This window comes from Rhodococcus sp. USK10 (genome assembly GCF_019378875.1).
GTDB lineage: Bacteria > Actinomycetota > Actinomycetes > Mycobacteriales > Mycobacteriaceae > Rhodococcus_F > Rhodococcus_F pseudokoreensis.
The window spans coordinates 5,921,287-6,034,611 of sequence record NZ_CP076048.1 but is presented as its reverse complement, the minus strand read 5'-3'; the positions used below and the strand labels follow the sequence as shown (position 1 = coordinate 6,034,611).

107 protein-coding genes, 4 tRNA genes, 1 pseudogene and 1 riboswitch (2 of these 113 cut by a window edge) are annotated in these 113,325 nt (G+C 68.3%); of the genes and pseudogenes, 59 read left to right on the top strand and 53 right to left on the bottom strand.

Annotated features, from left to right (window positions below):
- The 3 genes from I1A62_RS34990 to I1A62_RS34980 all read right to left on the bottom strand — a co-directional run.
- Positions 1–21, bottom strand: partial view of a PhnD/SsuA/transferrin family substrate-binding protein gene (locus I1A62_RS34990; RefSeq protein WP_219456835.1) — the 5' portion only. 1,047 nt of this gene lie to the left of the window's left edge; 21 of the gene's 1,068 nt are visible here — the first part of the coding sequence; the start codon lies at positions 19–21; its stop codon lies beyond the left edge, outside the window.
- Between the two features lie 285 nt (positions 22–306).
- Positions 307–1,518, bottom strand: coding sequence for an ROK family transcriptional regulator (locus I1A62_RS34985; protein ID WP_124392676.1), 1,212 nt, complete (start codon positions 1,516–1,518; stop codon positions 307–309).
- Between the two features lie 147 nt (positions 1,519–1,665).
- Positions 1,666–2,427 (bottom strand): hypothetical protein, encoded by a 762-nt coding sequence (locus I1A62_RS34980; protein ID WP_124392675.1) that lies wholly within the window; start codon positions 2,425–2,427, stop codon positions 1,666–1,668.
- Positions 2,428–2,599: 172 nt separating this feature from the next.
- On the opposite strand from I1A62_RS34980, the gene I1A62_RS34975 reads away from it, so the two are divergent.
- Both I1A62_RS34975 and I1A62_RS34970 read left to right on the top strand, forming a co-directional pair.
- A complete protein-coding gene (locus tag I1A62_RS34975) occupies positions 2,600–4,279 on the top strand; it encodes a DNA repair helicase XPB (protein WP_124392674.1) in 1,680 nt (559 codons plus the stop codon).
- A 37-nt stretch (positions 4,280–4,316) separates the two neighbouring features.
- Positions 4,317–4,985, top strand: a complete 669-nt coding sequence (locus tag I1A62_RS34970; RefSeq protein ID WP_124392673.1) for a DUF3239 domain-containing protein — start codon at positions 4,317–4,319, stop codon at positions 4,983–4,985.
- A gap of 7 nt (positions 4,986–4,992) precedes the next feature.
- Here I1A62_RS34970 and I1A62_RS34965 read toward each other — a convergent pair whose 3' ends face one another.
- The 8 genes from I1A62_RS34965 to I1A62_RS34930 are packed head-to-tail and all read right to left on the bottom strand — an operon-like array spanning position 4,993 to position 13,076.
- The gene (locus I1A62_RS34965) at positions 4,993–5,556 is read right to left on the bottom strand and encodes a GNAT family N-acetyltransferase (RefSeq protein WP_219456834.1); all 564 of its coding nucleotides are present in this window, start codon (positions 5,554–5,556) and stop codon (positions 4,993–4,995) included.
- 33 nt (positions 5,557–5,589) lie between these two features.
- Positions 5,590–6,579: an LLM class F420-dependent oxidoreductase gene (locus I1A62_RS34960; RefSeq protein ID WP_124392671.1), complete on the bottom strand. Its 990-nt coding sequence runs from the start codon at positions 6,577–6,579 to the stop codon at positions 5,590–5,592.
- Between the two features lie 13 nt (positions 6,580–6,592).
- The gene (locus tag I1A62_RS34955) at positions 6,593–7,813 is read right to left on the bottom strand and encodes an MFS transporter (RefSeq protein ID WP_124392670.1); all 1,221 of its coding nucleotides are present in this window, start codon (positions 7,811–7,813) and stop codon (positions 6,593–6,595) included.
- Positions 7,810–9,153, bottom strand: coding sequence for an LLM class flavin-dependent oxidoreductase (locus tag I1A62_RS34950; protein WP_219456832.1), 1,344 nt, complete (start codon positions 9,151–9,153; stop codon positions 7,810–7,812). Before I1A62_RS34950 ends, I1A62_RS34955 begins: the two co-directional genes overlap by 4 nt.
- A 24-nt stretch (positions 9,154–9,177) precedes the next feature.
- A complete protein-coding gene (locus I1A62_RS34945; protein WP_124392668.1) occupies positions 9,178–10,053 on the bottom strand; it encodes an ABC transporter permease in 876 nt (291 codons plus the stop codon).
- Complete coding sequence (locus I1A62_RS34940) at positions 10,046–10,882, bottom strand: ABC transporter ATP-binding protein (RefSeq protein WP_219456831.1); 837 nt, start codon at positions 10,880–10,882, stop codon at positions 10,046–10,048. The genes I1A62_RS34945 and I1A62_RS34940 overlap by 8 nt, the downstream gene beginning before the upstream one ends.
- A complete protein-coding gene (locus I1A62_RS34935) occupies positions 10,879–11,967 on the bottom strand; it encodes an ABC transporter substrate-binding protein (protein WP_219456829.1) in 1,089 nt (362 codons plus the stop codon). Before I1A62_RS34935 ends, I1A62_RS34940 begins: the two co-directional genes overlap by 4 nt.
- A 38-nt stretch (positions 11,968–12,005) precedes the next feature.
- On the bottom strand, positions 12,006–13,076 hold the full coding sequence (locus I1A62_RS34930; protein WP_124392665.1) for an ABC transporter substrate-binding protein: 1,071 nt from the start codon (positions 13,074–13,076) through the stop codon (positions 12,006–12,008).
- Between the two features lie 279 nt (positions 13,077–13,355).
- On the opposite strand from I1A62_RS34930, the gene I1A62_RS34925 reads away from it, so the two are divergent.
- Positions 13,356–14,276 carry a sigma-70 family RNA polymerase sigma factor gene (locus I1A62_RS34925; RefSeq protein WP_219456828.1) on the top strand — a complete coding sequence of 307 codons (921 nt, stop codon included), beginning with the start codon at positions 13,356–13,358 and terminating at the stop codon, positions 14,274–14,276.
- Here I1A62_RS34925 and I1A62_RS34920 read toward each other — a convergent pair.
- Positions 14,251–14,850 carry a carboxymuconolactone decarboxylase family protein gene (locus I1A62_RS34920; protein WP_219456827.1) on the bottom strand — a complete coding sequence of 200 codons (600 nt, stop codon included), beginning with the start codon at positions 14,848–14,850 and terminating at the stop codon, positions 14,251–14,253. The two genes, I1A62_RS34925 and I1A62_RS34920, sit on opposite strands and share 26 nt — an antisense overlap.
- A gap of 120 nt (positions 14,851–14,970) precedes the next feature.
- Here I1A62_RS34920 and I1A62_RS34915 point away from each other — a divergent pair, with 120 nt between their 5' ends.
- Complete coding sequence (locus I1A62_RS34915) at positions 14,971–16,158, top strand: pyridoxal phosphate-dependent aminotransferase (RefSeq protein ID WP_219456826.1); 1,188 nt, start codon at positions 14,971–14,973, stop codon at positions 16,156–16,158.
- Positions 16,155–17,186 (top strand): AraC family transcriptional regulator, encoded by a 1,032-nt coding sequence (locus I1A62_RS34910; RefSeq protein ID WP_219456825.1) that lies wholly within the window; start codon positions 16,155–16,157, stop codon positions 17,184–17,186. The genes I1A62_RS34915 and I1A62_RS34910 overlap by 4 nt, the downstream gene beginning before the upstream one ends.
- 12 nt (positions 17,187–17,198) lie before the next feature.
- Here the strand turns inward: I1A62_RS34910 and I1A62_RS34905 are convergent, their stop codons facing one another.
- From I1A62_RS34905 to I1A62_RS34895, 3 genes are all read right to left on the bottom strand, one after another.
- Positions 17,199–17,624 (bottom strand): VOC family protein, encoded by a 426-nt coding sequence (locus tag I1A62_RS34905; protein WP_124392660.1) that lies wholly within the window; start codon positions 17,622–17,624, stop codon positions 17,199–17,201.
- Entirely contained in the window at positions 17,614–18,570 is a 957-nt protein-coding gene (locus tag I1A62_RS34900; protein WP_219461595.1) for a zinc-binding dehydrogenase, read from the bottom strand. Before I1A62_RS34900 ends, I1A62_RS34905 begins: the two co-directional genes overlap by 11 nt.
- 88 nt (positions 18,571–18,658) lie before the next feature.
- Positions 18,659–19,306 carry a LysE family translocator gene (locus tag I1A62_RS34895; RefSeq protein WP_219456824.1) on the bottom strand — a complete coding sequence of 216 codons (648 nt, stop codon included), beginning with the start codon at positions 19,304–19,306 and terminating at the stop codon, positions 18,659–18,661.
- A 145-nt stretch (positions 19,307–19,451) separates the two neighbouring features.
- Here I1A62_RS34895 and thpD point away from each other — a divergent pair, with 145 nt between their 5' ends.
- The 3 genes from thpD (at position 19,452) to I1A62_RS34880 (ending at position 23,391) form a co-directional block, all read left to right on the top strand.
- Positions 19,452–20,363 carry an ectoine hydroxylase gene (gene thpD, locus I1A62_RS34890; RefSeq protein WP_219456823.1) on the top strand — a complete coding sequence of 304 codons (912 nt, stop codon included), beginning with the start codon at positions 19,452–19,454 and terminating at the stop codon, positions 20,361–20,363.
- A 172-nt stretch (positions 20,364–20,535) separates the two neighbouring features.
- On the top strand, positions 20,536–22,686 hold the full coding sequence (locus I1A62_RS34885; protein WP_124392657.1) for an MMPL family transporter: 2,151 nt from the start codon (positions 20,536–20,538) through the stop codon (positions 22,684–22,686).
- Positions 22,687–22,743: 57 nt separating this feature from the next.
- Positions 22,744–23,391 carry an alpha-ketoglutarate-dependent dioxygenase AlkB gene (locus I1A62_RS34880; RefSeq protein WP_124392656.1) on the top strand — a complete coding sequence of 216 codons (648 nt, stop codon included), beginning with the start codon at positions 22,744–22,746 and terminating at the stop codon, positions 23,389–23,391.
- Here I1A62_RS34880 and I1A62_RS34875 read toward each other — a convergent pair whose 3' ends face one another.
- Entirely contained in the window at positions 23,392–24,480 is a 1,089-nt protein-coding gene (locus tag I1A62_RS34875) for a 3-deoxy-7-phosphoheptulonate synthase (protein WP_124392655.1), read from the bottom strand. It abuts the gene before it with no gap.
- 282 nt (positions 24,481–24,762) lie between these two features.
- On the opposite strand from I1A62_RS34875, the gene I1A62_RS34870 reads away from it, so the two are divergent.
- The 4 genes from I1A62_RS34870 to I1A62_RS34855 are packed head-to-tail and all read left to right on the top strand — an operon-like array spanning position 24,763 to position 28,226.
- A complete protein-coding gene (locus I1A62_RS34870) occupies positions 24,763–25,713 on the top strand; it encodes an ABC transporter ATP-binding protein (RefSeq protein WP_124392654.1) in 951 nt (316 codons plus the stop codon).
- Positions 25,710–26,486, top strand: a complete 777-nt coding sequence (locus I1A62_RS34865; RefSeq protein WP_219456822.1) for an ABC transporter permease — start codon at positions 25,710–25,712, stop codon at positions 26,484–26,486. Before I1A62_RS34870 ends, I1A62_RS34865 begins: the two co-directional genes overlap by 4 nt.
- A gap of 19 nt (positions 26,487–26,505) precedes the next feature.
- Positions 26,506–27,621 carry a sensor histidine kinase gene (locus tag I1A62_RS34860; protein WP_225858145.1) on the top strand — a complete coding sequence of 372 codons (1,116 nt, stop codon included), beginning with the start codon at positions 26,506–26,508 and terminating at the stop codon, positions 27,619–27,621.
- Complete coding sequence (locus I1A62_RS34855) at positions 27,618–28,226, top strand: response regulator transcription factor (protein ID WP_124392651.1); 609 nt, start codon at positions 27,618–27,620, stop codon at positions 28,224–28,226. The genes I1A62_RS34860 and I1A62_RS34855 overlap by 4 nt, the downstream gene beginning before the upstream one ends.
- A 43-nt stretch (positions 28,227–28,269) precedes the next feature.
- Here I1A62_RS34855 and I1A62_RS34850 read toward each other — a convergent pair whose 3' ends face one another.
- Entirely contained in the window at positions 28,270–29,277 is a 1,008-nt protein-coding gene (locus I1A62_RS34850) for an AraC family transcriptional regulator (RefSeq protein ID WP_124392650.1), read from the bottom strand.
- A 168-nt stretch (positions 29,278–29,445) separates the two neighbouring features.
- Between I1A62_RS34850 and I1A62_RS34845 the strand changes: the two genes are divergently transcribed.
- From I1A62_RS34845 to I1A62_RS34830, 4 genes are read left to right on the top strand one after another with little or no spacing between them, the layout of a single operon-like run.
- Positions 29,446–30,873, top strand: a complete 1,428-nt coding sequence (locus I1A62_RS34845) for a GntP family permease (RefSeq protein ID WP_124392649.1) — start codon at positions 29,446–29,448, stop codon at positions 30,871–30,873.
- Between the two features lie 25 nt (positions 30,874–30,898).
- Complete coding sequence (locus tag I1A62_RS34840) at positions 30,899–32,152, top strand: CaiB/BaiF CoA-transferase family protein (RefSeq protein WP_219456821.1); 1,254 nt, start codon at positions 30,899–30,901, stop codon at positions 32,150–32,152.
- Positions 32,149–33,087 (top strand): hydroxymethylglutaryl-CoA lyase, encoded by a 939-nt coding sequence (locus tag I1A62_RS34835; RefSeq protein WP_219456820.1) that lies wholly within the window; start codon positions 32,149–32,151, stop codon positions 33,085–33,087. Before I1A62_RS34840 ends, I1A62_RS34835 begins: the two co-directional genes overlap by 4 nt.
- On the top strand, positions 33,084–34,079 hold the full coding sequence (locus I1A62_RS34830) for a D-glycerate dehydrogenase (protein ID WP_219456818.1): 996 nt from the start codon (positions 33,084–33,086) through the stop codon (positions 34,077–34,079). Before I1A62_RS34835 ends, I1A62_RS34830 begins: the two co-directional genes overlap by 4 nt.
- Before the next feature lie 37 nt (positions 34,080–34,116).
- On the opposite strand, the gene I1A62_RS34825 is transcribed toward I1A62_RS34830, so the two are convergent.
- The 3 genes from I1A62_RS34825 to I1A62_RS34815 all read right to left on the bottom strand — a co-directional run bounded on the left by I1A62_RS34825 (position 34,117) and on the right by I1A62_RS34815 (position 38,505).
- Positions 34,117–34,902 carry an IclR family transcriptional regulator gene (locus tag I1A62_RS34825; protein WP_072943123.1) on the bottom strand — a complete coding sequence of 262 codons (786 nt, stop codon included), beginning with the start codon at positions 34,900–34,902 and terminating at the stop codon, positions 34,117–34,119.
- 283 nt (positions 34,903–35,185) lie between these two features.
- Positions 35,186–37,609 carry an ATP-dependent Clp protease ATP-binding subunit gene (locus tag I1A62_RS34820; protein ID WP_219456816.1) on the bottom strand — a complete coding sequence of 808 codons (2,424 nt, stop codon included), beginning with the start codon at positions 37,607–37,609 and terminating at the stop codon, positions 35,186–35,188.
- Between the two features lie 215 nt (positions 37,610–37,824).
- Entirely contained in the window at positions 37,825–38,505 is a 681-nt protein-coding gene (locus I1A62_RS34815; RefSeq protein ID WP_219456814.1) for a TetR/AcrR family transcriptional regulator C-terminal domain-containing protein, read from the bottom strand.
- 95 nt (positions 38,506–38,600) lie between these two features.
- Between I1A62_RS34815 and I1A62_RS34810 the strand changes: the two genes are divergently transcribed.
- The 5 genes from I1A62_RS34810 to I1A62_RS34790 are packed head-to-tail and all read left to right on the top strand — an operon-like array spanning position 38,601 to position 43,333.
- Positions 38,601–39,698 (top strand): hypothetical protein, encoded by a 1,098-nt coding sequence (locus tag I1A62_RS34810; RefSeq protein ID WP_219456812.1) that lies wholly within the window; start codon positions 38,601–38,603, stop codon positions 39,696–39,698.
- Between the two features lie 24 nt (positions 39,699–39,722).
- Positions 39,723–40,283 carry an ester cyclase gene (locus tag I1A62_RS34805; RefSeq protein ID WP_124392642.1) on the top strand — a complete coding sequence of 187 codons (561 nt, stop codon included), beginning with the start codon at positions 39,723–39,725 and terminating at the stop codon, positions 40,281–40,283.
- 25 nt (positions 40,284–40,308) lie between these two features.
- Positions 40,309–41,865 (top strand): zinc-binding dehydrogenase, encoded by a 1,557-nt coding sequence (locus I1A62_RS34800; protein ID WP_219456811.1) that lies wholly within the window; start codon positions 40,309–40,311, stop codon positions 41,863–41,865.
- Entirely contained in the window at positions 41,865–42,674 is an 810-nt protein-coding gene (locus I1A62_RS34795) for an MBL fold metallo-hydrolase (protein ID WP_124392641.1), read from the top strand. The genes I1A62_RS34800 and I1A62_RS34795 overlap by 1 nt, the downstream gene beginning before the upstream one ends.
- Entirely contained in the window at positions 42,674–43,333 is a 660-nt protein-coding gene (locus I1A62_RS34790; RefSeq protein ID WP_124392640.1) for an NAD(P)-dependent oxidoreductase, read from the top strand. The genes I1A62_RS34795 and I1A62_RS34790 overlap by 1 nt, the downstream gene beginning before the upstream one ends.
- Positions 43,334–43,353: 20 nt before the next feature.
- On the opposite strand, the gene I1A62_RS34785 is transcribed toward I1A62_RS34790, so the two are convergent.
- Positions 43,354–44,367: an Lrp/AsnC family transcriptional regulator gene (locus tag I1A62_RS34785; RefSeq protein ID WP_219456809.1), complete on the bottom strand. Its 1,014-nt coding sequence runs from the start codon at positions 44,365–44,367 to the stop codon at positions 43,354–43,356.
- A gap of 141 nt (positions 44,368–44,508) precedes the next feature.
- Between I1A62_RS34785 and I1A62_RS34780 the strand changes: the two genes are divergently transcribed.
- The 3 genes from I1A62_RS34780 to I1A62_RS34770 all read left to right on the top strand — a co-directional run bounded on the left by I1A62_RS34780 (position 44,509) and on the right by I1A62_RS34770 (position 49,377).
- Positions 44,509–45,984, top strand: coding sequence for an MFS transporter (locus I1A62_RS34780; protein ID WP_219456807.1), 1,476 nt, complete (start codon positions 44,509–44,511; stop codon positions 45,982–45,984).
- A gap of 28 nt (positions 45,985–46,012) precedes the next feature.
- Complete coding sequence (locus I1A62_RS34775) at positions 46,013–47,278, top strand: amidohydrolase (protein WP_219456805.1); 1,266 nt, start codon at positions 46,013–46,015, stop codon at positions 47,276–47,278.
- Positions 47,279–47,352: 74 nt separating this feature from the next.
- On the top strand, positions 47,353–49,377 hold the full coding sequence (locus tag I1A62_RS34770) for an APC family permease (RefSeq protein WP_219456804.1): 2,025 nt from the start codon (positions 47,353–47,355) through the stop codon (positions 49,375–49,377).
- On the opposite strand, the gene I1A62_RS34765 is transcribed toward I1A62_RS34770, so the two are convergent.
- Together I1A62_RS34765 and I1A62_RS34760 are read right to left on the bottom strand one after the other, a co-directional pair.
- Positions 49,346–50,962: an FAD-dependent monooxygenase gene (locus tag I1A62_RS34765; RefSeq protein ID WP_219456802.1), complete on the bottom strand. Its 1,617-nt coding sequence runs from the start codon at positions 50,960–50,962 to the stop codon at positions 49,346–49,348. The genes I1A62_RS34770 and I1A62_RS34765 overlap by 32 nt on opposite strands.
- 102 nt (positions 50,963–51,064) lie before the next feature.
- Entirely contained in the window at positions 51,065–51,829 is a 765-nt protein-coding gene (locus I1A62_RS34760) for an ABC transporter permease (protein ID WP_124392634.1), read from the bottom strand.
- Positions 51,830–51,959: 130 nt separating this feature from the next.
- Between I1A62_RS34760 and I1A62_RS34755 the strand changes: the two genes are divergently transcribed.
- Entirely contained in the window at positions 51,960–54,284 is a 2,325-nt protein-coding gene (locus I1A62_RS34755; RefSeq protein WP_124392633.1) for an ATP-binding cassette domain-containing protein, read from the top strand.
- Here the strand turns inward: I1A62_RS34755 and I1A62_RS34750 are convergent.
- Positions 54,281–54,502 carry a hypothetical protein gene (locus I1A62_RS34750; protein ID WP_072943100.1) on the bottom strand — a complete coding sequence of 74 codons (222 nt, stop codon included), beginning with the start codon at positions 54,500–54,502 and terminating at the stop codon, positions 54,281–54,283. The two genes, I1A62_RS34755 and I1A62_RS34750, sit on opposite strands and share 4 nt — an antisense overlap.
- Positions 54,503–54,787: 285 nt before the next feature.
- On the opposite strand from I1A62_RS34750, the gene I1A62_RS34745 reads away from it, so the two are divergent.
- Positions 54,788–55,192 (top strand): C40 family peptidase, encoded by a 405-nt coding sequence (locus I1A62_RS34745; protein WP_219456800.1) that lies wholly within the window; start codon positions 54,788–54,790, stop codon positions 55,190–55,192.
- 81 nt (positions 55,193–55,273) lie between these two features.
- Here the strand turns inward: I1A62_RS34745 and I1A62_RS34740 are convergent, their stop codons facing one another.
- Positions 55,274–55,615: an Lsr2 family protein gene (locus tag I1A62_RS34740; RefSeq protein ID WP_219456798.1), complete on the bottom strand. Its 342-nt coding sequence runs from the start codon at positions 55,613–55,615 to the stop codon at positions 55,274–55,276.
- A gap of 141 nt (positions 55,616–55,756) precedes the next feature.
- Here I1A62_RS34740 and I1A62_RS34735 point away from each other — a divergent pair, with 141 nt between their 5' ends.
- On the top strand, positions 55,757–55,933 hold the full coding sequence (locus I1A62_RS34735) for a hypothetical protein (RefSeq protein ID WP_192581884.1): 177 nt from the start codon (positions 55,757–55,759) through the stop codon (positions 55,931–55,933).
- Positions 55,934–55,953: 20 nt separating this feature from the next.
- Here the strand turns inward: I1A62_RS34735 and I1A62_RS34730 are convergent, their stop codons facing one another.
- The 3 genes from I1A62_RS34730 to I1A62_RS34720 form a co-directional block, all read right to left on the bottom strand.
- Complete coding sequence (locus tag I1A62_RS34730) at positions 55,954–57,393, bottom strand: CitMHS family transporter (protein ID WP_374710847.1); 1,440 nt, start codon at positions 57,391–57,393, stop codon at positions 55,954–55,956.
- Positions 57,394–57,477: 84 nt separating this feature from the next.
- Positions 57,478–58,773, bottom strand: a complete 1,296-nt coding sequence (locus I1A62_RS34725; protein WP_219456797.1) for an LLM class flavin-dependent oxidoreductase — start codon at positions 58,771–58,773, stop codon at positions 57,478–57,480.
- A gap of 1 nt (position 58,774) precedes the next feature.
- Positions 58,775–59,539: a 3-oxoacyl-ACP reductase gene (locus tag I1A62_RS34720; protein WP_087557845.1), complete on the bottom strand. Its 765-nt coding sequence runs from the start codon at positions 59,537–59,539 to the stop codon at positions 58,775–58,777.
- A gap of 49 nt (positions 59,540–59,588) precedes the next feature.
- Positions 59,589–59,693: riboswitch (TPP riboswitch) on the bottom strand.
- A 73-nt stretch (positions 59,694–59,766) separates the two neighbouring features.
- On the opposite strand from I1A62_RS34720, the gene I1A62_RS34715 reads away from it, so the two are divergent.
- Positions 59,767–60,219 (top strand): MarR family winged helix-turn-helix transcriptional regulator, encoded by a 453-nt coding sequence (locus I1A62_RS34715; RefSeq protein ID WP_124392628.1) that lies wholly within the window; start codon positions 59,767–59,769, stop codon positions 60,217–60,219.
- A 2-nt stretch (positions 60,220–60,221) separates the two neighbouring features.
- Positions 60,222–60,644, top strand: a complete 423-nt coding sequence (locus tag I1A62_RS34710) for an organic hydroperoxide resistance protein (RefSeq protein ID WP_072943091.1) — start codon at positions 60,222–60,224, stop codon at positions 60,642–60,644.
- 21 nt (positions 60,645–60,665) lie between these two features.
- Here the strand turns inward: I1A62_RS34710 and I1A62_RS34705 are convergent, their stop codons facing one another.
- Positions 60,666–61,544, bottom strand: coding sequence for an oxidoreductase (locus I1A62_RS34705; protein ID WP_124392627.1), 879 nt, complete (start codon positions 61,542–61,544; stop codon positions 60,666–60,668).
- A 40-nt stretch (positions 61,545–61,584) separates the two neighbouring features.
- Positions 61,585–63,672, bottom strand: coding sequence for a CocE/NonD family hydrolase (locus I1A62_RS34700; protein WP_257890985.1), 2,088 nt, complete (start codon positions 63,670–63,672; stop codon positions 61,585–61,587).
- 96 nt (positions 63,673–63,768) lie between these two features.
- Here I1A62_RS34700 and I1A62_RS34695 point away from each other — a divergent pair, with 96 nt between their 5' ends.
- Genes I1A62_RS34695 through I1A62_RS34685 form a run of 3 tightly spaced genes read left to right on the top strand, consistent with a single transcriptional unit; the run spans position 63,769 to position 67,174 of the window.
- Positions 63,769–64,668, top strand: coding sequence for a pseudouridine synthase (locus tag I1A62_RS34695; protein WP_219456795.1), 900 nt, complete (start codon positions 63,769–63,771; stop codon positions 64,666–64,668).
- 45 nt (positions 64,669–64,713) lie between these two features.
- Positions 64,714–66,243 (top strand): CYTH and CHAD domain-containing protein, encoded by a 1,530-nt coding sequence (locus I1A62_RS34690; protein WP_124392625.1) that lies wholly within the window; start codon positions 64,714–64,716, stop codon positions 66,241–66,243.
- Between the two features lie 46 nt (positions 66,244–66,289).
- Positions 66,290–67,174, top strand: a complete 885-nt coding sequence (locus I1A62_RS34685; protein WP_218270483.1) for a universal stress protein — start codon at positions 66,290–66,292, stop codon at positions 67,172–67,174.
- Between the two features lie 12 nt (positions 67,175–67,186).
- Here I1A62_RS34685 and I1A62_RS34680 read toward each other — a convergent pair whose 3' ends face one another.
- On the bottom strand, positions 67,187–67,924 hold the full coding sequence (locus I1A62_RS34680; RefSeq protein ID WP_124392623.1) for a VIT family protein: 738 nt from the start codon (positions 67,922–67,924) through the stop codon (positions 67,187–67,189).
- 139 nt (positions 67,925–68,063) lie between these two features.
- On the opposite strand from I1A62_RS34680, the gene I1A62_RS34675 reads away from it, so the two are divergent.
- From I1A62_RS34675 to I1A62_RS34645, 7 genes are all read left to right on the top strand, one after another.
- Positions 68,064–68,846: an SDR family NAD(P)-dependent oxidoreductase gene (locus I1A62_RS34675; protein WP_219456794.1), complete on the top strand. Its 783-nt coding sequence runs from the start codon at positions 68,064–68,066 to the stop codon at positions 68,844–68,846.
- A 26-nt stretch (positions 68,847–68,872) separates the two neighbouring features.
- On the top strand, positions 68,873–69,931 hold the full coding sequence (locus I1A62_RS34670) for a YbhN family protein (protein ID WP_124392621.1): 1,059 nt from the start codon (positions 68,873–68,875) through the stop codon (positions 69,929–69,931).
- 61 nt (positions 69,932–69,992) lie between these two features.
- Positions 69,993–70,817 (top strand): SDR family NAD(P)-dependent oxidoreductase, encoded by an 825-nt coding sequence (locus I1A62_RS34665; RefSeq protein WP_219456792.1) that lies wholly within the window; start codon positions 69,993–69,995, stop codon positions 70,815–70,817.
- Positions 70,818–70,935: 118 nt separating this feature from the next.
- The gene (locus I1A62_RS34660; protein ID WP_124392619.1) at positions 70,936–72,153 is read left to right on the top strand and encodes an ABC transporter substrate-binding protein; all 1,218 of its coding nucleotides are present in this window, start codon (positions 70,936–70,938) and stop codon (positions 72,151–72,153) included.
- A 22-nt stretch (positions 72,154–72,175) separates the two neighbouring features.
- Entirely contained in the window at positions 72,176–73,033 is an 858-nt protein-coding gene (locus tag I1A62_RS34655) for a branched-chain amino acid ABC transporter permease (protein ID WP_219456790.1), read from the top strand.
- A gap of 3 nt (positions 73,034–73,036) precedes the next feature.
- Positions 73,037–74,860 (top strand): ATP-binding cassette domain-containing protein, encoded by a 1,824-nt coding sequence (locus I1A62_RS34650; protein ID WP_219456788.1) that lies wholly within the window; start codon positions 73,037–73,039, stop codon positions 74,858–74,860.
- Positions 74,857–75,594 carry an ABC transporter ATP-binding protein gene (locus I1A62_RS34645; protein WP_219456787.1) on the top strand — a complete coding sequence of 246 codons (738 nt, stop codon included), beginning with the start codon at positions 74,857–74,859 and terminating at the stop codon, positions 75,592–75,594. The genes I1A62_RS34650 and I1A62_RS34645 overlap by 4 nt, the downstream gene beginning before the upstream one ends.
- A 4-nt stretch (positions 75,595–75,598) precedes the next feature.
- On the opposite strand, the gene I1A62_RS34640 is transcribed toward I1A62_RS34645, so the two are convergent.
- The 5 genes from I1A62_RS34640 to I1A62_RS34620 form a co-directional block, all read right to left on the bottom strand.
- Positions 75,599–76,252: a TetR family transcriptional regulator gene (locus I1A62_RS34640; RefSeq protein ID WP_124392615.1), complete on the bottom strand. Its 654-nt coding sequence runs from the start codon at positions 76,250–76,252 to the stop codon at positions 75,599–75,601.
- A gap of 156 nt (positions 76,253–76,408) precedes the next feature.
- Positions 76,409–76,485: transfer RNA gene (locus I1A62_RS34635), tRNA-Phe, on the bottom strand.
- Between the two features lie 66 nt (positions 76,486–76,551).
- Positions 76,552–76,625 (bottom strand) — tRNA-Asp (locus I1A62_RS34630).
- Positions 76,626–76,720: 95 nt separating this feature from the next.
- Positions 76,721–76,793 (bottom strand) — tRNA-Glu (locus I1A62_RS34625).
- A gap of 98 nt (positions 76,794–76,891) precedes the next feature.
- Positions 76,892–77,548: a TetR/AcrR family transcriptional regulator gene (locus I1A62_RS34620; RefSeq protein WP_219456785.1), complete on the bottom strand. Its 657-nt coding sequence runs from the start codon at positions 77,546–77,548 to the stop codon at positions 76,892–76,894.
- A gap of 328 nt (positions 77,549–77,876) precedes the next feature.
- Between I1A62_RS34620 and I1A62_RS34615 the strand changes: the two genes are divergently transcribed.
- The 3 genes from I1A62_RS34615 to I1A62_RS34605 all read left to right on the top strand — a co-directional run bounded on the left by I1A62_RS34615 (position 77,877) and on the right by I1A62_RS34605 (position 79,699).
- Positions 77,877–77,949: transfer RNA gene (locus tag I1A62_RS34615), tRNA-Lys, on the top strand.
- Between the two features lie 192 nt (positions 77,950–78,141).
- Positions 78,142–78,561, top strand: coding sequence for a YciI family protein (locus I1A62_RS34610; protein ID WP_124392711.1), 420 nt, complete (start codon positions 78,142–78,144; stop codon positions 78,559–78,561).
- The gene (locus I1A62_RS34605; protein WP_219456783.1) at positions 78,554–79,699 is read left to right on the top strand and encodes an RNA polymerase sigma factor; all 1,146 of its coding nucleotides are present in this window, start codon (positions 78,554–78,556) and stop codon (positions 79,697–79,699) included. Before I1A62_RS34610 ends, I1A62_RS34605 begins: the two co-directional genes overlap by 8 nt.
- Before the next feature lie 7 nt (positions 79,700–79,706).
- On the opposite strand, the gene I1A62_RS34600 is transcribed toward I1A62_RS34605, so the two are convergent.
- A complete protein-coding gene (locus tag I1A62_RS34600) occupies positions 79,707–80,297 on the bottom strand; it encodes a TetR family transcriptional regulator (protein WP_219456782.1) in 591 nt (196 codons plus the stop codon).
- Positions 80,298–80,417: 120 nt separating this feature from the next.
- Between I1A62_RS34600 and I1A62_RS34595 the strand changes: the two genes are divergently transcribed.
- A complete protein-coding gene (locus tag I1A62_RS34595; RefSeq protein ID WP_219456780.1) occupies positions 80,418–80,891 on the top strand; it encodes a DUF4334 domain-containing protein in 474 nt (157 codons plus the stop codon).
- 49 nt (positions 80,892–80,940) lie between these two features.
- Entirely contained in the window at positions 80,941–82,029 is a 1,089-nt protein-coding gene (locus I1A62_RS34590) for an NAD(P)-dependent alcohol dehydrogenase (RefSeq protein ID WP_219456779.1), read from the top strand.
- Positions 82,030–82,032: 3 nt separating this feature from the next.
- Here the strand turns inward: I1A62_RS34590 and I1A62_RS34585 are convergent, their stop codons facing one another.
- Positions 82,033–82,626 (bottom strand): hypothetical protein, encoded by a 594-nt coding sequence (locus I1A62_RS34585; RefSeq protein WP_219456777.1) that lies wholly within the window; start codon positions 82,624–82,626, stop codon positions 82,033–82,035.
- Complete coding sequence (locus I1A62_RS34580; RefSeq protein WP_124392608.1) at positions 82,623–83,063, bottom strand: MmcQ/YjbR family DNA-binding protein; 441 nt, start codon at positions 83,061–83,063, stop codon at positions 82,623–82,625. Before I1A62_RS34580 ends, I1A62_RS34585 begins: the two co-directional genes overlap by 4 nt.
- A gap of 405 nt (positions 83,064–83,468) precedes the next feature.
- Between I1A62_RS34580 and I1A62_RS34575 the strand changes: the two genes are divergently transcribed.
- The 4 genes from I1A62_RS34575 to phoU all read left to right on the top strand — a co-directional run bounded on the left by I1A62_RS34575 (position 83,469) and on the right by phoU (position 88,628).
- Positions 83,469–84,425, top strand: coding sequence for an acyl-ACP desaturase (locus tag I1A62_RS34575; RefSeq protein WP_124392607.1), 957 nt, complete (start codon positions 83,469–83,471; stop codon positions 84,423–84,425).
- Positions 84,426–84,503: 78 nt separating this feature from the next.
- Positions 84,504–85,646 (top strand): tRNA dihydrouridine synthase DusB, encoded by a 1,143-nt coding sequence (gene dusB, locus I1A62_RS34570; protein WP_072943055.1) that lies wholly within the window; start codon positions 84,504–84,506, stop codon positions 85,644–85,646.
- A 119-nt stretch (positions 85,647–85,765) separates the two neighbouring features.
- Entirely contained in the window at positions 85,766–87,847 is a 2,082-nt protein-coding gene (locus tag I1A62_RS34565) for an LCP family protein (protein ID WP_219456775.1), read from the top strand.
- An 82-nt stretch (positions 87,848–87,929) separates the two neighbouring features.
- Positions 87,930–88,628, top strand: a complete 699-nt coding sequence (gene phoU / locus I1A62_RS34560) for a phosphate signaling complex protein PhoU (RefSeq protein WP_124392605.1) — start codon at positions 87,930–87,932, stop codon at positions 88,626–88,628.
- Positions 88,629–88,770: 142 nt separating this feature from the next.
- Here the strand turns inward: phoU and pstB are convergent, their stop codons facing one another.
- The 6 genes from pstB to I1A62_RS34530 form a co-directional block, all read right to left on the bottom strand.
- Positions 88,771–89,547, bottom strand: coding sequence for a phosphate ABC transporter ATP-binding protein PstB (pstB, locus tag I1A62_RS34555; protein ID WP_015888703.1), 777 nt, complete (start codon positions 89,545–89,547; stop codon positions 88,771–88,773).
- 43 nt (positions 89,548–89,590) lie between these two features.
- Positions 89,591–90,499 carry a phosphate ABC transporter permease PstA gene (pstA, locus tag I1A62_RS34550; protein ID WP_072943053.1) on the bottom strand — a complete coding sequence of 303 codons (909 nt, stop codon included), beginning with the start codon at positions 90,497–90,499 and terminating at the stop codon, positions 89,591–89,593.
- A 3-nt stretch (positions 90,500–90,502) separates the two neighbouring features.
- Entirely contained in the window at positions 90,503–91,576 is a 1,074-nt protein-coding gene (gene pstC / locus I1A62_RS34545) for a phosphate ABC transporter permease subunit PstC (protein ID WP_124392604.1), read from the bottom strand.
- A 68-nt stretch (positions 91,577–91,644) separates the two neighbouring features.
- A complete protein-coding gene (pstS, locus tag I1A62_RS34540) occupies positions 91,645–92,763 on the bottom strand; it encodes a phosphate ABC transporter substrate-binding protein PstS (protein WP_124392603.1) in 1,119 nt (372 codons plus the stop codon).
- Between the two features lie 216 nt (positions 92,764–92,979).
- Positions 92,980–93,897 (bottom strand): mycothiol synthase, encoded by a 918-nt coding sequence (gene mshD / locus I1A62_RS34535; protein WP_124392602.1) that lies wholly within the window; start codon positions 93,895–93,897, stop codon positions 92,980–92,982.
- Entirely contained in the window at positions 93,894–94,652 is a 759-nt protein-coding gene (locus I1A62_RS34530) for a response regulator transcription factor (protein ID WP_124392601.1), read from the bottom strand. Before I1A62_RS34530 ends, mshD begins: the two co-directional genes overlap by 4 nt.
- Before the next feature lie 195 nt (positions 94,653–94,847).
- On the opposite strand from I1A62_RS34530, the gene I1A62_RS34525 reads away from it, so the two are divergent.
- From I1A62_RS34525 to I1A62_RS34505, 5 genes are all read left to right on the top strand, one after another.
- Positions 94,848–95,627 carry an LmeA family phospholipid-binding protein gene (locus I1A62_RS34525; RefSeq protein ID WP_124392600.1) on the top strand — a complete coding sequence of 260 codons (780 nt, stop codon included), beginning with the start codon at positions 94,848–94,850 and terminating at the stop codon, positions 95,625–95,627.
- Positions 95,624–96,097, top strand: coding sequence for a thioredoxin family protein (locus tag I1A62_RS34520; protein ID WP_219456773.1), 474 nt, complete (start codon positions 95,624–95,626; stop codon positions 96,095–96,097). Before I1A62_RS34525 ends, I1A62_RS34520 begins: the two co-directional genes overlap by 4 nt.
- A 236-nt stretch (positions 96,098–96,333) precedes the next feature.
- Complete coding sequence (locus I1A62_RS34515; protein ID WP_219456771.1) at positions 96,334–96,786, top strand: DUF4395 domain-containing protein; 453 nt, start codon at positions 96,334–96,336, stop codon at positions 96,784–96,786.
- 67 nt (positions 96,787–96,853) lie between these two features.
- Positions 96,854–97,690, top strand: a complete 837-nt coding sequence (locus I1A62_RS34510) for a sulfurtransferase (protein ID WP_124392597.1) — start codon at positions 96,854–96,856, stop codon at positions 97,688–97,690.
- Positions 97,691–97,693: 3 nt separating this feature from the next.
- A complete protein-coding gene (locus I1A62_RS34505; RefSeq protein WP_072943045.1) occupies positions 97,694–97,999 on the top strand; it encodes a DUF1416 domain-containing protein in 306 nt (101 codons plus the stop codon).
- 62 nt (positions 98,000–98,061) lie between these two features.
- On the opposite strand, the gene I1A62_RS34500 is transcribed toward I1A62_RS34505, so the two are convergent.
- Entirely contained in the window at positions 98,062–99,333 is a 1,272-nt protein-coding gene (locus I1A62_RS34500; protein ID WP_219456769.1) for a cutinase family protein, read from the bottom strand.
- Between the two features lie 242 nt (positions 99,334–99,575).
- On the opposite strand from I1A62_RS34500, the gene I1A62_RS34495 reads away from it, so the two are divergent.
- Positions 99,576–100,298, top strand: a complete 723-nt coding sequence (locus I1A62_RS34495; protein ID WP_374710718.1) for an FABP family protein — start codon at positions 99,576–99,578, stop codon at positions 100,296–100,298.
- An 87-nt stretch (positions 100,299–100,385) separates the two neighbouring features.
- Complete coding sequence (locus I1A62_RS34490; RefSeq protein ID WP_219456768.1) at positions 100,386–101,495, top strand: type IV toxin-antitoxin system AbiEi family antitoxin domain-containing protein; 1,110 nt, start codon at positions 100,386–100,388, stop codon at positions 101,493–101,495.
- 243 nt (positions 101,496–101,738) lie between these two features.
- Here the strand turns inward: I1A62_RS34490 and cydC are convergent.
- The 5 genes and pseudogenes from cydC to I1A62_RS34465 form a co-directional block, all read right to left on the bottom strand.
- A pseudogene (gene cydC / locus I1A62_RS34485) lies at positions 101,739–103,417 on the bottom strand (thiol reductant ABC exporter subunit CydC).
- The gene (cydD, locus tag I1A62_RS34480; RefSeq protein WP_219456766.1) at positions 103,407–105,095 is read right to left on the bottom strand and encodes a thiol reductant ABC exporter subunit CydD; all 1,689 of its coding nucleotides are present in this window, start codon (positions 105,093–105,095) and stop codon (positions 103,407–103,409) included. The pseudogene cydC and the gene cydD overlap by 11 nt, the downstream one beginning before the upstream one ends.
- Entirely contained in the window at positions 105,092–106,129 is a 1,038-nt protein-coding gene (gene cydB / locus I1A62_RS34475) for a cytochrome d ubiquinol oxidase subunit II (protein ID WP_219456764.1), read from the bottom strand. The genes cydD and cydB overlap by 4 nt, the downstream gene beginning before the upstream one ends.
- A gap of 11 nt (positions 106,130–106,140) precedes the next feature.
- On the bottom strand, positions 106,141–107,637 hold the full coding sequence (locus I1A62_RS34470) for a cytochrome ubiquinol oxidase subunit I (RefSeq protein ID WP_124392592.1): 1,497 nt from the start codon (positions 107,635–107,637) through the stop codon (positions 106,141–106,143).
- A 133-nt stretch (positions 107,638–107,770) separates the two neighbouring features.
- Positions 107,771–108,643, bottom strand: a complete 873-nt coding sequence (locus I1A62_RS34465) for an aminodeoxychorismate lyase (RefSeq protein ID WP_124392591.1) — start codon at positions 108,641–108,643, stop codon at positions 107,771–107,773.
- 62 nt (positions 108,644–108,705) lie between these two features.
- Here I1A62_RS34465 and I1A62_RS34460 point away from each other — a divergent pair, with 62 nt between their 5' ends.
- The 4 genes from I1A62_RS34460 to I1A62_RS34445 all read left to right on the top strand — a co-directional run bounded on the left by I1A62_RS34460 (position 108,706) and on the right by I1A62_RS34445 (position 111,824).
- On the top strand, positions 108,706–109,827 hold the full coding sequence (locus I1A62_RS34460) for a folate-binding protein YgfZ (protein WP_219456762.1): 1,122 nt from the start codon (positions 108,706–108,708) through the stop codon (positions 109,825–109,827).
- A complete protein-coding gene (locus I1A62_RS34455; RefSeq protein WP_219456761.1) occupies positions 109,824–110,492 on the top strand; it encodes an MOSC domain-containing protein in 669 nt (222 codons plus the stop codon). Before I1A62_RS34460 ends, I1A62_RS34455 begins: the two co-directional genes overlap by 4 nt.
- Complete coding sequence (locus I1A62_RS34450; RefSeq protein WP_124392588.1) at positions 110,489–111,442, top strand: asparaginase; 954 nt, start codon at positions 110,489–110,491, stop codon at positions 111,440–111,442. The genes I1A62_RS34455 and I1A62_RS34450 overlap by 4 nt, the downstream gene beginning before the upstream one ends.
- A 181-nt stretch (positions 111,443–111,623) precedes the next feature.
- On the top strand, positions 111,624–111,824 hold the full coding sequence (locus I1A62_RS34445; RefSeq protein ID WP_005244376.1) for a DUF3073 domain-containing protein: 201 nt from the start codon (positions 111,624–111,626) through the stop codon (positions 111,822–111,824).
- 110 nt (positions 111,825–111,934) lie between these two features.
- On the opposite strand, the gene purM is transcribed toward I1A62_RS34445, so the two are convergent.
- The gene (gene purM / locus I1A62_RS34440) at positions 111,935–113,014 is read right to left on the bottom strand and encodes a phosphoribosylformylglycinamidine cyclo-ligase (RefSeq protein ID WP_124392587.1); all 1,080 of its coding nucleotides are present in this window, start codon (positions 113,012–113,014) and stop codon (positions 111,935–111,937) included.
- A gap of 120 nt (positions 113,015–113,134) precedes the next feature.
- Positions 113,135–113,325: the 3' end of an amidophosphoribosyltransferase gene (gene purF, locus I1A62_RS34435; protein WP_124392586.1), read on the bottom strand. 1,393 nt of this gene lie beyond the right edge of the window; 191 of the gene's 1,584 nt are visible here — the last part of the coding sequence; its start codon lies off the right edge, out of view; the stop codon is at positions 113,135–113,137.

Sequence of the window (113,325 nt, the reverse complement as noted above, 5' to 3'; positions counted from 1 at the left end):
AGACACGAGTGAACTGGACATGAGTGATCCTTCGAAGGATGTGGTCTCCGGTCGGGCACCCCGGACGCAGAAGGTCGGGTGCCACGCAGGAGCGAGAAAGGAAGAACGGAACGATGTTTCGGCAAACGTCAGGCCGGAGACGTCAGATGCGACCCGGTCGCGTGCGGCGACAACAGGACCCGGAGCGACACGAGGTGGTACGCACGCTGTCCGCCGTGGTGATGTTCACACCAATATCCTTGCGATCCAGCGCAATCCCCGTCAACATTGCTTCCCACCGAATTAACTCCGGCCCTGTGATACACGTCACGAAATTCCGGCCATTGGCCGCACGAAGCTGGTGAGCGGCGCCCGGTAGAGCTCCGCGAGGATCACGGAACCGGCGGACACCGGCAGCGCCCGTCCCGGAAAACTGGTGGACAACACGGACCACGACGGATCGTCGCACGTCGCCGACGACTCCGCGACCGCCCGCCGGACGGTGTCGAGGCAACCGGGAATCCCGCTCACACTCTGGTCGCAGACGATGAGGACCTCCGGATTGAACAGATCCAGCAGACGCGCCGCCACCACCCCGACGCCGTGCGCCCGTTCCGTGAACAGGGTCAGCGCCTCCGAGTGCCGGCGACGGCCGGCGTCGAGTAGGTCGCGGAAGATCGGCCGCTCGATGATGCCCAGTTCCATCGCCCTGCGCACCAGCACCCGATCCGACAGGGTGGCCTGCACACACCCGGTGCGCCCGCAGGTGCACTCCTCGACACTGTTCTCGACGGGCACGTGCGCCACCGCGCCCGCCGCCGCGCGAGGACCGTGGTGGACCACGCCGCCGGTCGCGAACGCGGCGTCCACCACGTTCCCGACGAAGAGTTGCACCACACTCTCGCGCGCCCTCGGTTCCCCGAACAGCACCTCCGCGTCGATGAGAGCGCGCGCGTGCGAATCCATCCGGACGTCCAGGCCCGTGCGCTGCTCGAGATCCGCGCGGACCGGGTACCCGTTCCAGCCCGGGATCGGATGCTCGCGCACCACACCCGATTCCGAGTCGATCCAGCCGCCCGCCGCGAAACCGACACCGATCGGAACCGACGGCTCCCCGTGCCGGACGGCCAGCGCCTCCAGGGTCGTCACGGCGTTCCGCAGGATCTCGGCCGGTCCCAGCCCGTAGTGCGGATCCCGGGACCGCGCCAGCACCTGCCCGCGCAGGTCGAGCAACGCGGTGGTCACGTGCGTGATCGCCAGATGGATGCCGTAGACGACGTACCGGCTGTCGTCGACGTCCACCGGCACGTGGGGGCGTCCCAGCCCGGTGGGACCCGCGATCTCCGGCAGTTCCCGCAGCAGTCCGTGGTCGACGAGCTGCGCGCTGGCCGTGGTCACCGTCGCGGGCGAGAGCCCGGTGACGCGGGCGATGGTGCTGCGCGCGATCGGCCCGCTGTCGAGGACCGTACGCAGCACCGTGCCCGCGCTGGCGCCGGAACGTCCGGCGCCGCGCCGGGTGCCGGGCTGGGTTCGCGCCATCGGTCCCCCTTCGCCGCGCGCAGTGATGTGGCCTGACCTCGAACGCTAGCGAAGGGGAACGTGCAGTTCAACGGACTCGATTCCCGTGAATTTAACTCCCCGTGAGTACTTCTCAACCGCCGGCGGTCAACAAGTACTCACGGGGCGTCAGCCACCCAGATTGACCTCGATACAGTACGTGCGCTGGGGTTCGGAGAAGGCGATGGGGAATGCGGTGTCGAACTCGTTGCAGAGGGTCTCGTCGTCCTGGCCGTCGGCGCGTCTGACGACCTTGACGGTCTGCATGTCGGAGCAGTCGGACGGCACGATCCGGCCGTCGTCCTCGAGCAGGTAGCAGGAGTCCTCGATCATGTTCGGGACTAGGCACAGCGTGGTCTGCACGTCCTTGTCCTCGCCGACGAGGGTGTAGGAGAAGTAGTCCTCCCCGCACTGGACGTCGCCGTCGTTCTTCTGCGCCACCTCGTACGTGGCCTCGCTGTCGGAGCAGTCCCGCTTCTCGTGCGAGGTGTCGGCGGCGGTGGTCGACGCGGACTCGAAGAACAGGCAGTCGCCGACGTCGAGGGCGTTCTCGTCGGCGCTCTTCACCGCGTACACGCCGAACGCGGCGACGGCGGCGAGGATCACCACGGCGAGGACGCCGAGAGTGATGAACAACCCTTTCCGCGACTTCTTCGGCTGCGGTGGGTACTGACCGGTCGGGTACTGGCCGGGCTGCTGCCCGTACTGGCCCGGCGGATACTGACCGGGTTGCTGGGCGTACTGCCCCTGCTGGTACGGCTGCTGCGGGTACTGACCCTGCTGGTAGGGCTGCTGCGGCCCACCCTGCGGGTACGGTTGCTGCGGGTTGTTCGGCGGTTCGCCGGGGACGCTCGGATCGGGGCGGTTCGGGTCGTCGGGGGGCTGGGTCATCGCGAGCCTCGTCTCTGGGTCGATCCATCCGGCTGCCCCTCAATTTAGGCTCCGACCGCCCCGGATGTGCACGTATCGGCCCTGCCCGGGCCGCGACGTGGCGCGCCGCCGCCCGGATCAGGACAATGGACAGGCTGGCTACATCCGGCACCGCATTTTCGAGGAGGCTTCCGTGACCGACGGACCGTTGATCGTCCAATCCGACAAGACCCTGCTGTTGGAGGTCGATCACGAACGCGCGAACGACGCCCGCCAGGCGATCGCCCCGTTCGCGGAACTCGAGCGCGCGCCCGAACACGTCCACACGTACCGCATCACCCCCCTGGCGCTGTGGAACGCGCGCGCCGCCGGGCACGACGCCGAGCAGGTGGTCGATGCGCTCGTCAACTTCTCCCGGTACGCGGTGCCGCAGCCGCTGCTGGTCGACATCGTCGACACGATGGCCCGGTACGGGCGCCTGCAGTTGGTGAAGAACCCCGCCCACGGTCTGACGCTGGTCAGCCTCGACCGCGCGGTCCTCACCGAGGTGACCCGGCACAAGAAGATCGCCCCGATGCTCGGTGCCCGCGTCGACGACGACACGGTGGTGGTGCACCCGAGCGAGCGCGGCCGTCTCAAGCAGTTGCTGCTCAAGGTCGGCTGGCCGGCGGAGGACCTCGCCGGGTACGTCGACGGCGAGGCGCACGCCATCGACCTGGACTTCGAGGGCACGTCCCCGGGGTCGGCGGACGGCCAGTGGCACCTGCGCGACTACCAGGAGATGGCCGCCGACTCGTTCTGGGCCGGCGGGTCCGGCGTCGTCGTCCTCCCCTGTGGTGCGGGCAAGACGATGGTCGGTGCGGCGGCGATGGCCAAGGCGAAGGCCACCACGCTGATCCTGGTGACGAACACGGTCGCGGGACGGCAGTGGAAGCGCGAGCTGATCGCGCGCACGTCGCTGACCGAGGAGGAGATCGGCGAGTACTCCGGCGAGCGCAAGGAGATCCGCCCGGTCACGATCGCGACGTATCAGGTAATCACCCGGCGCACGAAGGGCGAGTACAAGCATCTCGAACTGTTCGATTCCCGCGACTGGGGTCTCGTGATCTACGACGAGGTGCACCTGCTGCCCGCCCCGGTGTTCCGCATGACCGCCGACCTGCAGTCCCGCCGTCGCCTCGGACTCACCGCCACCCTGGTGCGCGAGGACGGCCGCGAGGGCGACGTGTTCTCGCTGATCGGGCCGAAGCGGTACGACGCGCCGTGGAAGGACATCGAGGCTCAGGGGTGGATCGCTCCCGCCGACTGCGTCGAGGTGCGGGTGACGCTGACGGACGCCGAACGCATGGCGTACGCCGTCGCCGAACCGGACGAGCGGTACAAGCTGTGTTCCACCGCGCACACCAAGATCGCGGTGGTGAAGTCGATCCTGGAACGGCACACCGACGCACCGACGTTGATCATCGGCGCGTACCTCGACCAGCTCGACGAACTCGGTGAGGCGTTGAACGCCCCGGTCATCAAGGGGTCGACCAAGAACAAGGAGCGGGAGGAACTGTTCGACCGTTTCCGGGCGGGCGAAATCCAGACGCTGGTGGTCAGCAAGGTCGCGAACTTCTCGATCGACCTTCCGGAAGCGTCTGTCGCCGTGCAGGTTTCGGGCACGTTCGGGTCCCGCCAGGAGGAGGCTCAGCGGCTGGGCCGACTGCTGCGACCCAAGCACGACGGCGGCCAGGCCCACTTCTACTCGGTGGTGGCGCGGGACACGCTAGACGCCGAGTACGCCGCCCACCGGCAGCGCTTCCTCGCCGAGCAGGGATACGCGTACCGGATCACCGACGCCGACGACCTGCTGGGCCCGGCCATCGGGTAGCCGCCTGCCGCCGGAGCGGGCGCTCTAAGCTGGGGCCGTGCGACATTTCGAGTTCACCGTCGACCGGCCCTACGCGAAGTCCGTCAACCAGACGTTCGCCGACATGCGACGCCTGCAGGTGTCGGCGATCGTGGTGGCGCTGCTGTTCGCGGCCGCCGCTGTCGGCCTGATCCTGCTCGCCCACCCCTGGTCGATCATCCTGGGTGCCGTCGTGGCGATTGCCGCGCTGACGTCCGTGTGGGTGGCGTTCTGGGTGCCGAAGAAGGTCGGCAGCATCGAGGACCTGTACGCGAAGAGTCCGCTGGTGCCTGCCGTCGTCTCGGAGGTCCATCCCCGCGCGGTGACCCTGCTGTCGCTTATCGACGTCGCGAAGCCGTCCGCGGGCCACCCGTCGTACGCGCTCGTCACCCGCAACGTTCCGATCCGTACCGGCCAGAAGCAGCGGGTGGGTGACCGGGTGCCGTCCGTCGCCCTGCTGAACGACCGCAGCACCCACAGCCTGTCCGACACCTGGGAGATGGTCAGCCCGATGCCGATCGCGTGGGGCACCCGCGACGCGGCCGTGCGGTCCCGCGCGGAGGTCGCCATCGATCAGGTCGAGTGGGATTTCCTGCAGAGCCGGATCGCCGAGTCGGAGCACATCCGCACCAGCCCCGACCAGCGGGTCGCGGTGTCCGAGCACGACCTTCCGGAGGGCTTGCGCTGACCGGTCGCTAGCCGGGCCAGCCCTCGGCCGGTTGCCGCGGGTCGCCGGCCAGCAGGGCGGCCGCCCACGAATCGCGCCGGATGCCGCGCTGCACCAGTCCGGCGCGCTGGATGCCCTCGAACCGGAAGCCCACCCGTCGGGCGACTGCCGCCGAGTCCCGGTTGCCGACGAACGCACGCCATTCGATGCGTTCGAGCGCCATCCCGTCCGGCCGAAACGCGAAATCGCACACCAGGTTCACCGCGGTCGTCATCAGCCCCCGCGAGCGCGCGGACGGCGACAGCCAGTACCCGATCTCCGCTGCGGTCATATCCCGCGCCATCAGGCCGATCATCCCCAGCACCGGGCCGTTCTCACGATCGCGCAGCGCCCAGGTGGGGCTGCGGTCGGCCCAGCCGGTGGGCACCGTCTGCCGCACGAACTGCTCGGCGTCCGAGCGTGCGTACGGGGCGGGCATCGTCGTCCACTCGGCGATCGACGCCTCGCCGCACGCGGCGCAGATCGCGTCGATGTCGGTGACGACCGGCGGGCTCAGCCACACGGTGTCGGCGGCGAGGGTGACGACGAACATGCCCGCCACTCTATGCCCGGGGAACCGACCTACTCACCGCAGCGCGGGCAGGACCTCCTTCTCGAACAGTTCGATGCCCGAGGTGTCGTAGGCGGCTTCGGGGAAGTAGAAGATGCCGTAGGACATGCCGAGTTCCTTGAGCGCCGACAGTTTCTCGACGATCTGTTCCGGTGTTCCCACGCCGGGCATGCCCCGGAAGGCCCCGAGCGCGCCCTCGGCAGCGTCGGCGCCGACGTGGGGGGTGAGCCGGTCCTTCAGGGTGAGCAACCGCTGCTCGACCTCCGCCTCGGTGGTGCCGATCGCGACGTTGTAGTTGGCCGAGCGGGTGATGGCGTCGAAGTCGGTGCCGACGGTGTCGCAGTGCTTCCGTAGGATCTCGGACTTCTGGGCGAATCCGTCGGGTGTGCCGTCGAAGTTGGTGTATTGCGCGTACTTTGCCGCGATCTTCAGCGTCACCTTCTCGCCGCCACCGGCGATCCACAGCGGAATGCCGCCGTCCTGCAGCGGAAGTGGGCGGACGATGGCGCCGTCGACCTGGTAGTGCTTGCCTTCGAGGGTCGCGGTGCCGTTGGTCCAGGCCTGGCGCATGATCTGCACGCCTTCGTCGAGGCGGCCGAGACGCGTACCGGCGGAGGGGAATCCGTACCCGTATGCCTGCCATTCGTGCTCGTACCAGCCGCCGCCGATGCCCATCTCGATGCGTCCGCCGGAGATGAGGTCGGCGGTGGCGGCGACCTTGGCGAGGTAGGCGGGGTTGCGGTAGCTCATCGCCGTACACATCTGACCGAGACGCACCCGCGACGTGACGGCCGCGAACGCGGACATGAGGGTCCACGCCTCGTGCGTGGCCTCCTCGGTCGGGGCCGGGACGGTGTGGAAGTGGTCGTAGACCCACAGTGAATCCCAGGACGAACCCTGGTCGGCGCGCAACGCGAAGTCGCGCATCACCGACCATTGATCCGCGGGATCGATTCCGACGAGATCCAGACGCCAACCTTGAGGAACGAACAATCCGAAGCGCATGAAACGAATGTACCTATGCTTCCTGTTTTTCGAGCGGTGAAGAATCCGGCTCCGCCGCGGGCAGCGGTGGCCAGGGGGAATAGACCGGGATGAACCGGAACAGGAGTCCGGCGCCGAGCAGCGCCGCTCCCCCGATCGCGGCGACGGCGGCGCCGAGCGGGACCACCGCGGCGAGCGCGCCGACCCCGAACGGTCCGGCGAACATGCCGGTGTCGTGGGTGAGCCGCCACGCTGCGAGGAATTCGGCGCGGGTGGCCGGTGGGGCGATGTCGGCGCCGAGGGTCATGATGACGCCGTTGCCGAGGCCGTTGCCGATTCCCATCACGACGGCGACGATCCCGATCGACCACAGGTCGTGCGAGAACGGCAACGCCAGGTAGGACGCGCCGATCACCAGCAGCGACGGCACCGCGATGAACCTGCGGCCGTAGCGGTCCATGAAATGTCCGGCCGGATACGAGCACAGCAGGTCGACGGCGGCGCCGACACCGAACACGAGGCTGACCTGGGCGGCGTCGAGTCCGAGGTGGGCAGCCCACAGTGGGAGCACCGCCTCCCGGGAGGCGCGGGCCGCGCCCATCATGAGCGATCCGGCTCCGAGTGTGGCCAGCAGTTTCCGGTGGCGACGCAGGATCGACGGCAGCGTCGCGTGCCCTCGTACGGTGGCCGGGTCGCGGCGCGGCGGGTCGGGGACCCGCGACATCAGCCACCCGGACAGCACGACGCCGACGAACTGCACCATGAACCCGCCCCGCGCGCCGACCACCAGGATCACGGCGGCACCGAGCAGCGGGCCGACGAAGAAGCCGAGCCGCCACATCGCCGCGAACGACGACATCGCCCGGGCCCGCAGCCCGATCGGCACGGCATCGGCCAGATAGCTCTGGCGGGCCAGCCCCCACACGGCGTTCGCGAGCCCGGTCAGCAGTGCACCGATACCGAGCATCCAGGGTGTCTGCGCGAGGAGGCAGACCAGCACTCCGGTGGCGCCGACGGCACTGCCGCCGATGATCGACCGCCGCTCCCCGAACCTCGCGACGATCCGGCCCGCGGGCAGGTCGCCGAGGACGGCGCCGAGCCCGACGACCGCGACGATCAGCCCGGACACGGCCACCGACGCACCCAGTTCGCGGGCCGTCAGTGCCATGACCGGGGCTGCGGCGCCCTGTCCGATGCCGAAGATCGCGGCGGGGACGAAGACGGTGGTGACGAGAGGCTTCAGACCGCCGCTCATGCGCTCGCTTCGTCGACCGCGCCCGCGAACCGGTTGTCGACGTCCGCGAGTCCGTAGTGACCGCGCAGGGTGGTCGCCGTGTACTCCGTGCGGAACAGTCCGCGCTGCTGCAGGATCGGGACGACCCGGTCGACGAAGTCGTCGAGTCCGCCGGGCAGGTACGGCGGCATGATGTTGAAACCGTCGGCCGCGCCCTGCTCGAACCAGGTCTGCAGTTCATCCGCCACCTGTTCCGGGGTGCCTGCGAACGTGCGGTGTCCGCGTCCGCCGCCGAGCAGCCCGATCAGCTGCCGGACAGTGAGAGATCCGTCCGCCGCGAGATCCTTCACCAGCTGGTACCGGCTCTTGTTGCCCTGGATCTCGTCGAGCGGGGGCAGCGGCGGCAACGGTGCGTCGAGGGAATGCTTGGTGAGATCGACACCGAGCATCGTGGACAGCTGCCGCAGCGAGTACTCGGGCGAGATCAGATCGGTGAACGACTGCTCGAGCGCCTTCGCCTCCTCCTCGGTGTCGGCGATGAACGGCACGATGCCGGGCAGCACCTTCAGGTCGCCGGCATTGCGGCCGTGTTTCACCACGCGCGCCTTCAGGTCGCGGTAGAACTCCTGCCCCTGCTCGAGGGTGCGCTGCGCGGTGAACACGGCCTCGGCGTACCGCGCCGCGAACTCCTTGCCGCTCTCGGACGATCCGGCCTGCACCAGCAGCGGCCGCCCCTGAGCGGATCTCGGCGAGTTGAGCGGGCCCTTGATCCGGAACCGCGGTCCGTCGTGGTCGATGGTGTGGACCTTGCCGGGGTCGGCGAACACGCCGGTCTCCGGGTCCAGCACCACCGCGCCGTCCTCCCAGCTGTCCCACAGGGCGAGGGTGACGTCGACGAATTCCTCTGCGCGCTCGTATCGTCCGCCGTGCGCGGGGATGCCGTCGACGCCGAAGTTGGCGGCCTCGTCAGCGCCGGCCGAGGTCACGATGTTCCACCCGGCCCGGCCGCTGCTGATGTGGTCGAGCGACGTGAACTTGCGGGCCAGGGTGTACGGGTCGGAGTAGCTCGTCGAGGCCGTAGCGATCAGCCCGACGTGTTCGGTGGCGACGGCGATCGCCGAGAGCAGCGTGACGGGTTCGAAGATCGCCTGCGTGTTGTGCTTGATCCGCGGTCCGACGGCGAGACCGTCGGCGAAGAACACCGAATCGAGCTTGCCGCGCTCCGCGATCCGGCCGAGTTCCTGGAAGTGCGCGACGTCCAGGACGCGGTGCGCCTCGGTGCGGGGGTGGCGCCACGCCGCCTCGTGATGTCCCACGCCCATGAGAAACGCGTTGAGGTGGAACTGGGAATCCTGTGACATGTAGGTTTTCTTTTCCGGTAAGGACTAGACCCGCCAGCGGGACAGCCTGCGTTCGATCAGTACGAGAACGGCGTTGATCGTCAGGCCGAGAACCGAGATGGCGACGATGCCCGCGTACATGTTGGGGATCTGGAAGTTGAACTGGGAGGCCGTGATCAGGTAGCCGAGCCCGGCCTTGGCCCCGACCATCTCGGCGGCGATCAGCACGAGGATGGACGACGCCGCCGCCATCCGGATTCCGGTGAAGATGGTGGGAACGGCGGCGGGCAGGACCACCTTCTGGAACAGGCGCACCGGCGACAGTCCCAGCGAGGACGCCGACTTGATCAGCAGCGGGTCGACGGTGCGGACACCGGAGATCGTGTTCAGCAGGATCGGGAAGGTGCACGCGTAGATCACCAGCGCGATCTTCGACTCTTCACCGATGCCGAGGATCAGGATGAAGACAGGGAGCAGTGCCAGCGCCGCCGTGTTGCGGAACAGTTCCAGGATCGGGTTCAGGAAGTCCGACACGGGCCGGTACCAGGCGATGGCGATGCCCAGCGGGATCGCGATCACGATGGCCACGAAGAAGCCGATCAGCGCGCGGGAGAGGCTGGCGGACACGTGCTGCCACAGCTCACCGCTCTGGAGCAGGTCGAAGAACGCCTCGATCACCGTGCTGAACGGGGGCAGGAACACCTCGTCGACGAGACCGACGCGGGGAGCGATCTCCCACAACGCCAGGAAGGCGACGATCGCGATGGACGGCTTCAGGATCCGCCACGCGAGCGGACCCAGCGCCGCGCCGGCACGTCGGGCGGCACCCGCCTCGGGCGGGGTGGAAGCGGGCGTCGGAGCCGCGGTCCGGGTCGGATCGGCGGCGACGGGAACTTCGGGTGTCGCGAGTGCGCTAGACATGTGCTTCCTCCTTCTCGATTACCTGTGCACGCTCCACTTCGCCGTGCAGCAGCGTCCAGATGCGGTGTCGGTAGTGCCGGAACTGCTCGTTGGACCGGACGTCCTCGCCGCTGCGGTCGATGTCGATGTCCACGAACGTCTTCACCCGGCCGGGGCGTGACGTCAGGACGGCGACCCGCTGCCCGAGGTAGATGGCCTCGTCGATGCCGTGGGTGATGAACAGGATGGTCTTGCCGGTGGCCTTCCAGATGCGCAGCAGTTCGTCCTGCAGCGACTCGCGGGTCTGCGCGTCGAGCGCGGCGAACGGCTCGTCCATCAGCAGCACTTCGGGGTCGAACGCCAGGCTGCGGGCGATCGCGACGCGCTGCTTCATGCCGCCCGACAGCTCGTGCGGGTACCGGTCGCCGAACCCCTTCAGGCCGACGAGTTCGAGGTAGTGCTCGGCGAGTTCGCGCCGTTCCTTCTTGGGCAGCCCCTTGGCCTCGAGCCCGAACTCGATGTTGTGCCGAGCCGTGCGCCACGGCAGGAGGGCGTACTGCTGGAAGACGATTCCGCGGTCCAGACCCGGCCCGGTGACCGGCTTTCCGTCGAGCAGGATCCGGCCCGACGTGGGTTTGCTGAGCCCACCGAGGAGGTCGAGCAGCGTGGACTTTCCGCACCCACTCGGCCCGACGAGGACGAGGAACTCACCGTCCGCGAGATCGATTTCGATGTCTTCGATCGCGGTGAACTTGTCCTTCGTCCCGCGCACGTCGAACTGTTTGGTGACGTGTTCGAGGCGGAGCTTGGGCGTCTGAACCCGGTCGGGGTTCGGAGCGATGGTGCTCATTTCTGTCCTTCCAGTACTTCTCCGTCGGGCCCGCTCTCGGGCTGGAACGTGCCGTTGGCGTACGGGTTGAATTCGTTGGTGTAGAGGTCGGTCGCGGTCAGCTTGCCCTCGTCGAGCTCACCGTTCCGGACAAGCCAGTCGATCCACGTCTGCAGCTCCTTCTCCTGGATCACGGCTCCCGCGACGGGAATTCCGGAGCTGCGCCAGTAGTCGATGGCGTCGTCGCTCTCGTTGCGGCCGCGCTTGTCGATGATGCTCTTCAGCCGTGCGACCACCTCCTCGCGCGGCGTCACCTGGGTCCACCGGATGGCCCGCGCGGTGCCCTGCACGAAGTCCGCGACGGCGTCCTTGTTCTTCGCGAGGAAGTCGTCCCGCACTACGTAGGTGCCGTAGCTGAACGCACCGAACAGGTCCCGGTCCGTGAACAGGGGCCGGATGCCCCCGCGCTCCTGCGCGGTCTCGCGGAAGATGCCGTTGATGGCGGCCACGTCGATCTGCCCTTCCCGCAGGGCGGTCTCGTTGTTCACCGGAGGCACGACGGTCAGCTCCACCTGCTTGATCTCGTCCTGGGTCAGCCCCTGCTGGGCCAGCCACTCCCGGACCAGGAACTCGTGGTGCGCGCCGAGCGTGTTCATCCCGACCTTCTTGCCGATCAGGTCCCGCGCCGAGCGAATGGGGCTGCCATCGAGCACGAAATACCCCGTGTACTCGCCGGCGTCCGCGCCGTAGGAACTCAGCACCGACGTGATCGGTGCCCCCGCGGCGTTGAGCTTGACGACGGCCCCGTTGAAGGCCGAGCCGAACTCGATGTCACCGGTGGCCGCGGACTGGATGTCCTGCGGGCCGCTGGTGGTGTCGCCGACCCATTCGAGCTTGATCTTGTCGTAGTACCCCAGGTCCTCGGCGAGTTCGTGGAATCCGACGTCGCCGGCCCACCCCTGGTAGCGCAGGACCGTCTTTCCGTCCTCGGTGGTGGCGGTATCCGACGAGCCGGCACACCCCGCCACTCCCGAGGCCAGCGTGAACAGTGCTGCGGTCGCCGCGAGTGCGCGCACGGCGCCGCGCCGGAACCGGGAGTGGGACATCGACTTCACTTTCTTCTCGTGGGGACCTGGGGTGAAATTCACTTGGCGGCCAGCGCTTGTCCGTCAGGGCCGCTGTCGGCGGGGTACGTGCCGTTGGCGTACGGGTTGTACTCGTTGGTGTAGACGTCGGCAGGCGTGAGCTTGCCGTCCTCGAGTTCCCCGTTGCGGACGAGCCAGTCGATCCAGGTCTGAATTTCCTTGTCGGTGATCACGCCACCGGGACCGGCGACACCGGGCGACTTCCAATAGTCGACGAGGTCGGTGGACTCGTTGCGGCCGCGCCCCGTGATGATCTCCTTGTACTTCGCGATCACGTCGGCGCGGGGCGTGGTCTGCGTCCAGCGGATGGCGCGGGCCGTGCCCTGCACGAAGTCGGCGACGGCATCCTTGTTCTTCGAGATGAAGTCGTTGCGGAACAGCAGCGAACCGTACGTGAAGGAACCGAAGATCGACTCGTCGGTGAACAGCGGGCGGATGCCGCCGCGTTCGACGGCCTTGTCGCGGAACACGCTTCCGAGCGTTCCGACGTCGATCTGTCCCTGCCGCAGCGCCTGCTCGGTGTTCACCGGCGGCACGACAGTGAGTTCGACCTGCTTGATCTCGTCCGGGGTCAGTCCCTCCCGCGCCAGCCACTCACGCACCAGGAACTCGTGGTGCGCGCCGAGCGTGTTCATGCCGACCTTCTTGCCGATCAGATCCCGCGCCGACGTGATCGGGCTTCCGTCGAGCACGTAGTACCCGTTGAACGTCTCCTTGTCGGAGCCGTAGTAGCCGATGACGGACGTGATCGGAGAATCGGCCGCAGCGAGCTTCAGCACCGCTCCGTTGAACGCCCCACCGAAGTCGGTCTGACCCGTGGCGGCGTTCTGAATGCTCTGCGGCCCACTGGTGGTGTCGCCGATCCAGTTCAGTTCGACCTTCTGGTAGTAGCCCAGGTCGGCAGCGAGTTCCGGGAACGAGACCTGGCCCGTGGTTCCCTCGTACCGCAGCACGGTCTTGCCGTCGGCGGTCGTGGTGGTTTCGGATTTGGAGCAGGCAACGGCGAGACTGGTGAGGGAGAGAAGGGCGGCCGCGGCCGCCAGAGTCCGCGCGAAACGGGGACGAATCATCGAAGGTCTTCCTGGTGTGTGGTGCCCGCGAACGACGAAGCAGCGGGTCGTGCGAGCGCACTCCGGCCTGCCCGGCGGTCGCCGGAAGTGGGTTGGCAGGACGTGCAGACGAAAAAGGGGTGCGGAAAAGCCAGGTCAGCTACGACAGCTGGAACACTGGAACATGGCAGACTCCCTGGACGTGGTGTGGTCGCCACACCATACGTCCGGACCCACCACCAGGGTCAACGGTTACGCACACGACGGATTTTATGTCTGGACCGCACGTAGGATATCGGCATGCCCACCGCGACGCTGGTAGACGAATTCGAGTCCCACCGGCGGCATCTGCTCTCGGTAGCGTACCGGCTGACCGGAAGTGTCAGTGACGCGGAGGACGCCGTGCAGGAGTCGTGGCTGCGACTCGACGACGCGAACGCCGCGACCATCCGCGACCTCGGGTCCTGGCTGACCACGGTGGTCGGGCGGATCTGCCTCGACCGGTTGCGTTCGGCCGCGGTGCGGCGGGAACAGTATGTCGGCCAATGGCTTCCGGAACCGGTCGTCACCGCGCTGTCGCCGTCCGCCGAGCCGGATCCCTTGGAGGCGGTCGTCCGGGACGAGGACAACCGCCTCGCGGCGCTGATCGTGCTCGACTCCCTCACCCCGGCGCAACGGGTCGCGTTCGTGCTGCACGACGGTTTCGGGGTGCCGTTCGACGAGGTGGCGGGGATTCTCGGCATCGAGACGCCCGCGGCGCGCCAGCTCGCGTCGAGAGCCCGCAAGGCGGTTGCCGCAACGACACCCGCCGTTCCCGACGAGGAGCACGCTCTCGCCGTGCAGCGGCTGCTCGAGGCTCTCGCCGGCGGCGACCTCGACGCGGTGGTCGCGGCGCTGCACCCGGATGCCCTCGTCATCGGCGACGCCAACGGCACCACGAGCACCGCCGTCAACGTCATCCGCGGCGCCGACAAATTCGCCCGCTTCTTCCTCGGCCTCGTTCAGCGGTACGGGCCGGAGGTGTTCACCGCCATGGAGCTGGTTCTGGTCAACGGGCAGCTCGGCTATTTCACCGCCGGATTCACCGGAGACGATGCCCACCGCAGCTCGCCTGCGCGAGTGGGTGGGTTCACCGTCCGCGACGGTCTCGTCTACGCGGCGTACGACATCGCCAACCCGGAGAAGTTCGCCGGGATCATGCTCCCGGACCGTCCGTCGTGACCGCGGCATCGTCGGCCCACGGCACCCGGCACGAATCGGTGCCGAAACCCTGCTCGGTGATGCCCAGCGCCGAGTACATCCGGGCGCGCATGTTCTCGATACCGATCTGATAGGACAGTTCGACGACGCCTGCCCGGCCGAAGCGACGCTCGAGGTCCGCCACCTGCTCGTCGGTGACGGTGGTGGGCGTCGCCGTCATCGCGTCGGCGTAGGCGATGGCCGCCCGCTCGTCCTCGCTGTACGCGGGCGAGTCGGCGTAATCGGCGATGTGCTTCAGCCGCTCCACGTCCAGGCCGTCCAGTCGTTGCAGCATCGTGCCGAAGTCCACGCACCACGAACAGCCGATCGTCCACGCCACGCGGAAGACGGCGATCTCCCGCACGTTCGCCGGCAGGACGGTCGACGCCTTCTGCACCGCCATCTCGTGCCGGGCGGAGGCGACGAACAGTTTGCGGTGATGGGCGAGCACGGCGAACGGCTCGGGCACCTCCTCGAACTTGTGGGCAGCATATTTGTAGGCGACCTTCACCAGCGGGCTCGCGTCCGCGGGGGCCACTGCGGGAATGCGGGGCATTGCGTCCTCCATCGTCACCGGGCGCCCTTTGCGCGCCGTCTACAGAGAAGACGAGACAGCCCCGCAGAACGTGACGCGGCCCTGTGCAACCGGCGCCGTCACACCGACTACGCTGCAGTAATGCCCGCAACGCCGCGCAACCGCACCGTCCAGCGCTTGCAGCCGTTCGCGTCCACCATCTTTGCCGAGATGACCGCGCTCGCCGTGCGTCACGACGCGATCAACCTCGGTCAGGGTTTCCCCGACACCGACGGTCCCGCGTCCATGCTCGACACCGCGCGGCAAGCGATCGCGGACGGGCTCAACCAGTACCCACCCGGCCCCGGCATGCCCGTGCTCCGGCAGGCGGTCGCGGCCGACCGCCTGGCCCGGTACGGGCTCGACCACGACCCCGACTCGGAGGTGCTGATCACCGTCGGCGCCACCGAGGCCATCAGCGCCGCCATCCTCGGTCTGGTCGAACCGGGTGAGGAGGTGGTGCTGATCGAGCCGTACTACGACTCCTACGCCGCCTCGGTCGCGCTGGCGGGGGCGGTGCGGCGCAGCGTCCCGCTCGCCCGCGCCGGCACGAAGTTCGTCGTCGACCTCGACGCTCTGAGCGCCGCGATCACGCCGAAGACCCGGATGCTGGTGATCAACACCCCGCACAATCCGACGGGCACCGTGTTCACCCCGGACGAGATCGCCGCGGTCGCGGAACTGGCCTGCGAACACGACCTGCTGGTGCTGAGCGACGAGGTGTACGAACACCTGGTCTTCGACGGCCGGACGCACACCGCCCTGGCCACCCTCCCGGGAATGTACGAGCGCACCGTTTCGGTGTCGAGCGCCGCCAAGACGTTCAACGTCACCGGGTGGAAGATCGGCTGGGCGTGCGGTCCGGCGGAACTGATCGACGCGGTCCGCACCGCGAAGCAGTACATGTCGTTCGTCGGCGGCGGACCGTTCCAGCCCGCGGTGGCACACGCGCTGAGCCACGAGCAGCAGTGGGTGAAGGAACTGCGGGACAGTCTCCAGGCCAAGCGGGACGTCCTGTACGACGCGCTCGTCGCGTCCGGTCTGGAGGTCCATTCGGGCGGCGGCACGTACTACCTGTGCGCCGACATCACCGCGATCGGCGAACGCGACGGCATCGACTTCTGCCGCACACTCCCGGAGCGCATCGGTGTGGCCGCGGTGCCGGTCAGTGTGTTCACCGACCATCCGGAGCCGTGGAACCCGCTGGTGCGGTTCGCTTTCTGCAAACAGGATCACGTGCTCGAGGAGGCCGCGCGGCGGCTACGGACCCTCGGGGAGCCCGGATCGTGACTGCCCGCACCATCCCCGCCGACTTCGTGCGGCGGGCGCTCGACCTGTCGGCGCGCAGTGGGGCCGACCTCTCCCCCGCGCTGTCGGCGGCGGGAATCACGACGGCGTCGCTGGGGGATCCGCTGGCCCGGTTGACGCCGGCCCAGGTCACGGCGTTCACGCAGGCCGTCTGGCAGATCACGGGCGACGAATTGTTCGGCCTCGGCCCGGCACCGGTCCCCCGCGGCACGTTCCGGCTCGTGTGCCTCGCCCTGATCCACACCGCGGACCTGTCCGCCGCCCTCGAGCGGATGGCCGACATTCTCCGCGCACTGCCGTCCCTGCCGCCGTTGCACATCGGCCCCGGTGCCCACGGCGGCACCCGAATGACCATCGACATCCGCCCGGTGGCGGCCGAACGGTCCGCCGAGGAGGTGCAGTTGTCGCTCGAGGCGACGCGCGTCACCACGGACTTCCTGCTGATCCTGCTCCACCGGTTCGCGGCGTGGCTCGTGGGCAAGAGGGTCCGGTTGCTGGCGGTGGAACTGCCGTATCCGGCGCCGCTGCCGCAGCTCGCCGAGAACTACGATCACATCTTCGGTGTCCCCGTGACGTTCGATTCCGACATTCCCGCAGTCGAATTCGACAATGCGGTGATGCGGGCGCCCATCATCCAGACCGAGGAGACGCTCGAGGAGTATCTGCGGGAGTCGCCGACGCTGCTGATGTCGGAGCGCGACTACGACAGCACGGCGTCCGCGCAGGTACGCCGGGTTCTCGAGCACGGCATGAAGGGCCGCACCTCGACGGCCGAGGACATCGCTGAGATGTTGTCGATCAGTGTCCCCCATCTGCGCCGGCTGCTCCGGCAGGAGGGGACGTCACTGAACCAGTTGCGGGAGGAAGTGCTCCGCGACGCCGCCGTCGCCGGGCTCCGGCGCGGCGAGACCGTGGACGACCTGTCGGCGCGGCTCGGTTTCTCCGAGCCCAGCGCGTTCCGTCGCGCCTTCAAGCGCTGGACCGGCAGCACGCCGAGTTCCTACCGCTGAGTGGCCGGCGCGTCAGCTGACGCAGAACTCGTTGCCCTCCGGGTCGGTCATCGTGACCCACTCGCTCGGCCCCTGACGGCCCCGGTGGAGCACGGTGGCACCGGCCTGCTCCAGCTTCTCGGCGACCTCGTAGCGGGCGTCTCCGACCCTGATGTCCAGGTGCAGCCGGTTCTTCACCGTCTTCCGTTCGGGAACCAGCTGGAACAGCACGCGGGGGCGCTCGGGGTGTTCCGGGTCGCGGATGGCCTGGCCCTCCCTCCAGACCAGGACACCCTCGAATTCGATGGTGTCGGACTCCTGCGCGTGGCCGGCCTGCACGAGCCCGCGGATGAACTCCTCATCGCTCGGCTCCACCTCCCAGCCGAGCGTCTGAGCCCACCATTTGGCCAGGGTATGCGGGTTCTCCGAGTCCACTGTGACTTGAAATTCATATCCCATGGCCCGACGGTACAGCGGAGCACCGACAGGTTCCGGTACGTCGGCCTTCAGGGTTTGACCAGGATCCGGATGGGATCTCCCTCGTGGTTCGCGAGCTTTTCGATGCCCAGTATCTAGACACTACGTCAACAGTTGAGAGCCCGACCGCGACGAGACGGCCTCCGACCGTCAGAAAGTCGAGTGCCTGCTCGAACGTCACCTTCAGTCCGGCCGCGTCGAACGCGACGTCCAGCATCCGGCCGCCCGTCGCCTCGGCGACCTTCTCCTTCAGGTCCTCGTCCCGGGAGTCGAACGCGTAATCGGCCCCGAGTTCCAGGGCGCGTTCCCGCACAGCGGGATTGATGTCGAACGCGATCACGGGGACGGCGCCGACCAGACGCGCCAGCTGCACGATGTGGGTGCCGACCCCGCCCACGCCCCACACGCCGACTGTCTCCCCGACCACCACCTTGCCGGTGCGCACGACCGCACCGAACGGCGTCGACACCGCGTCGGCGAGGATGGCCGCCTGCTCGAACGGAACGTTGTCCGGGATGCGGGTCAGTCCCCCGGCCTGCGCGACTGTGCACTCGGCCCACGCGCCGTCGTAGGCGAACGCCATGAGCTGGATGTTCAGGCAGTTCGTGAGGTCTCCGCGGCGGCAGTTGCGGCACGCGAAGCAGGGCCTGCCCGCGGACGGCACGACGCGGTCACCCTCTGACCAGCCGGTCACTCCGGCACCGACTTTCGCGATGGTGCCCGACGCCTCGTGGCCCTGGGTCACCTCGGGCAGCAGCGCCGGGAACGTGCCGTCGATCAGACTGAGGTCGGAGTGGCAGATGCCGCAGAACTCCACCTTGACGAGCACGTCACCGGGGCCGGGCTCCGGAATCGGAATCGGAACATCCTCCACAGCAATTATTTTCGTGTCGGCGTGGAATCGCTGCGCCTGCATGGTCCCGGCCATCGCTCGCCCCTTCGTCGTCGTTGCCTCGACGGTACCCGCGAAGAATGCCCGGGTGTGCATGATTCGGGCCACCCGGGCCGCGGCCGGCTCAGACGACCGCGGGCCGGGCCCGGTCCAGCGCGAGGTGGACGGCGAGACCGCCGAGGACGCTTCCCATCACGAACTTCTGCGCCCGCAGCCACGCCGGGCGTCCCGACAGGAATGTCGCGACAGTTCCTGCGACGCAGACGATCAGCGTGTTCACGGTGAGCGCGACCACGATCTGCACACTGCCCAGCAGCAGGCTCTGCAACCAGACCGGCCCGGCGCCGGGGTGCACGAACTGCGGGATCAGCGCCAGGTACATCACCGCGATCTTCGGATTGAGCAGATTCGTCGTGAGACCCATCAGGAACAGCCGGGCGGACGAATCCCGCGGCAGGACGCGTGACGGAGCGAACGGCGCATGACCGCCGGGCCGCAACGCCTGCCACGCCAGCCATCCCAGGTAGCACGCGCCCGCCAGCTTCAGTGCGGTGTACGCCTGCGGGACGGCGGAGAATACCGCCGAAATGCCCAGTGCCGCAGCGGCGAGATAGCACAGGAACCCGAGAGCGACACCGGCCAGCGAGACCAGACCCGCCGCCCTGCCCTGAGTGATGCTGCGCGAGACCAGATATAGCATGTTGGGTCCCGGCGTGAGAACCATGCCGAGCGCGATCGCCGCCACCCCGAGTACCGCCACCGAATCGATCATGTTTGTGACGATCCCACCGCGGCGACGCGCCGTCGCGGTCCAGTCCAGCCTCGGTGGACCTGTGTCCGGGTTGCATTCGTCGACGACCAGTGAGAACGTCGGAAGAGTAAAGCGTTGTCCAATCCGAAAGGGTGAAACACGAGTTATGCGTACGGCCGTAGCCGACAACTACCCCACGAGGGACCGCAACGAGTGCACGATGACCGTCCGTCAGGATCCGGTCACCTGGTTCGACCCGAAACGGGGTGATGCCCGGTCCGGTCCGCTCACAGCGAGTCAGATTGCCGACTACGACGCCCGCGGATATCACTCCGCCGACGCGATCATCCCGCCGCGCGACGTGTTCGACCTGGTCGACGAGATGACCCGCCTCGCCGAGACCGACACGTTGCGCGGCGACGACCGCATCGTGCGGGAGAACGGCAACGGCGCCGTCCGGTCCGTGTTCGACGTCCACCGTCTCAGCGACGTCGTAGACGAGATCGTCCGCCGCCCCGAGGTGGTGGGTATCGCCCGGCAGATCCTCGGTTCGGACGTCTACGTCCACCAGTCGCGGCTCAACTTCAAACCGGGTTTCACCGGCGGCCCGTTCTACTGGCACTCCGACTTCGAGACGTGGCACGCCGAGGACGGGATGCCTGCGCCGCGCGCCGCGAGCATCTCGATCGCGCTGACCGAGAACTACGGGCACAACGGCGGGCTGATGATCATGCCCGGATCGCACCGCGCGTTCGTCTCGTGCGCCGGCGAGACCCCCGAGGACTACTTCAAGGAATCGCTGGTCAGCTACGTTCCGCCCACCGGGTCGCCGGATCAGCCGACGCTCACCCGGATGGCCAACGAGTACGGCATCGACACGATGACCGGGCCCGCGGGTTCGGTCACCGTCTTCGATTCGAACTGCATGCACGGTTCGAACGGCAACATCACACCGTTCGCGCGGTCCAACCTCTTCATCGTGTTCAACAGTGTCGAAAACACTCTGACGGATCCGTTCTCGGCGCCCGCACCGCGCCCCGGCTACCTCGCCGGCCGGGATTTCACGCCCCTGCGGTAACGAGGACAACGACGTACCGCGGCCCCGCTCCCTGACGTCGGAGCGGGGCCGCGGTGTTCTCGATACGGCAGAACCCGTAGCCTTCGCGGCGCCCTGCGTGCGACGATGACTTGGCACGGTTCGACCGCCCGGCCCCGGGCGCCGGCCGAACCTTCATCTCCCGGAACGGGGAATGATGTTTGCCTACATCGCGCGTACCGTCGTCGCACACCCGTGGCGAGTCATCGCGGCCTGGGTGGTCGCCGCAATAGCGGTCATTCTGTTCGCACCCAGCCTCGACGATTACACCACCGGTAACCAGCAGACGTTCCTGCCCAGTTCATTCGAGTCCTCCGAGGCGCAGGCCGTCGGCAACCAGTACTTCCCCAGCCTGTCGGGCGCAACCGGCAGCCTGGTGGTCGTCCGCGCCGACGCCGCGCCGCTGTCACCCGCCGACCAGCAGACCGCACTGAATCTGGCTACCTCGCTGCAGAATTCGGCGATCCCGGGAGTCGTGAGCGTGCAGGGGTCGCCTGCGTCGCTGTCCGCCGACGGGAAGGCCGCCGCACTGCAGGTGGTGTTCGCCGGGCAACCCGGCGACGACCAGGTCAACGAAGCCGTCCCGGTCGTCCGGAACGACGCCGAGCAGCAACTGAGCGGCACCGGACTGGTAAGCGGGCTCACCGGCAACGCGGCCATCCAGGTCGACACCACCGCCGCCTACGACAACGCCGACAAGGTCATCACGATCGCCACGGTGATCGTCATCCTCACGCTGCTCGGACTGATCTTCCGCAGCCCCGTCATCGCGGTCCTGCCGGTCCTCGTGATCGGCGTCGTGCTGGCGGTGGTCACCGGGCTGACCGCCGTGCTCGCCGATCTGTTCGACTTCCAGGTCAGCACGTCGCTGCAATCGATCCTCGTGGTGGTCCTCTTCGGTGTCGGCACCGACTACATCGTCTTCCTGCTGTTCCGGTATCGCGAGCGACTCCGGCAGCAGGCCGCGGCAGGCTCTACCGCCGACACGCACCGGGAGGCGCTCGTGTTCTCCACCGACGTCGTCGGACGCGTCGTCGCGTCGTCGGCGCTCACGGTCATCGTCGCGTTCGCCGCGCTGCTGCTGGCGAAACTCGGTTCCCTCACCACGCTCGCCCCGGGGCTCATCGTCGCGGTGGCCGCCATGCTGGTGACGGCGCTGACGCTCATTCCCGCCGTGTTCACCGTGCTGGGCCGCCACCTGTTCTGGCCGCTCGGCCCCGGGCACGACAGCCCCCACACACCGTTCGCCTCGATCGGCGCCGCGATCGGACGCCGTCCGGCCGTGTTCGCCGTCGTGATCGGCGTCGCGCTGATCGCGCTCGCCTCGTTCGCGTCCGGCTACAAGTCGACGTACAACACGCTCGGCGAACTGCCCGCCGACACGCCGTCCCAGCAGGCGTTCGACACCCTCGGCAAGTCGTTCCCCGCGGGTGCGCTGAGCCCCACCCAGGTGTACGTCGTGGCTCCTGGACCGCTTGATCCCGCGGCGCTGACCCCGCTCGTCACTGCCCTCACACAAGTGCAGGGCGTGTCCTCCGTCGCGCCGCCGCGACCGAGCCAGGACGGTCGCGCCGCGCTCGTCAACGTCGTGCTCGCCGACGACCCCTATTCGAACGTATCCCTCGATCTCGTCGAGGGCCCGATCCGCGACGCGGCCCACGGTGCCGTCCCCGGATCGGAAGTCGTTGTGGGAGGGCAGACGTCCACGTTCGTCGACGTCCGCGCCCAACTCGCGGCGGATACCCGCAGGGTGTTCCCCGTCGCCGCCGTCGCGATCGCACTGATCCTCGCCGTGCTCCTGCTCGCCGTCCTCGCCCCGCTCAACCTGCTGGTGTGCGTGGCCCTCACGTTCGTCGCCACCCTCGGCGCCGTGGTGCTCGTGTTCCTGCACGGCCTCGGCTACGACGGGATCGACTTCTCCATTCCGATCGTGCTCTACCTGTTCGTCGTCGCGATCGGCACCGACTACAACATCCTGCTCGCGTCTCGTCTGCGCGAGGAATTCCGCAATGGGTACGCGCCTCGCGATGCGGCACGGATCGCCGTCGCCAACGACGCCCCGACCGTCGCCGCGGCCGGTCTGATCCTGGCGCTGACGTTCGCCTCCCTGACCCTCACCGGACTGGCCAACCTCGCCGAACTCGGCTTCGGGGTCGCGATCGGTGTCGCCATCGCCGCCTTCGCCATGGCCCCGATGCTCGTGCCGAGCCTGTCGGCACTCGAAGGTCGCGCCTTCTGGTGGCCGAGCAGGCAGAAGGCAGTCGTGGACACCGGCGACGACCGCGAGCCTGCGGTGCCGCGGTAGCCGCTGCCGCCGGAAAATATGGGAACATACGTTCGATCTCTGGTGTAGCATGGCCGAATGACCTCCGCGGATGCGCGGTATGCGCTCCAGGCTTCGCTGTTCGACGATGCGTCGTTCGGTGTGGAGCTGGGCGAACTCGGGCCGACGGTGCAGCGCCGCACGCTGACGGCGGGGGCGTGGGTCGACGTGCGACCGGGGTGGATGACCGGCTCCGACGATCTGTTCACGACGCTCGCGGAGACGGTGCCGTGGAATGCGGAGCGGCGCCAGATGTACGACCGCGTGGTGGACGTGCCGCGGCTCGTCCGGTTCTACCGAGAGGACGAGCCGCTCCCCGACCCCCTACTCGTCTCTGCGCGAGACGCCCTGAGCAGGCATTACCGGCCCGAACTCGGCGAGGAGTTCGCCACGTCCGGACTGTGCTTCTACCGCGACGGGGCGGACAGCGTCGCCTGGCACGGCGACGACACCGGTCGCAGCCGAACCGAGGACACGATGGTCGCCATCCTGTCGCTCGGCGCCTCGCGTCCGCTGCTGCTGCGTCCGCGCGGCGGCGGGCACTCGATCCGGTACTCCCTCGGCCACGGTGACCTGCTGGTGATGGGTGGTTCCTGCCAGCGCACCTGGGAGCATTGCGTACCGAAGAGTGCCCGCCCGCTCGGACCGCGCATCAGCGTGCAATTCCGCACGAGAGGCGTGCGGTGATCACTTCCGGCGTGCGGCGACTGCCTGGGCGAGACGGTCCAACTGTGCCGCCGTGGTGTTCCAGTCGATGCAGGCGTCGGTGATGGACTGGCCGTACGTGAGCTCCTCGGACTTTCCGAGGGTGAGGTCCTGGCGTCCGGCCTCGATGAAGCTCTCCACCATCACACCGACGATCCCCTTCTCGCCTGCCTCGAGACGGGCGGCGATGTCGTCCAGCACGTCTACCTGCTTCTCGTGGTTCTTGCTGCTGTTGCCGTGGCTGGCGTCGATGACGACGCGTTCCGGCAGACCGGACTTGTTCAGCCGGGCGAGGGTGTCCGCGACCGTCTCGGCGTCGTAGTTCGGTCCGTCGCTGCCGCCGCGGAGGATGACGTGGCAGTCGGGGTTGCCCATGGTGCGGATCAGCGCGGCCTGCCCGTCGAGGTCGGTGCCGGGGAACACGTGGCTCGCCGCGGCGGCGCGGGTGCCGTCCACGGCCACCTGCACGTCGCCTTCCGTCGAGTTCTTGATTCCGACGGGCATCGACAGCGCGCTGCACAGTTGCCGGTGCACCTGGCTGGCGGCGGTGCGGGCACCGATTGCGCCATAGGTGACGAGGTCGGCGATGTACTGCGGCATGATCGGGTCGAGGAATTCGCAGCCGACCGGCAGTCCGAGCGAGGACACGTCGAGCAGCAGCTTGCGGCCCATGCGGATCCCGGTGTCGATGTCGAACGTGCCGTCCAGGTGGGGGTCGTTGAGCAGACCCTTCCAGCCCAGCGTGGTGCGCGGCTTCTCGAAGTAGACCCGCATCACGATGTGCAGGTCGTCGCGCAGTTCCTCGGCCTTGGCGGCGAGCCGGCGGGCGTAGTCCATGGCGGCGACGGGATCGTGCACGGAGCACGGGCCGACCACGACGAGCAGACGGTCGTCGTCGCCGTTCAGCACGTTCACCGTGTCGGCGCGGCCCGAGCGGACGGTCGCGGATGCGACGTCGTCGGGGGCGTGTTCGCGGCGCACGACGGACGGCGCCACCAGCGGGCTGATGCTCACGGTGCGCTGGGCGTCCAGGCGATCACTGCTGGTCGTGGTGTCGAGAGTGACAGTCATGGGTTCGGGTTCCTGTTCTCAGGCCGGCCCTCGAAGACTGTGGAGATTCCCGCGAGCCGGTCTGTAATCCGGCTCTGGGGTGGAGGAGGTCAGCGCGTGGTTACGCCGACCGGCCCACCCGGGGCCGGCCTGCTAAACCAGAAATATGCGCGCTGCATGACGGCCACAGTAACGGCTGACCCGGATCGGCGCCACACCTACCCCCCTCCCCTGACATTTGTCACGGTGAGGTCGTGACGGACGTGTGAGGGTCGCCGGCCGCCCGGATCGCACGCTGAATGCATGACATCGACAGAACCCCGCACCTCCGCGCAGGCGTCCGCATCGCCTGTTCCGGCAGTCAGCCTGCGCGGCGTCCACAAGCATTTCGGTGACGTTCACGCCGTCCGCGGGCTGGACCTCGAGATCCGGCCCGGTGAGATCGTCGCGTTCCTCGGCCCGAACGGCGCGGGCAAGACCACCACCGTCGACATGGTCCTCGGACTGTCCCGCCCCACTGCCGGCGAGGTGTCCGTCTTCGGCACGGATCCGCGCACCGCGATCGCGAAGGGCCTCGTGTCCGCGGTCATGCAGACGGGCGGCCTGCTGAAGGAACTGACGGTCGAGGAGACCGTCCGGCTCACCGCGAGCCTGTTCGCCGACACCCGGCCCGTCGACGAGGTCCTCACCCGGGCCGGCATCGCCGATCTCGGAAACCGGTTGGTGGGCAAATGCTCCGGCGGGCAGCAGCAGCGACTGCGGTTCGCGATGGCACTGCTGTCCGATCCGGAACTGCTGATCCTCGACGAGCCGACCACCGGCATGGACGTCGAGGGCAGGCGGGACTTCTGGTCGGCGATCCGCGCCGACGCGGACAGCGGCCGGACGGTCGTCTTCGCGACGCACTACCTCGAGGAAGCCGACGCGTACGCCGACCGGATCGTGCTGGTGCGCAAGGGAAAAGTCGTCGCCGACGGCACCGCGGCCGAGGTGAAGGCGCTGGCCGCGGGACGCACCGTCCGCGCCCACTTCCCGGGCGCTGACCGGGAACAGCTGTTCGCGATTCCCGGCGCCGACAGCATCGAGGTGCGCGGCGACAGCGTCCTGATCCACTCGACGGACACCGACGCCGTGGCCCGCCATCTGCTCACCCGGACACCCGCCACCGACCTCGAAATCGTCTCCCGGGGCCTCGAAGACGCGTTCATCGCGCTCACCTCCGACGACTCCGCCACGGAAGGACCGACCTCGTGACCACCCTCGCCGCCCACCGCCGCGTTCCCCCGCTCGGCGGGCTCAACGCCACCCTCCTCGGACTCGAACTGCGTCGCCTGCTGCGCAATCGGCGCACGATGATCATCACCCTCGTGATGCCGGTCGTGTTCTTCCTCATCTTCGGGCTGAACCCGAGCTATTCGGGGGAGAGCGCGGGCAACGGGAACGTCTCGGCGTACGTGATGATCAGCATGGCGCTGTACGGCGCGATGATCGCGACGACGAGCGGCGGCGCGATGGTGTCGGTGGAGCGTGCGTCCGGGTGGAGTCGGCAGTTGCGGCTCACCCCGTTGTCCCCGGGGGTCTACATCCTCGTCAAGGTGCTGGTCGCGATGACGCTCGGGCTCGCGGCCGTCGGCGTCGTCTATCTCGTGGGCGCGTTCACGTCCGTCCACATGGACACGTCCCTGTGGTTCACGACGGCCCTGATCACGTGGCTGGGCTCCGCGGTGTTCGCGGCCTTCGGCCTGTTCATGGGATACCTGCTGCCCAGCGAGAACGTCATGCAGATCCTCGGCCCCGGGCTCGCCGTGCTCGGCTTCGCGGGCGGCCTGTTCATGCCGCTACAGGACGGCTCCGTCTGGGCGTCGATCGCACAGTTCATGCCCACGTACGGGCTCAGCCAACTCGTGCACGCACCGCTCACCGGCGACGCGATGCAGTGGACGTGGGTCCTGAACGTCGCGGTGTGGCTGGCGATCTTCGTCGGCGGCGCTGTGTGGCGGTTCCAGCGCGACACCGAGCGAGTGTGACGGCGGTATCGTGACTTCCGTGACCACCCCCGACGGCCCCGTCGTGACCAGACGATGGGGCCGTTTCGGATTCATCTTCGCCGCCGCGTGGACGGTGTTCCTGTTCCAGCCGTTCCTCGACGGCTGGGCCGACCGCGGTCACGTCCGCGGCTGGATCGGGATGATCGCCACGCTCGCGTTCGCGGTGACGTACCTCGCGATGTTCCGGTGGTCGCATACCCGGCGCGCGCACAACGAGTTTCGGCCGCCGCTGAACCAGGCGGTGCCGCTCGTGGTGGCGTTGTTCGGGCTCGCGGCCGTCATGGTGGTCGCCGTCGGGTCGTCGGGGCTGTCCGCCGCCGTCTACCTCGCGGTCTCCGCGGTCATGCTGTTCCCCGCCTGGCTGGGCGGGATCACTGCTCTGACCGTCGCAGCTCTCGTGGAGGTGATCTCCGCGGTAATGGACTGGGGGTCGGGCACCGGGCTCTCGCTGGGCGTGTGCGCGGCGGCGTTCGCGATGTTCGGGGTGACCAAGCTGATCAACCGCAACATCGAACTGGTCCGGGAACGGGAGGAGAGCGAACGGCTCGCGGTGCAGGAGGAACGCACCCGGATGGCCCGCGACCTCCACGACATCCTCGGGCACTCCCTCACCGTCATCACCGTCAAGGCCGAACTCGCGGGCCGGCTCCTCGACATCGACCTGGACCGGGCCCGCACGGAAGTGGCGGACCTGGAACGTCTTTCCCGCGATGCCCTCGCGGACGTCCGGCAGGCCGTGCAGGGAATCCGGGGACTGTCGCTGCCGATGGAGATCGCCCGGGCCGGGGAGGCGTTGCGGGCGGCCGGGATCGAGGCCGAGCTACCGGGCAGCACCGAGTCGGTACCCACCGGGTTGCGCGAGCTGTTCGCATGGACCGTCCGCGAAGGTGTCACGAACGTGGTCCGGCACAGCGGCGCGACGCACTGCGCGGTCACGGTGGGCGAACGCGACGTCACCGTCGTCGACAATGGTTCCGGCTGCGGCGAATTCGCCCACGGCAACGGGCTCGTCGGCCTGCGGGAGCGCGCCGCCGCGGCCGGAGCACGGGTCGTCATCACCCACCCGCAACCCGGAGGATTCTCGTTGCACGTGCTGAAAAAGGAGGTCCCGTGACGATCCGGCTGCTGCTCGCCGACGACCAGGCACTCGTCCGCGGCGCCCTCGCCGCCCTGCTCGACCTCGAACCGGACCTGACGGTGGTCGCGGAGGTCGGGCGCGGCGACGAGGTGGTCGCCGCGGCCCGCGAGCACTCCCCCGACGTCGCGCTCCTCGACGTCGAGATGCCCGGCCTCGACGGGATCGCCGCCGCTGCGGCACTGCGCGCCGAGGTGCCGCAGACCCGCGTCCTGATCGTGACGACGTTCGGCCGTCCCGGCTACCTGCGCAGGGCCCTGCAGGCGGGGGCGTCGGGATTCGTCGTGAAGGACACCCCGGCCCGGCAACTCGCCGACGCCGTGCGCCGGGTCCACGCGGGACTGCGCGTCGTCGATCCCACCCTCGCCGCCGACAGCCTCGTCAGCGGGGAATCGCCGCTCACCGACCGGGAGACCGACGTGCTGCGGGCGGCGCGGGACGGTGCGCCGGTCGCCTCCATCGCGGCCGCACTGTTCCTCTCCGCTGGGACGGTGCGCAACCATCTGTCGTCGGCGATCGGCAAGACCGGCGCCAGCACCCGCGCCGAGGCCGTCCGTGCGGCGGAGTCCCACGGCTGGCTGTAGGCGGCTCCGCCGCCCGTGAGTGGTTAGGGAGTCCCTGGACTCGTCAGCCACTCACGGGGCCGGAGGCCCTGGTCTGCGACGGATTCTCACCGAACCGCCGGCGGTAGGACGCCGCGAACAGGCCGAGGTTGACGTATCCCCACGCACCGGCGATCGAGGCGACGGTCTCCCCGGGAGGTGCGGTGAGCAGTTCCTCCCGGATGCCCCGAAGCCGCTGCTCACGCACGTACCCGGCAGGCGTGGTGTCCAGGTATTTCCGGAACGATCCGGACAGGGTGCGGACGCTGACCCCCACCGCGTCGGCAATGTCGGAGGCCGTCGGCAGTTCGCGGGCGCACTCCCGGATGTACTGGACCGCGTGTCGCACGTAGCCCGGCGCCGCCGGGCCGGTGGTCCTGTCGGGGTCGACTCCCGCGCGCGCCGCCCACTCGGTGAGCAGGTGGCCGACGAGCAACTCCTGCAGGTTGAGCCCGATGCGCCCGTTCGTGGCGTGCGCCGGTAACTCCCCCGTCGTCCGCATCGCGTACCCGAGCAGCGCCTGCCAGCCGGACCCACCGCCCCCGATGGCGCATTTACGTTGCCAGAGAACGTCTCCCGGATCGAATCCCCACCAGCGCACCGCCGTGTCGGCGAGCACCCGGTGCGGAATCGTGAGATTGAGTTGCACGTGGTCCGGGGAGAATTCGACGAGGTAGTCGACTCGGCTGCAGTCGGCGACGAACGTGTCCCCGGCCGGTGTGTCCGCGGTGGCGTCATGGTCGACGTGGTGCCGGGCGTTCCCGCGGATGGTCGTGAGGACGAGCGCGTTTCCGGCGTCGGGCGAGAAGTCGCCGACCGAGACGGGGATTCCGTAGGAGAACCGGGTGACCGTGATGTCGCCGATCTTCGTGGAATACATGCTCGACCTCGGCGCCAGCCCGACCCCGAGCGGACGCACGACATAGGGCATGTAGACGCGGTCGGACCAGTGCCGGATCTCGTCCCAGTCGTCCGACGTCCTGCGCTCGGCAGCCGGTGGTCGTCCCACCGCAAACGGATCCAGCGCGACCATGCGTCGAGTATCCCACCCTGCGTGCCTCCGGCCCCTGTGCGCCTTTCGGTAGGGCGGGTTCAACCAGAAAGGCGCACGGGGCGGCATTGCTTATATCGTGAGTGTGTGCTCATAATATGGGTGTACCTGTGACACCAGTCACTGCCCGCCTCCTCGAAGGACGCGCACATGTCAGACGTAGGAATCCTGATCAACACCACGGTCGCCGTCGCGGCGGTCGTGCTGATGATCGTGCGTTTCAAGTTCAACCCCGTGGTGTCGCTGGTCGTCGGATCCGCATACCTCGGACTCACGACGGGACTCGGCACGGCCGAGACGGTGAAGGTCATCAGCACCGGTTTCGGCGACATCATGGCCGAAGTGGGACTTCTGATCGCCTTCGGCGTCCTGATGGGCGCCATGCTGAAAGAAATGGGTGCCATCCAGCGCCTGGTCGGAACGCTTCTCCGGGTGTTCGGGCCGAAACGAATGCCCTATGCGATGTCGCTGACGATCGCGACGTTGCTGCAGTCCATCTTCCTCGACGTCCTGCTCGTCATCTCGGCGCCGCTGGCCCGCAACCTCGCACCGAAGGTCGGCCGGGTCGGCACGGCCCGTATGGCCACCGCCCTCGCCATCGGCCTGGAGTGCGGCATCGTCCTCATGGTTCCCGGCGTCGGCGCCCTCGCCCTGGCCGGACTGCTCGGTGTGCCGCTCGGCAAGATGCTGATCTTCGGGCTGATCCTGGTGATCCCGACCGTCGCGATCTCGGTCGCGATCATGTCGTTCCTGTTCACCCGTGGTTGGTGGAACCCGGACAAGGACGAGGAGCACTTCCATCAGACGGTCGTCGACGACGAAGAAGAGGACTGGACCGACGGCACCGGTGGCAGCACCCCTCGGCCGGACGCCGGCGGAGGTGTCGCCCAGGCGCAACGCGCCGCGACCGTCACCACCGAGGACACGAAGCACGACCGTCCGCTGATCCTGCTCCTCGCTCCGCTGCTCTTCTCCCTCCTGCTCATCGCGACCGGCGCGATCCTGGACATTGCCGAGATCAGCAACCCGGTCGTCTCGTTCGTGTCGGAACCGCTCATCGCGTTGCTGATCGGACTGATCGGCACCAGCTTCGTCGGCCGGTTCAGCATCGGCCAGCACCGCGTCCAGAAGGCGATCGCCAGCGGGTTCAGCGAGAGCGGCCAGATCCTCATCCTCACCGGTGTCGGCGGATCCCTCGCCGCGACCATCGCCGCGGTCGGCCTCGGCGACATCCTCGGCAAATACTTCACCGCCAATCACGCCGCTCCGCTGCTGATGGTCTGGGTGATCGCCGCCGTCCTGCACATCGCTGTCGGCTCGGTGACGATCTCCGCCATCACCGCCGCGGGCATCCTCGCGCCCATCGCCCCCACCCTCGGACTCGACCCGGTCCTCATCGCTCTCGCGGCCGGCGCCGGCTCCCTCTTCGCGGTGCACGTCACGAGCAACACCTTCTGGTTGCTCCAGTCCTTGATGGGTCAGACCACACGAGGCACGCTGAAGACGTGTTCGGTGGGAGTATCGGTGGCATCGGTCGTCGCAATACTGCTCGTCCTGCCCATGAGCCTCGTTCTCTGAGCGTCACTATCAGTTAAGGATCACCATGTTCTCCGACAACACCATTCGGCCACTCGACGGCGTTCGGGTACTCGAGCTGGGCAATTACATCGCCGCACCGACGGCGGGCCGGATGCTCGCCGACTTCGGGGCCGAGGTCATCAAGGTGGAGCGCCCGAAGACCGGCGACGAACTGCGCAACTGGCGCCTCTACTCCGGCGACACCTCGATGCTGTACCGCACGATCAACCGGAACAAGAAGTCGATCGTGCTGGACCTGCGCACCGAGGAGGGCAGGCAACTCGTCCTCGACCTCGCCGCCCACTGCGACATCCTGCTGGAGAACTTCCGGCCCGGCACCCTGGAGAAGTGGGGTATCGGACCGGACGCGTTGAACGAGGCCAATCCGGACCTGGTGATCACAAGGATCTCGGCGTTCGGGCAGACGGGCCCGATGTCGCAGCGGCCGGGTTTCGCCGCGGTCGCGGAGGCCGCCGGCGGGTTCCGTGAACTCGTCGGCGACCCGGACCGGCCACCGGTGCGGGTGGGGGTGTCGATCGGTGATTCGATCGCCGGCCTCTACGCGGCGTTCGGGGCGGTGATGGCGCTGTTCCAACGCGAGGCCGCGAAGGTCGCCGGGACGCAGGGCCCGTCCCTGCCGCATCGGATCATCGACGTCGCGCTCAACGAATCGATCCTGTCGATGATGGAGTCGCTGATCCCCGACTACCTGGCGTACGGCATCAAACGCGAACGCGTCGGCGGCCGGATGGAGGGCATCGCCCCGTCGAACGCGTACACCTGCAACGACGGCAACAGCATCATCATCGCCGGCAACGGGGACGCCATCTTCCAGCGCTACATGGACACCATCGGCCGCCCCGACCTCGGCGCCGACCCGGACCTGTCCACCAACGCCGGACGGTGGGCGCGCCGCGACGAACTCGACACCGCGATCGGTGAGTGGGCGATCCAGTACTCCCGTGAGGACGCGCTGAAGATCCTCGACACCGCCGGGGTGCCGTCGGGTCCGATCAACACCGCCGCCGACATCTGCAGCGACGACCAGTACGCAGCCCGCAACATGATCCAGCAGTTCACGGTCGACACGGGTGAGGCCGAACCGAAGGAGGTCGGGTTCCCCGGCATCGTCCCGGTGATCGGCGGGCAGTCGCTGCCCATCCGCAACGTCGGACCGGACCTCGGCGAGCACACGCGGGAGGTCCTCGAGACGCTGCTCGGCAAGACCCCGGAACAGATCGACTCCCTCGTCAACGACACGGTAGGTGACCTCTCATGACGCAATCCTTCGAATCACGCGCCCTGCTCCGCGACGTCACCCTGCGCGACGGACTGCAGCTGACCGGCAAGATGCTGCCCACCGCCCGCAAGCTCGAGATCGCGCGCCGGCTTCTCGAACTCGGCGTGCCCGCGCTCGAGATCGGGTCGATGGCCCGCCCCGACCTCGTCCCGCCGATGGCGAACACCGTCGAGGTGATCTCGGAGCTGACCCCCGAGGAACTCGAGCACTGCTGGGTGTGGGTCGCCACGCCCCGGCACGTGGAGAAGGCCGCCGCCGCCGGCGCGCGCCATTTCCAGTACTGCTTCTCCGCGTCCGATTCCCACAACCAGGCGAACATCGGCCGTTCCACCGACGACAGCCTCGCCGCGATGCCCGCCGCCATCGAACTCGCGCGAGGCGTCGGGGGCAGCATCCAACTGTGCATCGCGACGTCGTTCACCTGCCCGTTCGAGGGCCGGGTGCCGGAGCAGCGGGTGATCGACATCGCCAACGACCCGCGCGCCCACGGCGCCGTCGACGTCGTCGTCTGCGACACCCTCGGCCAGGCCGTCCCCGCCGAGGTCTACTCCCTCGTCTCCCGGGTACGGCTCGAGACCCCGCAACGCGGCATCGTCTTCCACGGTCACGACACGTGGGGGCTGGGCGTCGCAAACAGTCTCGCCGCGGTCGCGGCAGGCGCGATGACCGTCGACGGCGCACTCGGCGGGCTCGGCGGCTGCCCGTTCGCACCCGGCGCCAGCGGCAACACCGCCAGCGAGGACCTGCTGTTCGCCACCCGCCCGGACTGGCTGAACCCCACCACGTTCGGCTCGCTCGTGGAACTGTCCGAGAAGACTCTCGCCGAACTCGGCGAAGCCAACCGGTCCAAGGCCGCGCAGGGCGCGCGCTCCAACGCGTCCGCGTTCGAGTGGGTCATCGGCGGCGGCCGATGAGCGGCGTCCGGTTCTACGTCACCACCCCGATCCCCGAACCCGCCCTCACGCTGCTGCGCGCCGCGGGCAGCGTCGAACTGCCCGAAGAGCTTCCGGACGCCGCCCGGCTGCGGGAGGTCTGCCTGTCCGGCGACTACGACGTGGTGGTGTCCCAACTACGCGACACGTTCGACGCCGACCTCCTGGCCGCCGCGAAGATCCGCGGGATCTCCAACTACGCGGTCGGGTTCAACAACGTCGACATCGGTGCGGCCACCGCCAACAAGATCCTCGTCGGCAACACCCCGGGTGTGCTCACCGACGCTACCGCCGATGTCGCGATGCTGCTGATCATGGCCACCGCGCGCCGGGCGGTGGAGGCCGACACGTTCGTCCGCTCCGGGAAGTTCACCGGTTGGGAGCCGAACCTGCTACTTGGCCAGGATGTTTCGGGGAGCACCCTCGGGCTCGCCGGGTTCGGGCGGATCGCTCGCGCCACCGCCCGCCGGGCACTGGCGTTCGGCATGCAGGTGCTGTTCTGCCCTCGGCCTCCCGGCGACCGGCCGGTGCCGGACGCCGAACTCGGCGAGTTCGCCGGACTCGTCACCCATACCGACTGGGACACCCTCGTCACCACCAGCGACTTCCTGTCCCTGCATGTTCCGCTGAACGAGCAGACCCGGCACCTGGTGGACGCGGACGTGCTGCACGCGATGAAGCCGACGGCGATCCTCGTCAACACCGCGCGCGGACCCGTCGTCGACGAGACTGCCCTCGTCGCCGCCCTGAAATCCGGGGAGATCGCCGGGGCCGGACTGGACGTCTACGAAGACGAGCCCTCGCTCGCACCGGGGCTGGCGGAACTGCCGAACACCGTGCTGCTCCCGCACGTCGGCAGCGCCACCGTCGCCGTGCGGTCCGAGATGGCGCGGCTGTGCGCCGAAAACGCGGTGGCCATGGCGCAGAACCGGATCCCACCGCACCCGGTCAACCCGGAGGCGTGGACGGGGTGACGGTCGCCGCTGCCCGCCCTGAAGCCTGCCGCACGCCTCAGGACGGGTAGCGGCCGCCCAGCGTCCTGGTGACCTGCTCGGCGCTGCCGACGAGCAGATCCACCCATTTCTCGCACTGTTCGCGGGGCATGCGGAGGGTCGGCCCGCTGATCGCCAGCGCGCCGAGCACGTCGGCGGACGAATCGAACACGGGCGCAGCCAATCCCGACGCGCTGTCCTCCCGCTCCCCCGCCGTGATGGCGTACCCGTCGGCCCGCGCCTGGTGGATCAGTTCGCGCAGCACCGCGGTGTCGGTGACGGTGCCCTCCGTCATCGGTTCGATGGGTCCGGCGAGGACCTGTTCGGTGAGATCCGGGTTCCAGGCGAGCAGCACCCGGCCCGCCGACCCCGCGGGCAGGGGGACGATCTTTCCGACGTACATGTTCCGTCGCAGGGCGTGCTCGGTCTCCGCGATGGCCACGCACACGCGGTAACCCTGCTCGACCCGGAAGAAGCTGGCGGTCTCACCGGTGGCGTCGCGGATCTCCTTCAGCACCGGCGTGACGACGGCCAGCACGTCGAGTCCCTTGGTGGCCGTCGCCGCCCAGAACGCCATCTTCACGCCGATCCGGATCTGGTCGCCGGACCGGTCGAGGAATTCCTGCGCCACCAGGTTGCTGACCAGCCGTTGGACCGTCGACGTCGGCAGGCCCGTGGCCTGGTGGATCTCGCCCAGCGTCATCGACGGACGCGACAGGCTGAAGGCATCGAGGATCTCCGTGATCTTGCTCAGCACCAGCAACGGCTGGTGCTTGGAGGTCAATTCGCCGTCTTCCGCTCGCATACCCACGACGATAGTCGCCCCCACCAGCACGTGAGTGCCGAAGGAGGGCGGAACACACTTCGGCACTCACGTGGGGGTGAACCGACTGTCGCCACACGTGCGGGGATCTCGCGAGGCGGATCCGGGACATCGATCTGCAAGTGCAGAAGGAGAATTGGTTACAGGTGACGGTGCACACCTCATCACCGGGTGCTGATCGGGAACGGCGAGAGCGGGCAAGGGGCTACCCACACACGTGAGTGGCAAAGCGTGCGGGAGCACACTTTGCCACTCACGTGGGGGATCAGCCGACCACGAGGTCCAACTCGTCGCCGGTCACTCCGACCGCGATGCTGCCACCCTCGACGAGGACGTCGTCGAGCAGCAGATCGGCGATCCGATCGTCGACGGCCCGCTGGATCGACCGTCGCAACGGGCGCGCCCCGAACTCGGGCTGGTGTCCGTGCTCGGCGATCCAGTCGACTGCGGCGTCGCTGAACGAGATCTCGATGCCCTTGGACTGCAGTCGCTTCCGGCTGTCGTCCAGCAGCAGGTCGGTGATCCGGTGCAGCTGATCGGTGTCGAGCTTGCGGAAGATCACGATCTCGTCGATCCGGTTCAGGAACTCGGGACGCATCGACTCGCGCAGTCGGCCCATCACTCGATCCCGCAGCGGCTTCTCCGACGCCTCCGCGTCACCGGTGCTGAAGCCCAGCGCACCCGACTTGCTGGAGATGATGTCGGACCCCAGGTTGCTGGTCATGATCAGCACGGTGTTCTTGAAGTCCACCGTCCGGCCCTGACCGTCGGTGAGCCGACCGTCGTCGAGCACCTGCAGCAGCGTGTTGAACACGTCGGGGTGCGCCTTCTCGATCTCGTCGAGCAGGATCACCGAGTACGGGTTCCGGCGGACCTGCTCGGTGAGCTGCCCCGCCTCCCCGTACCCGACGTAGCCGGGAGGAGCACCGACGAGCCGGCTGACCGTGTGACGTTCACCGAACTCGCTCATGTCGAGCCGCAGCATCTTGTTCTCGTCACCGAACAGCGTGGCGGCCAGCGCCTTCGCCAGTTCGGTCTTGCCGACACCCGTCGGTCCGAGGAACAGGAAGCTGCCCACGGGACGGTCCGGATCGTTCATGCCGGTGCGGCTGCGGCGCACCGCCCGGGCGATCGCCTTCACGGCGTCGTCCTGTCCGACGACCCGGCGATGCAGTTCGTCCTCGAGGCGGCGGAGACGTTCCTTCTCCTCCTCCGTCATCTGGCTGGCCGGGATTCCGGTGGCCCGCGACACGACCTCAGCGATCTGCTCGGCCGTCACCTCGGGCGCGACGTCGGACGCACCGACGGACTTCCCGTCGATCCGGGCCTGGACCGCCGTGGCCTCGTCGCGCAGACTCGATGCCTTCTCGTACTGCTCGTCGGCGACGGCCTTCTCCTTGGCCTGTTCGAGTTCCGCGAGCTTCGCCCGCAGGGCCTCGACGTCGACGCTCGGCATCCGCAGCCGCAACCGGGCACCGGCCTGATCGATCAGGTCGATCGCCTTGTCCGGCAGGAAGCGGTCGCCGATGTAGCGGGCCGACAGTTCGACGGCGGCCGTGATCGCCTCGTCGGTGTAGCGGACACCGTGATGCTCCTCGTACCGGTCACGCAGACCGGACAGGATCGCCACCGCATCCTCGACGCTCGGCTCCGCCACCGTCACCGGCTGGAAGCGCCGTTCGAGCGCCGGGTCCTTCTCGATGTGCTTGCGGTACTCGTCGAGCGTCGTCGCACCGACGATGTGCAGTTCACCGCGGGCGAGCTTCGGCTTGAGGATGTTACCCGCGTCCATCGCACCGTCGGCGCCGCCACCGGCACCGGCGATGGAGTGCACCTCGTCGATGAAGACGATCAGCTCGTCCGAGTGCGCCGAGATCTCGTCGATCACCTTGTTGAGGCGTTCCTCGAAGTCGCCGCGGTACCGGGTGCCCGACACCATGCTCGACAGGTCGAGTTGCACGATGCGCTTACCCGTCAGACGGTCGGGGACTTCGCCGTCGACGATGCGCTGGGCCAGGCCCTCGACGACCGCCGTCTTGCCGACGCCGGCCTCACCGACCAGCACGGGGTTGTTCTTGGTGCGGCGCGACAGGATCTCGATGGTCTGCTCGATCTCGTCGGCGCGACCGATCACTGGGTCGACTCCGCCGCCGCGTGCGCGTTCGGTGAGGTCGAAGCCGTACTTGTCGAGCGTGGGGGTCGCGGAGTCGGGGGACTCCTCCACCGACCCGCCCTGCACCGCGGTCTGCAGGCGTTCCGGGGTGATGCCCTCGGACGCGAGCAGGCGGCCGGCGGCGTGGTCCTGATCCGCGGCGAGCGCCAGGAAGAGGTGCTCGGGATCGATGTAGGTGGAACCGAGAGCGCGCGCGAGCTGGTGCGCCTCGAGCAGCGCCGTCTTCAGCGCACCGCTCAGTGCGGGTGTCGCGAAGCCTGACGTGTCGCGGCCCTGAGGCAGTCGCAGTTCGACCGCATCGGCGACGGCCGACGTGTCGGCGCCTGCGCGGCGCATCAGGGACGTGACGGGGTCGTGTTCTGTCATGACGCGCAGAACGTGGAGTGCATCGAGTTCCGCGTCGCCACGACCTGCGGCGAAGCGGGCAGCAGCAGCCATGAGCTCCTGGGTGGAGCGACTCATGAGCCGACTGATGTCGATGCGACCTGGGCCCTCCGGCCCGAAGAATGCTGGCATTCCTCAGCCTCCTATAAGTTGAGCGTTACTCACTCAACTAACGTGCCAACCCTGCGATCAATTCCCGTGAGGGACGAGTGGCGAGCGCGGGCCCGGGGCCAATGAGTCGGGCCCGGCGGCGCACACCCCGCTGAACAGCGGGTTTTGCCGGACCGGGAGCTCGTGCCTTCGCGGGCGTGAGCCCCGTCACCAGGCCTGTCGGTGAACGATGCGACTCAGCCGAGGCGGCATTCGAGGGCATCGATGAGGAGCCCGAGCCCGAAGTCGAACTCCTGCTCGTGGTCGCACTTCGCGAGGTGCGGCGCAGCCGCCCGTACGCTCGGCAGCTCGACCGCCTCCAGTGTCCGCTGTCGCTCCGTCGCCATGTCCGGATCGCTCAGCGCGAGGGTAAAGGCCGCTTCCGCCTCACGCAGCAGCGTGCCGGTGATGAAAGCGAGCATCGTGCGAAGGCAGTGCACGGCAACCTCGGGCGATGCCCCTGCGCGCAGAAACGCGGCGAGCGCCACCTCCAACGGTTCGAGGGTGATGAGCGATTCCACCGGACGCGTCAGCACGAGTCTCGCTGCGCGCGGGTGTTCGGCGAGGGCAGCACTGCGGAAGGCCCGGGCGATGGCGGTGAGGTCTTCGCGCAGATCTCCGCAGGACTCCGGAATCACCATGCGGGACAGGACCAACTCGGCCAAGCCGTCGAGCAGCGCATCCTTGTTCTCGACGTGGTTGTAGAGGCTCTTGGGGTCGACCCCGAGCACACGCGCCACGGTGCGCATGCTGACCGCTTCGACGCCTTTGCCGTCGACGACATCCATCGCGGCCCCGAGGATCGCCTGCCGGGACAGGGTCGATTGGCCGGCCGGCGGCCGGCCGCGGCGAGTCTCCGGTCGTATCGCGTGGCTCATGGACCCCATCCTCGCATCCCTTGACATTTAAATCCACATCGTGGGTAAATGGATGAAACCCACGGTATGGGTTTTTGGAGCGAGAGGAACCGACCATGGTGTTGCAGTGGAGTACCGACGACCTCGTCGACCTGACCGGTGTCGGAGACGCCGTCGAGGTGCTCGATCGCAAGATCGAGGGCGGACCCGGTGCCCGGCTACGCGACCTACGGACGCGCGGCGCGGACTTCCGCCGGGAGTTCGCCGCGACCGGGATGCCGCAACGGGTCGACACGTGCGACCTCGTCACACTGCCCTACCCGACGCGATTCGGACTGTTCCGGGCATCGCGGGCGATCGCACCGTTCCTGTCCATCACCAACCGGATGCTGGTGATCCGGTGGAACGACAGCGACGGCCGTCCGCGGGTGCTGCTCTTCGAGCCGAGCGATGTGGATCTGGGACGCAACACGCCGTACTTCGCCGAACTCGTGCGCCGCACACCGTCGCCGCTCGCCAAGCGAATGGTCACCGAGCACGGCAGCGTCTCGAACCACCTGGCCGCCCTGGGCATCGCGCCGGACGAGGTCGACTACATCGTCTTCGATCATCTGCACACCCAGGACCTGCGCCGCTGGGTCGGGACGACGACCTATCAGCCGGACCTGGGCGAGCAACCGGCCGCGGTGTTCCCGAACGCGAAGGTGATCGTCCAGCGGGACGAGCTGCTCGGGATGTCAGACCTTCATCCGCTGCAAACCCCGTGGTATCAACCCCAGACGTACCGCGACATCCCCGTCGACGTGTTTGCACCGATCGACGGCTCGGTTCTTCTCGGCCCGGGCGTCGCCGTGATCAAGACACCCGGGCACGTGTTCGGCAACCAGAGCCTCGTGCTCAACACGTCGACCGGAATCTGGGTGAGCAGTGAAAACGTCATCGCCGCCGAATGTCTCACACCGGAACACTCCACGCTGCCCGGCCTGGCCCGATGGTCGGCGTCCTGGCAACAGGAAGTCGTGCTCAATGCGAACACGATCGAAACCACTGCCGACCAATACAACTCGGTCGTTCTCGAGAAGACGATCGCCGACCACAGCCAGACCGACTCACGGTTCCTGCAGTTCTTCCCCTCCAGCGAGCTGACGCCGATGTGGACCAACCCGGGCACAAAGCCCACCTTCAGCCACCACGCCATCACCCATCAGTCCTGAGCACCGCACCCCGAGGAGACCGCAATGTCGCGCCACACCATCCCCACCGAGGACGTCCTGCGAGCACGGGAGAAGCTCGTGCTCGACCACTTTCACGACGAAGTCCGCCAGGACTGGGACGACGTCCTCGACACGTTTCCACACCCGCACTACGAACTCATCGCGAGCATGACCGTGCACGACGGCGACGGCCCGGTCCGCGGGTACTACCACGACACCCGGGTCGCCTTCCCCGACCAGGACCACGAGATCATCGCCCTACGCCACAGTGCCGATGCTGTGATCGTCGAATTCTGGCTCATGGGAACTCATCTCGGTCCGCTCGGCAAGATCCCGCCGACCGGCGGCCGGCATCGCACCCGGATGACCGCCTACTTCATCTTCGACGAGGACGAAAAGCTCGTCACCGAACGGATCTACTTCGACCAGCTCACGATCCTCTCGCAACTGCTCGGCAGCCTCGACAAGAAGAATCCGCGCGACCTGCTCACCCTCGGCCGCGCCGTCGTCGGATTGCTGGCCATGGCCGGCAGCGAACCCGATCCGCGCCTGCTCGACACCACCGCCCCCGACCTGACCCACTGACCCTCGCTCGGCAAGGAGAACCATCATGCGCGCACTCATCGGCGGCCTCGAACCGGACTGGGTTGCCAAGGACGACACCGAGATACCTGCCATGAAACTCGGCGCCCTGCGCGTGCGGGTCATCGCCGCGGCCCTCAACCGCGCCGACCTGTACATGCTCGAGGGCACCTACAGCCCGACCCTCAAACCCGGCGACGTCTACCCGGCCGGTATGGAGTTCGCCGGCGTCGTGGAGACCTCGAGCCCGCTGGCCCCGCAATACCCGGTCGGCACCCGGGTCATGGGCGTCACCATGGGGGCGTTCGCCGATTACGCACTGTGCGACCCGCGCATGGTCCTCCCGATTCCCGAGGGCATGTCGTTCGAGGAAGCCGCCGCCCTGCCCGTCGCCCTGGCCACCGAGAACGACGCCCTCACCCAAGCCGGATTCACCTCCGGTAACCGGGTTCTGATCGTCGGGGGCACCACCTCCATCGGCCTCATCGCCATTGCGCTGGCCAAGGCGCTCGGCGCGGGCACCGTCATCGCGACCACCACCAGCGCCGACAAGCGACCGGCCATGACCGAGGCCGGCGCCGACGTCACGATCGACACCACCACCGAAGACCTCGCCGCCGCCGTCCTTGCCGCCACCGACGGTCAGGGCGTCGACGTCACCCTCGACCACATCGGCGGTGCACTCTTCGCCCACCTCCCCGCCGCCACCCGGATCGGCGGCACCATCGTCAACATCGGCCGCCTCGCCGGCCCCGGCACCAGCCTCGACCTCGACCAGCTGGCGTTCCGGCGGCAGCGGCTGATCGGCACCACCTTCAGTGTGCGCACCCCCGACGAACTCGGCGAGGTCTGCGGCGCACTACACGCAGCCGTCCTCCCTGCCCTCGCCGCGGGCCGCATCCAGCCCAGGATCGACAAGATCTTCCCGTTCGAGCGGGCCATCGACGCCGCCAAGCGACTGCGCTCCAACGAGGCGCTCGGCAAGATCGTGCTGTCGTTCGCCGACGGCCCCGCCGAGGAGCCCGCCGACCGCGCCCCCGTCGCCAACTTCTTCGGCAGCATCACCCAGCTCGGCTACGTCGTCCACGACATCGACGCCTCCATCGAGGGCTTCGTCAGGTGTGGCATCGGGCCGTGGTTCCTGCTGCGCAACGTGCAACCCGAGAACTTCACCTACCGAGGCCGACCCTCCGGGATGGCAATGGATGTCGCGGTCGCCAACAGCGGCAACATCCAGATCGAAATCATCACCCCCGTCAACGACGAACCGTCGATGTACCGGGACTTCCTCGATGCCGGTCAGGAAGGCCTGCAGCACTTCGCCTACTGGTCCACCGACTACCAGGACCTGTACGACCGGGCGCTCGCCGCAGGATTCACCGTCGGCCAGGAAGGACAACTCGGCGGCCCCACCGGACGCTTCGCGTACCTGCAGACCGAGCACCACCCCGGCACCTGCATCGAGATCTCGGACCTCGGCGGCGCCAAGGCGCAGCTCTTCGAGTACGTGAAGCTGGCCGCCGAGAACTGGGACGGGACACATCCGGTGCAGGTCATAGACCCCGCAATGCTTGCGGCCGGCTGATGCGGGTCCACCACCTCAACTGCGGCACCATGCGACCACCCGGGACACCTGACGGGCTGGTGTGTCATGTCCTGCTCCTCGAGACCGACGCCGGCCTCGTGCTCGTCGACTCCGGCCTCGGTCTGCGCGATCCCCACGACCGCGCGAACCGATTCGGCCCGGCCAGGTTCTACGTCCGTCCCGCCTACGATCCCGAGGAGAGCGCCTGCCGCCAGATCACCCGACTCGGATTCGATCCGAAGGACGTGCGGCACATCGTGCTCACCCACTTCGACGCCGATCACGTCGGCGGCCTGGCCGACTTCCCGTGGGCACGGATTCACCTGACCGCCGCCGAAGCGTTCGCGGCACTGCACCCCCGTGGCCTGACGGAGAAGCAGCGATACCTCCCCGGCGAGCGGGACCACCACCCCGTACTCGTCGAACACACCCCCTCCGCATCGGAGGCCTGGCGCGGTTTCCCCGGCGCCAAGGAGCTCACCGGCATCGCCGCCGGCATCATCCTGATCAACCTGCCCGGCCACAGCCGCGGCCATGCAGCGGTCGCCGTCGACGCAGGCGAGCGGTGGATCCTCCACGCCGGCGACTCCTTCTACCACCACGGCCAGATCGACGGCACCACCAAGGCGCCCAAGGGGCTACGCGCGATGGAACGCCTCATCGCCCACGACTGGGCCAAGGTCAAGGCCAACCATCAGCGGCTCACCGAACTGTGGGCCACGGCCGAACCCGACCTGGTGCTCGTCAACGCCCACGACCCGCACTTGCTGCGCGAGGCGCAGCGACGCAACCGAGAGGAACACTCCTGATGAGGCTCGTACTGATCGGTGCCACCGGCGGCACCGGACTCCACGTCATCGACCAGGCGATCGACCGTGGCCATCACGTCGTGGCCTACTGCCGCCGCCCCGACGCCCTGAAACCGCGACCCGGACTCACCGTGGCAGGCGGCCACCTCGACGACCGCGACGCGCTCGTGTCGGCGCTGTCCAGCGCGGACGCCGTACTGTGCACGATCGGACCGAAGGCCGGACTAGCCGGTATGTTCGGCGTCACGGTGATGCAGGACAACGTGCCGCTGATCAGCGCCGCCATGCGCGACGCCGGCGTCAGCCGACTGGTGCTGCTGTCGGCTTACGGTGTCGGTGACACCGCGCGCACCGCATCACCCTTAGCTCGGTTCGCTTACAAAACGATGGTCGCCTCCGCGTACCGGGACAAGGAAATCTCCGAAACCGCCTTGGCCGCTGCCGGCCTGGACGTCACTCGCGTGCTTCCGGTCATCCTCGACGACGGACCGCTCAACCCCCATGCCACCGTCCGGCCCATGTCGACAGTCAGAAAAGTGTCGGGCCTGCCCAAGGTCTCCCGCGCCACCGTCGCCGCAGCCATCCTCGACGCCGCCGAGAGCGGCGCCACCACCGGGGAACGGCTGCTCGTGTCCGCTCCCGGCACCATATCGGGCTGACCGGACGAACGCCGTTCTTGCTAGTCCCCCGACCACGGCACGATCTGCATGGGCAGTTCGTCCTCGTCGAACACCCGGCCCATGCGTTTGCGGACGCCGAGAACGAGGCACCGGTCGAGGATGCGGACCGCGGGCAGTTTCTGCTCGACGACGGCTTCGAGCCCTTCGACGTCGGAGAGTCCGCGCAACCACACCGACACCAGAAGATTGGCAGGCCCGGCCACCGACAACACCGTCCGCACCGCGGGCAGCCCGCTCAGGTTGGCGCCGACCCTGGCCATCTGGGCGGCGGGAACGCGGAGGAAGTACCACGCGCAGACGGGATACCCCGAGGCCCAGCGCGGCATGTCCGTGCGGAGTTCGAACGCGCCCGACGCGAGTGTCGCGCTCAGCTGTTCGCGCGCCCGCCGTGTAGAGGTCCCGAGGGCCTCCGCGACAGTCCGTGTGTTCGCACGACCGTCGCGGGACAGGATGGAGATGATGTCGCGTTCGGCGACCGGCGGACGGGCGAACATCGCCGAGAGCCGGGCGGCGTCCCGGCGCCGGGCAGCGTCGATCGCGCTCGACTCGTCTGCGTCGAGGGCACGAAGACGCCACTGCGATGCCCCGGAGATCGCGGTGATCACCGGGTGCGTGCGAACGGTGCGGACGTCGGGGATACCCGCGACGCGGGACACGACGTACCGGTTGAACGCTGTCGGGTCGGGGCAGCCGACGGTGAGGATCAGGTCGCGACCACCCGAGGCGACGTCCACGGACAAGCACTCGGTGTCCTGGGACAACTCGGTGATCACCGCGTCGATCGACCCGGCGACGCACTCGACCTCGACGATCGCGCCGCGCGCGGCATCGGACATCGGCGGCTGGGCCGTCACCCAGGCCATGCCCCGTTCGCTCAGCCCGGACCACCGTCGCGCGAGAGTCACCGGGTCGGCCCCGAGGATCGGCCCGAGTTGCGACCACGGCACCCGCGGCCACACCTGCAACGCGTGGATTAGTCGAAGTTCGTCCTCCGTGGGCGTCTTCTCCTGCATATCAGCACCTCCTCAGCGTCAATTTCTGCGCATTTACACCGCAGAAACTCACTCACCCAACACTCGGACGCATCGACTCGGTCGTTTCGCTCATATTGTCATGTCGCCTCGCGGGGCGACCTGCAACATTGGAGGTCACACATGGGAGCACTCCGATCCCCCATCCCCACCGGCGCCGGTTCCGACCGGCGTCTCGGCGCCGCGGCCGGCTTCGTCGGATTCCTCTTCGCCATGGAACTGTCGAGCGGATTCCTCCAGGCCTGGTTCAGTCCGGTCCTCTCGGCGATCGGTGAGAAGTACTCGGTCGGTCCCGCCGACCTGAACTGGGTGCAGACGAGCTATCTGCTCGCGACCGCGGTCCTCGTGCCGTTGCTCGCCAAGATGGGCGACCAGTACGGACACAAGCGAATGCTCGTCGTCGCAACGGCGATGGTCACGGTCGGCAGTGTCGTGTCGGCGCTCGCCCCGACGTACGGCATCTTCATCCTGGGCCGGGCGATCACCGGCGCACTCGCGGCGTTCCTGCCGCTCGAGTTCGCGATCGTGCGTGAGCGCGCCGGGGAGCAGTCCGGGAAAGCGATCGGTTTGCTGGTCGGCGGGCTCACGCTCGGCGCCAGCGTCGGCGTGGTCCTGTCCGGGGTACTCGCATCGTTCCTGAATCTCACTGTGCTGCTTCTCGTTCCGGCTGCGCTCATGGCGATCGCGCTCGTCGTCGTGGTGTTCTTCGTCCCCGAAACGACGGCGCGCACGTCGGGCCGCCTCGACTGGGCCGGGGCGATTCTCCTGGGGGCGGGACTGGCGTTCGCGTTGTTCGCGATCAGCACGGGCAACAGGTTCGGGTGGACGTCGGGGCCGGTGCTGGGCGGGCTCCTGCTCGGCGGCACGCTTCTTGCCCTGTGGGTGGTGCTCGAGCGGCGGGTGTCCTCGCCGCTCGTGGATTTCGCGATGCTCTCCGGCCGTGCCGGTGTCGGGCTGCCGATCCTGCTCGCGGCCCTGTTCGGTGCCCAGTTGTTCGGCAGCCAGACCCCGATCGCGCTCTTCGTCGGCACCGACCCGGCAGCGGCCGGATTCGGGCTCGGACTGTCGTCGTCGCTGATCGGGCTGGTCCTCGTGTTCGCGTCGATCGCGGCGTTCGCCGGCACGTTCGCCGGACCGCGGCTCGGTGCACGGGTCGGCGATGTCACGGCCGTCATCGTCGGCGCTGTCACCGCCGCACTGGGGTACGCCCTGCTCACGGTGCTGCACTCGGACACCGTCAGCGTCCTCGTGTGGCTCGTCGTGTCCGGTCTCGGCAACGGCATCATCATCTCCGCGCTTCCCAACGTGGTGGTGGCACGGGCGCCACGGGACTCGGTCGGCATCGCATCGGGCCTCTACAACAGTGCCCGCACCGTCGCCGGTGCCATCGCCGGCGCCAGCTTCACGGCGGTGATGTCCGGGTTCACGGCGACGCTCGACGGCGGTTCCGTGATCACGAGCGAGGCGGGGTACCAGGCGGTGTGGGTGATCTGCGGGCTGCTCTCGCTTGCCGTCGCCGGCCTCGCGGTGGTGACCCGCGGACCCGCCGCCGACCACAGTGCGCCCACCGTCACCGCCGTCGCGCCCGCCGAGGCGTGATCACCGTTCCCTCCAGAAAGGAAAGTTCATGACCGACACCGCAATTGCCGGCGACATCGACGTCTCCGGCGGCCCGAACGCAGTAGCCGAGGAGTTGAAGCGACGTGTGGAGGACACCGTCCTCGAATGGCGCGACCGCCTCGTCGCCACGAGCCACGACCTGCACGCCCATCCGGAACTCGCGTTCGAGGAACATCGTTCGGCGGCGCTCGTCGCCGACCTGCTCCGCGATGCCGATTTCGCGGTGGAAGTGGGTGTGTGGGGGCAGGACACCGCTCTCGAGGCCGTCTACGGCAACGGTGAGCTGACGGTCGTGGTGTGCGCCGAGTACGACGCCCTCCCCGGCATCGGGCACGCGTGCGGCCACAACATCATCGCGACTGCCGGAGCGGGGGCGGCGATCGCGCTGTCCCGGGTGGCGGACGAGATCGGCATCCGGGTCAAGCTTCTCGGGACGCCGGCCGAGGAGAAGGGTGCGGGCAAGGCCCACATGCTGGAGGCCGGCGCCTGGGAGGACGCGACGGTGTCGCTGATGGTTCACCCCGGTCCCGGCATCGTCGTGCCGACCGCGGGGAGCACGTCGCAGTCCCGCGACCGCTTCCGGGTCGAGTTCACCGGGCGGGCGTCGCACGCGGCAGCCGCACCGAGCATGGGGATCAACGCGGGCGACGCGGCCACGGTCATGCAGGTGGCCGTGGGACTGCTGCGGCAGCACCTGCCCGACACCGTGCGCGTCAGCGCCGTCACGCTGTCCGGTGGCGACGTCTCCAACATCATTCCGGCGACCGCGGTCGTCGAGGCCGAGGTGCGCTCCTTCGACCTCGCGGAGACCGGCGACCTGAAGAAGAAGGTGCTTGCCTGCGTGGACGGCGCCGCGACGGCCACCGGATGCAGCTACGCCGTCACCCCTGTCGACCCGATCTACGAGCCCCTCGTCCAGCACCCGTTCCTCGCCGACCGTTTCGACGCGGCACTCGGGCATCGGGGCCGGGTGATGACACCGCTGAACGGCGGCGCACTCGGCGGCGGATCGACCGACATGGGCAACGTCTCCCAGGCCCTCCCCTCGATCCACCCGCTGATCGGGGTGATGGGGTCGTCGGCCGCACCGCACACCGCGGCGTTCGCGGCCGACGCGATCTCGCCGGGCGCCGACGACGCCATCGTCGACGGGGCCTTCGCCCTGGCCGCGGCGATCGTCGACCTCGCCACCGACGACGAGGCGCGGGCCGAGGTTCTGGGGCGGCAGCGCACCCGGGCACCCGGCGCCACACGCCGGCGTGCGTACGTGTAGCCCTCCGGCGGGGTGCGGCGCGGCCTGAGAGCGAAAACCCGCGCTGCACCCCGCCGCGGTTCTACGCTGAACTGGTGGTGGCTCTCGTTCGAGCGGTCCGGCGGCTGGCTCTGGGACGCCCGCTGCGCAGTGACGATCTCGGGGAGCAGTTGCTGACCAAGCGTCTGGCGCTGCCGATCTTCGCGTCCGACCCGCTGTCGTCCGTCGCGTATGCGACGCAGGAGATCCTGCTGATCCTGTCGCTGGGCGGTCTCGCGTACTTCTATCTGACACCGTATCTGGCGGTCGGGGTGGTGGTGCTTCTCGCTGTCGTCGCCCTGTCGTACCGCCAGGTGGTGTACGCGTATCCCAGCGGGGGCGGCTCCTACGAGGTGGCCACCAAGAACCTCGGCCCGTCCGCGGGGTTGACCGTGGCGTCCGCGCTGCTCATCGATTACGTGATGACGGTGGCGGTGTCGGTGTCGGCCGGCGTCGACAATCTGATCTCGGCGGTGCCCGCCCTGAACACGCACCGGGTGGCCCTGGCCGTGGCGTTCGTGGTGCTGCTGACGGTGATGAACCTGCGCGGGATCCGCGAATCGGGAACCACGTTCGCCTTCCCGACGTACGGGTTCATCGCCGGTGTGATGATCCTGATCGTGACGGGATTCATCCGCGTCGCGGCCGGTTCGACGCCCGTCGCCGAAAGCGCCGGCTACACCATCGAACCGGAACTGTCCGGGCTGACCGGTCTGGCCCTCGTGTTCTTCGCGCTGCGCGCGTTCTCGTCCGGATGTACCGCGCTGACGGGGGTCGAGGCCATCTCCAACGGGGTGCCCGCGTTCCGTAAACCGAAGAGCGCCAACGCCGCGAAGACCCTCATGGCGATGGCGGCGACGGCCATCGTGATGTTCGCGGGAATCACGGCGCTGGCCATCGTCACCAAGGTGCACGTCGCGGTGAACCCGTGCGATCTGATCGGGTTCGCCGGAAACTGCGAGACCGACCCGCAGCGCACCGTCATCGCCCAGATCGCGGCCGCGGTGTTCGGCGGCACCACCAACTTCGGCTTCTTCTACGTGCAGGCCGCGACCGTGCTGATCCTCGTGCTCGCCGCGAATACCGCCTACAACGGCTTCCCGCTGCTCGCGTCGGTGCTCGGCCGCGACCGCTACCTTCCCGTCCAGCTCAACACTCGCGGCGACCGGTTGGCGTTCAGCAACGGCATCGTGCTCCTCGCGGTGACGGCTGGCGGACTGATCGTCCTGTTCGAGGCGTCCGTCACCCACCTCATCCAGCTCTACATCCTCGGTGTGTTCACGTCCTTCACCCTCAGCCAGGCCGGCATGGTCCGGCACTGGAACGGTGTGCTGGCAACCGAATCCGACTCCCGCGAACGGCGTCGTATCCGCGGCAGGCGGGCACTCAACGGCACCGGCGCCGTCCTCACCGGCACCGTCCTGGTCATCGTCACGATCACGAAGTTCACCGAGGGCGCCTACCTGGTGGTCATCGCGATGCCGATCCTGTTCTTCCTGATGCGCGGGGTGCGGCGGCACTACGACCGGATCGCGGCGCTCCTCGTCGTCGACGAGGACAGCTTCACCCTCCCCTCCCAGGTGCACACCATCGTGCTGGTGTCCGTGCTCAACAAACCCACCGCCCGGGCCCTCGCGTACGCCCGCGCCACCCATCCGACGACGCTCGAGGCCGTCACCGTGCAGGGCGCCGACACCGCAAAGCTGCAGCGGGAGTGGGAGAAATACGAGATTCCGGTGCCACTGAAGGTCCTCGAATCGCCCTACCGCGAAGTCACCGCACCCATCGTGGGATACGTGAAATCCGTCCGGAAACGAGTCCCCGGCGGAGTCGTCACCATCTTCATCCCCGAATACGTGGTCGGTCGCTGGTGGGAACACCTGCTGCACAACCAGAATGCACTGCGCCTCAAGGGCCGATTGCTGTTCACGTCCGGGGTGATGGTCACGAGCGTGCCGTGGCTGCTGGATTCGGCCACCCGGGCAGGGGCACCGCTCGGCAAGCCTGCGCCGGGTGACATCCGGCGCGGCCTGCCCACGACCGCCGAGATCAGCGGAAAGTCGGCTTCAGGTACTCCGTGAGGCCGTCGACGGCGACCGGACTCTGCCGGAATCCCAGATAGCCGTCCGGGCGGACGACGAACGCGGCGGTACCCTCGGCACCGTAGGCGCGCGCGAACTCGCCGTCGCGGTCCCGGATCAGCGGCAGCACCGTTTCCCCGACTTCGGCGGCGGGCGACGCGACGAGGTACGCGTCGACGCGTCCGCCGGTCGCCGCGGCCACCGACGTCGCGGCGGCCTCGAGCAGTTCCAGCCCGCGCGCGTCGACCGAGTCGTCGGCGTACAGCAGCAGCGTGTGGTTCGGTCCCGCGAGGAGTGTGAACAGCCGTAGGGGAAACGCGACGGTGGCGCGGGTCAGCCCGCGGGCGTCCGGTGCCCGGCTGCCGGGCACGAGTGCCGCGTTCGACTCCGGCCGGCCGACGATCGGACTGTCCGCGTATCTGATGAGAAGTTGCGCCTCGCGGCGGATCACGTAATCGGGGTCCGAGGATCCCGCCCCGATCCCCTCCCGGGCGCTGCGCACCGTGCGTCCCACGACTTCCTCCCCGACAGGCCGTCGTTCGGCGTCGTAGCTGTCCAGCAGGTCGGGGGCCGCGGCACCGGACACCGCCAGCGCGACCTTCCACGCCAGGTTGTGGGCGTCCTGGATGCCGGTGTTCATGCCCTGCGCACCGGTCGGCGGATGGATGTGCGCGGCGTCGCCCGCGACGAACACCCGTCCGCGCCCGTACGAGTCGACGATGCGGTGGCTGATCCGGAAGACGGACGACCAGCGAAGGTTCGACGCCCGCGTCGGCTGGGGCGACAGCCTGTCGAGCACGGCCTGGATGTGGCTCAGCTCAGGTGCCGGTCCCGCCTCGAACCCGTGCGCGATCTTGTCGGCGGCTGGCGTTCCGGTGCCTGCGAGGTCGCTGGGCACCAGCATCGACATCCGGTAGCGGCGGCGCCCGGGCAGCGGAATGCACACGAGCAGATCGTCGGTCTCGCCGTCCGTCTGATGCATCGACCGGATTCCGTAGCCGCGCGGCATCGTCCAGTCGACCTCGACGTCGCCGAGCATGTACTGCTCGACGAACGCACCGCCCTCGAAGGTGAGGCCGAGACCCTTGCGGACCACGCTGTGGGCGCCGTCGCAGCCGAAAAGGTACTGGGTTCGGACGGTTTCGTCGCCGTCCGCCCCGGTAACCGTGGCGACGACGCCGTCGTCGTCCTGTTCGAACGCCGTCAGCCTGGTTCCGCGTTCGATCGTGGTGCCGAACGTGGCCAGGTGCTCGGTGAGGATGCGTTCGGTCTCGTACTGGGGCAGCCCGATGAATGCGAACGGGATGTCCGCCGGGAGCGACAGGTTCAGCCGGGCGACCTCGTCGCCGTTGACGTACACGATCTGCCCGAGCATCTCGATCGACGCGTCCAGGATGTTCCGCAGCACACCCATGCTCTCGAACACCTCGAGGGTGCGCGGCTGGATTCCCACCGCCTTCGCGTACTGCGGGGGCTCGAGCAGCGGATCGATGATGCGGCAGGCGACGCCGCGCCTGCGCAGTTCGATCGCCGCCGTCAGACCGACGGGACCCGCTCCGACCACCAATACCTCGGGATGCACCACACGACACCACCTCGTCAGCAGGGACCGACCACCGCCCAGTATGCGGGACCGGCCACGGGATCGACCGGCGTTCGGGCCAGACAGAGGCAGTAGCCGGAGATTTCAGGTGGGCACTGCGTGCGCTCGCGGCCGGCGGACGGCCTCCCTGGCCACCAGTTCGATCGTCACGGCCACCGCGCAGGTCTGCGCGAGCAGCAGCCCCACCAGTACGAGGATCTGGACGGCGCCGGCCTGAACGGCGGACCCGCTCGCGAGCAGCACCCCGACGAACGCCCCCGGCAGGGTGACCAGCCCGACGGTCCGGGTCTGGTCGAGCCCCGGAAGCAACGCGTCCGAGGCGGCGGACCGGACCACTTCCAGGCGGGCGTCGCGGACGCTGAGTCCGAGACTGAGCCCCGCCTCCACCTCACCCCACCGCTGTTCGACGGCGTCGAGCCCGCGCCGCGCCGCGAGGGAAGTGGCTGTCATCGCGCCGCCGAGCACGATCCCTCCGACGGGAACGAGCGCGACACCTTCGAGCGGAACCACCCCGCTCACCAGCATCAACGGCAGAACGGTGCCCACTCCCGCCGCGAGCGACAGCGCCAGCCACAACGCGGACCGCCCGGCCTTCGCGCGCCGGGCGGACGTTCCCACCGCCGCCGCGAACATGACGACCAGCACGAGGACCGAGGACCACAGCTGGGCGAGAGCGGCGGCCAGGATCAGGGACACCGCGGCGAGCTGGGCGGCGCCCCGGATCGCCGCGGCGGGCACGACCAGTGGACTACCGAGTCGGGTGAAGCGGTAGACCACGGCCGCGCACACGACCATCACCGTGCACAGCACGGCCAGTCCGACACCGGGATTCGCCAGGGACGTACTCACACGGCCCAGTGTTCCTCACTCGCGGCCCCGGTTCGGGAGTACCCGTTCTGCCCACGCGGCCGGGGGAGTGCGTGCGACCATGGAGGAGTCGACGCTCTACGCCCGATGACGCTGACCGGAGGCCGTGGCGATGGACGACCGGGCGAACACAGCTCACCCGCGGGTCGTGGTCGAGACCCAACACGGCCGCACGAGCCACAGCGCGGGCAAAACCGTACGCATCGGCCGGGATCCGCAGCTGGAGGTCACGATCGTCGACCCCGTGGTGTCGCGCGAACATGCGCAGCTCACCTGGGACGACGGCTGGCAGCTCGTCGACTCCGGCAGCAAGAACGGGATCTACGTCGACGGTGAGCGCCGCGAGAACGTCCCCGTCACGAGTCCCGTCCGCGTCCGCCTGGGTGATGCGACCGAGGGTCCGGTCGTGCGGCTCTCGGTCGAGGATCCGGACGCGACGCGACAGGACGTGGGCGCCCGGTGGGACGAGTCCACGATCAGCGTCGGGACACCCAGCGCCCCGACTGCGACACCGCACGAGGAGACTCCGGCGGGATCGCTCACGGTGGGGCGCTCGCCCGACAACGACATCGTCGTCAAGGACGTGCTGGCCTCACGCCATCACGCCATCGTCCACCACGTGCCGTCCGGCCTCGAGATCGACGACCTGGGGAGCGTCAACGGAACGTTCGTCGGCGGCGCCCGGGTGTCGCGCGCGCAGTTGACCGACGGCGACGTCGTCACGATCGGCAACACCGATTTCGGCGTGCGGGACGGGCGACTCGTTCCCCGGCGGGTGGTGGCTCCGACCGCGGGCGGTCTGCGCGTGGACGGCGTCGGACTCACCATCGAAGGCGGGCGGCGCCTGCTCGAGGACGTCACGTTCACCGCCCAGCCGGGCAGCCTCACCGCGGTGATCGGCCCGTCCGGCGCGGGCAAGACCACGGTGGCCACCATCATCTCCGGCTCGGAACGACCCACCGAGGGCGTGGTCGAGTTCGAGGGACGCAGCGTGCACGCCGAATACCAGGTGCTGCGCTCCCGCATCGGGATGGTCCCCCAGGACGACGTCGTGCACCGCCAGTTGACCATCCGGCAGGCGCTCGGCTACGCGGCGGAGCTGAGACTGCCGCCGGACACCAGCCGGGAGGACCGGGAGGAGGTGATCGCGACGGTTCTCGACGAACTGCAACTGTCCGAACACGCCGACACGAGGGTCGACCGGCTGTCCGGCGGACAACGCAAACGCGCGTCCGTCGCGATGGAGTTGCTCACCGGCCCGTCCCTGCTGATCCTCGACGAACCGACGTCGGGCCTCGACCCCGCGCTCGACCGGCAGATCATGGCGACGTTGCGCCGGCTCGCCGATTCGGGCCGCGTCGTCGTGATCGTCACCCATTCGCTGTCGTATCTCGAGATGTGCGATCAGGTGCTGCTCCTCGCACCCGGCGGCAAGACGGCGTACGTGGGTCCGCCGGACCGGGTCGGGGCCGCACTCGGCAGCACCGACTGGGCCGACATCTTCGCCCGGGTCGCGGCCGACCCCGACGGGGTGTTCGCCGCCTACCGCGCCACCCGCCCGTCCGTGGAGGTGCCTGCCCCGAGCCCGCCGGGACCTCTCGGCAGTCCGGCTCACACCTCGCGGCGCAAGCAGTTGAGTACCGTCGCCCGCCGCCAGGTGCGGCTGATCCGCGCCGACCGGGGGTACCTGATCTTCCTGTCCCTGCTGCCGTTCGTGCTCGGCGGGCTGGCCGTGCTCGTGCCCGGCGACACCGGGTTCGGCCCGTCCGGCCTCGACGAGTCCGGCGAACTCACCCAGATCCTGGTCGTGCTGATCCTCGGCGCCGCCTTCATGGGATGCTCACTGACCATCCGCGACCTGGTAGGCGAGCGCATGATCTATCACCGCGAACGTGCCGCCGGGCTGCTCCCGTCCGCCTACCTGACGGCGAAGATCGTCGTGTTCTGCGCCGCCGCGATCGTGCAGTCGGTGATCATGGTGGCGATCGTGTTCGTGGGCAAGGGATTTCCGGGCCGGGGCAGCCTGATTCCCTCCGGCTCCGTCGAACTGATCGTGGACATCGCCGTCACCACCTGTTCCTGCGTCCTCGTCGGTTTGGCGTTGTCCTCGGTGGCGCGCTCCAACGAGCAGGTGATGCCGATGCTGGTGGTCACGATCATGGTGCAGCTGGTGATGTGCGGAGGATTGATCACCATCACCGGACGCAAGGTCCTCGAACAGCTGTCGTGGCTCTTCCCGTCCCGCTGGGGGTTCGCCGCCGCCGCCTCGACGGTGGACCTGCGTACCAACGCCACCGGCACCGAGCCCGACACACTGTGGCAGCACGCCGCGTCGTGGTGGCTGCTCAGCATCGCCATGCTGGTGCTCATCAGCTGTGTGCTGGCGGTCGTCACGTACGCCCGGCTCCGGCTGCGCCGTTCCCGCCGTGCCGGCTAGCTCAGTTCGACGACTGTCCCCAGGTCGTGCACGTGCTCCCGGTCCGAATGTTCGGGGTCCGGCGTGATGTCGCCGCGCGCTGTGTGAGCCATCGTTCTCGCCTCGCCCGCGACGAAGGCGACCGGTACGGCCACGGCAACGGACAGGAGGGCGGCTCCAGCGTCGAACGCCAGCCGCGCGACGCCGAGGGCACAGTTCGCGGTTTGTCGGATCGTCATCGTCCGCCTTCCTCCATCCCAGCCCACAGGACGCAGCGGACCACTCCTCTTTGCATAAGCATTACCTGTTCGACATTAATTGGGGGCATGCACTACTCGCGAGTACCAAACCGACCAGATCGCATAATTTTGGCGCCGGACCTCGAACCCGGCGACAAATGAACGGAAGACAGGCACATATCCGGGTAATTCGGCCGGTGCGTCCGGCCCGTGTCGGGGCCACCCTGTAATCAGAGCGCGCCCCGCAGACGCGACACACACCGAGCGCACTGGAGTACCGACGGCATGAACCCCCACACCGGAAACAACGGACTTCATCTGGTTCAGACGTTTCGCGCCGATCCGGTACGGCCGGGACGCCACGCCCTGCGCGCCGCCACCACCAGAATCGGCATCGCCTGCACCCGCGGCGCCGGCGACCACAGCGCGTTCGACAGCTCCGGTCTCGTCCAGTGGGCGTACAAACAGGCAGGCGTATCGGTTCCGCGCACCACCTACGAGCAACTCCTGCACGGAACCGCCGTCGATCGGGACGACCTGCAGCCCGGTGACGTCGTCCTCTTCTACGGGGGCGGCCACGCCGGGATCTATGCGGGCAACGACACCGTCGTCCACGCCCCGGCTCCGGGTCGGCCGGTCACGCGAGTAGCCTTGAACTCCATGTCATTTCACGCAGCGCGGCGATACTGACGGCTGCGTCCGAGACCGTCCCCAGCCAACCCGGTCGGGGGTGGCTGGGGGCGTTGTTCGACCACCCGCGACGACGCGATCTCAGTGCGCCGCGTTGTACGCTTCCTCGATCTGGGCGGGAATGCGGCCGCGCGCGGACAACTCATAGCCCTGCGCCGTCGCCCATTCCCGGATCTCCTTCGCCTGCCCACGGCCCTGCGACGGATCCACCGCAGTGGTCGACCGGCGCTTCCTGCCCCCGACCCGAGTTGCATGCTCGATGTAGAACTCGAGAGTCTTGTGGAATTCCCTGGCGTTCTTGAGCTTCAGATCGATCTCGTAGTCGACGCCGTCGACTGAGAACGGAATGGTCTCCCCCTTACCGTCCTTGATCGGAGTTCCGTCGATGTCGTCGATGCGTTCGACAACAACTTTGCGCGCCACAGTTCCACTCCTTCATCGTCGATAACCCGGGGAACACTACGTCGAAGTATTGTTCACCTGCCAATCCCCGACGGGGCTTTTCGCACTGTGGACCTGCGAGCGTCTGATTGGCACACCCCGATGCCGGGGTATTCGTCGGACATGACACCGAAGGACGATTCCGGACCGAAGACCACGACCACCGACAGCGGCGCCCCCGGCGCGGACAAGGACGTGGTGTCCGATCCGGCCGAGGACGACAAGGGTTCCGGCGCCGACTGGAGCGGCGAAGGCGGCGCAACCCCCGAGGGGCCCGCCACCGACACCGACTCCGGCTAGGTCACCGGAGAACGACTAGGTCACCAGGGGATCTGCCCGAGGACCACGCCGACCACCAGCATCGACAGCGACACCAGCGCCGCGCGCCACAGCACCTTCTTGTGGTGGTCCGCCAGCGGGACACCCGCCAGGGTGACGAGCAGCAGGATGGCCGGGACGAGGGGGCTCTGCATGTGGAACGTCTGGCCGGTGATGGAGGCGCGGGCCATCTCGACCGGTTCGATGCCGTAGGTGGCCGCCGTCTCGGCGAGCACCGGCATGACGCCGAAGTAGAAGGCGTCGTTGCTCATGAAGAACGTGAACGGCAGGCTCAGGATGCCGGTGATGACGGCCAGGTGCGGTCCGAGCGCGGCGGGGATGATCTCGAGCAGCCACTGCGCCATCGCCTCGACCATGCCGGTGCCCTGGAACACGCCGGTGAGCACGGCCGCGGCGAACACCATCGCGACGACGGAGACGATGCTCGACGAGTGCCGGGTGATCGCTTCCTGCTGTTCCTTGACCCGCGGGAAGTTCACCGTCAGCGCGATCGCCGCGGCCACCATGAACAGCACCGGAATCGGCAGCACGTCCATCACGAGCACGACGAGCAGCGTCACGGTCACGAGCATGTTGAACCACAACAGCTTCGGTCGCAGCGTGGGCCGCTGGGGGTCGAGGCCGTCGACGAAGCCCTGGCCGTCGTCCGAACCGGCGTCGCCGGAACCGCCACCCGTCCGGGGTGCGTCACCGTTGCCCCCGGTGCCCGAGCCGGAGCGGCGGAGGCTGGAGCCCGCGGCGACGAGGAGACGCTCGTCGGTGAGTTCGAGTGTGCCGATGCGGCGGCGTTCGCTGTAGCCGAGCTGCACGGCGAACAGCAGCACGACGACGAGTCCGACCACGAGCGACGGGATCATCGGGACGAACACGTCCGATGGCGAGATGCCCAGCGCCGAGGCGGCCCGGACCGTCGGTCCACCCCACGGGACGATGTTCATCGCGCCGTTCGCCAGGCCGGCGACCACCGTGAGAACGACGGGGCTGACCTTCAGCTTCATGTACAGCGGCAACAGGGCGGACGTCACGATGATGAACGTCGTGGATCCGTCACCGTCCAGCGACACCACCATCGCGAGCACCGCTGTACCGACGACGAGCCGCATGGGGTCGTTGCGGACGAGCCGGAGGATGAGTTTCACCAGCGGGTCGAACAGGCCGACGTCGATCATGATCCCGAAGAAGATGATCGCGAAGAACAGCAACGCGGCCGTCGGGGCCAGCGATTTGATCCCATCGGTGATCATGTCGCCGATGCCGAGACCCGCCCCGGCCGCGATGCCGAATGCGACCGGGACGGCGATCAGCCCGACCACGGGAGTGGCCCGTTTGGACATGATCAAGAACATGAACACGGCCACCATCAGAAAGCCGAGCGCTACCAGCATTGCCACTCCTCGTCCGAGCTTGCACCGCGATGTGATCGCGATAACAGCCAGTGTCGGGGGGAGGGACGCTCACAGTCACTGTTGCGTACTTAGAGAAGGTTGTGTTCTTTGTGGTGGCAACTACCGGCGACCCCGGAGATGGTCGCGCAGGGTCGCCGTCTCGTACTCCGCGCGGAACAGCCCGCGCTTCTGCAGGACGGGAATCACCTCGTCGACGAAGTCGGCGAGACCGTTCGGATAGAGCGGGGGCATCAGGTTGAAGCCGTCGGCACCGCCGCTGCGGAACCACACCTCGATCTCGTCGGCGATCGATTCCGGGGTGCCGATCATGGTGCAGTGCCCGCCACCAGCCGCCAGCGTGCCCAGCAGCGACCGCACGGTGGGACGGTCCTTGTCGATGATCCGCAGAATCGTGTCGTACCGGCCCTGCGGTCCGGTGAACTCCGACAGCGGCGGCAGCGCGGGAATGGGTGCGTCCAGTTCCCATGTGCTGCAGTCCTGCTGGACGAACATCGACAACTGCGCCAGCGACTGTTCGACGGGCAGGAGCGCGTCGAGTTCCGCCTTCTTCCGGCGCGCCTCCTCGGTGGTGGAGCCCACGTAGGTGACGAGACCGGGCATCACGGTCACGGCGTCGGCGTCGCGGCCCGCGGCGCGGATGCGCCGCTTCACGTCGCCGTAGTAGCTCTGCGCGGCCGTGAGGTCGTAGGCGACGGCGTAGATGCCCTCGGCGCACCGGGCCGCCAGGTCGCGGCCCTGATCCGACGCGCCCGCCTGGAACAGCACCGGACGCCCCTGCGGCGAGTGCGGCACGGTCAGCGGACCGTCCACGAGGAAATGCTTGCCCCGATGCCTGACCGGGTTCACCTTGGCCGGATCGGCGAAGAGGCCCTCCCGGTCGAGGACGAGCGCGTCGGGCTCCCACGAATCCCACAGCGCGAGTGCCACCTCGACGAACTCCGCGGCCCGCGAGTAGCGGTCGTCGTGCGGCGGCATCTCCTCGAGACCGTGATTGCGGGCCTCGGCGTCGAACATCGACGTCACCACATTCCAGCCGGCGCGGCCGCCGCTGATGTGATCGAGCGACGCCAGCATCCGCGCGGCGTGGAACGGGGTGTAGAACGTGGTGGACACGGTCGTCACGAGACCGACCCGCTCGGTCGCCCGCGCCATCGCGGACAGTGCGGTGAGCGGTTCGAGGAACCACATGCCCCCGGACGCGGGGTCGCGCACCGAATGCCCGTCGGCGAAGAACACCGCGTCGAGGCAACCCCGCTCCGCCGTCTGCGCCAGTTCCTCGTAGTAGGCGATGTCGCTGAGCCGCTCCACCTGCGAGGAGGGGTGCCGCCACGCGGCGCCGTGGTGCCCGCAGCCGAACAGGAACGCGTTGAAGTGCAGTTGCCTGGCGTCGCTCATGTCAGTCCTTGACCAGTCCGCCGTCGACGACGAGGTTCTGGCCGGTCACCGAGCGCGACCACGGGGACGCGAAGAACAGGACCGCGTCGGCGAACTCGTCGGGGGTGGTGACCCGCTGCAGCGGAGTGCTCGCCGCGATGAGGTCGAACACCTCGTCGGGGGTGGCGGCGCTCGCGTCGGTGGTGCGCAGCAGCCCGCCCGAGACCATGTTGACGGTGATGCCGTCGGGCCCGAGGTCGGCGGCGAGGGTGCGGGTCAGCGACAGCGCGGCGGCCTTGGCGGCGGTGTAGTCGTGGTACGGGACGACGGGGTTCTGGAACAGGTTGGTTCCGATGTTCACGATGCGGCCGAACCCGAGCGCGCGCATGCCCGGCAGCGCGGCCTGCGTGGTGTTCAGGGTCGCCTGCACGCTGCCGCGCAACTGTGAGTCGAAGGCCTCCCACGTGATGACGTCCGCCTTGTCGCGTGCGTCGCCGTTGAAGGAGAAGTCGGCGAGGGCGTTGTTGATCACGGTGGTCACCGGCGATCCGAAGTGCGCTTCCGCGGCGGCGAACAGTGCTGCCACCTGCGCGGCGTCGGTGACGTCTGCCTGAAGCGCGACCGCGCGGTCCGCACCCAGGGATGCTGCGAGTTCCTCCGCCGCATCCCGGCTGTTGCGGTAGTTCACGACCACCCGCGCGTGCTGCGCCGCGAACGAGCGCACGATGGCGGAACCGAGGCCCCGGCCACCGCCGGTCACCAGGACGATCTGCTTGTCGAGCTGCATTGCTGTCACCTTCCAATCGGTCGGCGACGAGACATCGGATGAGCGCATACGGCCGTCTCCGCGACATCCCTTCGCCGGCATTACCCAGTTCAGGTTCGACGGGTGTCTTCTCAGCCGCCCGGATCCTCGCCGGGCAGCACCCCGTGTCACTGGCCAACAGTGTAAGGGCATTCACCGTTTTCGATTTCTTGGTTGTGCACAACCTAGTTGTGTGCAACTATTCAGAGGTGACCGACAACCTCGCCCTCGACCGCCAGGTGTGCTTCGCGCTGTACTCGGCCTCCCGGGCGATGACCGCGAGATACCGGTCGATGCTCGACGCACTGGGCGTGACCTACCCGCAGTACCTCGTGCTATTGGTGCTCTGGGAACAGGACGGTCGCGGGGTGCGAGAGATCTGCGACGCCCTCGACCTCGACACCGGCACGCTGTCGCCACTACTCAAGCGCCTCGACATACTGGGCCTGGTCGAACGCAGGCGCTCGTCGGCCGACGAACGCCGGGTCGGGATCCACCTCACCGAGAAGGGCGCGGGACTCCGCACCGCCGCGGAGGGCATCCCCACCGAACTCGCCCGGTCGACGGGAATGGGCGTCGACGAACTCGTCGCCCTGCGGGACACCCTGTCGCGCCTCACCGAATCGCTCCACAGTTTCGAAACCCCAACAGGAGAGAAGTAACCATGAAGATCGTCTACACCGCCGAAGCCCTCGCAACCGGGGAAGGCCGCAACGGCCACGCCCGCACGTCCGACGGCCGGCTCGACCTGAACCTCGCCATCCCCACCGAGATGGGCGGGTCCGGCGACGGCACCAACCCCGAGCAGCTGTTCGCCGCCGGATACGCGGCGTGCTTCCACTCCGCACTCCAGCTCGTCGGGCGCCAGGCCGGGGCCAACATTGCCGACTCGGCCGTCGGCGCCCGCGTCGGGATCGGCTCCACGGACGGCGGCGGATTCGGCCTCGCCGTCACCCTCGAGGTGTCCCTCCCCCACCTGCCGCGCGCGGAGGCGCTCGAACTGACGGAGAAGGCACATCAGGTGTGCCCCTACTCCAACGCCACCCGCGGCAACGTCGACGTCACCCTCGAGGTCACCGAAGACTGAGACACCTGCGCGGGCGTCGGGTCACCCGAATTTGTACTCGACGCCCGTCAGGTCCTCCGACAGCGACCACAGACCCTTCGCGGTCTGCTCGTCCCGCGACTTCTTGTTGGAGCCCACCACCTTCGGGTGGCCACGCTGCTCGAACAGGCCGTCCGGCCCGATGTAACTGCCGCCGATCACGTCGGGGGCGGTGGCCGCGAACAACATCGGCAGCGCCCCCATCTCCGCCGACTGCGCGAAGATCCGGTTGCCCACGGCCATCAGCTTGTCCTGCACCGATTCGGTGTGCGCCTGCAGATTGGTCGACGCGTAGCCGGGATGCGCGGCCACCGCTTTGACGGGAGACCCGGCCGCGGCCAGCCTGCGCTGCAATTCGTACGTGAACAGCAGATTCGCGAGTTTCGACTGCCCGTACGCGCTCCAGCGGTTGTACTTGCGGTGTTCCCAGTTGAGATCGTCGAGGTGGATCGTCCCCGCCTGATGCGCCGCACTCGACATCGTGGCGACCCGATCGGTGATCTTGCCGAGCAGCAGTCCGGTCAACGCGAAGTGCCCGAGATGATTTGTGCCGATCTGCATTTCGAATCCGTCGGCCGTCTTGCGCTGCGGAACCGCCATCACCCCGGCGTTGTTCACGAGCACGTCGACGGAATCGACGCCTGCGGCGAACTCGCGCACCGACGCGAGGTCGGACAGGTCGAGACGGCGCACCTCGGCGTTGTCGCCGATCGACCGCGCGACCACCTCACCCTTGTGGGTGTTGCGGCAGGCCAGCACGACGTGCGCTCCCGCCTTGCCCAGGGCCCGCGCGGCCACCTCCCCCAGACCACTGTTGGCGCCCGTGACGACGAACGTGCGGCCGCTCTGATCGACGATGTCCGAAGCTGTCCACTTGGTCATGCCGTCAACCCTACGGATCGCGGGACGCGGCGTGAACCCGTCACCACGCCTGCGCCCCGACCAGCGGCAGATTGAGGAAACTCGGCCGGTCCGGCGACAACGCCACGTGCTGCGGCTTCAGCTGACTGTCCGCCAGAATCGGTCCGAGTGGCAGGTACCGGGGAACGCTGCCCGCGTACACGTCGACCCGCAACCGGTGCCCCGGCGCGAGGACCGCGTCGGTGGGCACGAAGTTGATGTCGACCGGCGTCACCTCACCCGGTATCAGCGGCTGACGCGCGGCCACCGTCAGATAGTGGTGCGGTTCGGTGTAGTCGCCGTTCGCCGACCTGGTGCTCTTCGAATCGTCCACCGCCCGCATCGAAGCGGTGAGCGCACCGTTGGTGAGCGGGGTCGAGGTGCCGTCCGGGGCGACGTCGTTCAAAGTCACCGCCCAGAATCCGTCGGGCGCGTCCAGCACGGTTTCGAGGTGCAGGTTGACCGGACCCGACAATTCCGTCGGCTGCGTGACGGGGGCACTGGTGAACGTCAGGCCCTCGGCCTCGTTGAAGCGGGAGTCCTTGCTGCACACCGACCCGAACACGACGGCCGCGCCGGCGGTGCCCTGCGTTCCGTCGCGGGAGCAGAGCCCGCGGAGACCGGGCGCGACGGTGAGCCTCGCCGTGTCGCCGGGTGTCGCCGGCACCAGGCTGCCGTCGTGGGCGGCGTGCCCGGCGGTGCCGCTGGGGGCACCCGACAGGTACATCCGCTGATAGTCGACACCGGCCCGCGGGAACTGATCGGTGGTGGTCCAACCGTTGCCCTGCTGGTACAGCGTGACCGGGCCGTACTCGTCGATGCCGTTGTCGATGCCCTTCAGCCACTTGTCGAACCACGCGCGTTCGAGGACGTCGAGTCGCGGCGGCGCACCCGGCTCGCCGAAGCCGCCACCGAACGAGACGTGGTAGGCGTCGCTCATGATCAGCTGCTTCTCACCGGCGGGCAGCGGAATGTCGTTGTAGACCCGCGGTTCGCTGTTGGCGAAGATGTCGTGCCAGGCGCCGTAGAGCATGGTCGGCACGTCGATGTTCCCCGCCTGCGCCCTCCGCTCCTCGTAGAACTGGCCGTCCTGCGCCACCCGCAGCGTGCCGGCGTCGAGATCGCCGATCTGCGACGCGGTCATCGCCTGGATCAGTGCGGGGAACAGCGTCAGCGGATCCCGCAACCGGTCCTGCAGCCACCGCTCGTCGAAGTTCCCCTGCGCGAGTGCCTGGACGTCGGGAACGAACTTGAGACCGTTGACCAGTGACAGCCACAGCGGCATGAATCCCACACCGAGACCACCGCCCGTCCCGACGATGTCGCGGAGCAGGTCGTTGCCCGGTTCGGTGGGGAAGATCGCCTTCAACGCCGGCGGCCGATGCCCCGCGGCCTGCAGCGAGTTGATTCCCGAATAGGACACCCCCGCCATCCCGACCTTGCCGTCGGACCACCCCTGCCTGCTCATCCAGTCGATGATCTCGACGGAGTCCCGCTGCTCGAGCGGGCCGAGCGCCTGCCATTCCCCCTGCGAGAAGCCGGTGCCGCGCGCATCGACCACCACCTGGGTGTATCCGTTCCGGACGAGGTCGCGGTTGACGCCGAAGACGCGCATGCCGCCGCCGGTGATCACCTTCGACAACTCCCCGACGCCGTCGAGCGGTGTCCCGGCGAGATCGAAGGAGTTCACCAGGTCGACGACCGTGTCCTCGAGCCCCGGCACCGCGAGCACGGAATCGACGAGGTTGCCGACCAGCTTCGTGTACGGCGTGACGTTCAGGACCGACGGCATCGCGGTGTCGATCGGCGTGCCCGAGGCGTCCGCGGGGCGATAGACGTTGGCCTTCAACACCGTTCCGTCGGTCATCGTGATGGGAACGTCCCAGTCGATCGCGATCACCGGATATTTGGGGGGCGCGTCGACCGCGGCGTTCCACGCGGCGCCCGCCGCTCCCCCCGTCGGATCCGCCGACGCCGTCACCGCCGGAACGACAGCGAGACCCACCGCCACCGCAAGAGCAACTACCACCGCACCCGGACGAAACGCCCGTCGACGCACGATCACCACGACCCCCGTGAAAATCCTCCGATGACGCGCCTCAGCGACCATCAGGGTGGCCCGCGTCACAAACTTACCGGATAGTAACCATGAGCCTCCCCGCGGTCAACGACGGGTTTTCCCCGCCACTCGACTACCGTGACGAACGTGCCCGACGCCCCACTTCCCGTCCGCGACGGCCTCAACCCGACGCGGCTGAGGATGCCGGACACCGGCACGTGGCCCACCGTGCTCGACTACCTCGTCGCCCGGTTTCCGCACGACGAGACCCGCCTGCGCGAGAAGGTCGCCGCGTCCGAAGTCGTCGACGAGCGCGGGCAGCCGATCACCGGGTCCACACCGTTCGCGCCCCGCCGATTCGTGTACCTGTACCGGGATCCGCCCGTCGAGAAGCGGGTGCCGTTCGAGATCGAGATCCTCCACCGCGACGAGAACCTCCTCGTCGTGGACAAACCCCACTTCCTCGCCAGCACCCCGCGCGGCGCGTACATCGCCGAGTCGGCGCTGGTCCGGTTGCGCCGAGACCTCGACCTCCCGGAGCTGACGCCCGCGCACCGGCTCGACCGGTTGACCGCCGGGGTGCTCATCTTCACGGTGCGGCGCGAGGTCCGGCGCGACTACCAGTCGCTGTTCGACCAGCGCCGGGTGACCAAGGAGTACGAGGCCGTCGCCCGCTACGACCCCGATCTCGAGCTGCCCGCCACGGTCCGCAGTCGAATCGTCAAGGAACGCGGGGTCCTGAAGGCCTACGAGGTGGACGGTCCCGCCAACAGCGAGAGCCGGATCGAACTGCTCGAGGTCCACGGCGACGCGGCCCGGTACCGGCTGCTCCCGCACACCGGCAAGACGCACCAGTTGCGGCTGCACATGAGTTCGCTCGGCATCCCGATCCACGGCGACAACTTCTACCCCGATTTCTACGACGTTGCCGCCGACGACTATTCGACGCCGCTGCGGCTGCTGGCCCGTTCCGTCGAGTTCGCCGACCCCTGCTCCGGCGTCACACGGCGCTTCGCGAGCGTCCGGGGCCTCGACTGGCCGCTGTGACCTCGGCTTCTTTCGCCCGGCGCGCGCAGCCGGAAAGATGGGGACATGAGTACCGCGACGTCCGAAGTGGAACGCAAGTACGAAGCGACATCCGAGCAGCAACTCCCGGCGCTGTCCGGGCTTCCGGGCGTCGACGGTGAACCGCGACGCGACACCGTCCAGCTGTCCGCCCTGTACTACGACACGGGCGAACTGCTGTTGCTTCGCGCCGGAATCACGCTCCGCCGCCGCGAAGGCGGCGACGACGCCGGCTGGCATCTGAAGATCCCGGCAGGCACGGACGAGCGGACCGAGCTGCAACTGGCGCCCGACCCCGAGCACCCCGAGACGGAGGTGCCGCGCGAGTTCGCGGAACTGCTCACGGCCTTCACCCGCGGCGCCGCCCTGAACCCGGTCGCGCTCATCAGCACCGATCGCGAGCGGCAGCGGCTCGTGGACGCGGCCGGAACGACGCTCGCCGAGGTCGTCTCGGATGTCGTGATCGCCGCCGTCCCCGAGACGGGCACCGGAACCGACGAGCGGGTGTGGCGGGAGATCGAAGTCGAACTCGCGGCAGGCGACCGAAAACTGTTCGACGCCATCGACTCCCGGCTGACCGATGCCGGGATCGCCCGCTCCGACGCGCCGTCGAAGTTGCGGCGGGCACTCGGCGACGCGGTGGGCGGCACCCCGCCCCCCGTGCGTGGGAAGAAGCGGTCCGCGCCGCGGACGCTGCTGCTGGAGTATCTGGCCGAGCAGAAGGACAATCTCGTGACGGCCGACCTCGGCGTGCGGCGCGACCTCGAGGAGTCAGTCCACGACCTCCGCGTCTCGGCCCGGCGGATCCGGAGTGTCCTCCAGGTGTACGGGTCCAGCCTGCGCGACCAGGAGACGGTCGACGAGTTGATCGCCGAACTCCGCTGGGTCGGTCAGGCCCTCGGCCCGGCGCGGGACACCGAGGTGCAGTGGAGCCGCCTCGTGGATCGGCTGGGTGACGCCGAGGAGATAGCCGACCGTGAGGTCGTGCGGGCGCGCCTCGACGAATACTTCTCGGGACTCGCCGCCGCGGCCCGGCCCGCGGCGCTGGCCGCCCTGAACTCCCGGCGCTACCTCGACCTGCTCGCCGGGCTCGACACGTTCCTCGCCGCCGTCGAGTCGTCCGAGGGCTCGGACCCGTCGAAGAAGACCGTCGCGAAAACCCTGCGCACATTGTCGAAGTCCGTCCACGGGCGCGTGGGGAAGGCGGCGGCCGCGACCACCCGGGCCGAGCGCGACGAACTGACGCACCGAGCGCGTAAGCGCGCCAAACGATTGCGCTATGCGATCGAGTCGACGCGGTCACTGACACCGAAGGCGTCCGCCCGCGCGCAGAAGAAGTTCAAGGGCTTTCAGGACGTACTCGGCGACTACCAGGACGCCGTCGTCGCACGGGAGCACATCCTCGCGGCCGTGGCGGAGGATCAGCACTCCGCCGAGTCGAGCCTGGGCCTCGGAATGCTGCTGCAGCGTGAACTCGACCGCGGCGACGCACTGGCAGCCGATCTGAAACCGGAGTGGAAGAGCGCGAAGAAGGTGGCCCGAAAAGTCTGGAAGTAGGGCACAGTCGGGGAGTACCCACCAGCGTGAGCGAAGGGAACCGGACGTGAGCACACCCGCCAGTCATTCCGTCGTCGTCGGCCTGGACGGATCCGAGGCCTCCACCGCCGCCGCCCTGTGGGGCGCCTCCGTCGCGTCGAAGTGGGGCGCCACGCTGTCACTCGTGCACGCGCTGCCGCAGGACGGTCCGCTGTACAGCCCGGCGGCGATCATGCTGGAATCGCAGTTCCTCAGTCAGCTGCGCGAGGACGGCGAGGCCATCATCGGGACGGCGAAGAGGCTGCTGGGGCCGAAGTTCCCCGGTCTCGAGATCGAGACGACCATCAGTCCCGGTCCGGCGGGCACCGCACTGCTCGAGGCCGCCGACTGGGCACGGTTGATCGTGCTCGGATCCACGGGAGCGGGCGCGTTCCGTTCGGTGCTGGTCGGTTCGACGGCACTGCACGTGGCCAACCGCGCACCCTGCCCGGTGACCGTGCTCCGCGGCGAGGTCACCATGCCGGACCAGCGTCCGGTCGTGGTCGGGGTCGACGGCAGCGACCTCAGCAGCGAAGCGGTCGGTCACGCATTCGAGTTCGCGTCGTTCTTCGAGGCGCCGCTGAGCGCCGTCCACACCTGGCAGGGTTCCCCGACACTCGGCGCCGGCGGCACCGGCATGCTCGTCGACTGGGACGCCGTCAAGCAGGAAGAGGAGGCGCTGCTCTCCGAGGGCCTCGCGGGTGAGGCGGAACGGTACCCGGACGTGGCCGTGACCCGGGTGGCCGAGCAGGGCGCCGCCGCGGACGTCATCCTGCGGCATTCGGCCGACGCCCAGTTGATCGTCGTCGGCAGCCACGGCCGGGGGCCGCTGCTCGGCGCGCTGATGGGCTCGACAAGCCAGAATCTGCTCCATCACGCCACCTGCCCGGTGATGATCTGCCGGAGCGAGTGACGGTCGCCGCGGCTAGGAGATGTTCGTGCCCACCAGTTGGCCGATCCCGTAGGTGACGATCATCGCCAGCGCCCCACCCAGCACGACGCGGAGTACCGCCCGGGTGCGCCGCGCGCCGCCGAGGGCCGCGCTGACGGTGCCGGTGAGGGCGAGCGCGACCAGCACGGCGAAAAACGCCACCGGAATCCGCAGGTGCACAGGCGGTAAGAGGATCGCCAGCAGCGGGACGAGGGCGCCGAGAGTGAACGAGAGCGCGGAGGATCCCGCGGCCTGCCAGGGGTTGGTCAGATCGTCCGGGTCGATGCCCAGTTCGACGTCCACGTGGGCGGCGAACGCATCGTGATCGGTGAGTTCGCGGGCGACCGTCCGGGCGGTCTCGTCCCGCAGTCCCTTGGCCTCGTACATCGCGACGAGTTCTTCGAACTCGGCGTCGGGGGTCTCGGCGAGTTCGCGACGCTCCTTCGACAGCAGCGCGCGTTCGGTGTCACGCTGAGTGCTCACCGAGACGTACTCGCCGAGTGCCATCGACACCGCCCCGGCCGCGAGACCGGCGAATCCCGCGGTGAAGATCGCCGATCGCTCGGTGGTGGCCGCCGCCACCCCGACCACCAGACCGGCCGTCGACACGATGCCGTCGTTGGCGCCGAGGACACCGGCCCGCAACCAGTTGAGGCGGCTCGCCAGACTGGGTGCGTGCGGCTCGTCGGGGTGCCGCGAGGGCTCGGCCCGCTCGGCGTTCTCTGCTGACATGCGTTCAGGCTAAGACGAAAAGGCCTGGTCGGATAGCCAGGCAAGGCTGCGCTCGGCTGCGGTGCACGGTTCCCCGCACACCGGAACCAAGCAGTTGCTAGGTTAGGGGCGCGCTTCCCTCACACGCTTGGAGTTCCTCATGGCGACACCCGCCACCAGCACCCCCCGACGTCGCCGCGCCGCACTGGTCACCGGCGGCACCGGCGGCATCGGCTCCGCCATCGCACGGCAACTCGCGACCCTCGGCCACGACGTGGCCATCACCTACCGGTCCAATGCCGACGTCGCCGAGGACCTCGTCGCCGAACTCGAAGGCCGGGGCGTCGCCGCGCGGGCGTTCTCCGCCGACCTCACCGACCAGCCGCGCGTCGCGAGCGTCGTGAAACAGACCGTCGAACACTTCGGCGGCCTCGGCATCCTGGTCCACGCCGCCGGACCGCACGTCCCCATGATCCACCTGTCCGAGGTCGCGCCCCGGGACTACGCCGAGCACCTCCAGCAGGAGGCGGTCGCGTTCTTCACCGTCGTCAAGGCCGCCCTGCCCGCGCTGCGGGACGCGTCCGGTTCCGTCGTCGCCGTCACGACCGCGGCCACCAGCCGCTTCCCGGTGCGCGACGGCCTCTCCCCGGGAACCAAGGGCGCGATCGAACAACTGGTCAAGGGGTTCGCCGCCGAGGAGGGCCGCTACGGCGTCCGCTTCAACTCGGTCGGCCCGGGGATGCTCACCGACGGCATGGCCGAGCGGCTCATCGCCTCCGAAGAACTCGACCGGCGCGCACTCGACGCGGCGATGAGCCGGATACCGTTACGCCGCTTCGGCACCGCCGCCGACGTCGCCGAGGCCGTCTGCTTCCTCGCCGGCGACCGGGCCGGATTCGTCACCGGGCAGAAGCTCGACGTCGACGGCGGATACACGGTCTGAAGACCCGCCATGTGTAATAGATGCGTATGACTGACGCCGACAACACCCGCCCGACGCCCCGCAGGCGTCGCGTCGCATGGGTGATCGGCAGCCTTCTCGTCGTGGTGCTCGCGGTGGAGCTCGTCCTCATCTGGCCGGACCTCTCCGAGAGCGTCCAGAACCTCGGCGACCTGAAATGGGGATGGGTGGCGGCGGCCGTCGTCGCGTCGCTGGCGTCGATGTCGAGCTTCGCCCGCGTGCAGCGCTGCCTGCTGGGGGTCGCGGGCGTGCACATCAGGCAGCGGCAGTCGCTGGCGGTGACGTTCGCGTCCAACTCGATGAGCGTGACGCTGCCGGGCGGCCCGGTTCTCGCGACGACGTTCACGTACCGGCAGACACGGATCTGGGGTGCGTCGCCGGTGGTCGCGACGTGGCAGCTGGTGATGGCCGGCGTCCTCCAGGCGATCGGCCTGGCGCTCGTCGGACTGGCGGGCGCACTGCTCGTCGGAGCCAAGACCAACCCGTTCTCGCTGATCTTCACGTTCGGTGGCCTGTGCGCCTTCCTCGTCGTGGCCCAGTACGCCGCGTCGCGACCCGACGCGCTCGAGGGCGTGGGCATCACCGCGCTGCGCGGCGTCAACGCACTGCGAAAGAAGCCTCCGCTCAGCGGGGTTCGTCAGTGGAAGCACATCGTCGACCAGATGAGCGCCGTCCGGATGGATCGCGGCGACACGGCCCGCGCGTTCGGGTGGTCGCTGTTCAACTGGATCGCCGACGCGTCGTGCCTCGCGTTCGCGTGCTACGCCGTCGGCGCCCATCCCGGGTTCGCCGGGCTCGCCGTCGCGTACGCGGCGGGCAACGCCGCGGGTTCGGCTATCCCACTCCTGCCCGCCGGGCTCGGTGTCATGGACGCCGTGCTCGTGCCCGCCCTGACCGCCAGCGGAATGGCCGGCTCCGAAGCGGTGTCCGCGATCGTCGTGTATCGGCTGGTCAGCTTCCTGCTGATGGCCGCGATCGGCTGGATCGTCTTCGCGGCGCGCTTCCGGGGTGCGCAGCAGGGCGAGGAGGGCCCGGACCTCGAACCGCTGTGGGGCCGCGGCACCTGAATCCTCCCGCTGAGCGAGAGGACCGGGCCGAGGCCGCCGTCGACGGTCCTACCGTCGAGCCGTGACGAAACCGGAATCAGGTGCACAGCAGGTTGTCGTCGTCACCGGCGCGGCCTCGGGAATCGGAGCGGGGATAGCGCGGCATGCGCACGCCCGCGGCATGGCGGTGGTGCTCGCCGACATCGACGCGGCCGCGCTCGACGGTGCGGCCGCGGACCTGGGCGGCGCCCTCACCTGCGTCACCGACGTGTCCGACTCCCGATCCGCCCACGCCCTGGCCGAACTCGCATTCGACTCGTTCGGCCGGGTGGACCTGCTCTTCAACAATGCTGGCATCATGCGGGCCGGATTCCTCTGGCAACTCGGCGAATCCGACTGGGACGCCGCACTCGGCGTCAACATCACGGGCGTCGTCAACGGAATCCGCGCGTTCGTTCCGCGGATGCTCGACCAGGGCGGCGCCGGCCGCGTCGTCAACACGGCGTCGGTCGGTGGCTTCGCGCCCGGTCCGATGATGTCGCCGTACAGCGCATCGAAATTCGCGGTGGTCGCGATCACCGAGTGCCTGCAGATGGAGTTGAGCATGATCGACGCCCCCGTGTCCGCAAGCGTGCTCGCACCCGGGCCCGTCGTCACATCCGTATTCGACAACCCGTTCGGGGCCGTCTCCCATCCGGCCGTCGATCGGATGGTCACGCAGATGCGCGAACTGCTCGACACCGACGGACTCGACGCAGACACGTTCGCGGAGTTGGTCTTCGCGGGCATCGACCGCGGCGACTTCTGGCTCGCACCGCAGGGCGCGCATCTCGACACCATGGTCAGGCAGCACACCGCCACCATCCTCGAACGGCGAGAACCGGTGATCCGGCAGTCGTTTCGCTGAGCTCGGAACGTTCGCGTCGAGATCCTCCCGCCGAGTGAGACATTCCGCGGACATCGACCGTTAGTTCTGCTACCTTTTGCCGAACCAAGCACTTGCTTGCTTACGTTAAGGGGCGCCCATGCGAATTCGATCCTCAGCTCTCACAGCGGCGCTCGCCGTGACCGCACTAGCACTCACCGGGTGTTCCGGCGCGGGCGCAGACGACGCCGACGCCGCCGGCGGCCCCTACCGGGTACTCGTGACCGGCGGAATCAGCGGGCAGGGCGCGCTCGCAGCCAACGCGCAGACGTCCGTGCTCGCAGCGAAAGCGAGCGCCGAGGCCGTGAACAGGGCAGGCGGCGTCGGCGGACGCCAGGTGGAGATCACCGTCGTCGACGACGCGGGCGACGCCACCACCGCCGTGTCCAAGCTGCGGGAGGCCATCGCGTCCGGGAAGAAACCCGACCTCTTCCTCAACTCCGGCCCGTCGACCATCACCACCGCGACACTGCCGATCCTCGCGCAGAACAAGATCCTCTCGTTCAACATCGGGCCCACCGAGGATTCGGCGAACCCCGAGAAGTACCCGCTCAACTTCGACCTCGCCTCGGGACCGGCCGAGAACGCCGAGACCATCGCCCGATACATCAAGGGCAAGGGCTACCAGTCCGTCGGCGTCGTACACGGAAGCAGCGCCTACGGTGAAGTGTTCGGACAGGCGATGGAAGACGCGCTGGGCGGTGAAGGTGTGAGCAGCACCGGATCCGAGGAATACGACACCGCGGCCCTCGACATGACGGCACAACTGCAGTCGCTGAAGAACCGGGGCACGCAGGCGCTCGTCGTGGACGCCTACGGGGCACCACTCGGATACCTCCTCGCGAGCCTTCAGCGGCTCGACTGGAACATTCCGCTCGTCGGAAACACATCGGTCGCGGGAACGTCGCTGGTCTCGAAGGCGGCACCGGAAGGTGTACTGGGCACTCCGGCCACGGCGAACCTGGTCATGCACGTGCTCTCGAGCACGGTCCACGACGCCAACGACGCCGCCGTCAACACCATGGTCGAGAACATGAAGGCGATGGGCGACATCCCGTCGACGCTGATCCTCGCCGACAACTACGACGCACTGCCCCTCGTCGTGGCCGCCGTGAACAAGGCCGGATCCTCGTCCGATCCCGAAGCCCTCGCCGAGGCCCTCGAGAACCAGGAGGTCCTCGACAGCGCCCAGACCGCGTTCTCCCCGTCCTACCACTTCTCGGCCGACTCGCATGCGTCGAAGCCGGGTGACGAGGCGTACAAGTTCGTGCCGCCGAGCCCACTCCTCAACGGCCAGTACGGAAACCCGAGCGCGTGACACCCGACCACAGGAGAAACCGGTGACCATAGTCTGGTCGGGCCTCGCGCTGGGGGCGGTCTACACGCTCGTCGCGATCGGCTACAACATCGTCTTCATCTCGTCCCACACGTTCAACTTCGCTCAGGCCCAGCTGATGATGGTCGGCACGTTCGTCGCCTACACCGGACTGGTCACCCTGAAGTTGCCGATCCTCGTCGTCGCGGCGACGGCGACGGTCGCCGTGATGATCCTGGCCGGCCTCGAGGAGATCGTCGCCGTCCGGCCGGTCCGTGATCACCAGAATCAGCTCGTCACCACGCTCGGCGCCGCGACCCTGATCAACGGTGCGACACAGCTGATCTGGGGAAGCGAACCGCTCACCGTCCCGTTCTTCGGTTCGAACGACCCGATCACGGTCCTCGGCGGCCGCACGTATCCGGTCGAGATCGTGCTGCTGATTCTGGCGGTCGTGCTGGTGGTCGTCCTCGGCCGGGTCGGCACGAAGACCATGACCGGTCTCGCCCTCCTGGGCATCTCCGAGGACCGCGAAGCCGCCCTGTTGCGCGGCGTCAACGTCCGGGCGCTGGCCCTCGGTGCGTTCGCGTTCTCCGGCGCGCTCGCCGGATTCCTCGGGCTCTTCGTGGGTCCCAAGACGTTCGCGGTGGCCACCCTGGGTTCGGCGCTGGCGATCAAGGGTTTCGTCGCCCTGGCGATCGGCGGATTCGGCTCGCTCCCCGGCGCACTCGTCGGCGGCCTGACCGTCGGTCTCGTGGAATCGTTCGCCGCACTCGAACTGGGTAGCCAGTACAGCAACATCGCGGTGTTCGTCGTCCTCATCGCGATCCTCATGGTGCGTCCGGCCGGACTGTTCGGCCGGACGCGGGAACGGGTGGTGTAGGCAATGGCTCTGTGGCGCCTGATTCGATCGGCTCCGGGTTGGCTCTTCCCGCTCGCCGCCGGCCTCCTCGTGCTGTTCCTGCCGGAGTTCGGTCTGGGCTTCGCGCAGTCCCGGCAGGTGCAACTCGCCTGCATCCTCGCGCTGGTCGTCAGCGGCCTCAATCTCAGCCTCGGCTACGCGGGGGAACTCGCGCTCGGCCAGGCCGCGATGTACGCGGCCGGGGCGTACACCGCCGGACTCATGTCGATCGCCGGATACACGGACATCGTGTTGCAGTTGACCGTCTCGGGCCTGGTCGCGCTCGCGGTCGGGATCGTCACCGGAATTCCGGGATTGCGGCTCGGCAGTTGGTCATTGGCGATGACCTCGTTCTTCCTCGTTCTGCTCGTCCCGGACATCATCGCCGTCTTCGGGGACACCACCGGCGGCCGCAACGGGCTCAGCGGGATCGAACCGGCCACCCTGTTCGGTGAGGCGATCGACTCCGACCGGTTCTACCTGGTGGTCGTCATCGTCGCGATCCTCTGGTTCGCGGTCCTGCGCAACCTGGTGGTATCCCGGCACGGCATCGCGTTCCGCACACTCAAACAGAGCCCCGTCCTCGCGTCCTCGGTGGGCATCTCGGTGTTCCGGATGAAGCTTCTCGGTTATGCGATCGGCGCCTTCCCCGCGGGCCTCGCGGGCGCCCTGTTCGCGAACATCGACATGTACGTCTCCCCCGAAGCGTTCGGATTCACGTTCGCGACAGCAGTTCTCGCGGCGTGCATCCTCGGAGGGGCGACGAGCGTCTACGGCGCGGCGGTCGGGGCGGCGATCATGCAACTCGGCCCGAACCAGTCGTCCGAGTTCCAGCAGTACGCCCTCGTCTTCTACGGCGGATTCCTGATCCTCGGCGGCGTCCTCCTCAGTGGTGGCCTCGCGAAGGTCGCCAAGCAGGCGACGGCGCGGTTGGACCGCGCGGCGGGCCTGACCGGCCGCGGAACACGCGCCCGCCCCGGCGACACGGATCGACCGGCGATGGAACCGATGTCGGGTCGGGCGCTCGTGGTCGACGGCATCTCGAAGGCGTTCGGCGGCAACCAGGCACTCGACAGCGCGTCGCTGCGAGCGGAACCGGGCAGCATCACCGCGCTGATCGGACCGAACGGGTCGGGCAAGACCACGATGCTGAACATGATCTGCGGGTTCTACCGCCCCGACAGCGGGCGAATCCTGATCGGTGACACCGAGGTCCAGGGCAAGGCGCCGGAACGGGTCGCCGGATGCGGCGTGGCCCGCACGTTCCAGACACCCGACATCCCCGACGGCGTCACCGTCCTCGAGGCCGTGGCCTCCGGTCGATACAGCACCGACCGGGTATCGATGCTCTCGACCGTGCTGCGGCTTCCCCGCCATCACAGGGTCCGCGCCGCCGACATCGCCGAGGCCGAACGCGCACTCGACGTCGTGGGACTGTCGCATCTACGCGACGAGACCGCGACCGCACTCCCGCTGGGAATGCGGAGGCTGCTCGAGGTCGCCCGCTCGGTGGTCGCCGAACCGCGGGTCCTGCTGCTCGACGAAGTGGCGTCCGGCCTCGACGAGGACGAAGTGGAACGCCTCGCCGGCCTGATCCGGCAACTTCGCGACGCCGGCTGCACGATCGTGCTGGTCGAGCACAACTTCCGCCTGGTACTGGCACTCGCCGACACCATCGTCGTGCTCGCCCAGGGCCGCGTGATCGCCGAAGGTCCGCCGTCCGCGATCGAACACAACCCTCGTGTACTCAGCGAATACCTCGGCGTCGTCGCCGAGGACACGGAACTTGCCGGAGAGGCGACCTCATGAGCGAGCAGACGACGACACCGCTGCTGAGTCTGCGGAACGTCCAATCCGGTTACGGCGACCTCCGCGTGGTGTGGGACGTTTCGCTCGACGTGTGGCCCGGCAAGGTCACCGCACTGCTCGGCCGGAACGGTGCGGGGAAGACCAGCACCCTGCGTGCCATCTCGGGACTGAACCGGGTGTCCGCCGGGACGATCGAGTTCGACGGCCGCGACATCGCGAAGGTGGCGCCGCACCGGCGGGTCCGCCAGGGAATGGCCTACGTGCAGGAGGGAAAGCGGGTCTTCCACCGGCAGACCGTCGAACAGAACCTGATTCTCGGCGGGTACGTCCGCAGGACGAGACGGTCGGCCGTCCGCGAGGAGGTGGAGCGGATCTACGACCTGTTCCCCGTCCTCGGCGCGAAACGCGGCCTGCTCGCCGGTGCGATGTCCGGCGGGCAGCAGCAGATGCTGGCGATCGGGCAGGCACTGATGGCGAAACCCACCCTGCTACTGCTCGACGAGCCGTCCGGCGGGCTGGCGCCCGTGATCGTCGGTGAAGTCATGGAACGCGTGAGCACCCTCAAGGAGGCCGGGCTGGCGGTGCTCCTCGTCGAGCAGGCCGTCGACGCCGCGATGAGCGTGGCCGATCACGTCACCGTCCTCGACGTCGGACGCGTCGTCATGGACGCGGATGCGGGTGCGATCGACGACAGGGCGGTGATCCGGGACGCCTACTTCGGGCGCGTCGGCTGAGGAGCTAGCCGCCGAGGCGGCGGAACACGAGACGGACCGCGAGTCCCAGGTGGGCCATCACCTCGTCCACCGAGATGCGGCCGGCCACCCAGGACACCAGGCTCGACATCCAGACGTCGCCGATCACGCGGATCGCGTTCAACTGGTCGTCGGAGATCTGCTCGACACCGATGGTCTTGGCGAACATCTCCGTCATCAGGGCGCCGAACGCATCCAGTTCGGCCGACGCCGACGCGTCCGCGAACATGAACGCACGCACCAGGGCCTCGTACCGCGGCCGGTCCTTCTCGAGGACTTCGGTGTTCTTCCGGAGGACGAACAGGATCCGCTCCGACGGTGTGTCGCCCGGGATCGCGACGTCCTCGAACCGGGACCGCATGCCGTCGAACACCATCAGCAGGCCCATCACCAGCATGTGGTTCTTCGACGGGAAGTAGCGGTACACGGTGCCCAGCGCGACGCCCGCCCGATCCGCGATGGCCCGCATCTGCACGGCGTCGTACCCGCCCTCGGACGCCAGTTCCATCGCCGCGGCGACGATCCGCTGGTACCGCTCCCGCTGCGGGGCCTTGGCCCCACGCGAGGGCAGCTGCCCGTTGCGAAGCAACGACAGCAACCCGTCGTGGCCCGCCGTCAGCGGCTCTTCAGCAGTGCTCATGGACGTCAGCCTAGCGACAGTCACTTCGCCGGCGTCGCGCGACGCTGACCCCACGTGAGTGCAAAAGTGTGCAGGAACACACTTTCGCACTCACGTGGGGTGGGAACGAAAAAACTCCGCTGTCGACGTTCTCGACAACGGAGTTTCTGTGAATCGTGGTGGCCAGGGCCGGGATCGAACCGGCGACCTTCCGCTTTTCAGGCGGACGCTCGTACCAACTGAGCTACCTGGCCGGACGGCACCCGAACCGAATGCCTATCGCATTGTGTTGCCGATACCGGGTATCGGCAACACACTTGCGACCCTGACGGGACTCGAACCCGCGACCTCCGCCGTGACAGGGCGGCGCGCTAACCAACTGCGCCACAGGGCCTTGCTTTTCCTGCTGTGCCTTACAAGTGTAAAGCGTTACTGCGTGTCACTTTTACTGCCGTCGAACCATACCGCATGCTCGACACCGGTCAAACGTACCCCCTACGGGATTCGAACCCGCGCTACCGCCTTGAAAGGGCGGCGTCCTAGGCCGCTAGACGAAGGGGGCCCGTCGGATCTCTCCGAACCAGTACCTCAACGGCGTTCCGTTGGGAGCTTGGATAGCTTAGGACACGGATCGAGAATTTCCCAAATCGCCAGGTCAGACTACGAATCGGGCAGTTCTGACGCGAAATCCGGCCATCCGTCCCTCGCAAACTTCTCCAGCCACCCGGGTGAAGCCATCGCCTCGAGGATCACCTCGAGCGATTCGACGAACCGTGCGCCGAGGTCGCCCTCCAGCGCGGTCATGTCGGACATGTACCGCTGGCCGGCGAGAGACGCCGCCAGGACCCGGGTGAACTTCTCCGGGTCGGCATCGGCGCGCAGCAACCCGTCCCGCTGGGCGCGGATCGCGAACTCGTGCGCGGTTCGCCCCCACACCTGCGAGCCGACGGACCGCACGTCCGGGTAGAACTCGGGTTCGACGATCAGCCGGAACTCCGCCCGCACGATGACGCTCGAATGGAACAGCTTCGCCAGGTCGATCACGAAACCGTGCAGAGCCTCGAATGGCCCGATGTCCGTGCGACTCGTCCACCTGTCGGTCAGGGCGGTGAATTGCTCCACCCCGGACTGGAGGACGGCGCGGGCGAGTTCCTCCTTCGATTGGAAGTGGAAGTACATCGCTCCCTTGGTGGCGTTCGAGCCTTCGAGGATCGTGTTGACCGACGCCGCCGCATAGCCGCGCTTCGCGAACTCGATCGCGGCCGACTCCACCAGCGCAGCGCGAGTGCGTCGCGCACGCTCCTGCTGACGTGCCATGACGGTGAATCCCTCTCCCAAATGTAGTAACCCCCGCTTTCGCCCTACAGTGGCGAGCTTGGAGCCATACATAACAGTATCCCTGTTTTGAAAATAGCGACACAGCATTCTTCAGATCATCAAAACTTCCCACAAACAAACTTGACACCCGTTATGGGGCCGGAATCGGACCGCTGCCGAAAACACACCAAGTGGTATAATTTGGGTCGGCTCGGGTGCGCTGCAGGGGGTGCGCACCCGAGCCGACCCTTTCGATCCCCCGGGCGGCGCGCCGTGCCGGGGGTGCTGTTCTCCCGGTCACCGTCTGCGCACTAGACTCTGGCCCCGCGCCCCTATAGCTCAGTTGGTAGAGCTACGGACTTTTAATCCGCAGGTCGTAGGTTCGAGCCCTACTGGGGGCACCGTCCTGACCAGTTCATCCTGGTCAGGTAGTGCGATACACGCGTTCGGAGCGGCGGAATGGTCACCATGTGGCCGCCCGTCGACCGGGCGGCGTACTCACCCTTGGTCGCGGGATGTCGAGAATCCGCGACCGGCTCCGTCCCCGCAGTGAACACGGCCACAATGGGCCGTACCTCACCAAGGAGTTCGCGATGGCCAAGTACCTACTGCTCAAGCACTACCGCGGCGCGCCTGCGGCGGTCAACGACGTGCCGATGGCCCAGTGGACGCCGGAGGAAATCTCCGCGCACGTGCAGTACATGCAGGACTTCGCGGCCAAGCTGGAGCGGACCGGCGAGTTCGTCGACGGTCAGGCACTCGCCCCGGAGGGGACGTTCGTCCGCTACGACGGCGAGGGACGGCCACCGGTCACCGACGGGCCGTTCGCGGAGACGAAGGACCTGATCGCCGGCTGGATGATGATCGACGTCGACACCTACGAACGGGCACTCGAACTCGCCGGCGAGTTGTCCGCGGCGCCGGGTGCGGGTGGGAAACCGATCCACGAATGGCTCGAGCTGCGCCCGTTCCTGACCGCACCCTCGCCCTCCATGGAGTGCCACGGTGGATGAGGCGGTACTGCGCAGCCTCACCCCCATGGTGATCGGGATCCTCGTCCGCCGCGGAGCCGACTTCGCGGAGGCCGAGGATGCCGTGCAGGACGCCCTGGTCGAGGCCGTGCGCGTGTGGCCGGACGACCCGCCGCGGGATCCCAAGGGCTGGCTGGTCACCGTGGCCTGGCGGAAGTTCCTCGACACCGCCCGCGCCCACTCCTCCCGCAGGCAGCGCGAGGAACGCATCGAGTCCGAGCCGGTGCCCGGACCGGTCGAGGCGGTCGACGACACGCTCCAGCTGTACTTCCTGTGCGCGCACCCGTCCCTGACACCGGCATCGTCCGTCGCACTCACGCTGCGCGCGGTCGGCGGCCTGACGACGCGTCAGATTGCGCAGGCCTACCTGGTTCCGGAGGCGACGATGGCCCAGCGCATCAGCCGGGCCAAGCGGACCGTCTCGGGCGTCCGGTTCAACCAGCCCGGCGATGTCGCCACGGTGCTGCGGGTGCTCTACCTGGTGTTCAACGAGGGGTATTCCGGCGAGGTCGACCTCGCCGCCGAGGCGATCCGGCTCACCCGCCAACTCGCGGCCGGGATCGACCACCCGGAGGTCGCGGGACTGCTCGCGCTCATGTTGCTCCACCACGCGCGGCGCCCTGCCCGGACCGGCCCCGACGGCAGTCTCGTACCCCTCGCCGAGCAGGACCGCGCCCTGTGGGACACCCGTCTGATCGCCGAGGGCGTCGACATCCTCCAGGCGGCCCTGGTCCGCGACCGCCTAGGCGAGTTCCAGGCCCAGGCCGCCATCGCCGCGCTCCACGCCGACGCCCGGACGGCCGAGGAGACCGACTGGGTGCAGATAGTCGAGTGGTACGACGAACTGGTGCACCTCACCGACAGCCCGGTGGCCCGCCTCAACCGGGCCGTCGCGGTCGGCGAGGCCGACGGCCCGCGCGCCGGGCTGGCCGCACTCGCGGCGCTGGACGACACACTGCCCCGTCACACTGCGGTCGCGGCGTATCTCCGCGAGCGGGACGGCGATCTGGCAACGGCGGCACGGCTCTACGCGGAGGCGGCCGACAAGGCGCCCAATCTCCCCGAACGAGACCACCTCACGCGTCAGGCCGCTCGGCTCAACGCGCTACTGCGCAGCTGAGCGGCACTTACCCGCGGCGCGGCGCGTCCTCCACCGGGGACACCCGGATCAGCCGCCGAACCGCCTCGACAGCGGTCTGCCGCCGCTGCGCCACCGTGCGCTCCCCCGACTTCTTGCCGCCGGGCGCGGTGGCCAGCGATCGGACGACGTCGGTGATCACGAGCAGTAGTTCGCCTGCGTTCCACGACGGATCGACGAACCCCTCCTGCTGCCCTCGGCGAATCTCGGCGGCTTTGGGCCGCAGGGTGACGATCCGCGCGTCGCTGTCCACGATCTGTTCCCGCATCTCGAGGTCGGCCCACTCCTGCAGCCGTGCGTTCTCGGGGTGCGCCACGTAGTCGTCGAACAAGCGGCCCGCGTACCCCGGCAGATCGTCGCCCCGCAGTGCCGTCTGTTCCGTCGTCTCCGCGATCCATTGCTGGATGACGGCGTCGAACAGCGCTTCCTTGCTGTCGAAGTACGCGTACAGGCGGTCCTTGCTCGCCCGGGCTGCCTCCGCGATGCGGTTGATCCGGGCCCCGGCGACTCCGTAGCGGGCGAACTCGTCCTTGGCCGCGGCGAGGATCCGGTCGCGCGTGGCTTCTCCCGCTGATCGCATGGCGACATCCTAAATCGCCCGTTGCCGAACCATCTGGTTCGGCGTAGCGTGCGCGTTGACGAACAACTTGGTTCGGAAACTCTTCGACCTGCACCTCCACACGAGACCCGAGGTACGACCATGGACATCGACCAGGCCCGCAGCACGTTCCACGAGCTTCGACAGCGCGACACCGGCGTCTCCCCCGACGAACTCGACACTGTGTGGGCGGCACTCGACACCGTGCGGGCCGAGGACATCCTCGGCTCCTGGAAGGGCGACGACTTCGCCACCGGCCACCGCCTGCACGACAAGCTGGTCGCGAGCCGCTGGCACGGAAAGACGTTCCAGTCCCTCGAGGACGCGAAGCCGTTGATCTGCCGCGACGCGGCCGGCAACCTCTACTCCGACGTCGAGGGCGGCAACGGCGAGGCCAGCCTGTGGAACATCGAGTTCCGGGGCGAGGTCACCGCGACCATGGTGTACGACGGCGCCCCCATCTTCGATCACTTCAAGAAGGTGGACGACTCGACGCTCATGGGCATCATGAACGGCAAGTCCGCACTGGTCCTCGACGGCGGCAGGCACTACTACTTCCTCCTGGAACGGGACTGAGATCCCGGTCGTGTCCCAGCCCCCACTGCGCGGAACCCGAGGAACAGCAATGCAGATCACGGCAGCCGTCTCCCGCGGCCCCGATTCTCCGTTCACGCTGGAGACGGTCGAACTCGACGAGCCCCGCGCGGACGAGGTTCTGGTGCGGATCGTCGCCACCGGCCTGTGCCACACGGACCTCTTCACCAAAGCGGCGCTCCCCCACGCCGCCGGTCCGGCCGTCCTCGGACACGAGGGTGCCGGGATCGTGGTGAACGTCGGGCCACGCGTGAGCGGGATAGCGCCCGGCGATCACGTGATTCTCAGCTACCGCCACTGCGGCGACTGCGATCAATGCCGAAGTGCGGGTCCGGCTTACTGCGTCGACGCGCACCGCTTGAACAGTTCGGGCAGGCGCGCGGACGGCTCGGCCACCGTCACCCAGAACGGCGAACCGGTGCGCGCCGCCTTCTTCGGCCAGTCCAGCTTCGCCGACCACGTTCTCGCGACGGCCGACAACATCGTCGTCGTCGACGAGTCCGTCGACCTGGCCGCCGCGGCGCCGCTCGGCTGCGGGTTCCAGACGGGTGCCGGTGCGGTACTGAACGTGCTCCGCCCCGGCATCGACTCGAGCGTGGCCGTCTTCGGCGCAGGCAGCGTCGGGTTCGCCGCACTGCTCGCCGCCCGATCAGTGGGCGTCACAACGCTTTTCGCGGTCGATCCGGTACCGGCACGACGTACGCTCGCGGCGGAGTTCGGCGCGGTCGCGATCGATCCCGGGACGCAGGACGTGGTCGCGGCGATCCGCGCGGCGACCGGCGGCGGCGCCACCCACACCCTGGACACGACAGGGATCCCCGCCGTCGTCGGTCAGGCGCTGTCGTCGCTGCGGGCGCGAGGCAGCGCGGTGGTCGTCGGACTGGGCGCACCCGAAGTCACGGTGAACATTCAGGACCTGATGCTGAACGGCAAGACTCTCCGCGGCTGCGTCGAGGGCGATTCGTCCGTGCAGCAGTTCATTCCGCAGTTGCTGGCGCTGCACGCCGAGGCGAGATTCCCGTTCGACCGCCTCGTCACCGAGTACCGGTTCGAGGACATCAACCGCGCCGTCGCCGATCAGGCTGCCGGCGCGGTGATCAAGCCCGTGCTCGTGTGGTGAATCTCAGGGCGCGGCGGGTGACGGCCCGTCGCCGGTGGCCTGCCCGCCATTCACTTTCGTGTCCCTGCGCATCTCGGCGAGATCCTCACCGCGCTTGCGGTACGTGAAGCTGACTCCGGCGACGCCGAGGAACAGCACCACTCCGATGATGGCGCCGGCGAGCGACGCACCGCGGAAGCCGGGCGCGTCGACGTCCATGATCCGTTCGCCGGCGTGCGCCGCACTGTTGCCGCCGAGCACCACGCTGAGCGTCAGCAGATTGGGCAGCACCACAAGGACTCCGAGGATCAGGAGCACGATCTGCATGGGCTTGAACCGGCGCCTGCGGAACAGCCGCCACGCCCCGCGGAACAGCAGCAGGGGCAGCAGCGTGCACAGGGTGCCGAACAACAGTCCCCACAGGATGCCGCCGCCGAAGCTGCCGTCCGCCATTCCGCCCACGTTCTGCGCCCACGCCCGCGGGAGGTACGCCGCGAGGATGAAATACGCGATGACGAGTACCACGAGAAGGACGGCGATCCCGATGGCCTTCTTGGCCCACGACGGCAGTCCCGACTTCGCCGGTGTGGCGGTGGGTGCGCTGTTGTCGGTCGTCATGACTGGTCTCCCTGCGTCGGCAACGGTTCTTCGTCCAGCACCTGCTTCGCCAGTCGCTTCGGCGCGACGAGCGTGTACGACGTCCTGATCCACTCACGCAACTGTTCCCACCGGGGCCCGTCCGCGTCCGCGACGTCCACCGCGATCCAGCCGTGCCTACCGAGACCGTATCCCGCGGGCTCCGCCCCCGGTTCCGTCGCGACCACCGCCTCCGCCTCGTCGACGGTGAGCTTCACCGTCAACCGGGTGGCGTCCACGTCACTGAACACGAAGTTCTTGCCCCGCACCCGGAACGTCGGGTGCCCGTCCCACTGCTCGATGTCCACCCGGACGGCTTCGGGCAATTCGGCGGCGATCTCTTCGAGGCGGCTCATGTTGTTGCCCATGTGACGATTGTCGGCAGCACCCCGACCGACCGCAACAGGCATAACGGACATACGGGATCCACCAATGCCGGAAGTCCGGGGGTGGCGATATTCACACCTGGGGTGGATCGAATTCCCAGGAGACCCGGAGCCGGACGAACCGTCTTCAGCGCAACCGTCGACACGGCTCGAGTTGGGGCGGGGAATCTGTGGAGACCCACAAATCTGTGATCGTCCACAACTGCCCGCGCGTCGCGGTGATGATCTCTCCCTGGGATGATTACGCTGGTCACCGCACACGCAACCTCATCAGTACACTGTCATGTAACAGTTCGCCGCGTGGCGGCGACACATCCCGGAAGGTCCATTACGGATCGGTAACTTCGACGGTTCCCGGGCCGCCGACGGCGTTTACCAACCTACTTACGGTGCCGTAGGCTGAACAAAGTCAAATTTGAGCTACTGGAGGCATTACACATGGCGAGGGACCTGACCCAACTCGAACTGCTGCAGGAGTTGTCGCCGGTTGCAGAAGAGAACGTCAACCGCCACCTCTCCATGGCCAAGGAATGGCATCCCCACGACTATGTTCCGTGGGACGAAGGACGCAACTTCGCCGCGATGGGCGGCAGCGATTGGGACCCCGAGCAGTCGCAGCTCGACGAGGTCGCCAAGGCCGCGATGATCACGAACCTCCTCACCGAGGACAACCTGCCGTCGTACCACCGCGAGATCGCCGAGAACTTCTCGCAGGACGGCGCGTGGGGAACGTGGGTCGGTCGCTGGACCGCCGAGGAGAACCGACACGGAATCGTGATGCGCGATTACCTCGTCGTGACCCGCGCCGTCGATCCCGTCCAGCTCGAGCGCTTCCGCATGGAGCACATGACGAACGGCTTCGCGTCCCCCGCCGACGTCGACGCGGGCTTCCTCCACTCCGTCGCGTACGTCACGTTCCAGGAACTCGCCACCCGCGTGAGCCACCGCAACACCGGTAAGGCGTGCAAGGACCCCATCGCCGACAAGATGCTGCAGCGCATCGCGGCCGACGAGAACCTGCACATGATCTTCTACCGCAACATGTGCGGTGCGGCCCTCGACCTCGCGCCCGACCAGGCGCTCGAGGCCGTCAACATGATCGTCCAGAACTTCCAGATGCCGGGCGCCGGTATGCCGAACTTCCGGCGCAACGGTGTCCTCATGGCCAAGCACGGCATCTACGACCTGCGTCAGCACCTCGAAGAGGTCGTGATGCCCGTCCTGCGCAAGTGGAACATCTTCGAGCGGAACGATTTCACGGCCCGCGGCGAAGAGATCCGCGAGAGCCTCGGCAAGTTCCTCGAGAACCTCGAGAGCCAGGCCACCAAGTTCGAGGAGCAGCGCGACCGCATGCTGGCCCGCGAGGCCAAGAAGCGCGAGCAGAAGGCTTCCTGACGTAAACAGTTATCCTGTGCCCGGTACCGGATTCGGTACCGGGCACAGTTTTTTCCAGCACTTTCCCAGAGGTCGTCAATGTCATCCCTTCGTATCGGATCGCTCGAGCTGCGCAGTCCGGTGGTTCTGGCCCCCATGGCCGGGATCACCAACGTCGCCTTCCGCACGCTGTGCCGTGAGCTCGAGACGGAGCGCGCGGGCAGCACGTCCGGCCTGTACGTCTGCGAGATGGTGACCGCGCGTGCGCTGGTCGAGCGGCAGCCCGCGACCCTGCACATGACGACGTTCGGCCCGACCGAGACGCCACGGTCCCTGCAGCTGTACACCGTCGATCCCGACACCACGTACGCCGCGGCCAAGATGATCGTGGACGAGAACATGGCCGACCACATCGACATGAACTTCGGCTGCCCCGTCCCCAAGGTGACCCGCAAGGGCGGCGGTGCGGCGCTGCCGTACAAGCGCACGCTGTTCGGCCGGATCGTCGCGGCGGCCGTGAAGGCAACCGAGGGCACCGACGTCCCGGTGACCGTCAAGTTCCGTGTCGGCATCGACGCCGAGCATCACACGCATCTCGACGCAGGCCGGATCGCCGCCGGCGAGGGTGCCGCCGCTGTCGCGCTGCACGCGCGTACCGCGTCGCAGCGGTACTCCGGCACGGCCGACTGGAACGAGATCGCCCGGCTCAAGGAGCACGTCACGGACGTGCCCGTCCTCGGGAACGGCGACATCTTCGCGGCCGAGGACGCGGCCCGCATGATGGAACAGACCGGGTGCGACGGCGTCGTCGTCGGACGCGGGTGCCTCGGCAGGCCGTGGCTGTTCGCGGAGCTGAGCGCGGCACTGAACGGAAAACCGCAGCCCACTCCGCCCAACCTCGGCGAGGTGGCCACGATCATCCGCAGGCACGCGGAACTCCTCGCCGATCACCACGGCGAGGACAAGGGCCTGCGCGAACTGCGCAAGCACGTGTCCTGGTACCTGCGGGGCTTCCCCGCCGGATCCGAACTGCGGGTCGCGATGGCCCTCGTGAGCAAACTCACCGAACTCGACGACCTCCTCGTCCAGCTCGATCCGACCATCCCGTTCCCCAAGGACGCCGAGGGTCCGCGCGGGCGGCAGGGATCACCCGGCACGGTCGCGCTCCCCGAGGGGTGGCTCGACGACCCCGACGACTGCCTGGTGCCCGCCGGCGCCGACCTCATGCATTCTGGTGGTTAGCGGCACGAACGCGCGTCACCTCGCTACATGTGGGGAGCCTCGACGTTCGATAAGTACTATGGCTGGAATCCGTCGGGGCCGACGGAGGTCCGAGTCGGCGGAGAGGTCAGGTTGCATCGGTGGGTGATGATCACAGTGCGGACTCACCGACTCCCGAATCCCGCGCCCCCTGGGAACGTCCTCTAGCGGATCCCAGCTACCGGGAATCCCAGTCGGGGCGGCCGCGGCGACTCCCGCCCCGCCAGTCGCCTCCCGAACAGCGCCCTCCCGAACGGACCTCCTCCCTCGAGCATCGTGCGCCGGTGGAACGCACCGAACCGTCCCGCCACGACAGCGGCCGGATCGGCCGCCGGGCCGCGGGCGGGCCCACCGAAGGGCTCTCCGTCGCAGACCTCGTGAAGAAGGTCGCCGAGGACGAAAAGGTCGAGAAGGCCGCCGGGGACGAAAAGGTCGAGAAGGCCGCCGGGGACGAATCGAACGAGCCCCACGATCCGGAGAAAACGGAGATCATTCCCCCGATCGACGAGCGGCAGCCGCCGCCTCCCGGGGTTCCGCCACGTAAGACCGCTCCGGCAGTCCCGCCGCCGGAGCCGCCGCAGAGCCCGCCCGAACCCGAGTGGGTCGCGGATTCCGCCGAGACCACCGCGGTACCGCAGGTGGTCGGCAACCCGGGCACCACGCGCCTGGCTCTCAACAAGACCCGTAAACGCAAGCGTCTCCGTGCAGTGGGACGCGCCGTCGTCGCGCTCGTGGCGGTGGTCGCGCTCGCCGGAACCGGCATCGTCTGGGGCTACCTCCGCTCCACCGAGGGCAAGTTCGACCAGATCGCGGCACTCGACACCGAGTCGACCGACATCGTCGACGCCGTCGGACAGACCGGTGACGAGACCTATCTCATCGTCGGCACCGACACCCGTGCCGGCGCCAGCGGCGAGGTGGGTGCCGGAACCATCGACGACGCCGAGGGCTCCCGCGCCGACACGGTGATGCTCGTCAACATCCCCGCCGACCGGAGCCGGGTGGTCGCGGTGTCGTTTCCCCGCGACCTCGACGTCGAACGGCCCGTCTGCAAGGGCTGGGACAACGACAGCGGCACTTACACCGACGAGACGTTCCCCGCCGCCGACGGCGACAAACTCAATGCCACCTACGCACTCGGCGGACCGAAGTGCCTGGTGAAGGTGATTCAGAAGATGTCGGGTCTGAAGATCGGCCACTTCGTCGGCATGGACTTCGCCGGCTTCGAGTCGATGGTCAACGAGATCGGCGGGGTCAAGGTCTGTACCACCCAGCCGCTCGAGGACGACGTTCTCGGCACCGTTCTGCCGCAGCCGGGCACCCAGATGCTCGACGGCAAGACCGCACTGAACTTCGTCCGCGCCAGACACGTAGAGGCGGAGGGCAACGGCGACTACGGCCGCATCAACCGGCAGCAGCGATTCCTCTCCGCCCTGCTGCGGGGCGCCCTGTCCAGTCAGGTGCTGCTCAATCCCGGCAAACTGAACGGTTTCATCAACGCGTTCACCCGCGACACGTTCGTGGAGAACATCGACACGAAGTCGCTGGTCACGCTCGGCCGCTCACTGCAGAACGTCGATGCGGGCGCCGTCACCTTCCTGACCGTCCCCACCGCGGGCACCACCGAGTGGGGCAACGAGATTCCCCGCACCGACGACATCAAGGCCATCTTCCGCGCGATCATCGACGACGAGGCGCTGCCCGGCGAGAAGCGGGCGGAACCCCTGCCCTCGTCCGCCCCCGAGCCGCAGGCCGCGCCCACCCCGCAGACGGTCCAGGCCGTCGACCCGTCCAGCGTGACCGTGCAGGTGTCGAACGCGTCGGGTGAGTCGGGGCTCGCCGCGACCGTCGCCGACTCCCTGGCCGCCGAGGGCTTCCAGATCTACAACGTCGGCAACTACACGGGCACCAGCAGCGAGACCGTCATCCGGTTCTCGCCGGGCCACGAGGCCGAGGCGGCGACCCTGGCGTCGTCGTTCCCGGGTGCGGTGCTCGAATCGACCACCGGACTCGGCACCGTCGTCGAGGTCGCGATCGGTTCGAGCTTCACCGGGACCGTGCAGACACCGAGCCCGATCGACACCCCGCTCAGCATGGCGGACGTGCGAATCGGCCAGCCGGAGGACGCGGAAATCCCCGCGGACCTGGCCGTTGTGAACGCGGGCGACACGTCCTGCGATTGACGTCCCGATCAGCGGCGTCGTTCACCCTGCGTTCACCGTGTGATCGTGACTTGGTTTCCCGTGCACCGTAGGCTGTGACCTCATGCGCGTGGCTTACAACGAACAAATGACCGAGCTTGCCGACCTGCTCGGTGAGATGGCGGGGCTTGCGGGGGTCGCCATGGAGCGAGCCACCCAGTCGCTGCTCCAGGCAGACCTCTCGCTCGCCGAGCAGGTCATCGGCGAGCACGACAAGATCACCGAGCTCAGCACCATCTGCGAGGAGCGGGCGTTCGCCCTCCTCGCCCTGCAGGCACCGGTCGCCGGCGACCTCCGCTCCGTCGTCAGCGGAATCCAGATCGTCGCCGACATCGACCGGATGGGTGCCCTGGCGCTCCACGTCGCCAAGATCGCGCGCCGCCGACATCCCAACCACGTACTCCCGGAAGAGGTCAACGGCTACTTCGCCGAGATGGGACGCATCGCCGTCTCCATCGGCGCCGCTGCCCGCGAGGTCCTCGAGACGCGCGATCCCGAGCGTGCCGCGCGCCTGCGCGAAGAGGACGAGGCGATGGACGACCTCCACCGGCACCTGTTCACCGTGCTCATGGACCGCGAGTGGAAGCACGGCGTGGCCGCCGCCGTTGACGTCACCCTGCTCGGCCGCTTCTACGAGCGTTTCGCCGACCACGCCGTCGAGGTGGGCCGCCGGGTGATCTTCCTCGTCACCGGAAAGCTGCCCGACGACACCGAGACCGCCGCGAAAGACGCCGACAACCTCACCGCCTACCCGGAACTGTGAAACTCCCCCAACACTTTTCGCGCGAACGGGACGCTCGTACGGTCTGACCGTACGGGCGTCCCGTTCATTCACCGGAAGTAGTCTCTACATACGCGAACGCCCCGGCCGAGGATCCGGCCGGGGCGTTCGCGGGTGGTGTGCGTTATCCGAAGCGGCCCGAGATGTAGTCCTCGGTGGCCTTCTGCGTCGGGTTGGAGAAGATCTTCTCCGTGTCGTCGATCTCGACGAGACGTCCCGGCTTGCCGGTGGCCTCGAGGTTGAAGAACGCGGTCTGGTCACTCACACGCGCCGCCTGCTGCATGTTGTGGGTGACGATCACGATGGTGAAGTCCTTCTTCAACTCCGTGATGAGGTCCTCGATCGCGAGCGTCGAGATGGGGTCGAGCGCCGAGCAGGGCTCGTCCATCAGCAGGACGTCGGGCGAGACGGCGATGGCCCGGGCGATGCACAGACGCTGCTGCTGACCGCCGGAGAGTCCGCCACCGGGCTTGTCGAGACGGTCCTTGACCTCGTTCCACAGGTTGGCGCCGCGCAGCGACCGCTCGGCCACCTCGTCGAGACGCTTCTTGCTGCGCTCGCCCTGCAACTTGAGGCCGGCCACCACGTTGTCCTTGATCGACATCGTCGGGAACGGGTTGGGACGCTGGAACACCATGCCGATCGTCTTGCGGACGCCGACCGGGTCGATGCCGGAACCGTAGATGTCCTCACCGTCGAGGAGGATCGAACCCTCCACGCGCGCACCGGGAGTGACCTCGTGCATGCGGTTCAGCGAACGCAGCACGGTCGACTTGCCGCAACCGGACGGACCGATGAACGCGGTCACGTTCCGCGGGGGGACCGACAGCCCGACATCGGCGACGGCGTGGAACTTGCCGTAGTAGATGTTGACGTCCTTGAGATCCAGACGCTTGGCCATTACCGGCTCCCTACTGATTGATGTTCGAAATCGAGTGTATGTGTCACTTGCTGCGGACCTGTGAGAAGTGGCCGACGACCTTGGCCGCGATGTTGAGGACGGCGATGAGCAGGATCAGCGTCAGCGCCGCGCCCCAGATGCGGTTGGTACCGGCATCGGTCGGGTTGTTCATCTCGGCGACCATGACGCCGGGCAGGGTGCCCATCTCGCCACCGAACAGGTTGAAGTTGATGAACGGTGCGTACCCCACCAGGATCAGCAGCGGAGCGGTCTCGCCCATCACGCGGGCCAGCGCCAGCATGACGCCGGTGATGATGCCCGGCAGCGCGGTGGGCAGCACGATCTTGGCGATCGTCTTCCACTTCGGAACTCCCAGCGCGTACGACGCCTCGCGCAGGTCCTGCGGCACGATGCGGAGCATCTCCTCCGTGCTGCGGACGACGACGGGCACCATCAGCAGGACCAGGGCGAGTGCCACCGCGAACCCGGACTTCGGGAAACCGAACGTCGCGATCCACAGGGCGTAGATGAACAAGGCGGCCACGATCGACGGGACACCGCTGAGGATGTCGACCATGAACGTGGTCAGCTTCGCCAGCCGCGACTTCCGGTCGGCGTACTCGACCAGGTAGATCGCGACGAACAGTCCGAGCGGGATGGACAGCACCGCGCAGACGAGTCCCTGCAGGATCGTGCCGATCAGCGCGTGGTAGATACCGCCGCCCTCGGCCGACGACGTGAGTCCGCTGAGCGAGTGCGTGAACCAGGTGGCCGACGTCAGGGCGGGAATACCCTTGACGACGGCGGTGATGAGAACCCACACCAGCGGGACCAGGGCGACGAGCACTGCCAGCGTCACGAGAACGGTGGCGGTGATATCGGTGATGCGCCGCCGGGTTCCCACACCCCGGAAGGTGGGTGCCTTGACCGGCTTGTCGAGTGTCGCGGTCATGGGTCAGTCCTTCTTTCCTGCGATCACGGCGCGGGCCGCGGCGTTCACGACGAACGTGAGTACGAAGAGCACCAGGCCTGCGGCGATGTACGCGCCGGCCTGGATGTCGTTGTTGAACTCCGCGTAGCCGAGGGCGATCTTGGACGCGATGGTGGCGCCGCCGTCGAACAGCGACCATCCGAAGGGCTGCGACGTGGTGCGCAGGATCAGGTACAGCGCCATGGTCTCACCGAGGGCGCGGCCGAGGCCGAGCATCGAACCGCTGATGTAGCCGGACTTGCCGAACGGAATGATCGTGGTACGCACCACTTCCCACCGGGTGGCGCCCAGGGCGAGCGCCGCCTCGATATGGGACGTCGGTGTCTGGACGAACACTTCGCGAGTCACGGCGGTGATGACGGGAAGGATCATCACAGCGAGGACGATGCCGGCCGTGAAGATGGTGCCGCCGCCGGTGATCGAACCGCTGCCCGTCGCGAACAGCGGGAACCAGCCGAGGGTCTCGTTGAGCCACACGGCAAGCGGTTTGATCGCGGGAGCGAACACCAGCAGACCCCACAGGCCGTAGACGATCGACGGCACCGCGGCCAGCAGGTCGATGACGTACGCCAGCGGACGCTTGAGCCAACTCGGCGAGTATTCGGTGAGGAAGATCGCGATACCCAGCGCGACCGGCATCGCGAGCACGAGCGCGAACAGCGACACGAGAACCGTCACCTGGAACAGGTCGAGCACACCGAACGCCATCGCGTTGATGTTCTGGGTAACCCACTCGCGGCTGGTGAGGAAGTTGACCTGGTTCCGGCTCAGCGCGGGAACGGCACGCCAGACGAGGAAGATGCCGATCGCGGCGATGAGGATGGAGATGACGATCGCCGACGTGGTCGCGAGGGACTTGAAGATCCGGTCCCCCGGCCTCGAGACGGCCTTGCCGCGAGGTGAATCTGTCGGGGTCGGGGTTTCGGCCTTGGTGGAACTCAACTCGGCCTCCGGGGTGCCGTTCGGACCGCCCACCCCGGCCCCGCCTGACGCGGAGCCGGAGGCGCGAGGTACTGATTCGGTGTGCGCTTCACTCATCTGCGCTCCCAATCTTTCATCGTCAGAATATCGAGTCATGGGCGGGTCCGAACGACTTACCGTGTGAATCAGCCGATTGCGGCGACCGACGCGTTCAGCTTCTCCTTCATGGAGTCGGGCAGCGGCACGTAGCCCTGCGCGGCCAGGTTGTCCTGGCCCTCGTTGGCGGCGCTGGTCAGGAACGACTTGACCGCCGCGGAGGTGTCGGCGTCGTAGCCCTTCGAGCACACGATCTCGTAGGTGGCGAGCACCAGCGGGTACGCGCCGGCTTCCTTGGTGCCGAAGATCGAGGCGAGGTCGAGGGTCAGATCGCCCTCGCCCGCACCCTTGAACTGCGCACCCTCGATCGCCTTGGCCGCGGACTCGTCGGACAGGGCGACCGGGCCCGAGCCGGTGTCGATCTGCGCTGCCGACAGCTTGTTCTGGTCTGCGTACGACTTCTCGACGTAGGTGATCGAGCCGGGGGCGGAGGCCACTGCCTGCGCGACGCCGGCCGAACCCTTGGCGCCCTCACCGATGCCGCCGGTGAAGTCGGAGCCCGCACCGGTGGTCCAGGCGCCGTTGGAGGCAGCTGTGAGGTACTGCTGGAAGTTGTCGGTGGTTCCCGAGGAGTCCGAGCGGATGATCGCGGTGATGTCCTGGTCCGGCAGGGTGGCGCCCGGGTTGAGGGCGGCGATGGCCGGGTCGTTCCACTTCTTGATGGTGCCGTTGAAGATCTTGGCGGTCACTTCACCGTTCAGCACCAGATCCTCGACGCCGTCGAGGTTGTAGGCCACGGCGACGGGTCCGAAGACGAGGGGAAGGTTCCACGCCTCGCCGCCCACGCAGCGGGCCTTGGCCTGCTCGGCCTGCTCGGCCTTGATCGCCGAGTCGGAGCCGGCGAAGTCGATCTGGCCGGCGATGAACTGGGTGCGTCCGTCACCGGAGCCGCTGGGGTTGTACGCCAGGTTGACGGTCTTGCCCTTCTCCTGGCACACGGAGATGTAGGTGGAGACGAACTGGTCCATGGCGTTCTTCTGCGCCGAGGAACCGGCCGAGGAGAGGTTGGCCTTGCCCTCGCACGTTGCGTTCGAGGCGGCTGCGTCGACGCCGCTCGACGCGGTGTTGTTGTCGCTGCCACACGCGGCCAAGGTCATGGCACCCAGGGCCACTGCACCGAGCAGGGCGCCACTGCGCTTGAGATTCACCTAGTCCTCCGGAAATACCGTCTCGCCCTCGATCGGGCGGCGACATGAGGCGCGGACCGGGAGGATCCTGCACCAGGCAGCACGGCGCTGCCCACGGAGAAACCTAGGGGTAGCTAATGTCCAGTTGGACCACGATCGGTGAACGGAAAGTGAACAGACTGAGCATTTGCCCATATTTCCGAGACGAACGACGGGTGCCGAAGTAAGAGGAGCGCCTCAGGCTCGCGCGTACGCGACGTCGGTGTGGAACCGCTCGAACCCGAGCCGGTCGTAGGTGTGCAGCGCCGACGTGTTGTCGCCCTCGACGTAGAGCAGCACCGCACCGAGCCCGCGGTCACGCAGGTAGTGCAGTCCGGCGAGTGTGAGCAATCGACCGAGACCGCGCCCCTGGGCGTCGGGTCCGATGGCCACCACGTAGACCTCACCGATGGCAGGCTCGTCGCCCTGCTGCGGGTGCACCTTGGTCCAGTGGAACCCGAGCAGCCGCTTCTCGTCCGACGTGCCGTACGCCATGAACAGCCCGGCCGGATCGAACCAGGCCTCCGCGCGGCGTTCGGCCATTTCCCGTTCGGTCCACGACCCCTGCTCGGGATGCCAGGCGAAGGCGGCGGCGTTGACGCGCAGCACCTCGGAGTCGTCCTCGACTCCGCGGTACACGCGGAGTGAAATATCCTCCGGCACAACGATTTCCGGAAGCTCGGCACCCTCGAGTGGACGCCGGAGCTGCAGCAGTTCGCGTGCACCGCTCAGCCCGAGGCGGTGCGCCACCGCCTGCGCCGCGGGCAGGTTACCGTGGGCCCACACCCGGGTGTCCGGACCACCCTCGGACAGGACCTCGGTAACCAGCCGGCTACCGATCCCCCGGCCGCGCGCCTCGGGATCGACCGCGAGTTCGGCCATCGCGGGGTGCTCGCCGTGACCCGGCTGCAGCTGCGCGTACCCGACGATCCGATGGGCGTCGGTCTCCACGAGATGACGGACACCGTCGCCGCCGGCCCCGGACACGGCGTGCACGCCCTGCTCCGACACGGGCGCGGTTCCGTCCGCTGCCGTCGCGCGGTCGAGCAGTGCGGACACGTCCGCGGCCTGCTTGCCGTCGAGTCGATCGGTCCAGGACTGCACCGAAGCGCTCACTGGATCACAGGTCCTTCCGCGGATTCGAAGTCTGCATCTTCGGCATCGAGGTCGTCGACCGGCGGCACCGGCGCACCCGACTTGCTGCGGGTGGGACGGACGGCCTTGTATCCGACGTTGCGGACTGTACCGATCAAGGATTCGTACTCGCTGCCCAGCTTGGCGCGTAGACGACGCACGTGGACGTCGACCGTGCGGGTACCACCGAAGAAGTCGTATCCCCACACCTCCTGCAGCAACTGCGCGCGGGTGAAGACGCGACCCGCGTGCTGCGCCAGGTACTTGAGGAGTTCGAACTCCTTGTAGGTGAGGTCGAGGGGGCGGCCACGCAGCCGGGCCGTGTACGTGCCCTCGTCGATGACCAGTTCGCCGAGCGTGATCTTGCCCGACGCCTCCGGGCTGGCGACGCCGCCGGAGCGTCCGACCAGCAGTCGGAGGCGGGCGTCCACCTCGGCCGGTCCGGTGCCCGGGAGCAGGATGTCGTCGAGACCCCAGTCGGAATTGACCGCCACCAGGCCACCCTCGGTGAGCACCGCCACCACGGGGACCGCGGAACCCGTACTGCCCAGCAGCCGGCAGAGGCCGCGGGCCGCCGCGAGATCGGTGCGCGCATCCACCAGGGCGATGTCGGCGGAGCTCGCTTCCAGGAGAGAAGACACCTCCGTCGGGGCAGGCCGCACCGAATGCGCCAGCAGGGCGAGGGCAGGCAGCACTGCCTCGGGGTTCGGGTCGGAGGTAAGAAGCAGTAGCTCCACACAGCCTCCCATCTCGTCGCCGTCGTACCCGGCCGGAAGACGAATCGTTCGTCCGCCGGTCCAGGTAGATCGACACTGAAGGTATCGACACTTTTGTCGGTGACAGAGTAGCGCGCCGCCGTCGAGGTCCGTCGCACCGAACCCCGGCAACCGGCGCGGAGGTTGCACCGGCACCGTGTCCGTCACAATGGGGCCGTGCGGAAACTCATCATCGGAATCGTCTTCCTCGTGGCACTCGGTCTCGTCGTCGACTTCGGTTCGGCGGCCTACGCGGAGTACCGGGTGTCGCGGGAACTGCGGGCGGGCGCGTCCCTCACCGCGGATCCCGAGGTGACGGTGCACGGCTTCCCGTTCCTCACCCAGGCATGGGACGGGAAGTACGAGAACATCGAGATCCGCGCCCAGGGAGTGCAGAGCGACGTTGTCGGTGAAGTGACGATCGAGTCCACCCTCCTGGGCGTGTCCGCGCCGCTGTCCGACCTCGTCGACGGCTCCGTGAAGAGCCTCCCGGTCGACCACCTCTCCGGCCGCATGCTCATCGACGCCACCGACCTCGGCCGCTTCCTCGACATCCCCGACCTGCAGGTTTCGGCCCCGCCGGCCAGCAAGTCGGACGGGACCGGCGGCTCGGGCGGCTCCGGAATGACGACCGCGGGCGGCGTCGTCCTCACCGGCACCGTGCCCGTCGGCCCCCTCGAAACCACCGTCAGCGTGCAGGCCGACCTCGTCCTCGACGGCGGTCAGGTGAAGATTGTCGCCAGCGACTTCTACTTCGGGCCCGAGGGCCACGCCGACTTCACCATCCCCGAGCCGCTCGCCCCCGCGATCCTCGGCCTCTTCACTCGGACGATCGACCCCCAGGAACTGCCGTTCGGCGTCCAGCCGACGGAGGTGTACGCGGAGGGGTCCCAGATCGTCATCGAGGGCGTCGGCGACAACGTCACGATCGACCTGAACGAACTGCAGAGCCGATGACCGGAATCACACTGTTACTGATCGCACTGTTCGCGGCCCTCGCGTTCGGGCTCGTCTGGCAGCGCCGCCAGGGGAAGGTCCGGACCACCGGCGAGACGACCGTGGTCGTGACCGGCGCCCGACGCACGCTCCTCGAGGCGGCGGGCGTCGGGGCGGGTTCGGGGCACGGTCGATCGGCCACCGTTCTCCACTTCTCCGCCGACTGGTGCGGACCCTGCGCAGCGGTGCGCAGGGTCGTCGGACAGGTCGTCGCGGACCTCGCCGGCGAGCCGGAACCTCCCGTCGAGGTGGAAGTCGACATCGACGAGTATCCCGCTCTCGCCAAGGAACTCGGCGTTCTGTCGTTGCCGACGACGTTCATTCTCGACGCCGACCTGCAGCAACGCTTCCGGGTGTCCGGGGTGCCCGCGGCGGCCGACCTGAAGGCGGCGCTGGGACCCCTCGCCCGGCCCCCGGCTTCAAATTCCTGAAGAACCGGGTAAACTCGTCGTCGTGCAATCCAGCCACGAGCTCATGCTCACCCGACGCCGCACGGTAGACCTGTGCCGCCTCGGGGCTTGTTGCTGTACCTGTTGCTGATCACCAGGGCTGTCGCTTTCTGCTGACACCGCGGACTCCGCGCACGTGATCGAAACCCGATGACGACGTCGTCCGTCGTTGCTCGGCGCCAGGCAAGCATTCAGGACTCAACGCAGGAGCACTTCTCATGTCCACAACACTCGAGGTCGAGCAGGTCGACGTTCGTGGCCCGCGGTTCGCCGCCTGGGTCACCACCGCAGTCCTCGTCGCCGTCCTCGTCGTGTCGACGTTCTCGCTGGTCGCAGCAGGAATTCTGCTGGCACTGCAGGCGGTCGTCTTCGCGGCAGGCGCGGCCTCCGGGCCGCGGCGCAGCCCGTACGGCCGGATCTTCGGCACCCTCGTCGCGCCGCGACTCGCTCCGGTGAGCGAACGCGAACCCGCCGCACCGCTGCGGTTCGCGCAGCTCGTCGGATTCGTCTTCGCCGCCGTCGGCACCGTCGGCTTCCTCACAGGCTCCGGTCTCGTCGGCGCCGTGGCCACCGCATTCGCCCTGTTCGCAGCGTTCCTCAACGCTGCATTCGGGTTCTGCCTCGGCTGCCAGATCTATCCACTCGTCGCACGCCTGAGGCCCGCGGCCTGAAAATTTCACACCCGGAACCACCGCACGATCCACCCGACACAAGTAAGAACACATCGAAAGGAACACCATGGCTCGCTCCGATGTCCTAGTCTCCGCCGACTGGGCTGAGCAGAACCTCAACGCCCCCAAGACCGTTTTCGTCGAGGTGGATGAGGACACCAGCGCATACGACGGCGGCCACATCGAAGGCGCCATCCGCCTCGACTGGCGGAAGGACCTGCAGGACGGGGTCCGTCGTGACTTCCTGAACCAGCAGCAGTTCTCCGACCTCCTGTCGGCCAAAGGTGTCGCCAACGACGACACCATCGTTCTCTACGGTGGCAACAACAACTGGTTCGCGGCATACGCGTACTGGTACTTCAAGCTGTACGGCCACCAGGACGTCAAGCTGATCGACGGCGGCCGCAAGAAGTGGGAGCTCGACGGACGCCCCCTCAACAAGGAGACCGTGTCCCGCCCGGCCACCCAGTACAAGGCCGACGCACCCGACCTGACGATCCGCGCGTTCCGCGACGAGGTCATCGACGCCATCGGCAACAAGAACCTCGTCGACGTGCGTTCGCCCGACGAGTTCTCCGGCAAGATCCTCGCCCCCGCGCACCTGCCGCAGGAGCAGGCGCAGCAGCGTGGACACGTCCCCACGGCCATCAACATCCCGTGGAGCACCACCGCAAACGAGGACGGCACCTTCAAGTCGGACGACGACCTGGAGAAGCTGTACTCGGAGAAGGGCTACGACGAGTCGAAGCCCACCATCGCGTACTGCCGCATCGGCGAGCGCTCCAGCCACACCTGGTTCGTGCTCAAGGAGATCCTCGGCAAGTCCGATGTCAAGAACTACGACGGCAGCTGGGTCGAATACGGCTCACTCGTCGGCGCACCCATCGAGTTGGAGGTTCACTGAGCCATGTGTGGAGCACCTGTACAGACCCAGACCCTGCCCGCGGGCGTCGACGTCGAGAAGGAAACGGTCATCACCGGCCGCGTTCTCGCGGCTGACGGTCAGCCGATCGGTGGAGCGTTCGTGCGTCTCCTCGACGGCGGCGGAGAGTTCACCGCCGAGGTCGTCGCCTCGGGCACCGGAGACTTCCGCTTCTTCGCCGCTCCCGGCGACTGGACCGTGCGTGCACTGTCCAGCTCCGGCAACGGCACCGCCACGGTGAGCCCGACGAGCGCAGGCGTGCACAACGTCGACGTCACGGTCGGCGAGTAAGACCCGGCACCAACGCAGGAAGGCCCCGCTCCGGCATTCGGAGCGGGGCCTTCTTCGTGCGGCTACTGCTGGTGCGCGAGCGCGGTGATCCAGTCGACGATCTTTTCGCTCTCCCAGTACCAGGGGTCGTTCGGGTTGTTGTTCCAGTAGAACAGGTGCTGGATGAAGCCCAGGAAGATGTACGGCTTGATCACGAGTTCGAAGATGTCCCGGTTGTCCTCGACGAACCCTGGGCCCTCTGCCGCGAGCTTCGCCTTCACGACGTCGGAACCGGGGCCCATCGCCCAGTTCAGCGCCTCGACCATCTGTTCCTGGGACACCTGCATGTTCCGGTCCGGTCCGTCGGGGTCGTAGGTCCGGTCGGCCACCTTGCGCAGGACGTCGAGGAAGGACTCGTCGGAGGCGAACCAGTCGTCGTGGGTGACGATGTGCACGATGGCCCGCGCCGCCATGTTCGTCACCGCGTTCGCGAAGTCGGAGACGGTCTGGCCGGGGTTCAGCAGGGTGAAGTGCAGCTGTCCCAGCACCCCGAGCGCCAGCTCGAGGACGGCGATCTCCTGCGGCGCGTCGCACGCGATGTCGTAGGGGCGGCACGCGTAGGTGATCTTGCCTGCGAGGGCGCCGTAGTCGGCCGGCTCGGAAGACATGAATCCGCCTCCGGGAGGGCCCGGTTCGCCCAGTGACGGGGTGCCCGCAGGACGGTACGGGTCACCGATCAACGCGACACCGGCGATGTCGTCGGCGGTAACCAGAGCGTTGCTGTCCCGGTGTCCGAGTTCGCGCGCCACCCGTTCGGTCACCTCCGCGCCGACGCTGTATCCGAGCAGCACGTACTTGGTGTCCTCGCCGCACTTCGCCTTGTTCTCGTCGAGGATCCTGTTCATCGACGCCACCCCGGCAGCCATCGAATCCTGGTATGTCGGAACAGGTTGCAGCAGACCGAGACCGTACGTGGACGGGTAGGGAACGTACATCCACCCCACCGTCCCCGGCTCGTCCTTGTTCGCCTCGCCGGTCGGCACCGTCACGTTGCCTACCCAGTTCGACCACAGCTGCCGGTTCTCGTCAGCCAGCGGGTTGCGGTCTGCCGTGGAGTCGGTGGCGCCGGACACCGCGACGATCATCACGTCGGGGCAGTCGGCGGCGTAGTTGTTCGGATCGACGCGGTCGGTGTCGCCGTTCCCCGAACCGGCGCTTCCCGACCCGGCGCTACCGGAGTCCGGGGCCGCGGCGGCCAGACCGGGAGCGCCGAACGCGGACACGGTGAGCAGCAGCACCGTCGCCGTGACCGCGGCTCTCGCCAGGCCGGGGAGGGCAGGACTGGATCGAAGCATGGGACCTCCGGGAGGAGCGGGAGACGAGACGAAGGCATGAGGATATCCGGAACCGACCGGGTAGTCGCCTTCAGAAAACCGTAGCCGCAGAGACGGTAAGCCGCCTCCCGTTTCGACCGTTCGACGGGTTCGGTTTAGGATGTCACCGTGGTTATCTTCTTCGAGGTACTTCTTGTCCTTGCCGCCGTGTTGATCACGTGGTTCTCCCTCTACACGATCTACCGCCTGGTCACCGACGAGTCGTGAGTCAAACTCCGGACGCAGGCGCAGATCCGCCTTCCGAGCACCCGACTACGAGTGCGCCCGCTGGGGACTCCCCCACCGTGCGCCGTGGTAGCGGTGACGCAGCCGTCGCGGACGCCATCGAGCGTTCCAAGACGACGGCGTCGCGGAACATCCCGCAGCTTCCGGACCTTCCGCTGCCCGAGGACACCGCGAATCTGCGCCTCGGCCCGGATCTGAACAACGAACTCCTCGCGGTCCTGCCACTCGTGGGTGTCTGGCGCGGTGAAGGGGAAGGCCACGACCCCGACACCGGCGACTACCACTTCGGGCAGCAGATCATCGTCTCCCACAACGGTGGCAACTACCTCGAATGGAAATCCCAGACCTGGGTTCTGGGCACCGACGGTGAGTACGTGCGCCCCGACCTCCACGAGACCGGTTTCTGGCGGATCAGCGGAGACGGCATTCCCGGCAGCACCAACGAGGAAGTCGTCGAACTCCTCCTCGCCCACAGCTCCGGCATCGTCGAACTGTTCTACGGCCGCGCCCTCACCCAGTCGTCGTGGGAGCTCGCGACCGACGTCGTGATCCGCAGCACCTCCGGCGTTCTCGTCGGCGGCGCCAAGCGTCTCTACGGCATCGTCGAGGGCGGCGACCTCGCGTACGTCGAGGAACGCATCATCGCGGACGGGGAACTGCGACCCCACCTCTCCGCGCGGCTGTCCCGCTACGTTGGCTAACGCCCCGTGAGTACTTATTAACCGCGGGCGGTTAACAAGTACTCACGGCTCGGGTTATCCACAACCTGCGATTCATCCACAGGCCAATTGAAATCGGCCCCTTTCGGGCCATTCCTGTCGGCCGGGTTCCGCACCGTCGCGTCCATGACACCTGCGACGATCGACTTCAAGCCCGAGTTCCAACGTGTCCTCGACCACCAGCACGGCCTCGTCACGGCCCGGCAACTGCGCGGGCTGGGCATCTCTACCCGCCAGATCCAGCACATGGTGGAGTCGGGCCAGTGGTCGGCGGTGCTGCACGGCGTCTACGCCGTCACCAACGGACCCCTCGCCCGGCCGATGATGCTGTGGGCAGCGCTGCTGTTCGGTGGTCCCCGCGCGATTCTCAGCCACCGGACGGCGGCCGAGGAGTGGGCGCTGGTGCCCGTCGACCCCGAGGGTCCGATCCACGTCACCGTCCCCTACGGATTGTCCGCGGAACCCCAGGGACCGACGTATCGCAAGGTCGGACGGCGATCCGACCGTCTGGTTCCGCGCGAGGGCGATCTTCTCCACCCGGGGGTCGTGGTGCACCGGTCCCGGGCGCACGCCCACATCCTCGTCCCGACGCTCCTGCCGCGAACGTCCCTGGCGGACACCGTCGTCGATCTGGCTGTCGAGGAGCCGTCGGCGCGGGGAGCGGCGCGGGTCCTCGTCGCGGCGGTCACCGGCAGCAACGTGTCGGTCCACGCTCTGCTTCGGCGGATCGAGCAGCGTCCGCCACGCAGATACCGCAGGGCACTGACCGACGCGCTGACGTTCGTCTCCAGCGGAGTCCAGTCGATCCTGGAGCACCGGTACGCCCTCGACGTCGAACTCGCCCACGGACTGCCGGCCGCCCGGCGACAGTCGCCTGTGCTCGTCGACGGGAAGACCCTGTACGAGGACGTGGACTACTCGGACAGCGGGGTTCCGCTCCTCGTGCGGTTGGACGGACTGCGGTACCACTCGTCGCGGTCGGTGGCGCTGCGCGACCGGCGTCGCGGCAACGCGGCGGAACTCGCGGGGAAAGCGACGCTGGTGTACGGCTGGGAGGAGGTGACGCAACGCTCGTGCGAGGTCGCCGCCGAGGTGCGCACGGTGCTCGAGCGGGGCGGCTGGAGTGGGTCGAACCCGTGCCCCCGATGCCGTGAGTACTTGTTAACCGCCGGCGGTTAACAAGTACTCACGGGCGCGAAGCGCACAACGGCCCCCGAGCCTTCCGGTGCGTGCGCACCGGTCCCGATCTTGGACCAGACCGGGGGCTCGGGGGCCGGGTAGCTGCCTGGGATTCGCTCGCCGCTCGCGCGGTCAGTGAATTCCGTCAGCGGTAGCGGCTAGCTGGCAGCCACCTCACGTGTCCGTCTGTCATTCAATTTCAGACCACCTCCTTCCTCGTGTACTCAAGAACGTACGCCGCACTCACGGAGTCGGCAACGCATTTTCGCTCTCAGCTTTCTCCACCCGTATCACCAGGTCAGCGCTGGTATCCTGCGGAAGCTGGTGGGTGACCACCACGACGGTGCGCTGCGCGGACACCAGTCCGCCGTCGCGTGCGAGCAGTCTCCGCAGCAGGTCGGCGCCCGCGTCGGCGTCGAGGTGTTCGGTCGGTTCGTCCAGCAACAGCACCCGGTCGGGCGACACCAACGCCCTGGCGAGGAGCAGCCGGCGACGCTGCCCGCCGGACACCGCTCTTGCACCGCCGGCGAGGGTCGTGTGCACTCCCTCCTGAAGCCCCGCCACCCATCCCCGAGCCCGACGGACTCCAGGACGGTCACCGCCGCCGCGGCATCCAGGTCGCCGCGCGCGACGCGCAGATTCTCGAGCACCGACGTATCGAAGAGGTGCGCGTCCTCCGCGAAGAACCCGACGTTCCGGCGGAGCGCGTCGGACTTGATGTGGTGGAGGTCGATCCCGTCGACCCGGACCGTCCCCGAGACGGGTGGGAGCAACCCGGCGAGAGTCATCAGGGTGGTCGTCTTCCCGGACCCACTGCCCCCGACGATCGCGACGCGGGCACCCGACCGCAGGTCGAGGTCGAGCGGGGCCGTGACCTGCCCGCCGGGCCAGCCGCACCGCAGGTCCTTTGCGACCACTTCCGCCGGTCCGTCGAGGTCCTGGTCTCCGGGGTGCGGGTCCGCGACTGCGGCGTCGAGCACGGCGAGGATGCGGCGGGACGCGATGCGGGCGCGCGTCAGCGCGACCGCTGCGGCGGGCAGTGCCGCTGTGGCCTCGAACGCGGACAGCGGCAGGAGCACGAGGATGCCCATCGCCATCGGGCTCATGGTCCCCGACGAGTACAGGTCCATGCCGATGAGCAGCGACGCGATCACGCTCACCCCCACTGCCAGGGGTGTGGCGGCGTCCGCGAACGCGCTGGGTGCGGCGGCGCGGTCGGTGGCCGAGACCGTATCGTGCTCGGCGTCGACGGCCCGTGACACGGCGTGGTCGAGGCGGCCGGCGACGCGCAGTTCCGCGGCGTGATCGAGGGCGGTGACGGCGTCCTCGCTGAACCGGGCGCGCGCCTCCGCCCCGGACGTCTCGGCGAGGCGGGCGGCCCGCGCGGACAACCAGGGCGCCGCGACCCCCGACACCGCGAGCGCCACCGCGAGCACGAGCGCCGCGGCAGGCGAGATCACCGCGAGGATGCCCACGGCGGCCACGGCCAGGACGACGGCCACGGCGATCGGGATCAGCGCGCGGACCACGACGTCACCGAGCGTGTCGACGTCCGCCCCGGTGCGGGCGAGGAGTTCGCCGCGGCGCAGTCCGGCGGCGGCCGCGGGGTCCCCGTCGGCGAGCCGCTGGTACAGCCGGGTGCGGGCAGACGTGGTGCCGCGCAGGGCGGTGTCGTGGGTGGCCAGCCGCTCGAGGTAGCGGAAGACGCCGCGGGAGATGCCCAGGGCCCGCACCGCCACGACGGCCACGCTGAGATCGAGGACGGGCGGCATCTGCCATGCCCTCGTGATCAACCAGGCCGACAGTGCCGCCAGCGCGAGGGCACTGCCCAGGGTGGCCACGCCGGCGGCGACGGCCCGCACCACCCGCCCCGGTTTCAGGTCGAGGAGCGGCAGCGCCCGGAGCAGCGGGTCACGCGACATCGGCGCTCACCTCGATCACCCGGTCGGCGGCCGCCAGCACGGTCGGCCGGTGCCCCACCACCACGACCGTCCGGCCCGCGGCGGCCAGGTCGCGCAGGGAATCGAGCACGGTCCGCTCCGACACGTCGTCGAGGTGTGCGGTGGGTTCGTCGAGCACCAGGACCGGACGCCGGGTGGCCAGCACCCGGGTCAGGGCGAGCCGCTGCCGCTGCCCGAGCGACAGTCCCGTTCCCCCGGATCCGACGCGCGTGTTCCAGCCGTCCGGAAGCTCGGTGAGGACCTCGTCGAAACCCGTGGCCGCGCAAGCCTGTTCGAGGCCGACGACATCGCCGAGGAGCCGGAGGTTCTCGCCCAAGGTGCCGGGAACGAGGACGGGGTGCTGCGGCAGCCACGCCACCTGAGCCCACCACGCGGACCGGTCGAGTGAATTCACGGGGACGCCCCCCACCCGCACCTGCCCGCCGTCGGGTTCGACGAGGCCGAGGAGTGCGTGCACCGCAGTCGATTTCCCGGCGCCGTTGGGTCCGGTCAACACGGTCACCGCGCCGGGTTCGACGGTCCCGGACAGTCCGTGCGGCGCCAGGCCGTGTCGCGACGCGATGTCCACGTCGTCGAACTCGAGACGCGCCCCGGTGGCGTCCACCGCGACATCACCGTTCGAATCAACCGGCTCGTCGGCATCGATGGCGGCGAAGGCCCTGCTCGCGGCGGCCATTCCGTCCTCCGCGGCGTGGAACTGGGTGCCGACCATCCGCAGCGGGAGGTACACCTCGGGCGCCAGGATCAGCGCCACGATCCCCGCCTCGAGTCCCATGCCGCCGTAGACGAGTCGGAGTCCGATACTCACGGCGACGAGCGCGACGCACAGGGTGGCCAGCAGTTCCAGCACCATCGACGAGAGGAACGCCACCCGCAGCGCCGACATCGTGGTGCGGCGGTGCGCGTCGCCGAGTTCGCGTACCCGCGTCGCCGGCCCCTGTTCGCGGCCGAGTGCGCGGAGTGTGGGTAGACCGGCCAGCAGGTCGAGCAGTTGCGAGGACAGTACGGTCATCGCGGTCAGCGTCTTGGCGGCCTTGCCCCGGGTGAGCAGGCCGATGAGGATCATGAAGACCGGGATGAGCGGCAGCGTCACGAAGATGATGGCCGCCGACGTCAGATCCTGGAATGCGATGACCACCAACGTCGCCGGAGTGAGCGTGCCCGCGAGGACGAGGGCGGGGAGATACCCGGTGAGGTACGGCACGAGTCCGTCGATGCCGCGGGTGAGCACGGTCGCGATCTCGTCCCGCCGCGGATCGAGTGCGCGCGGCCGCATCCGGGTCGCTACACCGAGCACCTCGCCCTTCAGTTCCGCCACGACCCGCGACGCGGACCGGTGCGCGAACCGGGACTGGATCCAGGTGCCGAGGACGCGGATCCCCACCGCGGCCGCGAGGACCGTCAGTTCGGTGGACCACCGCCCGAGGTCGGTGGCGTCGTCGACGATGACGCCACCGAGCACCCGGCCGATCACGATCGCCGACACGATGACCATCGCGACGTTGACGATCGACAGCCCGACCGTGAGGACGAGATACCCGCGCGCCGCCGCCGAGTACCGCCACAGGCGGGGATCGACGGGGCGCCGGGAACCGCGCTCCCCGGCGGGGCGGGGTGCGTCGCCTACCGCTGTGCTCATCTGCGCTCGAGCGGGAGACCGATCGACGGCGGGATGTGCTTGGTCGAGATCCGCTGACGGAACACCCAGTACGTCCAGCCCTGGTAGATCAGCACCACCGGGGTGAGGAATGCGGCAGCCCACGTCATCACCTTCAGCGTGTACGGACTCGACGACGCGTTGTCGATGGTGAGGCTGTACGCGGCGTCCAGGGTGGACGGCATGACATTGGGGAACAGCGAGCCGAACAGCAGGGCCACGGTGGCGATCACCGCGATCGACGTGAGCGCGAACGCCCAGCCCTCACGTTCGGCGCGGGTGAGCGCGACCACCCCGAGGAGTGCGCCGGCGGCGATCGCGACGAGGATCCACGTCCAGCCCTTGCCGTGCGCCAACTGCGTCCACAGCACGAACGCGCCTGCCACCGGAACCGCCGGGATCGCCAGCCGCGACGCCAGTTCCACGGCGTCCGTGCGGACCTCGTCGGCCGTCTTGAGCGCGAGGAACACCGCGCCGTGCAGGGCGAACACGAGTGCCGTCGTCAGACCGCCCAGCAGCGCATACGGATTGAGCAGATCGAAGAGGGAGGAGGTGACCTGCTTGTCGGCGTCGATGTCGACGCCGCGCACGATGTTCGCGAACGCGACACCCCACAGCACGGCAGGAACCCAGGATCCGAAGACGATGCCCCAGTCGCACCGCCGGCGCCAGGTGTCGTCGTCGATCTTGCCGCGGTACTCGATGGCGCAGATCCGGACGATCAGCGCCACGAGGATGATCAGCAGCGGCAGATAGAAACCGGAGAACAACGTGGCGTACCACTCGGGAAACGCCGCGAACAACGCGCCGCCGCCGGTGATCAGCCACACCTCGTTGCCGTCCCACACGGGGCCGATCGTGTTGAGCACCACCCGCCGTCGGGTGTCCCCGTTCGGGTCCTTGCGCCTGCCGAGCACCGGCATCAGCATGCCGACACCGAAATCGAATCCCTCGAGGACGAAGTACCCGATGAAGAGCACCGCGATCAGGATGAACCACACTTCTTGAAGTCCCATGACCGTCTCCCCTAGTACGCGAACGAGAGTTGCTCGGGCTGACCCGGTTCTTCGGGCTCGTCGTGGTCGTCACCCGGTGGATGCGCGTCGTGTTCGAGCGGTCCCTCCACCGTGTATCGGCGGATCAGCGTGAACCACACGACCGCCAGCGCCCCGTAGACCACGGTGAACGTGATGAGCGAGACCCAGACGGTCCACGGGGAGTGATTCGAGACGCCTTGGTCGACAGTCAGTCTGATCATGTCGACCCCGGTCGGGTTGGGCGCCACGACCCACGGTTGGCGGCCCATCTCGGTGAACACCCAGCCCGCGCTGTTTCCGAGGAAGGGCGTCGGGATGACGAGGATGGACAGCCAGCCGTACCACTTCTTGTCCGGGACACGGCCGCCGCGGGTCATCCACAGGCCGACCACTGCGAGCAGCGCCGACCCTGCCGCCCAGCCGATCATCGCGCGGAACGTCCAGTAGGTGACGAACAGGTTGGGCTTGTAGTTGCCCGGGCCGTACATCTCCTCGTAGCGGGCCTGGATCTCGGTGACGCCCTCGACGGTGGAGTCGAAGCTGCCGTCCGCGAGGAACGAGGTGAGCCCGGGGATCTTGATGAGCTGGGTGATGCTGTCGCAGTTGTTCTGGGTGCCGACGGTGAGGATCGAGAAGTCGGCGCCGGTTTCGGTGTGGCACAGCGATTCGGCCGACGCCATCTTCATGGGTTGCTGTTCGAACATCAGCTTGCCCTGGATGTCGCCGGTGATCGCGAGTCCGACACCGGCGGCGACCATCACCCACAGCGCGAGGATCGTGACCGGACGGAACATCGTCCTGGCGGTCTCCTCGTGCTTCTTCGCGACCTCCGGTTCGGTGGCTTCCTTCGACTTGCGCATGCTGCGCACCATCCACCAGCCGCCGACGCCTGCCACGAACGTGCCCGCCGTGAGGAATGCTCCGGCGACGACGTGAGGGAAGGCCGCGAGGGCGGTGTTGTTGGTGAGCAGTTCCCAGATGCTGGTGAGTTCCGCGCGCCCGGTCTCGGGGTTGTAGACGGCCCCCACCGGGTGCTGCATGAACGAGTTCGCGGTGATGATGAAGTACGCGGACGCGTTGACACCGATCGCGACGAGCCAGATGGTGGCCAGGTGGACGAGCTTGGGCAGCCTGCCCCAGCCGAAGATCCAGAGTCCGAGGAACGTCGACTCGAGGAAGAACGCCACCAGTCCCTCGAGGGCGAGGGGCGCGCCGAACACATCGCCGACGAAGCGTGAGTACTCGCTCCAGTTCATGCCGAACTGGAACTCCTGCACGATGCCGGTGGCGACGCCGAGCGCGAAGTTGATCAGGAAGAGTTTCCCGAAGAACTTGGTGAGCCGATACCAGTGGTCCTTTCCGGTGACCACCCACATCGTCTGCATGACGGCGATCAGCGGGGCGAGCCCGATCGTCAGCGGTACGAGGATGAAGTGATAGACGGTGGTTATGCCGAACTGCCACCGGGAGACATCCAAGGCATCCATGGCTACTCCGAAACTGGGCCCGTAGGACAGGCTTCAGGGCCGGAGCGTGGGCTTCCGCCCGACCCTTGAAAACAACGTACTGCGGGGTCGTTTCCCCCGCAGGACTTTGCTACTACGAAATGTAGTAGACCTGTCAAGCCTCCGCGGACTCGGCACCCGACATCTCGACCGCGAGGTCGACCAGCTCCACGATCTCGTCGGCGAGGGGCGCGTCCGGCAGGGCGAGGCCGTCGATCTTGCGCACCCGCGCTGCCATGGTGATGCTGGAGATGAGCCAAACACCTTCCGCCGTAATGAGATCCGCCGGGCGCAGTGCCGCGTACTCGCAGCGGAACCCCTTGCCGGACGCCACCTCGTAGAGGGCCTGCTGCGTGGTGCCCGGCAGAATTCCGTGCTCCGGCGGCGGCGTGAGGAGCGTCTTCTCGCGGGCGATGACCACCGTGGAACGTGGCCCTTCCAACACATTGCCCTCACTACTGACGAAGATCACATCGTCGGCCCCGAACGTGGCCGCGTACCGCAGGGCGGCCATGTTCGTGGCATACGACAAGGTCTTCGCCCCGAGCAGCTGCCACGGCGCGCTCGCCGACAGATCCACCGAGTAGCCCCGGGCCAGTGTGAGTACCGACACCCCGTCGCGGCGCGCGTCCAGGATCCGATCGGAGACCGGCCCTACGGTGACGAAGGCGGTCGCGTCGCCACCGGACTCCCGGCCGCGGCTGAGCACGAGGCGCATCGCCCCCTCCCTCTCGGACCCCCACTCCTCGACGGCCAACTCCAGCGCCAGCCGCCAGTCGTCCAGGTCCTGCACCGGCAGGCCGAGGGCCCGCGCCGACGCGACCAGTCGAGTGAGGTGCGGCTCCACCTTCAGCGCGCGACCGCCGCGCACCAACAGTGTCTCGAAGACACCGTCGCCGCGCACCACCGCCAGATCGTCCGCGTGCAGCAGCGGGGCATCCGCGTCGCGCACCTCGTGGTCCAGTGTCACCAGCACTCGATCAGACATGAGACCCAGCCTATCGACCCTGCTGACCGCCACCCGAGGTCCATGGTCCCTAGACTGGGTTCGTGGTCGACAAACTGCCCGTCTCACCCAGTCCACTCGTCACGGCCCCGGGCGCGGTCCCTGCGCCCGAAGGCTCCCCCGACGCCGGCGTCGCCTGGCACCACGGCGATCCGCTCGGCGAACAACGCAGCGCCGAGCGTTCCGCGGTGGTCGTCGACCGCTCCCACCGGTTCGTCATCGCGATCAGCGGACCCGAACGACTCACCTGGCTGCACACCATCTCCAGCCAGCACGTCGCCGCACTCCCCGACGGCTCGAGCGTCGAGAACCTCAGCCTCGACGTCAACGGCCGCGTCGAACACCACTTCGTCCAGACCGACCTCGACGGCATCACCTGGATCGACACCGAAGCCGACCGCGGACCCGACCTTCTCTCGTTCCTCACCAAGATGGTGTTCTGGTCCAAGGCCGAGCCCCGCGACGGCAACGAACTCGCCGTCCTCAGCGTGATCGGGCCCGACGCCACGGCCGTCCTCGACGCCGCCGGGGTCGCCGCGCCCGCCGAGCCGTACGCCGCGGTCGCGGTCGCCGGGGGCGGATTCGTCCGCCGCATGCCGTGGCCGACCGCCGACTCCTTCGACCTGCTGGTCCCGCGGGAAGGTCTCGCGACCTGGTGGGGCCGGCTCACCGCCGCCGGCGCCGCTCCCGCCGGAACGTGGGCGTTCGAGGCACTCCGGGTGGCCGCCGTGCGTCCCCGGATCGGGCTCGACACCGACGACCGCACCATCCCGCACGAGGTCCGCTGGATCGGCGGTCCCGCCGAGCACGGCGCCGTCCACCTCGAGAAGGGCTGCTACCGCGGCCAGGAGACGGTGGCCCGCGTCCACAACCTCGGCAAGCCGCCGCGGCACCTGGTCCTGCTGCACCTCGACGGCAGCGCCGAAGGCAGGCCGGAACCGGGTGACCCGGTGACGGCGGGCGGCCGCGCCGTCGGACGGATCGGCACGGTGATCGACCATTACGAACTCGGCCCCATCGCGCTGGCCCTCGTCAAACGGTCCATCCCCACCGACACCGAATTGGTGACCGGACCGTGCGCGGCGTCCATCGACCCCGACTCCGTGCCCGTCGACGACGCGGTCCAGGCCGGCCGCGCCGCCGTCGACCGGCTCCGCGGCCGGTGAGCGGGACGACCGCGGCGGCCGGCGAGGTGCTGGCCGTCTGCGTGCTGCACACCGAACGCGACAGCGGCACCCGGCGGGTGACCCGCACGGCGATCGACAAGCGGCCCGTCGACGGCCCGGTGGCCGTCACGACCGCCGGACTGGCCGGCGACCGCGTCTGCGACACCGAATACCACGGCGGGCCGTTCAAGGCCGTCTACGCGTACCAGGAGGACGAGGCCCAACGCTGGGCGTCGGAGCTCGGCCGCGAACTGCCCCCGGGATGGTTCGGCGAGAACCTCCGGGTGGACGGCATCGCCGCGAGCGACGCCGTGATCGGCGAGCGCTGGCGGATCGGCACCACCGAACTGGAGGTGGCCGGCCCGCGGACGCCGTGCGGCACGTTCGGCGTGTGGGCCGCCGAGCCCAGATGGGTCAAGCGGTTCTCCGAGCGCGGCGACACGGGTGCGTACCTGCGGGTGGTGACCGAGGGGTCGATCACCGCAGGCGACGCCGTCCACCGCATCCACGTGCCCGGCCACGACGTCACCGTGCGCGACCTGTTCACCGGCCGCGACCCGGAACGGTTCGTGGCGCTGCTCGAACAGCAGGAGAACCTCGCTCCGACCGTCGCGGACAAGGCCCGCCGACGGATCGCCGGACTGGAAGTGCAGGTCACGTATTGAGCATCGAACTGGTCGAGGTCGTCCGTTCCGGATTCCGTGAGTGCGTCCACCGTGGTTCCGCGGTGATCCTGCGCGCGGACGGCGAGATCGCGCTCGCCCTCGGCGAGGTGCACACACCGATCTATCCGCGGTCGTCGAACAAGCCGTGGCAGGCCGTGACGATGCTGCGGAACGGCTTCGAACCGACCAGTTCGGAAGAGCTTGCGATCGCGACCGCATCCCACGAGGGCGAGTCGGACCACGTCGAACTCGTCGAGCGGCTCCTCGCCCGGTACGGCCTCGACGAGGATCAGCTCCGCTGCCCCGCGGATCTGCCCTCCAACGAGCTCGCGCGGGCCGAACTGCTGGCCGCCGGGGAACTCCCCCGCCCGGTGTACATGAATTGCTCCGGCAAGCACGCGGCGATGCTCGCGACGTGCCTGGCCAACGACTGGCCGCTGGACAGTTACCTGGAGCCGACGCATCCGCTGCAACTCGCCGTGGTCGAGACGCTCGGCTCGATCAGCGGCGACGTCGACGCCGAACTCGGCATCGACGGATGCGGGCTGCCGATCGTCCCGCTGTCGCTGACGCACCTGGCGCGGGCGTTCGCGCGGCTCGTCACCGGCGAGCCCGGCTCCCCCGAGCTCGCCGTCGCCGACGCCGTCCGCGAGCACCCGTATCTCGTCTCGGGTACCGGCAAGGACGACGCACGGCTGATGCCGGTCGTTCCCGGGCTCCTGACGAAGGCCGGCGCAGACGGGGTCTACGCGGGCGCGCTCCCCGACGGCTCGGCGTTCGCGCTGAAGATCGACGACGGTCACGAACGGGCCCGGTTGCCCCTCGCCGCAGCGCTTCTGCACCGGATGGGCGCCGAATGGACCGAGGACCTGGCGGCCCTCGCATCGCAGCCCGTGCTCGGCGGCGGCGTCCGGGTGGGGACCGTCCGGGCAATTCCGGGAGTCTTCTGAAGTCGAATTCCCGGCATCGGGGCAGTTCGCGACCTCGATGAGACTAAACAGACACCGGTTCGGGGTGTGGATGGAAGCGCGAGGGACTTTTCCACGCTAGAGTGTGGGGCAGGAACTTACACACTCAAACGGGGCCGCCAAATTCCCCAGGCCGCCCCGCGAAAGCGCGAGGGGGTCAGCCATGGGCCGCGGCCGGGCTAAGGCAAAGCAGACCAAGGTTGCACGCGAGCTGAAGTACAGCGTACCGACCACGGATTTTGACAGCCTGCAAAGAGAGCTCTCAGGTGGGTCGTCCAACTCGCATCGGGACGAGGTCTTCGCTGACCAGCGTGCCGACAGGGAGGGTCACTCCCGGGAGGACGACGACGACTGGCGGCGCTGAGATCTGAAGACACAGAAATGAGGGGGAGCCGATACCGGCTCCCCCTCATTTCCACATCTTCAGCCGGTCGGGGCCACTAGCTCGCCCCGTTCCGACCGACGGCGACCGACCTAGAACCTCGGGTGATCGCCGGCGAGCAGTGCGCGCTCGGCGGACACGTCGTGCGACTTCTTGATGCTGCCCAGCGTCCAGCAGTCGATGTGCCGCGCCGTCAGGACGGCCAGCGCACGATCGACGTCCTCGGGCGCCACGATCGCGACCATGCCGACGCCCATGTTGAACGTCTGCTCCATCTCGGCCCGCTCCACGCGTCCGCGCTGCGCGATCATCGCGAAGATCGGAGCGGGGCTCCAGGTGCCGCGATCGAGTTCGGCGACCAGACCCTTCGGCATGACCCGCGCGAGGTTGTTGGCCAGTCCACCGCCGGTGACGTGGCAGAACGTGCGCACGTCGGTCTCGGCGGCGAGCGCCAGGCAGTCCTTGGCGTAGATCTTCGTGGGCTCGAGCATCTCCTCGCCCAGGGTGCGGCCGAATTCGTCGACGTGCGCCGTCAGGCTCATGTGATCGATCTCGAGCAGCACCTTGCGGGCCAGCGAGTAGCCGTTGGAATGCAGACCGGACGAACCCATCGCGATGACGACGTCGCCGGGGCGGACCCGGTCGGGGCCCAGCACCTGATCGGCCTCGACCACGCCGACACCGGTCGCGGACAGGTCGTAGTCGCCGTCCGCCATCACACCGGGGTGCTCGGCCGTCTCGCCACCGAGCAGCGCACACCCGGCCTGGATGCAGCCTTCGGCGATGCCGCTGACCAGTTCGGCGACCCGCTCCGGGACGACACGCCCGACGGCGATGTAGTCCTGCAGGAACAGGGGCTCGGCGCCGCAGACGACGAGGTCGTCGACGACCATCGCGACCAGGTCGAGGCCCACGGTGTCGTGCTTGTCGAGTGCCTGGGCGACGGCGAGCTTGGTGCCCACACCGTCGGTGGACGCCGCGAGCAGCGGCTCCTTGTAGTCACCCTTGAGCGAGAACAGTCCCGCGAATCCACCGAGACCACCGAGAACCTCGGGACGGCTGGCACGCTTGGCCAAGGGAGCGAAGAGTTCCACCGCCCGATCGCCTGCGGCGATGTCCACTCCTGCGGCGGCGTAGGACGCGCCAGGGCGACTTGTCGGATCCTCGGTCATGTGGTTGTTACTCCAGCCTTCTGTTGCTCGTCAAAATCGTGTCGGTCGGGCAATCGAGTGCTGTGATTGCGTCCTTACGGTACCGGAGTACGTTCTCCGGCCGGCTCCCGATGTACCGGCCTACGGCCGACTGAGGGCGTTCGCGTTGTCGTTCTCCCGCGTCGCGGGACCGCCTGCCGCGCTCTCGAGCATTCCCTCGAGAACGTTCTTTCCGATCGACGTCTCCGTGGGGAGCGCGATGGGGTACGTGCCGTCGAAGCAGGCCGCGCACAGCCGCGACGCCGGCTGCTCGGTGGCCGCGATCATGCCTT

Excerpts from the sequence above, each read along its gene's own strand:
- I1A62_RS34985 (WP_124392676.1), bottom strand. The coding sequence starts at position 1,518 with ATGGCGCGAACCCAGCCCGGCACCCGGCGCGGCGCCGGACGTTCCGGC.
- I1A62_RS34980 (WP_124392675.1), bottom strand. The coding sequence starts at position 2,427 with ATGACCCAGCCCCCCGACGACCCGAACCGCCCCGATCCGAGCGTCCCC.
- I1A62_RS34965 (WP_219456834.1), bottom strand. The coding sequence starts at position 5,556 with ATGTTCGTCGTCACCCTCGCCGCCGACACCGTGTGGCTGAGCCCGCCG.
- I1A62_RS34960 (WP_124392671.1), bottom strand. The coding sequence starts at position 6,579 with ATGCGCTTCGGATTGTTCGTTCCTCAAGGTTGGCGTCTGGATCTCGTC.
- I1A62_RS34955 (WP_124392670.1), bottom strand. The coding sequence starts at position 7,813 with ATGAGCGGCGGTCTGAAGCCTCTCGTCACCACCGTCTTCGTCCCCGCC.
- I1A62_RS34950 (WP_219456832.1), bottom strand. The coding sequence starts at position 9,153 with ATGTCACAGGATTCCCAGTTCCACCTCAACGCGTTTCTCATGGGCGTG.
- I1A62_RS34945 (WP_124392668.1), bottom strand. The coding sequence starts at position 10,053 with ATGTCTAGCGCACTCGCGACACCCGAAGTTCCCGTCGCCGCCGATCCG.
- I1A62_RS34940 (WP_219456831.1), bottom strand. The coding sequence starts at position 10,882 with ATGAGCACCATCGCTCCGAACCCCGACCGGGTTCAGACGCCCAAGCTC.
- I1A62_RS34935 (WP_219456829.1), bottom strand. The coding sequence starts at position 11,967 with ATGTCCCACTCCCGGTTCCGGCGCGGCGCCGTGCGCGCACTCGCGGCG.
- I1A62_RS34930 (WP_124392665.1), bottom strand. The coding sequence starts at position 13,076 with ATGATTCGTCCCCGTTTCGCGCGGACTCTGGCGGCCGCGGCCGCCCTT.
- I1A62_RS34925 (WP_219456828.1), top strand. The coding sequence starts at position 13,356 with ATGCCCACCGCGACGCTGGTAGACGAATTCGAGTCCCACCGGCGGCAT.
- I1A62_RS34920 (WP_219456827.1), bottom strand. The coding sequence starts at position 14,850 with ATGCCCCGCATTCCCGCAGTGGCCCCCGCGGACGCGAGCCCGCTGGTG.
- I1A62_RS34915 (WP_219456826.1), top strand. The coding sequence starts at position 14,971 with ATGCCCGCAACGCCGCGCAACCGCACCGTCCAGCGCTTGCAGCCGTTC.
- I1A62_RS34905 (WP_124392660.1), bottom strand. The coding sequence starts at position 17,624 with ATGGGATATGAATTTCAAGTCACAGTGGACTCGGAGAACCCGCATACC.
- I1A62_RS34900 (WP_219461595.1), bottom strand. The coding sequence starts at position 18,570 with ATGGCCGGGACCATGCAGGCGCAGCGATTCCACGCCGACACGAAAATA.
- I1A62_RS34895 (WP_219456824.1), bottom strand. The coding sequence starts at position 19,306 with ATGATCGATTCGGTGGCGGTACTCGGGGTGGCGGCGATCGCGCTCGGC.
- thpD (WP_219456823.1), top strand. The coding sequence starts at position 19,452 with ATGCGTACGGCCGTAGCCGACAACTACCCCACGAGGGACCGCAACGAG.
- I1A62_RS34885 (WP_124392657.1), top strand. The coding sequence starts at position 20,536 with ATGATGTTTGCCTACATCGCGCGTACCGTCGTCGCACACCCGTGGCGA.
- I1A62_RS34880 (WP_124392656.1), top strand. The coding sequence starts at position 22,744 with ATGACCTCCGCGGATGCGCGGTATGCGCTCCAGGCTTCGCTGTTCGAC.
- I1A62_RS34875 (WP_124392655.1), bottom strand. The coding sequence starts at position 24,480 with ATGACTGTCACTCTCGACACCACGACCAGCAGTGATCGCCTGGACGCC.
- I1A62_RS34870 (WP_124392654.1), top strand. The coding sequence starts at position 24,763 with ATGACATCGACAGAACCCCGCACCTCCGCGCAGGCGTCCGCATCGCCT.
- I1A62_RS34850 (WP_124392650.1), bottom strand. The coding sequence starts at position 29,277 with ATGGTCGCGCTGGATCCGTTTGCGGTGGGACGACCACCGGCTGCCGAG.
- I1A62_RS34845 (WP_124392649.1), top strand. The coding sequence starts at position 29,446 with ATGTCAGACGTAGGAATCCTGATCAACACCACGGTCGCCGTCGCGGCG.
- I1A62_RS34840 (WP_219456821.1), top strand. The coding sequence starts at position 30,899 with ATGTTCTCCGACAACACCATTCGGCCACTCGACGGCGTTCGGGTACTC.
- I1A62_RS34835 (WP_219456820.1), top strand. The coding sequence starts at position 32,149 with ATGACGCAATCCTTCGAATCACGCGCCCTGCTCCGCGACGTCACCCTG.
- I1A62_RS34830 (WP_219456818.1), top strand. The coding sequence starts at position 33,084 with ATGAGCGGCGTCCGGTTCTACGTCACCACCCCGATCCCCGAACCCGCC.
- I1A62_RS34825 (WP_072943123.1), bottom strand. The coding sequence starts at position 34,902 with ATGCGAGCGGAAGACGGCGAATTGACCTCCAAGCACCAGCCGTTGCTG.
- I1A62_RS34820 (WP_219456816.1), bottom strand. The coding sequence starts at position 37,609 with ATGCCAGCATTCTTCGGGCCGGAGGGCCCAGGTCGCATCGACATCAGT.
- I1A62_RS34815 (WP_219456814.1), bottom strand. The coding sequence starts at position 38,505 with ATGAGCCACGCGATACGACCGGAGACTCGCCGCGGCCGGCCGCCGGCC.
- I1A62_RS34810 (WP_219456812.1), top strand. The coding sequence starts at position 38,601 with ATGGTGTTGCAGTGGAGTACCGACGACCTCGTCGACCTGACCGGTGTC.
- I1A62_RS34805 (WP_124392642.1), top strand. The coding sequence starts at position 39,723 with ATGTCGCGCCACACCATCCCCACCGAGGACGTCCTGCGAGCACGGGAG.
- I1A62_RS34800 (WP_219456811.1), top strand. The coding sequence starts at position 40,309 with ATGCGCGCACTCATCGGCGGCCTCGAACCGGACTGGGTTGCCAAGGAC.
- I1A62_RS34795 (WP_124392641.1), top strand. The coding sequence starts at position 41,865 with ATGCGGGTCCACCACCTCAACTGCGGCACCATGCGACCACCCGGGACA.
- I1A62_RS34790 (WP_124392640.1), top strand. The coding sequence starts at position 42,674 with ATGAGGCTCGTACTGATCGGTGCCACCGGCGGCACCGGACTCCACGTC.
- I1A62_RS34785 (WP_219456809.1), bottom strand. The coding sequence starts at position 44,367 with ATGCAGGAGAAGACGCCCACGGAGGACGAACTTCGACTAATCCACGCG.
- I1A62_RS34780 (WP_219456807.1), top strand. The coding sequence starts at position 44,509 with ATGGGAGCACTCCGATCCCCCATCCCCACCGGCGCCGGTTCCGACCGG.
- I1A62_RS34775 (WP_219456805.1), top strand. The coding sequence starts at position 46,013 with ATGACCGACACCGCAATTGCCGGCGACATCGACGTCTCCGGCGGCCCG.
- I1A62_RS34755 (WP_124392633.1), top strand. The coding sequence starts at position 51,960 with ATGGACGACCGGGCGAACACAGCTCACCCGCGGGTCGTGGTCGAGACC.
- I1A62_RS34750 (WP_072943100.1), bottom strand. The coding sequence starts at position 54,502 with ATGACGATCCGACAAACCGCGAACTGTGCCCTCGGCGTCGCGCGGCTG.
- I1A62_RS34745 (WP_219456800.1), top strand. The coding sequence starts at position 54,788 with ATGAACCCCCACACCGGAAACAACGGACTTCATCTGGTTCAGACGTTT.
- I1A62_RS34735 (WP_192581884.1), top strand. The coding sequence starts at position 55,757 with ATGACACCGAAGGACGATTCCGGACCGAAGACCACGACCACCGACAGC.
- I1A62_RS34725 (WP_219456797.1), bottom strand. The coding sequence starts at position 58,773 with ATGAGCGACGCCAGGCAACTGCACTTCAACGCGTTCCTGTTCGGCTGC.
- I1A62_RS34720 (WP_087557845.1), bottom strand. The coding sequence starts at position 59,539 with ATGCAGCTCGACAAGCAGATCGTCCTGGTGACCGGCGGTGGCCGGGGC.
- I1A62_RS34710 (WP_072943091.1), top strand. The coding sequence starts at position 60,222 with ATGAAGATCGTCTACACCGCCGAAGCCCTCGCAACCGGGGAAGGCCGC.
- I1A62_RS34705 (WP_124392627.1), bottom strand. The coding sequence starts at position 61,544 with ATGACCAAGTGGACAGCTTCGGACATCGTCGATCAGAGCGGCCGCACG.
- I1A62_RS34700 (WP_257890985.1), bottom strand. The coding sequence starts at position 63,672 with ATGGTCGCTGAGGCGCGTCATCGGAGGATTTTCACGGGGGTCGTGGTG.
- I1A62_RS34690 (WP_124392625.1), top strand. The coding sequence starts at position 64,714 with ATGAGTACCGCGACGTCCGAAGTGGAACGCAAGTACGAAGCGACATCC.
- I1A62_RS34680 (WP_124392623.1), bottom strand. The coding sequence starts at position 67,924 with ATGTCAGCAGAGAACGCCGAGCGGGCCGAGCCCTCGCGGCACCCCGAC.
- I1A62_RS34675 (WP_219456794.1), top strand. The coding sequence starts at position 68,064 with ATGGCGACACCCGCCACCAGCACCCCCCGACGTCGCCGCGCCGCACTG.
- I1A62_RS34670 (WP_124392621.1), top strand. The coding sequence starts at position 68,873 with ATGACTGACGCCGACAACACCCGCCCGACGCCCCGCAGGCGTCGCGTC.
- I1A62_RS34660 (WP_124392619.1), top strand. The coding sequence starts at position 70,936 with ATGCGAATTCGATCCTCAGCTCTCACAGCGGCGCTCGCCGTGACCGCA.
- I1A62_RS34650 (WP_219456788.1), top strand. The coding sequence starts at position 73,037 with ATGGCTCTGTGGCGCCTGATTCGATCGGCTCCGGGTTGGCTCTTCCCG.
- I1A62_RS34645 (WP_219456787.1), top strand. The coding sequence starts at position 74,857 with ATGAGCGAGCAGACGACGACACCGCTGCTGAGTCTGCGGAACGTCCAA.
- I1A62_RS34640 (WP_124392615.1), bottom strand. The coding sequence starts at position 76,252 with ATGAGCACTGCTGAAGAGCCGCTGACGGCGGGCCACGACGGGTTGCTG.
- I1A62_RS34620 (WP_219456785.1), bottom strand. The coding sequence starts at position 77,548 with ATGGCACGTCAGCAGGAGCGTGCGCGACGCACTCGCGCTGCGCTGGTG.
- I1A62_RS34610 (WP_124392711.1), top strand. The coding sequence starts at position 78,142 with ATGGCCAAGTACCTACTGCTCAAGCACTACCGCGGCGCGCCTGCGGCG.
- I1A62_RS34600 (WP_219456782.1), bottom strand. The coding sequence starts at position 80,297 with ATGCGATCAGCGGGAGAAGCCACGCGCGACCGGATCCTCGCCGCGGCC.
- I1A62_RS34595 (WP_219456780.1), top strand. The coding sequence starts at position 80,418 with ATGGACATCGACCAGGCCCGCAGCACGTTCCACGAGCTTCGACAGCGC.
- I1A62_RS34590 (WP_219456779.1), top strand. The coding sequence starts at position 80,941 with ATGCAGATCACGGCAGCCGTCTCCCGCGGCCCCGATTCTCCGTTCACG.
- I1A62_RS34585 (WP_219456777.1), bottom strand. The coding sequence starts at position 82,626 with ATGACGACCGACAACAGCGCACCCACCGCCACACCGGCGAAGTCGGGA.
- I1A62_RS34580 (WP_124392608.1), bottom strand. The coding sequence starts at position 83,063 with ATGTCCGTTATGCCTGTTGCGGTCGGTCGGGGTGCTGCCGACAATCGT.
- I1A62_RS34575 (WP_124392607.1), top strand. The coding sequence starts at position 83,469 with ATGGCGAGGGACCTGACCCAACTCGAACTGCTGCAGGAGTTGTCGCCG.
- dusB (WP_072943055.1), top strand. The coding sequence starts at position 84,504 with ATGTCATCCCTTCGTATCGGATCGCTCGAGCTGCGCAGTCCGGTGGTT.
- phoU (WP_124392605.1), top strand. The coding sequence starts at position 87,930 with ATGCGCGTGGCTTACAACGAACAAATGACCGAGCTTGCCGACCTGCTC.
- pstB (WP_015888703.1), bottom strand. The coding sequence starts at position 89,547 with ATGGCCAAGCGTCTGGATCTCAAGGACGTCAACATCTACTACGGCAAG.
- pstA (WP_072943053.1), bottom strand. The coding sequence starts at position 90,499 with ATGACCGCGACACTCGACAAGCCGGTCAAGGCACCCACCTTCCGGGGT.
- pstC (WP_124392604.1), bottom strand. The coding sequence starts at position 91,576 with ATGAGTGAAGCGCACACCGAATCAGTACCTCGCGCCTCCGGCTCCGCG.
- I1A62_RS34520 (WP_219456773.1), top strand. The coding sequence starts at position 95,624 with ATGACCGGAATCACACTGTTACTGATCGCACTGTTCGCGGCCCTCGCG.
- I1A62_RS34515 (WP_219456771.1), top strand. The coding sequence starts at position 96,334 with ATGTCCACAACACTCGAGGTCGAGCAGGTCGACGTTCGTGGCCCGCGG.
- I1A62_RS34510 (WP_124392597.1), top strand. The coding sequence starts at position 96,854 with ATGGCTCGCTCCGATGTCCTAGTCTCCGCCGACTGGGCTGAGCAGAAC.
- I1A62_RS34505 (WP_072943045.1), top strand. The coding sequence starts at position 97,694 with ATGTGTGGAGCACCTGTACAGACCCAGACCCTGCCCGCGGGCGTCGAC.
- I1A62_RS34500 (WP_219456769.1), bottom strand. The coding sequence starts at position 99,333 with ATGCTTCGATCCAGTCCTGCCCTCCCCGGCCTGGCGAGAGCCGCGGTC.
- cydD (WP_219456766.1), bottom strand. The coding sequence starts at position 105,095 with ATGAGCACAGCGGTAGGCGACGCACCCCGCCCCGCCGGGGAGCGCGGT.
- cydB (WP_219456764.1), bottom strand. The coding sequence starts at position 106,129 with ATGGGACTTCAAGAAGTGTGGTTCATCCTGATCGCGGTGCTCTTCATC.
- I1A62_RS34470 (WP_124392592.1), bottom strand. The coding sequence starts at position 107,637 with ATGGATGCCTTGGATGTCTCCCGGTGGCAGTTCGGCATAACCACCGTC.
- I1A62_RS34465 (WP_124392591.1), bottom strand. The coding sequence starts at position 108,643 with ATGTCTGATCGAGTGCTGGTGACACTGGACCACGAGGTGCGCGACGCG.
- I1A62_RS34445 (WP_005244376.1), top strand. The coding sequence starts at position 111,624 with ATGGGCCGCGGCCGGGCTAAGGCAAAGCAGACCAAGGTTGCACGCGAG.
- purM (WP_124392587.1), bottom strand. The coding sequence starts at position 113,014 with ATGACCGAGGATCCGACAAGTCGCCCTGGCGCGTCCTACGCCGCCGCA.